Source organism: Streptomyces sp. NPDC044003 (assembly GCF_056435185.1).
Genome location: NZ_JBWKFA010000008.1, coordinates 318,852 through 432,840, shown reverse-complemented (window position 1 = coordinate 432,840; position 113,989 = coordinate 318,852). Strand labels below are relative to the sequence as shown.

Annotated in this window: 96 protein-coding genes, 2 pseudogenes and 1 riboswitch (2 of these 99 only partly in view); of the genes and pseudogenes, 60 read left to right on the top strand and 38 right to left on the bottom strand. The window is 72.5% G+C overall.

The genetic code is table 11. From position 1 onward, the window contains the following. A protein-coding gene (locus tag AC07AW_RS30155; protein WP_478818597.1) for an Lhr family ATP-dependent helicase crosses the window boundary here: on the bottom strand, nucleotides 1–505 show its start. The gene continues 4,145 nt to the left of window position 1, outside the view; only the first 505 of its 4,650 coding nucleotides appear in the window; the start codon lies at nucleotides 503–505; its stop codon lies off the left edge, out of view. A 91-nt stretch (nucleotides 506–596) separates the two neighbouring features. On the opposite strand from AC07AW_RS30155, the gene AC07AW_RS30150 reads away from it, so the two are divergent. From AC07AW_RS30150 to AC07AW_RS30140, 3 genes are all read left to right on the top strand, one after another. Then, nucleotides 597–1,448 (top strand): AraC family transcriptional regulator, encoded by an 852-nt coding sequence (locus AC07AW_RS30150; RefSeq protein ID WP_478818596.1) that lies wholly within the window; start codon nucleotides 597–599, stop codon nucleotides 1,446–1,448. A gap of 190 nt (nucleotides 1,449–1,638) precedes the next feature. Continuing rightward, nucleotides 1,639–2,379, top strand: a complete 741-nt coding sequence (locus AC07AW_RS30145) for an AzlC family ABC transporter permease (protein WP_478818595.1) — start codon at nucleotides 1,639–1,641, stop codon at nucleotides 2,377–2,379. After that, a complete protein-coding gene (locus AC07AW_RS30140; RefSeq protein WP_478818594.1) occupies nucleotides 2,376–2,684 on the top strand; it encodes an AzlD domain-containing protein in 309 nt (102 codons plus the stop codon). Before AC07AW_RS30145 ends, AC07AW_RS30140 begins: the two co-directional genes overlap by 4 nt. 129 nt (nucleotides 2,685–2,813) lie before the next feature. Here AC07AW_RS30140 and AC07AW_RS30135 read toward each other — a convergent pair whose 3' ends face one another. Further along, entirely contained in the window at nucleotides 2,814–3,746 is a 933-nt protein-coding gene (locus tag AC07AW_RS30135; RefSeq protein ID WP_478818593.1) for a hypothetical protein, read from the bottom strand. Nucleotides 3,747–3,825: 79 nt separating this feature from the next. Between AC07AW_RS30135 and AC07AW_RS30130 the strand changes: the two genes are divergently transcribed. Further along, entirely contained in the window at nucleotides 3,826–4,020 is a 195-nt protein-coding gene (locus tag AC07AW_RS30130) for a DUF3046 domain-containing protein (RefSeq protein WP_478818592.1), read from the top strand. 268 nt (nucleotides 4,021–4,288) lie between these two features. Next, nucleotides 4,289–5,404: an AI-2E family transporter gene (locus AC07AW_RS30125; protein WP_478818627.1), complete on the top strand. Its 1,116-nt coding sequence runs from the start codon at nucleotides 4,289–4,291 to the stop codon at nucleotides 5,402–5,404. A gap of 24 nt (nucleotides 5,405–5,428) precedes the next feature. Here the strand turns inward: AC07AW_RS30125 and AC07AW_RS30120 are convergent, their stop codons facing one another. The 4 genes from AC07AW_RS30120 to AC07AW_RS30105 all read right to left on the bottom strand — a co-directional run bounded on the left by AC07AW_RS30120 (nucleotide 5,429) and on the right by AC07AW_RS30105 (nucleotide 9,566). After that, nucleotides 5,429–6,208 (bottom strand): cytochrome d ubiquinol oxidase subunit II, encoded by a 780-nt coding sequence (locus AC07AW_RS30120; RefSeq protein WP_478818591.1) that lies wholly within the window; start codon nucleotides 6,206–6,208, stop codon nucleotides 5,429–5,431. 37 nt (nucleotides 6,209–6,245) lie between these two features. Continuing rightward, nucleotides 6,246–7,541 carry a cytochrome ubiquinol oxidase subunit I gene (locus tag AC07AW_RS30115; RefSeq protein ID WP_478818590.1) on the bottom strand — a complete coding sequence of 432 codons (1,296 nt, stop codon included), beginning with the start codon at nucleotides 7,539–7,541 and terminating at the stop codon, nucleotides 6,246–6,248. Nucleotides 7,542–7,674: 133 nt separating this feature from the next. Then, a complete protein-coding gene (locus AC07AW_RS30110; RefSeq protein ID WP_478818589.1) occupies nucleotides 7,675–8,343 on the bottom strand; it encodes a response regulator in 669 nt (222 codons plus the stop codon). Further along, on the bottom strand, nucleotides 8,340–9,566 hold the full coding sequence (locus AC07AW_RS30105; protein ID WP_478818588.1) for a sensor histidine kinase: 1,227 nt from the start codon (nucleotides 9,564–9,566) through the stop codon (nucleotides 8,340–8,342). Before AC07AW_RS30105 ends, AC07AW_RS30110 begins: the two co-directional genes overlap by 4 nt. 111 nt (nucleotides 9,567–9,677) lie before the next feature. Between AC07AW_RS30105 and AC07AW_RS30100 the strand changes: the two genes are divergently transcribed. The 3 genes and pseudogenes from AC07AW_RS30100 to recX form a co-directional block, all read left to right on the top strand. Further along, nucleotides 9,678–10,463 (top strand): SGNH/GDSL hydrolase family protein, encoded by a 786-nt coding sequence (locus AC07AW_RS30100; RefSeq protein WP_478818626.1) that lies wholly within the window; start codon nucleotides 9,678–9,680, stop codon nucleotides 10,461–10,463. A 164-nt stretch (nucleotides 10,464–10,627) separates the two neighbouring features. Next, nucleotides 10,628–11,587 (top strand): annotated as a pseudogene (gene recA, locus AC07AW_RS30095) (recombinase RecA); the annotation flags it as partial. Between the two features lie 88 nt (nucleotides 11,588–11,675). Continuing rightward, nucleotides 11,676–12,368, top strand: a pseudogene (gene recX / locus AC07AW_RS30090) (recombination regulator RecX); the annotation flags it as partial. A 109-nt stretch (nucleotides 12,369–12,477) separates the two neighbouring features. On the opposite strand, the gene AC07AW_RS30085 reads toward recX, so the two are convergent. From AC07AW_RS30085 to AC07AW_RS30050, 8 genes are all read right to left on the bottom strand, one after another. Continuing rightward, complete coding sequence (locus tag AC07AW_RS30085; protein WP_189804722.1) at nucleotides 12,478–12,885, bottom strand: rhodanese-like domain-containing protein; 408 nt, start codon at nucleotides 12,883–12,885, stop codon at nucleotides 12,478–12,480. Further along, nucleotides 12,882–13,421 (bottom strand): cupin domain-containing protein, encoded by a 540-nt coding sequence (locus AC07AW_RS30080; RefSeq protein WP_478818587.1) that lies wholly within the window; start codon nucleotides 13,419–13,421, stop codon nucleotides 12,882–12,884. Before AC07AW_RS30080 ends, AC07AW_RS30085 begins: the two co-directional genes overlap by 4 nt. A 94-nt stretch (nucleotides 13,422–13,515) precedes the next feature. Further along, a complete protein-coding gene (locus AC07AW_RS30075; RefSeq protein ID WP_310851512.1) occupies nucleotides 13,516–13,587 on the bottom strand; it encodes a putative leader peptide in 72 nt (23 codons plus the stop codon). A gap of 47 nt (nucleotides 13,588–13,634) precedes the next feature. Continuing rightward, on the bottom strand, nucleotides 13,635–15,377 hold the full coding sequence (locus AC07AW_RS30070; RefSeq protein ID WP_478818586.1) for an FAD-dependent monooxygenase: 1,743 nt from the start codon (nucleotides 15,375–15,377) through the stop codon (nucleotides 13,635–13,637). Nucleotides 15,378–15,569: 192 nt separating this feature from the next. Continuing rightward, nucleotides 15,570–16,460: an amino acid ABC transporter permease gene (locus tag AC07AW_RS30065; protein ID WP_478818585.1), complete on the bottom strand. Its 891-nt coding sequence runs from the start codon at nucleotides 16,458–16,460 to the stop codon at nucleotides 15,570–15,572. Then, on the bottom strand, nucleotides 16,457–17,131 hold the full coding sequence (locus tag AC07AW_RS30060; protein WP_478818584.1) for an amino acid ABC transporter permease: 675 nt from the start codon (nucleotides 17,129–17,131) through the stop codon (nucleotides 16,457–16,459). The genes AC07AW_RS30065 and AC07AW_RS30060 overlap by 4 nt, the downstream gene beginning before the upstream one ends. Nucleotides 17,132–17,246: 115 nt before the next feature. Further along, entirely contained in the window at nucleotides 17,247–18,068 is an 822-nt protein-coding gene (locus AC07AW_RS30055; RefSeq protein WP_478818583.1) for a glutamate ABC transporter substrate-binding protein, read from the bottom strand. Nucleotides 18,069–18,122: 54 nt separating this feature from the next. Then, nucleotides 18,123–18,908, bottom strand: a complete 786-nt coding sequence (locus tag AC07AW_RS30050) for an amino acid ABC transporter ATP-binding protein (RefSeq protein WP_478818582.1) — start codon at nucleotides 18,906–18,908, stop codon at nucleotides 18,123–18,125. Between the two features lie 281 nt (nucleotides 18,909–19,189). On the opposite strand from AC07AW_RS30050, the gene AC07AW_RS30045 reads away from it, so the two are divergent. Together AC07AW_RS30045 and AC07AW_RS30040 are read left to right on the top strand one after the other, a co-directional pair. Next, the gene (locus AC07AW_RS30045) at nucleotides 19,190–19,903 is read left to right on the top strand and encodes a response regulator transcription factor (protein WP_478818581.1); all 714 of its coding nucleotides are present in this window, start codon (nucleotides 19,190–19,192) and stop codon (nucleotides 19,901–19,903) included. Nucleotides 19,904–19,918: 15 nt separating this feature from the next. Further along, complete coding sequence (locus AC07AW_RS30040; RefSeq protein ID WP_478818580.1) at nucleotides 19,919–21,343, top strand: sensor histidine kinase; 1,425 nt, start codon at nucleotides 19,919–19,921, stop codon at nucleotides 21,341–21,343. Between the two features lie 102 nt (nucleotides 21,344–21,445). Here the strand turns inward: AC07AW_RS30040 and AC07AW_RS30035 are convergent, their stop codons facing one another. From AC07AW_RS30035 to AC07AW_RS30020, 4 genes are all read right to left on the bottom strand, one after another. Next, nucleotides 21,446–22,444 carry a TAXI family TRAP transporter solute-binding subunit gene (locus AC07AW_RS30035; protein WP_478818579.1) on the bottom strand — a complete coding sequence of 333 codons (999 nt, stop codon included), beginning with the start codon at nucleotides 22,442–22,444 and terminating at the stop codon, nucleotides 21,446–21,448. A 139-nt stretch (nucleotides 22,445–22,583) separates the two neighbouring features. Beyond that, nucleotides 22,584–23,759 (bottom strand): RCC1 domain-containing protein, encoded by a 1,176-nt coding sequence (locus AC07AW_RS30030; RefSeq protein WP_478818578.1) that lies wholly within the window; start codon nucleotides 23,757–23,759, stop codon nucleotides 22,584–22,586. Nucleotides 23,760–23,774: 15 nt separating this feature from the next. Then, nucleotides 23,775–24,938: an RCC1 domain-containing protein gene (locus AC07AW_RS30025; protein WP_478818577.1), complete on the bottom strand. Its 1,164-nt coding sequence runs from the start codon at nucleotides 24,936–24,938 to the stop codon at nucleotides 23,775–23,777. A 16-nt stretch (nucleotides 24,939–24,954) separates the two neighbouring features. Then, nucleotides 24,955–26,166, bottom strand: coding sequence for an RCC1-like domain-containing protein (locus tag AC07AW_RS30020; RefSeq protein WP_478818576.1), 1,212 nt, complete (start codon nucleotides 26,164–26,166; stop codon nucleotides 24,955–24,957). A 669-nt stretch (nucleotides 26,167–26,835) separates the two neighbouring features. On the opposite strand from AC07AW_RS30020, the gene AC07AW_RS30015 reads away from it, so the two are divergent. The 3 genes from AC07AW_RS30015 to AC07AW_RS30005 are packed head-to-tail and all read left to right on the top strand — an operon-like array spanning nucleotide 26,836 to nucleotide 29,677. Continuing rightward, nucleotides 26,836–27,315 carry a hypothetical protein gene (locus AC07AW_RS30015; protein WP_478818575.1) on the top strand — a complete coding sequence of 160 codons (480 nt, stop codon included), beginning with the start codon at nucleotides 26,836–26,838 and terminating at the stop codon, nucleotides 27,313–27,315. 41 nt (nucleotides 27,316–27,356) lie between these two features. Then, nucleotides 27,357–28,295, top strand: a complete 939-nt coding sequence (locus AC07AW_RS30010) for a hypothetical protein (RefSeq protein ID WP_478818574.1) — start codon at nucleotides 27,357–27,359, stop codon at nucleotides 28,293–28,295. Between the two features lie 17 nt (nucleotides 28,296–28,312). Further along, entirely contained in the window at nucleotides 28,313–29,677 is a 1,365-nt protein-coding gene (locus AC07AW_RS30005; protein ID WP_478818573.1) for a hypothetical protein, read from the top strand. A gap of 12 nt (nucleotides 29,678–29,689) precedes the next feature. On the opposite strand, the gene AC07AW_RS30000 is transcribed toward AC07AW_RS30005, so the two are convergent. Continuing rightward, nucleotides 29,690–30,058: a hypothetical protein gene (locus AC07AW_RS30000; protein ID WP_478818572.1), complete on the bottom strand. Its 369-nt coding sequence runs from the start codon at nucleotides 30,056–30,058 to the stop codon at nucleotides 29,690–29,692. On the opposite strand from AC07AW_RS30000, the gene AC07AW_RS29995 reads away from it, so the two are divergent. Then, on the top strand, nucleotides 30,037–30,621 hold the full coding sequence (locus AC07AW_RS29995) for a CoA transferase (protein ID WP_478818571.1): 585 nt from the start codon (nucleotides 30,037–30,039) through the stop codon (nucleotides 30,619–30,621). The genes AC07AW_RS30000 and AC07AW_RS29995 overlap by 22 nt on opposite strands. Here the strand turns inward: AC07AW_RS29995 and AC07AW_RS29990 are convergent. From AC07AW_RS29990 to AC07AW_RS29980, 3 genes are read right to left on the bottom strand one after another with little or no spacing between them, the layout of a single operon-like run. Continuing rightward, nucleotides 30,606–31,250, bottom strand: coding sequence for a response regulator transcription factor (locus AC07AW_RS29990; protein ID WP_478818570.1), 645 nt, complete (start codon nucleotides 31,248–31,250; stop codon nucleotides 30,606–30,608). The two genes, AC07AW_RS29995 and AC07AW_RS29990, sit on opposite strands and share 16 nt — an antisense overlap. After that, nucleotides 31,241–32,374 (bottom strand): sensor histidine kinase, encoded by a 1,134-nt coding sequence (locus tag AC07AW_RS29985; protein ID WP_478818569.1) that lies wholly within the window; start codon nucleotides 32,372–32,374, stop codon nucleotides 31,241–31,243. The genes AC07AW_RS29990 and AC07AW_RS29985 overlap by 10 nt, the downstream gene beginning before the upstream one ends. A gap of 44 nt (nucleotides 32,375–32,418) precedes the next feature. After that, the gene (locus AC07AW_RS29980; protein WP_478818625.1) at nucleotides 32,419–33,099 is read right to left on the bottom strand and encodes a DedA family protein; all 681 of its coding nucleotides are present in this window, start codon (nucleotides 33,097–33,099) and stop codon (nucleotides 32,419–32,421) included. Nucleotides 33,100–33,285: 186 nt separating this feature from the next. On the opposite strand from AC07AW_RS29980, the gene miaB reads away from it, so the two are divergent. Next, nucleotides 33,286–34,809, top strand: coding sequence for a tRNA (N6-isopentenyl adenosine(37)-C2)-methylthiotransferase MiaB (gene miaB / locus AC07AW_RS29975; protein WP_478818568.1), 1,524 nt, complete (start codon nucleotides 33,286–33,288; stop codon nucleotides 34,807–34,809). A 611-nt stretch (nucleotides 34,810–35,420) separates the two neighbouring features. After that, complete coding sequence (locus AC07AW_RS29970; RefSeq protein ID WP_478818567.1) at nucleotides 35,421–36,140, top strand: class III extradiol dioxygenase subunit B-like domain-containing protein; 720 nt, start codon at nucleotides 35,421–35,423, stop codon at nucleotides 36,138–36,140. Between the two features lie 89 nt (nucleotides 36,141–36,229). Here AC07AW_RS29970 and AC07AW_RS29965 read toward each other — a convergent pair whose 3' ends face one another. Next, nucleotides 36,230–36,487 carry an antitoxin gene (locus AC07AW_RS29965; protein WP_392157529.1) on the bottom strand — a complete coding sequence of 86 codons (258 nt, stop codon included), beginning with the start codon at nucleotides 36,485–36,487 and terminating at the stop codon, nucleotides 36,230–36,232. A gap of 45 nt (nucleotides 36,488–36,532) precedes the next feature. Continuing rightward, entirely contained in the window at nucleotides 36,533–36,781 is a 249-nt protein-coding gene (locus tag AC07AW_RS29960) for a hypothetical protein (RefSeq protein WP_478818566.1), read from the bottom strand. A gap of 139 nt (nucleotides 36,782–36,920) precedes the next feature. Between AC07AW_RS29960 and miaA the strand changes: the two genes are divergently transcribed. From miaA to hflX, 6 genes are all read left to right on the top strand, one after another. Next, nucleotides 36,921–37,859 carry a tRNA (adenosine(37)-N6)-dimethylallyltransferase MiaA gene (gene miaA / locus AC07AW_RS29955; RefSeq protein WP_478818565.1) on the top strand — a complete coding sequence of 313 codons (939 nt, stop codon included), beginning with the start codon at nucleotides 36,921–36,923 and terminating at the stop codon, nucleotides 37,857–37,859. Between the two features lie 108 nt (nucleotides 37,860–37,967). Next, nucleotides 37,968–38,483, top strand: a complete 516-nt coding sequence (locus AC07AW_RS29950; RefSeq protein WP_478818624.1) for a hypothetical protein — start codon at nucleotides 37,968–37,970, stop codon at nucleotides 38,481–38,483. 259 nt (nucleotides 38,484–38,742) lie between these two features. After that, nucleotides 38,743–39,615: a diaminopimelate epimerase gene (dapF, locus tag AC07AW_RS29945; RefSeq protein ID WP_478818564.1), complete on the top strand. Its 873-nt coding sequence runs from the start codon at nucleotides 38,743–38,745 to the stop codon at nucleotides 39,613–39,615. A gap of 175 nt (nucleotides 39,616–39,790) precedes the next feature. After that, nucleotides 39,791–41,932, top strand: a complete 2,142-nt coding sequence (locus AC07AW_RS29940; RefSeq protein ID WP_478818563.1) for a RelA/SpoT family protein — start codon at nucleotides 39,791–39,793, stop codon at nucleotides 41,930–41,932. Between the two features lie 295 nt (nucleotides 41,933–42,227). Next, entirely contained in the window at nucleotides 42,228–43,718 is a 1,491-nt protein-coding gene (locus AC07AW_RS29935; protein WP_478818562.1) for a M1 family metallopeptidase, read from the top strand. Between the two features lie 124 nt (nucleotides 43,719–43,842). Continuing rightward, complete coding sequence (gene hflX / locus AC07AW_RS29930) at nucleotides 43,843–45,333, top strand: GTPase HflX (RefSeq protein WP_478818561.1); 1,491 nt, start codon at nucleotides 43,843–43,845, stop codon at nucleotides 45,331–45,333. A gap of 97 nt (nucleotides 45,334–45,430) precedes the next feature. On the opposite strand, the gene AC07AW_RS29925 is transcribed toward hflX, so the two are convergent. Both AC07AW_RS29925 and AC07AW_RS29920 read right to left on the bottom strand, forming a co-directional pair. Continuing rightward, complete coding sequence (locus tag AC07AW_RS29925) at nucleotides 45,431–46,603, bottom strand: trypsin-like serine peptidase (RefSeq protein WP_478818560.1); 1,173 nt, start codon at nucleotides 46,601–46,603, stop codon at nucleotides 45,431–45,433. Nucleotides 46,604–46,746: 143 nt separating this feature from the next. After that, nucleotides 46,747–47,922, bottom strand: coding sequence for a trypsin-like serine peptidase (locus tag AC07AW_RS29920; RefSeq protein WP_478818559.1), 1,176 nt, complete (start codon nucleotides 47,920–47,922; stop codon nucleotides 46,747–46,749). Nucleotides 47,923–48,249: 327 nt separating this feature from the next. On the opposite strand from AC07AW_RS29920, the gene AC07AW_RS29915 reads away from it, so the two are divergent. The 5 genes from AC07AW_RS29915 to AC07AW_RS29895 all read left to right on the top strand — a co-directional run bounded on the left by AC07AW_RS29915 (nucleotide 48,250) and on the right by AC07AW_RS29895 (nucleotide 56,467). After that, nucleotides 48,250–49,803, top strand: a complete 1,554-nt coding sequence (locus AC07AW_RS29915) for a diaminobutyrate--2-oxoglutarate transaminase (RefSeq protein ID WP_478818558.1) — start codon at nucleotides 48,250–48,252, stop codon at nucleotides 49,801–49,803. A 150-nt stretch (nucleotides 49,804–49,953) separates the two neighbouring features. After that, nucleotides 49,954–51,804: an IucA/IucC family protein gene (locus AC07AW_RS29910; protein ID WP_478818623.1), complete on the top strand. Its 1,851-nt coding sequence runs from the start codon at nucleotides 49,954–49,956 to the stop codon at nucleotides 51,802–51,804. 79 nt (nucleotides 51,805–51,883) lie between these two features. Next, a complete protein-coding gene (locus AC07AW_RS29905) occupies nucleotides 51,884–52,540 on the top strand; it encodes a GNAT family N-acetyltransferase (protein ID WP_478818557.1) in 657 nt (218 codons plus the stop codon). Nucleotides 52,541–52,601: 61 nt separating this feature from the next. Next, nucleotides 52,602–54,446: an IucA/IucC family protein gene (locus tag AC07AW_RS29900; RefSeq protein ID WP_478818556.1), complete on the top strand. Its 1,845-nt coding sequence runs from the start codon at nucleotides 52,602–52,604 to the stop codon at nucleotides 54,444–54,446. Nucleotides 54,447–54,496: 50 nt separating this feature from the next. Beyond that, nucleotides 54,497–56,467 carry an ATP-dependent DNA helicase gene (locus AC07AW_RS29895; RefSeq protein WP_478818555.1) on the top strand — a complete coding sequence of 657 codons (1,971 nt, stop codon included), beginning with the start codon at nucleotides 54,497–54,499 and terminating at the stop codon, nucleotides 56,465–56,467. Between the two features lie 92 nt (nucleotides 56,468–56,559). Here the strand turns inward: AC07AW_RS29895 and lexA are convergent, their stop codons facing one another. Then, nucleotides 56,560–57,348 carry a transcriptional repressor LexA gene (lexA, locus tag AC07AW_RS29890; protein ID WP_015036661.1) on the bottom strand — a complete coding sequence of 263 codons (789 nt, stop codon included), beginning with the start codon at nucleotides 57,346–57,348 and terminating at the stop codon, nucleotides 56,560–56,562. 437 nt (nucleotides 57,349–57,785) lie between these two features. Here lexA and nrdR point away from each other — a divergent pair, with 437 nt between their 5' ends. Both nrdR and AC07AW_RS29880 read left to right on the top strand, forming a co-directional pair. Continuing rightward, nucleotides 57,786–58,295, top strand: coding sequence for a transcriptional regulator NrdR (nrdR, locus tag AC07AW_RS29885; protein ID WP_030325324.1), 510 nt, complete (start codon nucleotides 57,786–57,788; stop codon nucleotides 58,293–58,295). Between the two features lie 172 nt (nucleotides 58,296–58,467). Then, complete coding sequence (locus AC07AW_RS29880) at nucleotides 58,468–61,362, top strand: vitamin B12-dependent ribonucleotide reductase (RefSeq protein WP_478818554.1); 2,895 nt, start codon at nucleotides 58,468–58,470, stop codon at nucleotides 61,360–61,362. Nucleotides 61,363–61,491: 129 nt separating this feature from the next. Here the strand turns inward: AC07AW_RS29880 and AC07AW_RS29875 are convergent, their stop codons facing one another. After that, the gene (locus AC07AW_RS29875; RefSeq protein WP_478818553.1) at nucleotides 61,492–62,022 is read right to left on the bottom strand and encodes a TerD family protein; all 531 of its coding nucleotides are present in this window, start codon (nucleotides 62,020–62,022) and stop codon (nucleotides 61,492–61,494) included. A gap of 99 nt (nucleotides 62,023–62,121) precedes the next feature. Between AC07AW_RS29875 and AC07AW_RS29870 the strand changes: the two genes are divergently transcribed. From AC07AW_RS29870 to AC07AW_RS29855, 4 genes are all read left to right on the top strand, one after another. After that, a complete protein-coding gene (locus AC07AW_RS29870) occupies nucleotides 62,122–62,994 on the top strand; it encodes an arylamine N-acetyltransferase family protein (protein WP_478818552.1) in 873 nt (290 codons plus the stop codon). Between the two features lie 42 nt (nucleotides 62,995–63,036). Then, nucleotides 63,037–63,642, top strand: coding sequence for a YdbC family protein (locus AC07AW_RS29865; protein ID WP_478818551.1), 606 nt, complete (start codon nucleotides 63,037–63,039; stop codon nucleotides 63,640–63,642). 83 nt (nucleotides 63,643–63,725) lie between these two features. Continuing rightward, nucleotides 63,726–64,385, top strand: coding sequence for a histidine phosphatase family protein (locus tag AC07AW_RS29860; RefSeq protein WP_478818550.1), 660 nt, complete (start codon nucleotides 63,726–63,728; stop codon nucleotides 64,383–64,385). A gap of 12 nt (nucleotides 64,386–64,397) precedes the next feature. Then, a complete protein-coding gene (locus tag AC07AW_RS29855; RefSeq protein ID WP_478818549.1) occupies nucleotides 64,398–65,306 on the top strand; it encodes an ADP-ribosylglycohydrolase family protein in 909 nt (302 codons plus the stop codon). Between the two features lie 69 nt (nucleotides 65,307–65,375). Here the strand turns inward: AC07AW_RS29855 and AC07AW_RS29850 are convergent, their stop codons facing one another. Next, on the bottom strand, nucleotides 65,376–66,929 hold the full coding sequence (locus AC07AW_RS29850) for an MFS transporter (protein WP_478818548.1): 1,554 nt from the start codon (nucleotides 66,927–66,929) through the stop codon (nucleotides 65,376–65,378). 132 nt (nucleotides 66,930–67,061) lie between these two features. On the opposite strand from AC07AW_RS29850, the gene AC07AW_RS29845 reads away from it, so the two are divergent. The 3 genes from AC07AW_RS29845 to AC07AW_RS29835 all read left to right on the top strand — a co-directional run bounded on the left by AC07AW_RS29845 (nucleotide 67,062) and on the right by AC07AW_RS29835 (nucleotide 69,341). Next, nucleotides 67,062–67,679, top strand: a complete 618-nt coding sequence (locus AC07AW_RS29845) for a TetR/AcrR family transcriptional regulator (protein ID WP_478818547.1) — start codon at nucleotides 67,062–67,064, stop codon at nucleotides 67,677–67,679. 205 nt (nucleotides 67,680–67,884) lie between these two features. Next, a complete protein-coding gene (locus tag AC07AW_RS29840) occupies nucleotides 67,885–68,595 on the top strand; it encodes a ribonuclease HII (protein ID WP_478818546.1) in 711 nt (236 codons plus the stop codon). A 107-nt stretch (nucleotides 68,596–68,702) separates the two neighbouring features. Further along, the gene (locus AC07AW_RS29835) at nucleotides 68,703–69,341 is read left to right on the top strand and encodes a hypothetical protein (RefSeq protein ID WP_478818545.1); all 639 of its coding nucleotides are present in this window, start codon (nucleotides 68,703–68,705) and stop codon (nucleotides 69,339–69,341) included. 238 nt (nucleotides 69,342–69,579) lie between these two features. Here AC07AW_RS29835 and AC07AW_RS29830 read toward each other — a convergent pair whose 3' ends face one another. Then, nucleotides 69,580–70,209: a hypothetical protein gene (locus tag AC07AW_RS29830; RefSeq protein ID WP_478818544.1), complete on the bottom strand. Its 630-nt coding sequence runs from the start codon at nucleotides 70,207–70,209 to the stop codon at nucleotides 69,580–69,582. A 228-nt stretch (nucleotides 70,210–70,437) separates the two neighbouring features. Further along, nucleotides 70,438–72,621 carry a RecQ family ATP-dependent DNA helicase gene (locus AC07AW_RS29825; protein ID WP_478818543.1) on the bottom strand — a complete coding sequence of 728 codons (2,184 nt, stop codon included), beginning with the start codon at nucleotides 72,619–72,621 and terminating at the stop codon, nucleotides 70,438–70,440. Between the two features lie 142 nt (nucleotides 72,622–72,763). On the opposite strand from AC07AW_RS29825, the gene AC07AW_RS29820 reads away from it, so the two are divergent. The 7 genes from AC07AW_RS29820 to AC07AW_RS29790 all read left to right on the top strand — a co-directional run bounded on the left by AC07AW_RS29820 (nucleotide 72,764) and on the right by AC07AW_RS29790 (nucleotide 83,140). After that, a complete protein-coding gene (locus AC07AW_RS29820) occupies nucleotides 72,764–74,218 on the top strand; it encodes a DUF4192 domain-containing protein (RefSeq protein ID WP_478818542.1) in 1,455 nt (484 codons plus the stop codon). 115 nt (nucleotides 74,219–74,333) lie between these two features. Next, on the top strand, nucleotides 74,334–76,409 hold the full coding sequence (locus tag AC07AW_RS29815; protein WP_478818541.1) for a glycogen debranching N-terminal domain-containing protein: 2,076 nt from the start codon (nucleotides 74,334–74,336) through the stop codon (nucleotides 76,407–76,409). 109 nt (nucleotides 76,410–76,518) lie between these two features. Beyond that, on the top strand, nucleotides 76,519–77,289 hold the full coding sequence (locus AC07AW_RS29810) for an NUDIX hydrolase (RefSeq protein ID WP_478818540.1): 771 nt from the start codon (nucleotides 76,519–76,521) through the stop codon (nucleotides 77,287–77,289). 122 nt (nucleotides 77,290–77,411) lie between these two features. Next, the gene (locus tag AC07AW_RS29805; protein ID WP_478818539.1) at nucleotides 77,412–79,208 is read left to right on the top strand and encodes an ATP-binding cassette domain-containing protein; all 1,797 of its coding nucleotides are present in this window, start codon (nucleotides 77,412–77,414) and stop codon (nucleotides 79,206–79,208) included. 160 nt (nucleotides 79,209–79,368) lie between these two features. Further along, entirely contained in the window at nucleotides 79,369–80,256 is an 888-nt protein-coding gene (locus AC07AW_RS29800; RefSeq protein ID WP_478818538.1) for a FadR/GntR family transcriptional regulator, read from the top strand. Nucleotides 80,257–80,633: 377 nt separating this feature from the next. Further along, nucleotides 80,634–82,178, top strand: a complete 1,545-nt coding sequence (locus AC07AW_RS29795) for an RNA polymerase sigma factor (protein WP_478818537.1) — start codon at nucleotides 80,634–80,636, stop codon at nucleotides 82,176–82,178. 143 nt (nucleotides 82,179–82,321) lie between these two features. Beyond that, the gene (locus tag AC07AW_RS29790) at nucleotides 82,322–83,140 is read left to right on the top strand and encodes a S1 family serine peptidase (protein WP_478818536.1); all 819 of its coding nucleotides are present in this window, start codon (nucleotides 82,322–82,324) and stop codon (nucleotides 83,138–83,140) included. Nucleotides 83,141–83,240: 100 nt separating this feature from the next. Here AC07AW_RS29790 and AC07AW_RS29785 read toward each other — a convergent pair whose 3' ends face one another. Beyond that, on the bottom strand, nucleotides 83,241–83,474 hold the full coding sequence (locus tag AC07AW_RS29785) for a DUF7455 domain-containing protein (protein WP_017237643.1): 234 nt from the start codon (nucleotides 83,472–83,474) through the stop codon (nucleotides 83,241–83,243). A gap of 433 nt (nucleotides 83,475–83,907) precedes the next feature. Between AC07AW_RS29785 and AC07AW_RS29780 the strand changes: the two genes are divergently transcribed. From AC07AW_RS29780 to AC07AW_RS29760, 5 genes are all read left to right on the top strand, one after another. Next, nucleotides 83,908–86,025 carry a DNA gyrase/topoisomerase IV subunit B gene (locus AC07AW_RS29780; protein ID WP_478818535.1) on the top strand — a complete coding sequence of 706 codons (2,118 nt, stop codon included), beginning with the start codon at nucleotides 83,908–83,910 and terminating at the stop codon, nucleotides 86,023–86,025. Nucleotides 86,026–86,233: 208 nt separating this feature from the next. Beyond that, complete coding sequence (locus AC07AW_RS29775; RefSeq protein ID WP_478818534.1) at nucleotides 86,234–87,409, top strand: sensor histidine kinase; 1,176 nt, start codon at nucleotides 86,234–86,236, stop codon at nucleotides 87,407–87,409. Beyond that, nucleotides 87,406–88,290, top strand: coding sequence for a response regulator (locus tag AC07AW_RS29770; protein WP_478818533.1), 885 nt, complete (start codon nucleotides 87,406–87,408; stop codon nucleotides 88,288–88,290). Before AC07AW_RS29775 ends, AC07AW_RS29770 begins: the two co-directional genes overlap by 4 nt. Before the next feature lie 98 nt (nucleotides 88,291–88,388). Further along, nucleotides 88,389–88,874 (top strand): DUF485 domain-containing protein, encoded by a 486-nt coding sequence (locus AC07AW_RS29765; RefSeq protein WP_478818532.1) that lies wholly within the window; start codon nucleotides 88,389–88,391, stop codon nucleotides 88,872–88,874. Then, entirely contained in the window at nucleotides 88,871–90,463 is a 1,593-nt protein-coding gene (locus AC07AW_RS29760; protein ID WP_478818531.1) for a solute symporter family protein, read from the top strand. The genes AC07AW_RS29765 and AC07AW_RS29760 overlap by 4 nt, the downstream gene beginning before the upstream one ends. 49 nt (nucleotides 90,464–90,512) lie before the next feature. Here AC07AW_RS29760 and AC07AW_RS29755 read toward each other — a convergent pair whose 3' ends face one another. Further along, nucleotides 90,513–91,202, bottom strand: a complete 690-nt coding sequence (locus AC07AW_RS29755) for a DUF7342 family protein (RefSeq protein WP_478818530.1) — start codon at nucleotides 91,200–91,202, stop codon at nucleotides 90,513–90,515. Next, entirely contained in the window at nucleotides 91,199–92,878 is a 1,680-nt protein-coding gene (locus AC07AW_RS29750; protein WP_478818529.1) for a sensor histidine kinase, read from the bottom strand. The genes AC07AW_RS29755 and AC07AW_RS29750 overlap by 4 nt, the downstream gene beginning before the upstream one ends. 110 nt (nucleotides 92,879–92,988) lie before the next feature. Between AC07AW_RS29750 and AC07AW_RS29745 the strand changes: the two genes are divergently transcribed. Further along, entirely contained in the window at nucleotides 92,989–94,068 is a 1,080-nt protein-coding gene (locus AC07AW_RS29745) for a CobW family GTP-binding protein (protein WP_478818528.1), read from the top strand. A gap of 86 nt (nucleotides 94,069–94,154) precedes the next feature. On the opposite strand, the gene AC07AW_RS29740 is transcribed toward AC07AW_RS29745, so the two are convergent. Continuing rightward, complete coding sequence (locus tag AC07AW_RS29740) at nucleotides 94,155–95,624, bottom strand: FAD-dependent monooxygenase (protein WP_478818622.1); 1,470 nt, start codon at nucleotides 95,622–95,624, stop codon at nucleotides 94,155–94,157. Nucleotides 95,625–95,728: 104 nt separating this feature from the next. On the opposite strand from AC07AW_RS29740, the gene AC07AW_RS29735 reads away from it, so the two are divergent. Beyond that, nucleotides 95,729–96,388 carry a TetR/AcrR family transcriptional regulator C-terminal domain-containing protein gene (locus AC07AW_RS29735; protein ID WP_478818527.1) on the top strand — a complete coding sequence of 220 codons (660 nt, stop codon included), beginning with the start codon at nucleotides 95,729–95,731 and terminating at the stop codon, nucleotides 96,386–96,388. A 138-nt stretch (nucleotides 96,389–96,526) separates the two neighbouring features. On the opposite strand, the gene AC07AW_RS29730 is transcribed toward AC07AW_RS29735, so the two are convergent. Beyond that, nucleotides 96,527–98,983: a DNA gyrase/topoisomerase IV subunit A gene (locus AC07AW_RS29730; protein WP_478818526.1), complete on the bottom strand. Its 2,457-nt coding sequence runs from the start codon at nucleotides 98,981–98,983 to the stop codon at nucleotides 96,527–96,529. Between the two features lie 181 nt (nucleotides 98,984–99,164). Between AC07AW_RS29730 and AC07AW_RS29725 the strand changes: the two genes are divergently transcribed. From AC07AW_RS29725 to AC07AW_RS29710, 4 genes are all read left to right on the top strand, one after another. After that, on the top strand, nucleotides 99,165–100,520 hold the full coding sequence (locus tag AC07AW_RS29725) for a M16 family metallopeptidase (protein WP_478818525.1): 1,356 nt from the start codon (nucleotides 99,165–99,167) through the stop codon (nucleotides 100,518–100,520). Next, entirely contained in the window at nucleotides 100,517–101,914 is a 1,398-nt protein-coding gene (locus AC07AW_RS29720; RefSeq protein ID WP_478818524.1) for a M16 family metallopeptidase, read from the top strand. The genes AC07AW_RS29725 and AC07AW_RS29720 overlap by 4 nt, the downstream gene beginning before the upstream one ends. Nucleotides 101,915–102,114: 200 nt before the next feature. Beyond that, nucleotides 102,115–102,279: riboswitch (cyclic di-AMP (ydaO/yuaA leader) on the top strand. A gap of 12 nt (nucleotides 102,280–102,291) precedes the next feature. After that, nucleotides 102,292–103,062 carry a M23 family metallopeptidase gene (locus tag AC07AW_RS29715; RefSeq protein WP_478818523.1) on the top strand — a complete coding sequence of 257 codons (771 nt, stop codon included), beginning with the start codon at nucleotides 102,292–102,294 and terminating at the stop codon, nucleotides 103,060–103,062. Nucleotides 103,063–103,253: 191 nt separating this feature from the next. Next, on the top strand, nucleotides 103,254–103,937 hold the full coding sequence (locus AC07AW_RS29710; protein WP_478818522.1) for a GntR family transcriptional regulator: 684 nt from the start codon (nucleotides 103,254–103,256) through the stop codon (nucleotides 103,935–103,937). A 135-nt stretch (nucleotides 103,938–104,072) separates the two neighbouring features. On the opposite strand, the gene AC07AW_RS29705 is transcribed toward AC07AW_RS29710, so the two are convergent. Then, a complete protein-coding gene (locus AC07AW_RS29705; RefSeq protein WP_478818521.1) occupies nucleotides 104,073–104,354 on the bottom strand; it encodes an HPr family phosphocarrier protein in 282 nt (93 codons plus the stop codon). A gap of 207 nt (nucleotides 104,355–104,561) precedes the next feature. Here AC07AW_RS29705 and AC07AW_RS29700 point away from each other — a divergent pair, with 207 nt between their 5' ends. The 4 genes from AC07AW_RS29700 to AC07AW_RS29685 are packed head-to-tail and all read left to right on the top strand — an operon-like array spanning nucleotide 104,562 to nucleotide 110,084. Further along, on the top strand, nucleotides 104,562–107,549 hold the full coding sequence (locus tag AC07AW_RS29700; protein WP_478818520.1) for a bifunctional acetate--CoA ligase family protein/GNAT family N-acetyltransferase: 2,988 nt from the start codon (nucleotides 104,562–104,564) through the stop codon (nucleotides 107,547–107,549). A gap of 41 nt (nucleotides 107,550–107,590) precedes the next feature. Beyond that, complete coding sequence (locus AC07AW_RS29695; RefSeq protein ID WP_351186924.1) at nucleotides 107,591–108,187, top strand: DUF5998 family protein; 597 nt, start codon at nucleotides 107,591–107,593, stop codon at nucleotides 108,185–108,187. Next, entirely contained in the window at nucleotides 108,187–109,392 is a 1,206-nt protein-coding gene (locus AC07AW_RS29690) for an alkaline phosphatase family protein (RefSeq protein WP_478818519.1), read from the top strand. The genes AC07AW_RS29695 and AC07AW_RS29690 overlap by 1 nt, the downstream gene beginning before the upstream one ends. A gap of 41 nt (nucleotides 109,393–109,433) precedes the next feature. Continuing rightward, entirely contained in the window at nucleotides 109,434–110,084 is a 651-nt protein-coding gene (locus tag AC07AW_RS29685; RefSeq protein WP_478818518.1) for a thymidine kinase, read from the top strand. 13 nt (nucleotides 110,085–110,097) lie between these two features. Here AC07AW_RS29685 and AC07AW_RS29680 read toward each other — a convergent pair whose 3' ends face one another. After that, nucleotides 110,098–110,772, bottom strand: a complete 675-nt coding sequence (locus tag AC07AW_RS29680) for a TetR/AcrR family transcriptional regulator (RefSeq protein WP_478818517.1) — start codon at nucleotides 110,770–110,772, stop codon at nucleotides 110,098–110,100. A 121-nt stretch (nucleotides 110,773–110,893) separates the two neighbouring features. Here AC07AW_RS29680 and AC07AW_RS29675 point away from each other — a divergent pair, with 121 nt between their 5' ends. Together AC07AW_RS29675 and AC07AW_RS29670 are read left to right on the top strand one after the other, a co-directional pair. Next, nucleotides 110,894–111,511, top strand: coding sequence for an isochorismatase family protein (locus AC07AW_RS29675; RefSeq protein WP_478818516.1), 618 nt, complete (start codon nucleotides 110,894–110,896; stop codon nucleotides 111,509–111,511). Between the two features lie 153 nt (nucleotides 111,512–111,664). After that, a protein-coding gene (locus tag AC07AW_RS29670; RefSeq protein ID WP_478818515.1) for a YfhO family protein crosses the window boundary here: on the top strand, nucleotides 111,665–113,989 show its 5' portion. 213 nt of this gene lie beyond the right edge of the window; 2,325 of the gene's 2,538 nt are visible here — the first part of the coding sequence; its start codon is at nucleotides 111,665–111,667; its stop codon lies off the right edge, out of view.

Here is a 113,989-nt window from a genome sequence, read left to right as displayed (position 1 = left end):
CCAGGATGACCGTCTCCACACCCGACAGGGCCTCGCGCGTGGCGGAGGTCAGCATCAGGAACAGGGACTCGGGGGTGGTGATCAGGATGTCCGGCGGCCGGGTCGCGAGCGCCCGGCGCTCGGCCGCCGGGGTGTCCCCGGACCGGATCCCGACCCGGATGTCCGGCTCCTGCAGGCCGAGCCGCACCGACTCCTGGCGGATGCCGGTCAGCGGCGAGCGCAGGTTCCGCTCGACGTCCACGGCGAGGGCCTTCAGCGGCGACACGTACAGCACACGGCAGCGCTTCTTCGCCTCGGCCGGCGGCGGAGAGGCCGCCAGACGGTCCAGGGAGGCGAGGAAGGCCGCCAGGGTCTTGCCCGAGCCGGTCGGCGCGACGACGAGCACGTCGGAGCCCGCCCCGATGGCGGTCCAGGCGCCCTCCTGCGCCGCCGTGGGCGCGGTGAAGGCCCCGGTGAACCAACCACGGGTCGCGGGGGAGAACGAGTCGAGCGCGGACCTGACCATGCCCCCCATCGTGCACCCGACCACTGACAACCGTCCGGACCTGGGGGAATCCCGGTCGTCGCGGGGCTGCGGCGGGGCGCAGAATGGGGGGATGGCGAGGGACGGCGCGAGCGGGGAGGAGCGGGCACGGTACTGGCGGCCCGCCGAGCTGCCCGGGGTCGACCTGCTGCACGCCCACTACATCCGCAAGGCCTTCGCCCGGCACACCCACGAGAGCTTCGTCTTCGCCGCGATCACCGAGGGAGTCGAGGCCTTCCACTACCGCGACGAGCTCGTCCACGCCGGGCCCGGACAGATCGCGCTCGTCAACCCGGACACCCCGCACACCGGGTACGCGGGCGTGCCCGAAGGCTGGACCTACCGGACGATCTACCCCGACGCGGAGATCGTCCGGTCGATCGCCGCCGACACCCTCGCCCTGCGCGGCGCGGCCGGCTTCACCTCGCCCGTCGTCGACGACCCGTACGCCGCCCGGCTCGTCATCGGCGTCCACCGGGCCGCGGAGGAGGGCAACGCGCTGGCCGCGGACAGCCTCCTGCGCCTGGTCACCGCCCGGATGCTGCGCAGCCACGGCGGTCTCGTCACCCCGCTGCCGCCCCGCTCGGCCGGCGCCCGGAACGCGGCACGCGCGCGTGAGGTCCTGGAGGCCGGGATGGTCGAGCCGCCGACCCTGGAGCGGCTCGCCTCCGACCTCGGCACCAGCCCGTTCGCCCTGCTCCGCGCCTTCCGCGAGGCGTACGGGATGCCTCCGCATACCTGGCTCACCGACGCGCGCGTACGGCGTGCCCGGCAGCTCCTCGACGCGGGGACGCCCCCGGCGGAGGCGGCCGCCGCCGTCGGCTTCACCGACCAGTCGCACCTCAGCCGGCACTTCACCCGCAGCGTGGGGGTGCCGCCGGGTGCGTACCAGCGCGCGCGGGGCGTGGGACGGCAGGCTCCGTAGCCGCCGCGAGAAGGGACGGGAGCGGGGTTCGTGGGCGCCGCGAGAACGGACGGGAGCTGGTTTCGTGGGCGCCGCGAGAACGGACGAGAGCCGGTTTCGTGGGCGCCGCAAGAACGGACGGGAGCGGGCTCCGTAGCCGCCGCAAGAACGTACAAGACCGCGGGCGAACCGCTCCCGTAACGTCCCTGACGTGGCAGAACAGACAGCACCTCCCGTCATACGCGACGGCACCCCGGCCAAACCCGACGCGGCCGTCGTCCGCGACGCGCTCGGCGTCGGCATCGCCGTCGGGCTCTCCGGCTTCGCCTTCGGCGTGACCTCGGCGGGCTCCGGCCTCAGCCTCCTCCAGACCTGCGTCCTCAGCCTGCTCGTCTTCACCGGCGCCTCGCAGTTCGCCCTGGTCGGAGCGCTCGCCGCGGGCGGCAACCCCTTCACGGCCGCCGCCGGCGCCTTCTTCCTGGGCACCCGCAACGCCTTCTACGGGCTGCGGCTCTCCCGGCTCCTCGCCCTGCCGAAGGCCGTCAGGCCCTTCGCCGCGCACTGGGTGATCGACGAGACCACGGCCGTCGCACTCGCCCAGCCGTCCCGCCGGGCCACGCGGATCGGCTTCACCGTCACCGGCCTCACCCTGTACGTGCTGTGGAACCTGACCACGCTCCTCGGGGCGCTTGGTGCCGAGGCGATCGGCGACACCGCGGCCTGGGGGCTCGACGCCGCCGGACCCGCCGTCTTCCTGGCACTGCTCGCCCCCATGCTGAAGTCCGCCACGGAGCGCGCCACCGCCGGGATCGCCGTCCTGCTCGGCCTCGGGCTGCTGCCCGTGCTGCCCGCCGGCGTCCCGGTCCTCGCCGCCGCCCTCGCCGCCCCCGTCGTGCTCTGGGCCCGGGGCCGGCGCACGGCCCCCACCGGACGAGAGAAGGACTCCCGATGAACGTCTGGATCGCGATCGCCCTCACCGCCGCCGGGTGCTACCTCGTCAAGCTGATCGGCCTGCTCGTGCCCGCCGGAACGCTGGAACGCCCGCTCGTCCAGCGGCTCGCCGCCCTGCTCCCCGTCGCGCTGCTCGCCGCGCTCACCGCCCAGCAGACCTTCAGCACGGGCGGCGACCTCGTCCTGGACGCCCGGGCCGCCGGGCTCGGAGCGGCCGCCGTCGCGCTCGTCCTGCGCGCACCGTTCCTGGTCGTGGTGGGCGCCGCCGTCGCCGTCACCGCGGGGGTGCGGGCCCTGGGCTGGTGACGGAGGGACGGACGGACCCGGGCACGAGGCGTACGGGCCGGGGACGGCCCGTACGGGCCCGTAAAGAGCCGGTTCGGGTTCCGTGCGGAGCCCGTACCGAACCGGCGCAGTCACCAGCCCCGGTGTGCCTCAGTCGATCGCGCGGCCGTGTGCGCGGAGGGTGCGCAGCGCCTCGACGGTGACGATCGGGCGCCACTCCAGGGCCGAGCCGGGCGCCCAGGCGCGCCGGCGGATCGGCCAGCCGCCGTCCTCCTCCTGCTCGGTTTCGAGCCGGTCGAGGGAGCGGGCCATCTCCTGCTCCGTGAACCAGCGCGCGGCCAGCGAGTCCGGCACGCGCGCGTAGTCGTGCGGGTAGTGGTGCTCGCCGGGCGCGTACCCGTCGTCCGTCACCGGGGGGTCCTCCGGCCGGTCGGGGTCCAGGACGGCGAGTCCCTGCTCGCGGACGAGCCGGCCGAGCTTGGCGGCGGCCGCCTCCGCGCGCGGGCGGTCGGGGGCCGAGTCCAGGAAGGCGACGGCCGCCTGGATCTCGTACGGATGGGACTTCTCGAGCGACTCCACGGCCGACCAGCAGAACTCGGTGGCCCGGAACAGCCACGCGTGCCACACCTGGTTGCGGTGCAGCACGCCGACCACCGGGCCGGTCGAGAGCAGGGCGCTCGGCGGGAAGTCGACGACCGGGACGAAGGGCGCCGAGGGGTAGTGGCGCTGGGACGGGTGGATCGCCGGGAGCGCGCCGTCGTGCGTGGACACCTCCGTGAGGTAGCGGCAGATCCGCTCCACGCGCAGTCCGCCGCAGCGGCCGATGGAGTCCAGGACCCGCAGCCCGTGCGCGGTGTGCAGGGGCTGGCTCACCGGGCCGCGCAGATCGGGTTCGAGCGCGTGTCCGTAGCCGCCGTCCTCGTTGAGGTACGCCATGAGGGCCGTCTCGACGTGGTCCGGGCCACCACGCAGGAAGTGGTAGGCGAACCGGTGCTGTTCGAGGACGCGGGCCGTCAGCCAGATGAAACGCTCGGCGCGCGTCAGGGGAGTCGAGGGCGGGGAGGAGAGGGGATTTTCGGCCATGCTCCGACCGTAGGGCGGAAAAGCGCGGTGACAAGGTCTGCGGAGCGGGCTGCACTCTTGGGAGCGGGATACTGGGGTCATGCGGTTGACGATTTTCTGGGAAAGGATGGCCGACCACTTCGGTGCGGCCTACGCGGAGTCCTTCGCGAGCGATCATGTGATGGCCGAGCTCGGGGGCCGGACGGTACGCGAGGCGCTGGACGCCGGCTGGGAGGCGAAGGACGTGTGGCGTGCCGTCTGCGCGGCCGTCGGCGTACCGGCCGACAAGCGATGACCGGAAAGCGAACCGCGGGGTGACTGGCGGGGATGTGCGGGGTCCCGGGTGGAATGTCCGTGCGGTGCGCGAGACTGGCGGGGTGGCCCCGACTGACGACTCCGAGAAGACCGAACCGAACGATGTGCCCGACGTACTCGATGTGACCGACGGCACGGCTTCCCCGGCGCCCGCCGTGGCGCAGGCCGCCGCTCCGGCAGCCGTGCCGTCGGATGCGCCGGCCCAGCCGTCGGAGGCCGTGGCCGGCCCGGCCGCCGCGCCCGCGCGGATGCCGCGCTGGCTGCCCCGCGCGCTCGTGCTCGCCCTCGCGCTCTACGCCGTCTTCCAACTGGGCAACTGGGCCTTCCACCAGCTCGTCGGCCTCCTCGTCAACATCCTGCTCGCCTTCTTCCTCGCCCTCGCCATCGAGCCGGCGGTCGGACGCATGGCGGCGCGCGGGATGCGCCGGGGCCTCGCCACCTTCCTCGTCTTCTTCGCCGTCACGATCTTCGGCGTCGGCTTCGTCGTCCTCCTCGGCTCGATGCTGGCCGGCCAGATCGTGGACATGGTCGAGAACTTCCCGAAGTACCTCGACTCGCTGATCAACTGGATCAACCAGAACTTCCACACGGACCTCTCGCGCGTCGAGGTCCAGGACAGCGTGCTGAGCTCCGACTGGCTGCAGAAGTACGTGCAGAACAGCGCGTCCGGCGTCCTCGACGTGTCCGCCACCGTCCTCGGCGGACTCTTCCGGCTCCTCACGATCTTCCTGTTCTCGTTCTACTTCGCGGCCGACGGGCCCCGGCTGCGGCGCGCGCTCTGCTCCGTGCTGCCGCCGGCCCGCCAGACCGAGGTCCTGCGCGCGTGGGAGATCGCCGTCGACAAGACCGGCGGCTACCTCTACTCGCGCGGCCTGATGGCCCTGATCTCGGGCATCGCGCACTTCGTGCTCTTCGAGATCCTGGGCGTGCCGTACGCTCCGGCGCTCGCCGTCTGGGTCGGCCTCGTCTCGCAGTTCATCCCGACCATCGGCACCTATCTGGCCGGCGCCCTGCCGATGCTGATCGCCTTCACCGTCAACCCCTGGTACGCGCTGTGGGTGCTCGGCTTCGTCGTGATCTACCAGCAGTTCGAGAACTACGTGCTCCAGCCGAAGCTCACCTCCAAGACCGTGGACATCCACCCGGCGGTGGCCTTCGGCTCGGTCATCGCGGGCACGGCGCTGCTCGGTGCCGTCGGCGCGCTGATCGCCATTCCGGCCGTCGCCACCCTCCAGGCCTTCCTCGGCGCGTACGTGAAGCGGTACGACGTGACCGACGACCCGCGCGTCCACGGCCACCGGAGATACGGCGAGGCGGTCGTCGCCCGGCTCCAGAAGGCGCTGCACCACAAGAAGGAGTCCTGAGCCGCCGGGATTCGGCACCTGGGTTCAGAGGTACGAAGGGGCCGTCACCCGGTGCCGGAAGGCGTGCCAGATCCATGCCTGGACGGTCACGAGCAGCGGGGTGACGACAAGCAGGACCGGCACCAGCAGGCCGAGCGTGGCGGGGGAGGCCGTCCGCCCGGCCAGCGGCAGCGCGGTGCCCGCCCAGAGCGGCAGCCCGGCCAGCAGGACGCCGGTGAGCGCGAAGGACTGCCAGGGGCGCCCGGAGCGTCCGACGAGCCGCCGGGCCCGCTCGTAGGGCACGCCCGTGAGGCGCAGCGCGGCGAATCCGAGCCCGTGCGCGGCGAACAGCGCGGCCACCGCGAGCGCGGTGAGCAGCGCCGTGGGACCCGTCGCCGGGGCGTACGGGTGCCCGGTCAGCAGGGCCGCGAGCAGCCACCCCCAGGAGAGCGCGACGGTCCAGCTGCCGCACGCGACGGCGGCGTCGCAGCCCGCGCGCCAGCGGGGCCCGGGGCCCCGGCCGCGCGACCAGAGCCCCGCGTCCCGGAGGATCCAGCCGGCCAGCAGGGCCACGAGGACCGGGAACTGGCCACTCAGAAGCTCCCCTTCCAAGGCGGGGAAGCAGCCGATGAGGACACCGGCGGCGGCGACCAGCCAGACCTCGTTGCCCAGGAAGAACGGGGCGAAGGAGGCGATGACGAGGCGCCGCTCGTGGTCGTTCCAGCCGAGCCAGGGGGCGAGCATGCCGGTGCCGATGTCCGCCCCGGCGAGGACGAACCAGCCCACGGCGAAGAGGGCGAGCAGGGCGATGGCCAGGGTCTCCACGGGGGCTCCTCGGGCTTTCCTCGGTGGTTCGGGCTGTTCAGTAGCGGGGAGCGGGCAGTGAGTCCGCCGGGTCTTCCCCCGTGCCTGCGGGGGCTGGGCGCTCGTCGTGGCCGAGGCCGGATTCGACGGGGCCGCGGCGGGCGTGCCGGGCGAGGAGCCAGGCGTTGAGGAGGGCGAGCAGGACGAAGACCGTGGTGAAGACGGTGAGGGAGAGGCGCATGGTGCCGGGGGAGAGGTCCGAGACGGCGTCCTCCGTTTTGAGGAGCCCGTAGACCACCCAGGGCTGCCGTCCCGCCTCCCGGAAGACCCAGCCGGCGATCATGGCGAGATACGGCAGCGGTACGGCCGCCATCAGCACAAGGTGCCAGAGCCGGAACCTGAGGACGACCTTCTTGAAGCAGGCCAGGATCACCCCGGCGAAGCACAGGTACATCATCAGCGCGAAGCTGATCAGCATCACCAGACCGCCGCCCCGGGTCCACGCCTCCGAGGGCACGTAGTCGCCCGGCCCGAAGCGGTCCGTCATCTCCGCCTGGATCCGCGCGATCTCGGCCGTCTTCCCGCCGAAGACGGCCGACTTCATGGGCTGGAAGGTGGTGAGGGCGCCGAACTGCAGCCCGCCGAAGACGGCCGCGGCCATCAGCGCGGGCGCCGACAGGAAGACCCCGATGCGCAGGCTGCGGCCGAAGAACTCCCACTCCGGGGTGCGCCGGAAGAGGTGGTACGCACTCACCCCGGCCATGAAGAACCCGGCGGTCAGCAGCGCGCCCGCCAGGACGTGCCCGAAGGCGAGCAGCGCGGAGGGGTTGGTGAGGACGGCGACCGGGTCGTCGAGGACCAGCTCGCCGCCCTCGGAGCCGTATCCCACGGGGTGGTTGAGGAAGCCGTTGGAGACGAGGATCCAGTATGCCGAGAGGTAGGCGGTCAGGACGACGATCCAGATCGCGGCCAGGTGGGCCCAGCGGTTGAGCCGGTTCCAGCCGAAGATCCACAGGCCGAGGAAGGTCGACTCGACGAAGAACGCCACGATCGTCTCGACGGCGAGCGAGGCCCCGAGGACATTGCCCGCCTCGTGGGTGAGCCCGCTCCACGCCATGCCGAACTGGAACTCCATCACGAGCCCGGTGACGATCCCGACCGCGTAGTTGATCACGTACAGCTGGCCCCAGAACCGCACCATGCGCGCGTGCAGCGGATTCCGGCTGAACGTCGCCCTGGTCTGGAGCACGGCGACGACGGTCGCGAGCCCCAGGGTGAGGGCGACGAAGAGGAAGTGTCCGCCCGCGGTGAGAGCGAACTGCAGCCGCGCGAGATCGAGTACGTCCTGATTCACCCGCTCAGCGTGGGCGTACGGTCAGGGGCCCGGCGTCACCCCGGGGTGGACACCGGCCGTACCCCGGCGGTTGCGCCGCCCCACGCGCGCGTACCCCCTGAGTTGTGCCGGTGGAGTTCCGTCCCCTAGGGCCTCAGGCCAGCCAGCCGGGGGTGATCATCCCGGACTCGTACGCCAGGATCACCAGTTGCGCCCGGTCGCGCACGGCCAGCTTGGTCATGATGCGGCTGACGTGGGTCTTGGCGGTGGCGGGGGAGAGGACGAGCCGGCCGGCGATCTCGTCGTTGGAGAGCCCGGCGCCCACCAGGCCGAGCACCTCGCGCTCCCGCTCGGTGAGGGCGTTCAGCCGGGGACTCGGATCCGGCTGCCGGCCCGCGAGGCCGGCGAACTCGGCGATCAGACGGCGGGTCACGGCCGGGGAGATCAGGGCGTCGCCGCGCGCCACGACCCGTACCGCGTGCAGCAGTTCCATCGGCTCGGTGTCCTTGACGAGGAAGCCCGAGGCACCGGCGCGCAGCGCCCCGTACACGTGGTCGTCCGCGTCGAACGTGGTCAGGATGACCACCCGCACCCCTTCGAGCCGCGCGTCGCCGGTGACGCGGCGGGTGGCCTCCAGACCGTCGAGCACCGGCATCCGGATGTCCATCAGGACGACGTCCGGCCGCAGTTCGCGGGCGAGCGCGACCGCCTGCTCCCCGTCCCCGGCCTCTCCGACGACCTCGATGTCCTCCTCGTCGGAGAGGATCGACCGGAAGCCGGCCCGGACCAGGGTCTGGTCGTCGGCGAGCACGACACGGATCATCGGGGGTCCCTCTCGACGGTGGGAGGTGCGGCGGGTGTGGTCAGGGGGAGCCGGGCGTCCACCAGGAAGCCGTCGCCGTCGTTCCGGGCGGTCAGCTCCCCGCCGAACGCGCGGGCCCGCTCCGTCATGCCCCGGATGCCGCTGCCCGGCGGCCGGCCCTCCGGCGCGCCCCCGCCGTCGTCCGCGATTCGCAGCCGCACCGCGTCGGCACCCCAGTCCAGGGTGATCGACACGGTCCTCGCGCCCGCGTGGCGGGTGACGTTCGTCAGGGACTCCTGCACGATCCGGTACGCGGCGAGGTCGACGGGCGGCGGCAGCGGTACGGGCGTGCCCGTGGTGTGCGTACGGACGTCGAGGCCGGCGCTCCGGGCGCGCGCGGCGAGGTCGCCGAGGAGCGCCAGACCGGAGGACGGCGTGGTCGGCGTGGACTCGTCGGCCCGGCGCAGCACCCCGAGGGTCGCCCGCAGCTCGCGCAGCGCGTCCTTGCTGGTCGCCTTCACCGCCTCCAGGGCCTCGGTGGCGGTGACGAGCGCCGACTCGGGGGCCGGCTTCTTGCCGAGCCGGTGGAGCGCCGCACCGGACTGGACGTTGATCAGCGAGATGCTGTGCCCGAGCACGTCGTGCACCTCGCGGGCGATCCGCAGCCGCTCCTCGGTGGCGGACTGCCGGGCGCGGGCCTCCTGCTCCCGCTCGGCGGCGAGCGCCCGCTGCTCCACCTCGTGGAGGTAGGCGATCCGGGTGCGCTGGGCCCGGCCCACGGCGACCAGGCTGATCAGCCAGCCGGCCAGCATGGCGAGCGAGGTGTCGTCGATCTGCCGGTGTCCGGGCTGCTGCCGGATCTCGCCGAAGCCGACCGCGAGCAGCGTGACGGCCGCGAGCGCGACGGCGGCGGCGAAGCGGCCCTCGGCGGCGGTCGTGTACAGCGCGAGGGCGAAGGCGATCATGAGCGGGCCGTCCTGGGCGGACAGCGGGTAGTAGACGACGCAGGCGATCAGCGTGGCCACGGCCACGGCGACCGGCTGCCGCCGCCGGAAGTACAGCGCTCCGCAGCCGGCCAGGATCAGCGCCCAGCCGAGCACCGTGCGGAGCGCGGGCTCGCTCGTGTACTGCGCCGAGACGACCGTCCAGACCGTCACCACGAGCAGGACGACTCCTGCCACGAGGGCGTCTGCGGCCCTGGGCGACAGACGGCCGCCGCCGGGGGCGCGGTGGGGGAGGGACATGGGTCGAAGGATAGGCGGGAGGGCGGTCCGAGACCCTGGTGGCCGAGTTTGCTAGTAAAAAAAGTGACTAGCATGGAGAGTGGTGTGCAGGTGGTCGAGGAAGGCGGGTCCATGTCGGACGGCACGTTTCTGCGGTACGTCGCCCTGGGGGACAGTCAGACGGAAGGGCTCGGTGACGGTGACGACACCGTCGGGCTGCGCGGATGGGCGGACCGGCTCGCGGAGTCGCTCGCCCGCGAGCGGCCCGACGTGCTCTACGCCAACCTGGCGGTACGGGGCCGTCTCGCCGGCCAGGTCCGCACCGAGCAGCTCGCCCCCGCCCTCGCGCTCCGGCCCGACCTCGCCACGGTCGTCGCCGGCGTCAACGACCTGCTGCGCCCCCGCTTCGACCCGGACGTGACGGCCGGGCACCTGGAGGCGATGTTCGCCGCGCTGACCGGGCAGGGTGCGCGCGTCGCGACCCTCACCTTCCCCGACGTCGGCCGGATCACCCCGCTCGCCCGCCCGCTCGGCCCCCGCGTCGAGGCCCTCAACGAGCGGATCCGCGCGGCCGGGCGCCGGCACGGTGTCACCGTCGTCGAGACCTCCCACCATCCCGTCGTCACCGACCCCCGGCTGTGGAGCCCCGACCGGCTGCACGCCGGCCCGATCGGCCACGCGCGCATAGCCGCCGCCGTCGCCCACGCGCTCGCGCTGCCCGGCTCCGACGACTCCTGGACCCGTCCGCTGCCCCCGCAGGCCGTCCCCACAGGTCTGGGCGCGGTGGCCGCCGAGCTCCGCTGGGCCGGGTCCTTCCTCGGTCCCTGGATCGGCCGACGCCTGCGCGGCCGCTCGTCCGGCGACGAGCGCCGCGCCAAGCGGCCCGAACTGCTGCCGGTGACGGCCGGTCCCCAGTAGGTTCTTCCGGCATCCGACGGCCGCGTGGCGCGCTTGACACTAAAATCGAACATCCATTCTCATGGAAGCCCGACCCTTGGAATCACGGGCTTGTCGCCGAGTTGTCCACAGGTCGGAGGGGACGCCGGGGCCCATTGTCAGTGGCAGGGGTTAGCGTCTTTCACATGAAGCGATCGACTCAAGCAAACCGGGTGGAACCCATGGCAGGAACCGACCGCGAGAAGGCGCTCGACGCCGCGCTCGCACAGATTGAACGCCAATTCGGCAAGGGCGCCGTGATGCGCATGGGCGACCGCACCCAGGAGCCGATCGAGGTGATCTCCACCGGATCGACCGCCCTCGACGTCGCCCTCGGCGTCGGCGGCCTGCCGCGCGGCCGGGTCGTGGAGATCTACGGACCGGAATCCTCCGGTAAGACGACCCTGACCCTGCACGCCGTGGCCAACGCCCAGAAGGCCGGCGGCCAGGTGGCCTTCGTGGACGCCGAGCACGCCCTCGACCCCGAGTACGCCAAGAAGCTCGGCGTCGACATCGACAACCTCATCCTGTCCCAGCCGGACAACGGCGAGCAGGCCCTCGAGATCGTCGACATGCTGGTCCGCTCCGGCGCCCTCGACCTCATCGTCATCGACTCCGTCGCCGCGCTTGTCCCGCGTGCGGAGATCGAGGGCGAGATGGGTGACTCGCACGTGGGTCTCCAGGCCCGCCTGATGAGCCAGGCGCTCCGGAAGATCACCAGCGCGCTCAACCAGTCCAAGACCACCGCGATCTTCATCAACCAGCTCCGCGAGAAGATCGGCGTGATGTTCGGCTCGCCGGAGACCACGACCGGTGGCCGCGCCCTGAAGTTCTACGCCTCGGTGCGCCTCGACATCCGCCGCATCGAGACCCTCAAGGACGGCACGGAGGCGGTCGGCAACCGCACCCGCGTCAAGGTCGTCAAGAACAAGGTCGCGCCGCCCTTCAAGCAGGCCGAGTTCGACATCCTCTACGGCCAGGGCATCAGCCGCGAGGGCGGCCTGATCGACATGGGCGTGGAGCACGGCTTCGTCCGCAAGGCCGGTGCCTGGTACACCTACGAGGGCGACCAGCTCGGCCAGGGCAAGGAGAACGCCCGCAACTTCCTGAAGGACAACCCCGACCTCGCCAACGAGATCGAGAAGAAGATCAAGGAGAAGCTCGGCGTCGGCGTCCGGCCCGAGGCTCCGTCGGCCGAGCCGGGTGCGGACGCGGCGGGCGCCGCCGACGCGGCCGGTGCGGACGACGCCAAGAGCGTCCCGGCTCCCGCGAGCAAGACCGCGAAGGCGACCAAGGCCACCGCGGTCAAGAGCTGAACCGGTGACCGGGCGCACCGAATGGCCGGGTGACAGCTCCGACTCGTCGAGGGCCGAGAAGGAGCTGTCACCCCAGGATCCGGCTGAGCGGGCGCGCGCGATCTGCCTGCGCCTGCTCACCGGAAGCCCCCGCACGCGCAAGCAGCTCGCCGACGCGCTGCGCAAGCGGGAGATCCCCGACGAGGTGGCGGAGGAGGTCCTCTCCCGCTTCGAGGACGTCGGTCTCATCGACGACGCCGCCTTCGCGGGGGCCTGGGTGGAGTCCCGCCACCACGGCCGGGGCCTCGCCCGCCGGGCGCTCGCCCGGGAGCTGCGCACCAAGGGCGTCGAGCCGACCCTCATCCAGGAGGCGGTGGACCAGCTCGACTCCGAGCGGGAGGAGGCCACGGCGCGTGAGCTCGTGGACCGCAAGCTGCGCGCCACCCGCGGCCTCGACCGCGACCGGCGCCTGAGACGGCTCGCGGGCATGCTCGCCCGCAAGGGATACCCCGAGGGCATGGCCCTCCGCGTCGTCCGCCAGGCCCTGGAGGCCGAGGGCGAGGACACGGAGGGGCTGGACGAGTCCTTCTGACACGGGCCCTTCCGGGACGGGTCTCGCTGGGACGTGCCCTTTTCAGACGAGTCCTTCTGACACGGGGGGACAGAAGGACTCGTCCGGTTGTGGGCCGTGGGGCGTTCCGTCAGGTGCGGGTGGCCGGGAGGAGGACCGGGAGGCCGGCGGCCTTCCAGGCCTGGAAGCCGCCGATGAGGTCCGTCGCCCGGTGCAGGCCCAGGCGGCGCAGGGACTCGGCCGCGAGGGAGGAGGCGTAGCCCTCGTTACAGAGGACGACCACCCGCAGGTCGTGGCTGTCGGCCTCCGCCGCGCGGTGGCTGCCCAGGGGGTCGAGCCGCCACTCCAGTTCGTTGCGCTCCACGATCAGCGCGCCCGGGATCAGACCGTCCCGTTCGCGCAGGGCGGCGTAGCGCGTGTCCACCAGGAGCGCGTCACCCGCCTCGTACGCCTCGTAGGCGGCCCGGGGCTCGATCCGGTCGAGCCCCGACCTGACCCGCTCCAGGAGCTCGTCGATGCCCACCCGCTCCTCGCTCACTGCCAGTCCTCCGGACGCTCGACCTGCTCAAGACGGAGCACCGCGCCCGTCCGGCTGAACCGCCGGATCAGCGGCAGCGGCGGATAGTAGGCGTGCACCGACACCGCGTGGGTGTCCGTGGACTCGTTCAGCACCTCGTGCACATGGTGGCGGCCGAACGCCCGGCCGGTGCCCTCCGAGAGGCGCCGGGAGCGGTCGAGGCCGTCGGCCAGTTCCAGGGTCTTCCAGCCGCTCGCCGGCAGCCGGACCGCGAGCGCGTTCTCGGTCAGCGTCCCGCGCGCGGTCGCGAAGGCGCCCAGCGACTCGGCGTGGTCGTGCCAGCCGGTGCCGGTGCCGGGCGGCCAGCCGATGAGCCAGGCCTCGCTGCCGCCGGGGCCGTCGAGCCTTACCCAGGTACGGCCCTCGGGGTCGAGCGGCAGGGAGTCGACGAGTTCCTTGTCGGCCGCCGTACGACGGACGAAGTCGAGGAGTTCCGCCGACGTCGGGGACGGGGCGGGGGAGAAGGCAGGGGGATGAGAGGTGACGTGTCGGGGCACGGGTGACCGTCCTGAGGTTCGCGAAGAGCGCGCGACGGCACAGGGCACACCGAGATGGGTCGGTGGCGGGGCGCGCGCGGGGAAAGGGGCGAGATCAGCAGGACGGGCGACACACGCAGCCCGCATAGCGGAGGAGGTCCATATGGACCCTCCGCCACAGGCGCACATCGGTGTCGGTCACGCTCCGGAGTACACCATGCGCGCCTGCGTGAATCAATGCATGTCCGCCGTGCGGTCGCTCGACACGGACACTTCGGGGGACTCCTCCGACTCCTCCGACTCCTCCGACTCCTTCGACTTCTCCGACGCCGACTTCTCCGACGCCGACTCCTCCGCCTCGGCCTCCTCGGTGGCCGAGCCGCCGCGGGCCGCGTCTGCCGCCGCGTACAGCTCCTCCGGGCGGACCCCGGAGAAGGCGGCGACCAGGTGCCCGTCGGGCCGTACGAGCAGGACGGCGTGGGCGGGAGCGCCCGGGTAGGCCTCCGTGACCAGGACCTCGGCCTTCACCGGAAGCGCCTGGACCGCCTCTTCGAGCCGGGGCATCACCCCCGCGGTGCGCCAGTGGCGCCGGTCCCACACCCCGGTGCCGGGGGCGACCAGGAGGACCAGGAGGCGGCCCTGGCCGAGCCGGTCCCGGAGCCGCACGGTCGTGCCGTCGGGGGCGGTCACGCGGACGTCCTCGACCGGAGCGCCCGGCGGGGTGCCGACGGGCGTCTGCCCCTCGGTGTACGGGGGCGCGAGGGGGGAGTGGGGGTACGCCGGGGGCGCGCCGAGCGGGCCGCGCCCCACGTGACCGTCGGTCAGCAGGGCGTCGTGGCCGCGCGAGGCGCCCGGGAGATACGTCCGCAGGCCCCCGCCGCCGCGCAGGACGGGCAGCGACTGGTCCGCCGCGCGCAGCCGGGTCGCGACAGCCGTCCGCCGCTCGCTCTGGTAGCTGTCGAGCAGCCGCTCCGAGCCGCCGTGGTGCCAGGCGTGGGCGAGCTTCCACGCGAGGTTGTCCACGTCCCGCAGCCCCTCGTCGAGGCCCTGGGTGCCGACCGCGCCGAGCAGGTGCGCCGCGTCCCCGGCGAGGAGGACCCGGTCCACCCGCCAGCGGCGGGCGAGCCGGTGGTGCAGGGTGTGGACGCCGGTGTCGATGAGTTCGTACGGGGGTGTCGTGCCCTCGCACCAGCCGGCCAGGGTCTCGCGGATCCGGGCGACCAGCGCGTCCGGGGTGACCAGGTCGCCGCGGGGCGGCAGCAGCCAGTCGATCCGCCACACCCCGTCGGGCAGCGGACGGGCGGTGATCTCCTCGCCGGCGCCGCGCCACGGGGGCTGACGGTGCAACAGGGCCTCGCCGGGCCAGGGGAGTTCGGTGCGCAGCGCGGCGACGGCGTGCCGCTCCACCGCCGTGCGGCCGGGGAAGCGGATCCCGAGCAGCTTGCGTACGGTCGAGCGGGCCCCGTCGCAGCCGACGAGATGGCTGCCGCGCCACCAGGTGCCCTCCGGGCCGCGGGTGTGGGCGACGACCCCGTCCCGGTCCTGCTCGATGGTGTCGAGCCGGGACTCGGTGACGATCCGGATCAGCTTCTGCCGGGAGATGGCGTCGCGCAGTCCGCGGGCCAGGGCGTGCTGGGGGATGTGCAGCGGGGCGGCCGGGGAGGCGGGTGCGTCGGGGTCCTCGGACCACTCCTCCGTACCGCCGAGCCCCAGGTCGAGGGTGAGCCGGCGCACCTCCTGGCGGCGGCGCATCCCCCGCCAGCCGATCCAGCGGACGCCCTCGTCACGGAGGGTCGTGCAGCCGAGCCGCTCGACCATCGCGGCCATGTCGGCGCGCAGGACGACGCTGCGCGCGGGGCGGGGCTCCTCCTTGCCGGCGCCCTCGTCGAGGACGACGCTGGGCACGCCCTGCGCGGCGAGCGCGAGGGAGAGCGCGAGGCCGACCGGCCCAGCGCCCACGATGATCACCGGGTCCACGGCGCGGCTCCTGTAGGCCGGACGGTCATGGGGGCAGCACAGCTGAGTGTGGCACGAGCCCGGTGGTTGATCACAGACCGTATGCAACCCACTGAGGGTGCTTGCGTCAAGCGACGGGGTGGGCGCGGTGCGGCTGACCTGAAGTCAGTACCGCTCCGGCCCACCCCTGTTGTCCCACGGACCCCTGCGGGGTCAGGCGCCGCTGACGGCTTCCGACTTCACGTCGGTGGCTCCGGCCTGGGCCGGGAGGGCCACCGAGGGGGTCTTCCTGCCCCGGCGCAGCCGCTTCTCCAACCGGCCCGCGAGGGTGGTCAGGGCGAAGTTCAGGGCGATGTAGAGCAGCGCGATGACCGTGAGGGTGGCGATCGTGTTGGCGCCGTAGTTGGCCGTGATCTGCCGGTTCTGGCTGAGGAGCTCCGCGAAGCCGAGCAGGGCGCCGCCGAGCGCGGTGTCCTTGACGATGACGACCAGCTGGCTGACCAGGGCGGGCAGCATGACGGTCACGGCCTGCGGCAGCAGGACGTACAGCATGGTCTGGCCCTTGCGCATGCCGAGCGCGACGGCCGCGTCGCCCTGGCCCCGGGGCAGGGAGAGCACGCCGGCCCGGACGACCTCGGCGATCACCGAGGCGTTGTAGAGCACCAGGCCGGTGACGACCGCGTACAGCGGGCGGAAGTCCGAGCTGACGGTCGTGAACTCCCGGTACGCCTGGTTGGCGAACATCATCAGGAGGAGCACCGGGATGGCGCGGAAGAACTCCACGAGCGCGCCGACCGGCACGCGCACCCAGCGGTGGTCGGAGAGCCGGCCGATGCCGAGGGCCGCGCCCAGCGGCAGGGCGATCACGATGGAGAGCGCGGCGGCCTTGAGGGTCTCGGTGAGGCCGGGCAGCAGATACGTCGTCCAGACCTCGGAGTCGGTGACGAACGGGCTCCACTTGTCCGCGTCCAGCTGGTTCTTGGCGGCGAGGGCGTCGAGCACCCACCAGCCCACCAGTCCGAGGGCCACGAGGAAGACGATCGTGTAGACGATGTTGCGGCGCTTGGCGCGCGGGCCGGGGGTGTCGTACAGGACGGAGCTCATCGCTTCACCGCCAGTCGCTTGGCCGCCCAGCCCAGGATCAGGCCGGTGGGGAGGGTGAGGACGATGAAGCCGAAGGCGAAGATCGCGAAGACGGCGAAGAGCGCGTCGCTCTCGTTCTCGAGCATCGTCTTCATCAGGAGCGAAGCCTCGGCGGCGCCGATCGCGGCCGCCACGGTCGTGTTCTTGGTGAGGGCGATCAGGACGTTGGCGAGCGGGGTCACCGCGGCGCGGAAGGCCTGCGGGAGGACCACGAGCCGGAGGACCTGGGTGAAGCTCAGGCCCAGTGCGCGGGCGGCCTCGGCCTGGCCCGGCGGCACGGTGTTGATGCCCGAGCGCAGCGCCTCGCAGACGAAGGTGCCGGTGTACGCGACGAGTCCGAGGACGGCGAGACGGAAGCCGATGTCCTCGGAGCGGTCGGCGCCGAGCGAGATGAGCAGGGTCTGGTTGAGGCCCAGCAGGCAGGCGACGAGGACGACCGTCAGCGGAGTGTTCCGGACGACGTTCACGTACGCGGTGGCGAAGCCCCGCATCAGCGGGACCGGGCTGACCCGCATGGCGACCAGGGCCGTGCCCCAGATCAGCGAGCCGATCGCCGAGTAGAAGGCGAGCTGCGCCGTCACCCAGAAGGCGCCGAGCAGGTCGTACTGCCCGGAATCAAGAAAGTCGAACACGATGCCCCGCGCTCTCCCCTGGTGGTCGGTCGGTGTGGAGGCCGCCGCGAGGGCGGCGGCCGGTGCCGGTGCGACGGCCGCCCGTGCGCGGGGCGGCCGTCACAGCGGCGGCGGGTTAGTTCTGGATCGCCGGCGCGGGCTCGTACTTGTAGCCCGAGGGGCCGAAGTGCTGCTTGACGAGCTTCTCCCAGGTGCCGTCGGAGACCATCTTCTCCAGCGCCTTGTTGATCTTGCCGCGCAGCTCGTCGTCGCCCTTCTTCAGGCCGATGCCGTAGTTCTCGTCGCTCATCTTCAGGCCGACGAGCTTGAACTTGCCCTGGTGCTCCTTCTGCGAGGCGTAGCCCGCGAGGATCGAGGCGTCCGTGGTCAGGGCGTCGACGGCCTTGTTCTCCAGGCCGGTGAGGCACTCGGAGTAGCCGCCGAGCTGCTGGAGGTCGGCCTTCGGGGCGAGCTTCTCCTTGACGTTCTGCGCGGAGGTCGAGCCGGTGACCGAGCAGAGCTTCTTGGAGTTGAGGTCGTCGACCTTGGTGATCGAGTTGTCGTCGGAGCGGACGAGGAGGTCCTGGTGGGTCAGGAAGTACGGACCCGCGAAGTCGACCTCCTTCTTGCGCTTGTCGTTGATCGAGTAGCTGGCGACGACGAACTTCACGTCACCGTTCTTGATCAGGTTCTCGCGCTCGGCGCTGGGCGACTGCTTCCAGTTGATCTTGTCCTCGGAGTAACCGAGCTCCTTGGCCACGTACTTGGCGACGTCGACGTCGAAACCGGCGTACGTGCCGTCCGGGGTCTTCAGACCGAGGCCCGGCTGGTCGAACTTGATGCCGATGGTGATCTTGTCGCCGTTGCTGCCGGAGTCGGAGCCGCTGCCACAGGCGGTGGCGGTCAGGGCGAGGACGACGGCGGCCGCGGCGGCGGCGGAGACACTGCGAAGCTTCATGGAGAAAAGTCCCTTGAGTAGGCGTGAGTTGGGAAGACTAGGTCGTGAACCCGCTCAGTGGTGAAGGATTTTGGACAGGAAGTCCTTGGCGCGGTCGCTCCGCGGGTTGCTGAAGAACTCCTCGGGCGTCGCCTGCTCGACGATGCGTCCGTCGGCCATGAAGACCACGCGGTTGGCGGCGGAGCGCGCGAAGCCCATCTCGTGGGTCACGACCACCATCGTCATGCCGTCCCGGGCCAGCTGCTGCATGACCTCCAGGACCTCGTTGATCATCTCCGGGTCGAGGGCCGAGGTCGGCTCGTCGAAGAGCATGACCTTCGGGCCCATCGCGAGCGCGCGGGCGATCGCCACGCGCTGCTGCTGACCACCGGAGAGCTGAGCGGGGTACTTGTCCGCCTGGGTGCCGACCCCGACCCGGTCGAGCAGGGCCCGGGCCTTGGTCTCGGCGGCCTTCTTCTCCGTCTTGCGGACCTTGATCTGGCCCAGCATCACGTTCTCGAGCACCGTCTTGTGCGCGAAGAGGTTGAACGACTGGAAGACCATGCCGACATCGGACCGCAGCCGGGCGAGTTCCCTGCCCTCCTGCGGCAGCGGCCTGCCGTCGATGGTGATGGTGCCGGAGTCGATGCTCTCCAGCCGGTTGATCGTGCGGCACAGCGTCGACTTGCCGGACCCTGACGGTCCGATGACGACGACGACCTCGCCGCGGGTGATCGTCAGATCGATGTCCTGGAGGACATGCAGCGCGCCGAAGTGCTTGTTCACATCGGACAGTACGACCAGGTCGTCCGCGGTGCGCGGGGTGCCCTCGGGATCCTTGGACACTGACTCTCCGCTCATCGGCCTCTTGCTCCGTCCTCCTCGGTTGGGGAGGACACTAGAGACCCGATGTGAGGAGCGTCATCACATCTGAGCGGAAATTGAGGATAACGATACGGCCGCAACCGGACACAGTGTGTGAAGGCGGCACCCTCGGCCGTACCGGGTCCATAACGGAAACGGTGGCGTAACAGGGGGACACTTGACTGTGACACCCATGTTCGGTGTTCATGCCCTGGTACCACCTGGTACACAGAGAGCCGCCATCGGCAGACACAAGGAACTTCACGGAGGAGGTACGCATGCGACTGCTGCTCGTCGAGGACGACGACCACGTCGCCGCCGCACTCTCCGCGATCCTCGCGAAGCACGGCTTCACGGTCACGCACGCCCGCAACGGCGAGGAGGCCCTCCAGGCCGTCCTGCCCACCGCCCAGGGCGACCGGCCCTCGTTCGGCGTGATCCTGCTCGACCTCGGTCTCCCGGACCAGGACGGCTACCAGGTCTGCGGCCGCATCCGGAAGCTCACCACCACCCCGGTGATCATGGTGACCGCGCGCGGAGACGTACGCTCCCGGATCCACGGGCTCAACCTCGGCGCCGACGACTACGTCGTCAAGCCCTACGACCCCGGCGAGCTCCTCGCCCGCATCCACGCCGTCAGCCGGCGCCGCACCGGATCCGAGGAGACCGCGGGGACCGCGGGCGCCGCCGACGAGACCGTGCTGCGGCTCGGCTCCGTCACCGTCGAGCTGCCCACCCGCCGGGTCAGCATCGACGGCGAGAGCGTCCCGCTCACCCGCAAGGAGTTCGACCTGCTCGCCCTCCTCGCCCAGCGGCCCGGCGTCGTCTTCCGCCGCGAGCAGATCATCAGCGAGGTCTGGCAGACCAGTTGGGAGGGGACCGGCCGCACCCTGGAGGTGCACGTCGCCTCCCTGCGCTCCAAGCTGCGGATGCCCGCCCTGATCGAGACCGTGCGGGGCGTCGGCTACCGCCTCGTCGCCCCCGCCGCGTAGGGGGCGGCTCCGCACGTGCGCACCCGACTCCTCCCGCTGCTCATCGTGCTGATGGCCGGCGTGCTGCTCGCCCTCGGCTTCCCGCTCGCCGCCAGCCTCGCCGCGTCCGAGCAGCAGCGGGTCGTCGTCGACCGGCTCGACGACGCCGCCCGCTTCGCCGCCCTCGCCCAGTTCGTCAACGAGAGCAGCCCCGGCACCGACGAGCGGCGCACCACCCTCGGCGGCGAACTCGCCAGCTACCACGACGTGTACGGCATCCGCGCCGGGATCTTCTACCGCGACAACCGCGCCATGGCCGCCGCCCCCGAGGACTGGGTCGTCCCGTACGACGGGGAGGGCCGGCGCGCCTTCAACGAGGCCCTGCTCGGGCGCCGCAGCCACGACCCGCCCCAGGTCTGGCCCTGGCAGGGGAACGCACGGCTCACCATCGCCTCCCCGGTCGTCCGCGACGGGGACGTCGTCGCCGTCGTCGTCACCGACTCGCCCACCGGACAGCTCCGCTCCCGCATCCTGCGCGGCTGGCTGCTGATCTTCGCGGGCGAGGCCGCCGCGATGCTCCTCGCCGTCGGCGCCGCCTTCCGGCTCACCGGCTGGGTACTGCGACCGGTCCGCGTCCTCGACGCCGTCACCCACGACATCGCCACCGGGCAGATGAACTCCCGCGTCGCCGCCACCGGCGGACCTCCCGAACTACGCCGCCTCGCCCGCTCGTTCAACGAGATGGCCGACAACGTCGAGGACGCGCTCGAACAGCAGCGGGCCTTCGTCGCCGACGCCTCCCACCAGCTGCGCAACCCGCTGGCCGCGCTGCTCCTGCGGATCGAGCTGCTCGCCCTGGAGCTCCCCGAGGGCAACGAGGAGATCGCCTCCGTACGGACCGAGGGCAAGCGCCTCGCGCAGGTCCTCGACGACCTCCTCGACCTGGCGCTCGCCGAGCACGCGGCGGCCGAGCTGCAGCTCACCGACGTCGGCGCGCTCACCGCCGAGCGGGTCGCGTCCTGGCGCCCGGTCGCCGAGGACAAGGGCGTCACCCTGACCGGGGAGTGCGGGGCGGTCACCGCCTGGGCGGACCCGGTGGCCCTCTCCAGCGCCCTCGACGCCGTGATCGACAACGCGCTGAAGTTCACCCCCGCGGGGGAGTCGGTCACCGTCACCGTCGTCCCGGACCGGGCGACCGTGGCCGTCGTCGTCGCCGACCACGGGCCCGGCCTCACCGAGGAGGAGCTCGGCCGGGTCGGCGACCGCTTCTGGCGCTCGGGCCGGCACCAGAACATCAAGGGCTCGGGCCTCGGCCTCTCCATCGCGCGCGTCCTGCTGACGGCGGGCGGCGGAGGCGTGACCTTCGCCCCGAACGAGCCGCACGGGCTGCAGGTGACGGTCACCGTGCCCCGGCACGCCCCCGCGGAGCGGGACCCGGGTCAGGGCTTCACAGAGCGGTAGTGGTCAGGGCTTCACAGAGCGGTAGTGGTCAGGGCTTCACAGAGCGGTAGTGGTCAGGGCTTCACAGAGCGGTAGTGGTCAGGCTTCACAGAGCCGCAGTGGTCAGGGCTTCACGGAGCGGTAGTAGCGGCGGGCGCCGTCGTGGAGCGTCAGGGGCTCGGTGTAGACGGCCGTCCGCAGGTCCACCAGCTGGGCCGGGTGCACCTGGCGGCCGATCCCGTCCCGGCTCCTGATCACCGTACGGGTGAAGCCCTCCACCATGTCCTCGTCCGCGTCCACCGTGGTGACCAGCAGGTTCGCCACCGCCAGGGTCTCGATCGGCCGGCCGTCCTGCGCCTTCGCGTACGCGTCCGCCGGGATCACCGCCGACCGGTAGTGCCGGGTCGACTCGCCGACGTCGTGCAGCCGGTCGACCAGCCGGGCGTCCAGCGGGATCAGCCGGACCGGGAAGCGCTCGGACAGCTTCTGCACCGCCTCGGTCGGCAGGCCGCCGGACCAGAAGAAGGCGTCCAGCTCGCCGTGCTCCAGGAGCCCCGGCATCGTGTCGATGCCCGCCGACACCGGTTCGATGTCCCGGACGGGCGTCAGGCCGGCCGCCGCGAGCACCCGGTCGGCGATCAGCCGCACGCCGGAGCCGTCCTGGCCCACGCCGACCCGCAGCCCGCGCAGGTCCTGGACCCGCTGCACCGAGGAGCCCTTGCGCACGACGAGCTGTACGTAGTCGTCGTAGAGCCGTGCGCAGCCGCGCAGCCGCTCGAAGCCGGGCCTGCGGTCGCGCTGGTACTGGGCCACCGCGTCGGCCGTCGCGACCGTGAAGTCGGCCTCGCCGGTCGCGACCCGGGCCAGGTTCTGCTGGGAGCCCTCGCTGTCCTTGAGCGTTATCGACACCTCGGGCAGGTCCTGCGCCAGGGCGTTCTTGAGGAGCTCCCCGTACTTCTGGTAGACGCCGGTGGGGACACCCGTACTGAAGGTGACCGAGCCGCTCGGGGCGGGGGAGCCGAAAGGAATCAGCCACCACACGAGCACCCCGCACACCGCCAGCAGCGCGGCCGCGACCGCCAGGAGACGGCGGCGGGCGGCACGGGAGAGCGAGGCGAACATGCCGCGATCCTGCCAGCTCACCGCCGCGTCTGGCCAGGCTCGACGGTGTGGGGAGCCGGATCGGGCCCGTCGCGAGGGCGGACCGGAGGTCCGTGCGGGTGCGCGCACGGACCTCCGTACCTGCGAGTAGGTGCTGCCGTCAGTAGGCGTACGCGGACTTGCCCGTCACGGTCGTGGCGACCTGGGTGATGCCGCTGCCCGGCGGCAGCGCCACCGTCGTGCCCGTGGGCGCCGTCGTGGAGCCGTCGCCGAGCTGGGCGGCCGCGTTGGCGCCCCAGCCGATCACCGAGCCGTCGTCGAGCGCGGCCACGGTGAAGTCGGCGCCGCCCGAGATGCTCTGGACGCCCTTGAGCGTGTCCAGGACGACCGGGGTGGTGCGGTTGGCGTTCGTGCCGTCGCCGAGCTGCCGGTCGGTGTTCTTGCCCCAGCCGGCCAGGCTGCCGTCGTCGAGGACGGCGAAGCCGGACGCGGAGGTGGCGAAGATCCTGGCCACGGCGTCGAGGTAGGCGACGTCGACGGGCTTGTTGCTGTCGGTGGTGGAGTCGTTGCCGAGCTGACCCTCGGCGCCCTTGCCCCAGGCCTTGACGGTGCCGTCGGCGGTGAGCGCGAGGACGTGGTCGCAGCCCACGGCGACGGACTCGACGTCGACGAGGTCGGGGACCTTCTGCGGGGTCTCGCGCGTGGTGTTGTTGCCGGTGCCCAGACGTCCGTTGTCGCCCTTGCCCCAGGTCCAGACCGTGCCGTCCTGCCGGAGCGCCACGCTGAAGTCGCAGCCCGCGGCGACGTCCTTCACCTTGTCCAGGCTCTGCACCGGGATCGGGGCCTTGTACGGGTTGGTGGTGTCCTGGCCGGTGCCCAGCTGCTTGGAGGCGTTGGCGCCCCAGGCGAGGACCCGGCCGCCCTTGACGGCGAGGACGTGGTTGAGGCCTGCGGAGACCTCGCTCACGCCGGAGAGCCCGGCGACGGCCGCGGGGAAGGACTGTGCGGTGAGGGTGCCGTTGCCGAGCTGGCCGGTGGCGTTGGAGCCCCAGCTCTTCACGGTGCCGTCCTTGAGGAGGGCGACGGCGAAGGGGTTGGCGGTGGTGCCGGTGCCGCCTCCGCCGCCGGACAGCTCGCGGACGTCGTCACGGGTGATGCCGGTGACCGCCGCGGGGGTCTGCTGGGCGAGGACGCTGCCGTTGCCCAGCTGCCCCTGGGCGTTCTCGCCCCAGGCGCGGACCCAGGGGTCGGTGCCGGCGGCGTGGGCGGGGAGGGCGGTGGTGAGGGCCGCGAGGGACAGCGCGGCGAGCAGGGCGGTGCGTGCGGGGAGCTGCATGGGGACCTTTCGGGGTCAGTAGGCGTAGCTGGCCTTCCACACGGTGGAGGCCGCGACGCGGGTCGTGCCGCTGCCCTCGGGCAGGGCGAGGACCGGGGTGAGGGAGGAGGTGGTGGTGCCGTCGCCGAGCTGGCCGGAGCTGTTGTCTCCCCAGGCGAGGACGGAGCCGTCGTCGAGGACGGCGAGGGTGTGCTTCCAGCCGCCGGCCAGTGCCTGGACGCCGCTCAGTGCGGGGGCCTGGACCGGGGTGGTCCGGTTGACGGCGGTGCCGTCGCCGAGCTGACCGGCCGTGTTCCACCCCCAGGCGCGGACGCTGCCGTCGTCGAGGACGGCGAAGCAGTGATAGCCGCCGGAGTAGATCCTCGCGACGCCGTCGAGGTGCCGCACGTCCACGGGCGACGGGCTGGATTCGGTGCTGTCGTTGCCGAGCTGGCCGTAGGTGCCGCGCCCCCAGGCCTTGACCGTGCCGTCGGCCGTGAGCGCGAGGGTGTGGTGGCAGCCGATGGCGATCGCCACGGCGTCCACCACGTCCGGCACCTTCTTCGGGGTGTTCTGGTCGGTCGCCGAGCCGATGCCGAGCTGGCCGTCGGTGTTCCGGCCCCAGGTCCAGACCGTGCCGTCCTCGCGGAGGGCGGCGGCGTGGTAGCAGCCGGCGGCGACGTCCTTCACCTTGTCCAGGCTCTGGACGGAGACCGGACGGGGCACCGCCGTGGGGCCGGTGGCACCGTTCCCCAGTTGTCCGAAGGCGTTGTCGCCCCAGGCGAGGACACGCCCGCCGCGTACGGCGAAGGCGAAGTGGACGCCGGCGGCGACCTGGGACACGCCCGAGAGGTCCGCGACGGCCGCGGGGAACCCCCGGGCGGTGGTGGTGCCGTCGCCGAGCTGGCCGTTGGAGTTGCCGCCCCAGGCCTGGACGGTGCCGTCGTGGAGGAGGGCGAGGGCGAAGGAGTTGACGCTGTTGCCGCCGCCTCCGGCGAGTTCGCGCACGTCGGACCGTGCGAGTCCCTGGACGGCGGACGGTGTCTGCTGGTCGAGCGTGCCGCCGTTGCCGAGCTGGCCCGCCGTGTTCAGGCCCCAGGCCCGTACCCACGGGTCCCTTGGCTCGGCGTGCGCCGGGGAGACGGCGAGACCGAGGAGCGCGAGGCAGGCGGCGGCACCGCGGGCGTACGTGTACGTCATGGGAGCACGCCCCCGCTCAGTACGCGTACGTCGTGTTGCCGCCCAGGGAGACGGCCACCGCCTTGATCGCCGAGCCCTCGTTGAGGATCTTCACCGACTCGAAGCGGGAGACCGTCGTGCCGTTGCCGAGCTGGCCCTCGCCGTTGTGGCCCCAGGCGAAGACGTCGTCGGCCGTGACGGCGACGCCGTGCCGGGCGCCCGCGGCGAGGTGCTGGACGCCCTCCAGGCGCGGGATCTCGACGGGGGCGGTGCGGTTGGTGCGGGAGACGTTGTCGCCGAAGGCCTCGTCGCCCTCCAGGAGCTGGCCGTACTGGTTGTTGCCCCAGCCCCAGACATGACTGTCGCTCGTCTTCACGTAGTTGTGGAAGGCGCCCGCCTCGATGTCGGAGACGCCCTCCACCCAGTCGACGTCCACGGGCACGGTGGAGGACTTGGTGGAGGAGTTTCCGAGCTGGCCGTAGAGGTTGTAGCCCCAGGACTTGACCGTGTCGTCGGCGGTCAGCGCGAGCGCGTGGTAGCAGCCGGCGTCGATCTCCACGATGTTCTCCAGGCCCTGCACCTGCCGGGGCACGGAGCTGGTGGCCCGGCTGCCGTTGCCGAGCTGGCCGTGGATGCCGCGGCCCCACGCGTACACCTTGCCGTTCTCCAGGAGGGCGAGGCTGAAGTCGCAGCCGGCCGAGATCTGCTTGACCTTGGGCATGCCCTGGACGCGGTCGGGGACCGTACGGCTGTCGCCGGTGCGGTTGTTGCCGAGCTGCCCGTAGGCGTTGTCGCCCCAGGAGTAGACCTGGCCGCTGGTGTCGAGAGCCAGGGCGTGCTTTCCGCCGGCGGCGATGTCCTTGATGTTGGTCAGGCGCGGGACGGTGGTGGGCACGGTCTGGTTGGTGTTGCCGCCGTTGCCGAGCTGGCCGGCGGAGTTGTGGCCCCAGGACTTGACCGTCTTGTCCGTACGGGCGAGGACGAACGAGTCGGCCGAGGACGTGCCGCCGGCCGAGACCTGGTCGACGTCGCCGCGGAAGAGGCTGGTGACCGAGGTCGGGCTGAGGCTGTCGGCGAGCGTGCCGTTGCCGAGCTGGCCGGTGCGGCCCGCGCCCCAGCTCAGCACGGTCGGATTGCCTTCGTTGGCGAGTGCGAGGGTGGTCGGTACGGCGGCGAGTGCGGCGGCGGCCGTGAGGACGGCCAGGCCTCCGAAGGGGGTACGCAGGGGACTGCGGCGTGTACGGGACATGGCTCTGCTCTCCTTCGATGGGGACATACGGGAGCGCTGCGCCCGGTCGGCCGGCGGCACCGCGGGGGAGGCGGAGGCACGCGCGGGACGGGGGCGCGGGTCATGCGGACAGGCCGTGCCGGCGCCTCGGGCATGGGGTGCCCAAGGCCTGGTGCGGCGGCCGGGACGGGCCGCCGGGCACAAGATCAGACTGGCCGAGAATGATCACCGAGGCGAGCCGGACGCGTTGAAACACCCGTTTGACGGACCTCCGTTCGGGCTCGTGCGGAAGGGGGCGCGTTCGGCCCTCCGGGCGCTCCCGGGCGGGCCCTCGCGGACGCCGCCGGCGGGCCGCCGAACGGCGGCGTCCGGGGGAGTGAGGACCCCCGCCGCGCACGGCTGCCCGCCTGCACTGCGGCACCCCGGACTCCCTACGAACGGGTGGACCGGCGGATCCGGGAAGCGGCCCGGGAAGGACGCGGATCCGGACCCTCGCGGCGGCTCCCAGTGCGCTCCGCCGAAGTGGTGAGCGGGCCCGTCGGCGCGCGCCGCGCCGTGTGTCCTGCCGGGACGCCGGGGCCCCTGCGGTTAGCTTCGAAGCACGCTCGGTGATCTTGAGGACAGTCCCCTGTCCGCCCCTGGCGTCCCCTTCCGAGCCACCCAACACACCCCTGTCCCAAGGGAGTTCCCATGCCCTACGCGAAAGCGCGCCGTGCCCTCGGCGCCGTCCTGCTCGCCGCCGCCCTGGCCCTGCCGATGACCTCCGTCGCCCACGCGGAGGAGTGCAAGCCCGACGACCAGGCCTGCCTGGACAAGGAGGCCAACGCCAAGGAGGCCAAGGAGATCGAGGAGAAGCAGAAGAAGAACGACGAGGCGGCCGCCCAGGCCGGCAAGGACATCAAGGCGGCCGGGGAGAAGCTCAAGGAGTGCCCGCCCGGCTCGTCCTCCTGCATGGGCAAGCTGACCGGCGGCAAGGGCGCCGACGAGGAGCAGGGCCTCAAGGACATGACCGAGACCATCTCCTCGAACAGGCCCGAACCGGGGAACAACGCGACCGAGGCCGTGACCTCGACCTGCGCCTCCTTCCCCGGCTCGCTGCCGCAGGGGTCCACCGACCCGGGACAGTCCCCCTTCCCGGTCGACCAGCTCTGCTCCCTGCTCGGCTCCTGAACCCCACCCACTCACCCACCCCCTCGAAGGGCTCCTTCGTCATGTCTCCGCGCCGTCCCCGCGCCCTCCTGCCCGTGCTCGCCCTGGGCCTCACCGCCCCGCTGACGCTGCTCGCCCCGCCCGCCGCCGCAGAGCAGGGCCCGGGCGAGACCCCCGTCCCCCGCGCCCTCACCGCCGACGGCCGGCCGGCCGAGGTCGACGACGTCCTGAAGCACTGCCGGACCGAGCGCTCCGCCTGCACCTTCGCCATCGACCCCAAGCTGAGCCGCGAGTACGCCACCACCGTGAAGTCCCTCGGCAACGCGGTGGTCAACTGCACCCAGAGCGACATGAACGTCGAGCGGACCGTCACCCTGAAGACCGGCACCACCGACAACATCGGCGGCGAGATCTCCGGCCGGATCACCGCCGAGGGCACGGTCGCCGCCTCGGGCCAGGTGACCGCCAATCTCGCGAACGAGACCGCGATGGAACACAAGACGCCCCAGCTCGACAAAGGCCCCACCTCGTCGAACGGCAACAAGACCACCGTCTCCGGCGGCGCGACCGCGTCCGGCTCGCTGACCGCGCGCCTCGCCTTCGAGGCCGCCTTCAAGGCCACGTACTCCAAGTCGTGGACGGTCGAGAACAGCGAGGAGACCGTCTACAAGAGCACCGTCCACGCGCACGACATGCTCGTCTTCGGCGCGAGCGCCGCGATGAAGCGCGTGGTCGGCAGCCTCATCGCCAAGACCGGGCAGCGCATCATCGGCATCGCCGTGGACAGCCCCTCGATGGTCACCAGCAGCACGTTCATCGCCCAGACGTACGCCGCGCCCGCCGGCGTCTGCGGCGGCACGCGCCCCGCCGGAAACACCGCTGAGGGCGAGGGCGGCGACGGGAAACACCGGCACGCGGAACGCGAGGTCCCGGCCGCCCGCGCGGTGCCGCCGGGCGTCGAGCCGAAGCGTGAAGTCGCCCTGCCGGCCGACGCCAACTGACCCGGAGGAGTCCCGCCATGAACCGCTCCCTGTCCGCGCTCACCGTCCTCGGCGCCGCCGGTCTGCTGCTGCCCCTGGCCGCGCCCTCCACCGCCGCCCCCGCCGAGCAGGCCGTCCCCGTCCTCAACGGCGACTTCGCCGACCCCGCCATGAAGGGCGACGGCCCCACCACCGTCGGCATCGACTTCTGGACCGGCCTCAACCAGCGCTACTCGCCCGCCGCCTCCGGCCGCACCGACGCCTCCCACGGCGTCGCCCTCCAGAAGGACGGCAACACCCTCCGCCAGCGGCTCCGCGGGGTCCGCGCGGGCGCCAGGGTCACCGTGACCTACGAGGACAGCCCCGCCGTCTCCAAGGAGTGCACCGGCGAACAGGTCGTCGACGGCCAGCCGTACGCGGTCGGCGGCTCCGGCGGCGCCGTCCAGGAGGTCACCACCGCCGGCGACCCCGACCGCGTCAAGGGCACGCCGGGCAAAGGTCGTTGGACCGGCCGCGCCTACGTCTTCACCGCCGGCGAGAACGAGCCGGTGCTCACCTTCACCTCGCGCGTCACCGACTCCCGCACCCATGTGACCTGTTCGCCGATGATCGCCCGCATCCGCGCCGTCGAGGTGCCGCCCGCCGTCGACAAGACCGTCGACAAGACGCGCCTCGGCACCGCGGAGGCGTACAAGGGCAACGAACGGGAGAGCACCCTGCACAACGCGGCCGCCGCCTGCAACGGCGAGAACGCCTGCACGTTCCGGCCGGACGCCCGGACCTCCTTCCGCTACTACGACGAGGCACGGGTCGTCGGCGAGGCCTACGTCAACTGCACCCGGAACACCCTGGAGCACAGCCGCGTCCTCTCGTACTCCGAGCGCAGCCACGACAGCATCGCCCAGACGTACGCCGACGCCGGACTCGCCCTCCCCGAAGTGGCCCGGCTGCCCACGAGCGGCGACCCGGTCGAGGACGCCAAGCGGATCAAGGAACGGCCGATGGCCACCCAGTTCTCCCAGGCCTACGAGAAGGGCTGGCAGCGGGCCTGGCAGTGGTTCAGCGGCGACCAGCGGACCGTCGTCGAGCGGATCCAGCCCGGCGAGGTCAGCTGGGTCGAGCTGCAGCCCAGCCGCGAGCGGGTCGAGGGCTGGTTCGTCTCCAAGAAGGACGACTACCGGCTGCACGCCGTCGTCGACGGACCCTCCCGCGCCGTGCCCGACCGGCTGCTCCAGCGCACCGGGCCCATGTCCGAGGCCGAGAAGCAGCGTTGTGCCGCCTCCCGGCCCATGACCACCACCCCGGTGGGCGCCGACGCGCCCGCGAGCTCCAGCGACAAGGGGCTCCTCAGGGCAACGGCCCCGGCCGTCCGCGCCCCGGCGCGGACCCTGCCGCTGGACTGAAGTCCCGCCGCCTCACCGCGCCACGGCGGTGAGGCGGCGCACCACCTCGTCCCGGCCCAGCGCCCGGGCCACGGCGAGGAGATCCGGGCTGCGGGTGGCGCCCGTGAGCGCGACCCGGACCACGTTCGCGACCGTCCTCGGCGGTCCCGCCCAGCGGTCCGGGTCCCGCCGCCAGGAGGCCGTGTCCGGGGCGTGGCCGTGGCGCCCGGCGATCTCCCCGAGCCGCGCGAACCACTCGTCGGGGGAGACGGCGGCGAAGTCGGCGGCGATCCGCCGCACGAGGTCCGGGGCGAGGCCGCCGTAGCGGTCGTCCCCGGGCGCCGGCACGGGGCCGAAGAGCTCGGCGAAGAAGAAGCCGCGTGCACGGGCTGCTCGCCGCACTCCACGAGCGGGAGCGCTCCGGCAGGGGCCAGGTCGTCGACACGGCCCTCGCGGACGGCGCCGCCCTGATCGCCACCCTGATCCACCAGTGGCGCGCGGTCCCCGGCAACCACACCGTCACCGACGCCCCGCACTACTCCCTCTACGCGGCCGCCGACGGCCTGCACCTCGCGGTCGCCGCCATCGAACCCCGGCTCTACCGGAACCTCCTGGAGCAGCTGGGCCTGACGGAGGAGGACACCCTGCCCGACCGCGCCGACGCGGCCGCCTGGCCGGAGCTGCGCGCCCTGATCGCCGCCCGCTTCGCCAGCCGGGACCGCGCGCACTGGGTGAAGCTCTTCGACGCCGTGGACGCCGGAGTGGCCCCGGTCCTCACCGCCGCCGAGGCGGCCGAGCACCACCAGCTGGCCGCGCGCGGCGCGTTCGTGGCGGTCGGCGACACCGTCCAGCCGGCCCCCGCCTCCCGCTTCGACCGCACCCCGGCAGCCGCTCCGGGCCGTGCCCCGCTGCCGGGCGAGCACACCGACGACGTGCTGAGCGAGTGGGCTCAGGCCTCCAGGTAGCGCAGCACGGCCAGGATCCGCCGGCTGTAGCCGTCGGTCCGGTGCAGCTCCAGCTTGTCGAAGACGGCGTTGAGGTACTTCTCGACCGCGCTCAGCGAGAGGTGCAGCTGCCGCGCGATCGCCGCGTTCGTGTACCCCTGGGCCAGCACCTCCAGGACCTCCCGCTCGCGCGGGGTGAGCCGGGCCAGCGGATCGGCGTGGGTGCTGCGGACGACGAGCTGGTGCACGACCTGCGGGTCGATCGCCGCCCCGCCCGCGTGGATCCGTTCCAGAGCGTCGAGGAACTCCTCGACCTGCGCCACCCGGTCCTTCAGGAGGTAGCCGACCCGTTCCGCGCCGGCGGCGAGGAGCCGGGCCGCGTAGCTGCGCTCGACGTACTGCGAGAGCACGAGCACCCCCGTCTCCGGCAGCCGCTCGCGGATCTCCACGGCGGCCCGCAGCCCCTCGTCGGTGTGGGTCGGCGGCATCCGGATGTCGGCGACGACGACGTCCGGGCGCCGCGCCCCGACCTCGGCGACGAGGGTCTCCGCGTCGCCGAACGCGGCGAGCACCTCGTGGCCCTCCTCGACGAGCAGCCGCACCAGGCCCTCCCGCAGCAGGGTCGAGTCCTCGGCCAGGATCACGCGCACGGCAGCTCCGCGACAAGAGTGGTGGGTCCCCCGAGGGGGCTGTCGACGCGCAGGGTCCCGTCGAGCGCGGCGACCCGGCTGCGCAGCCCGGTGAGCCCGCTGCCCGCCGGGTCCGCGCCGCCCCGGCCGTCGTCCTCGACCCGCACGGTGAGCAGCGGGCCGACGCGCGTCACGCGCACGGAGACGGCGGAGGCGGCGGAATGCTTGGCGGCGTTGGTGACGGCCTCCGACACCACGAAGTACGCGGCGGTCTCCACCGGCGGGGGCAGCGGCGCGTCCCCCGCCTCGAAGCGGACGCGCAGCGGGAGCCCGCAGCGCTGCGCCACCCCGCCGAGCGCCTCTTCGAGGCCCAGGCTGTCGAGGGCCGCGGGGTACACCCGCCAGGCCACGTCCCGCAGCTCGGCCAGGACGTCCTGGGCCTCCCGGTGCGCCTGCCGCAGCAGGGCGTCCGCCTGCTCAGGGTCGCGCTCCCGGCCCCGGCGGGCCCGGCCGAGCAGCATGGCCAGGGCCACCAGCCGCTGCTGGACGCCGTCGTGGAGGTCGCGCTCGATCCGCCGGCGCTCGGTGTCCACGGCCTGGACCACGGCGGCCCGGCTGAGGGCGAGTTCGTCGATGCGGCGCCGCAGCAGCTCCTGCTCGGAGGGGCCGAAGCACGCGCGCGCGAGGCGGGCGTCGAGGGCGGTCAGCGCGTACAGGCCCTGGACGTCGAGGAAGAGCAGGACGCCGCCGAGCAGCAGCTGACCGAGGAGTTCGGTCCAGCCGAGCGAGCCCCGGACCACGCCCCGGACGAGCAGGACGGCCAGGACCTCGCCGAAGACGAGGAGCCCGAGGACGATCCCGGTCACCAGGCCGGCCCCCACGCGGGCGGCGAGGTAGCGGAGGAGCCGCCGGTCGGGGACCTCGTACGGGCCGGGGAACCGGTCGCCGAAGAAGACCGAGCGGCGGCTCCGCTCCAGGGCGCCGAGCCGCCGGGCCCCGGCCATCAGGACGGGACGCGCGCGGGGCCACAGCAGCAGGGGTCCGAGGACGGCACCGGAGACCAGGAAGAGCAGGGGACTGAGGCAGCCGAGCAGCACCCCGACGAACCGCCGGCCCGCCGAAGCCTCCCCCTCGCCCCCTCGCATGATCCCGGAGCCTACTTCGTGCGGTACGGGCTCCCGCTCCCCGCTCACGAGGTACGGCGGTGCTGCGCCCGCCCGCGCCCCCGGAGCCGTACGGCGAGGAACGCGGCCAGGGCCACCAGGACCAGCACCAGGACGGCCTTGGACAGCACGCCCACGTACCCCTCGACGAGGTCCCAGCGGTCCCCGAGCCAGTAACCCGCCATCACCAGGACGCTGTTCCAGACGAGGCTGCCGAGCGTCGTGAGGGTGAGGAAGAGGTGCATCGGCATCCGCTCGACCCCGGCGGGGACGGAGATGAGACTGCGGAAGATCGGCACCATCCGGCCCAGGAACACCGCCTTGGTGCCGTGCCGGGCGAACCACCGCTCCGTGCGCTCCAGATCGGAGACCTTCACCAGCGGCAGCCGGGCCCAGAGCGCGTGCATCCGCCGCTGTCCGAACAGCGCGCCGATCCAGTAGAGGGCCACCGCCCCCACCACCGAGCCCAGCGTCGTCCAGAACAGCGCCGAGGCGAGGCTGAGCACCCCCTGCCCGGCGGCGAAACCGGTCAGCGGCAGGATCACCTCGCTGGGCAGCGGCGGGAAGAGGTTCTCGAGCGCGATGGCGAGCCCGGCGCCGGGCCCGCCCATCGTGTCGACGAGTCCGGCGGCCCACCCGGCGAATCCGCCGGAGGGCTCCCCGGCCACGGCCAGGGGAAGGGACGGGTGAGAGAGGAGCGCGGTGATCGGCACGGTGGGTCTCCAGGGTGACGAGCGACTTCCCGGGACCCTCGCCCCGGCACCCCTTCACGCTAGAAATCCCAGCTCGCCCCGGGTACGAGGCTTCCCACCCGGCCCCCCTGCGGTTTTCCGCAGGGGGCCGCGCTCCGGCGCGGTCCGGAGGCTCTCCCCGGACGGCCTACCCTTGGATCCATGACGAGCAGCAGCGACCGGAGCACCGCAGTGAGCGTTGACGGCACCAAGACCTACGAGATCCGCACCTATGGGTGCCAGATGAACGTCCACGACTCCGAGCGGCTCTCCGGTCTGCTGGAAGAGGCGGGTTACGTCCGGGCCCCCAAGGGCGCGGACGGCGACGCCGACGTCGTCGTCTTCAACACCTGCGCGGTCCGCGAGAACGCCGACAACAAGCTGTACGGCAACCTCGGCCGGCTCGCCCCGATGAAGACCACGCGCCCCGGCATGCAGATCGCCGTCGGCGGCTGTCTCGCCCAGAAGGACCGCGACACCATCGTCAAGAAGGCCCCCTGGGTCGACGTGGTCTTCGGCACGCACAACATCGGCAAGCTGCCGGTCCTCCTGGAGCGCGCCCGCGTCCAGGAAGAGGCGCAGATCGAGATCGCCGAGTCCCTGGAGGCCTTCCCCTCCACGCTGCCGACCCGCCGCGAGTCCGCCTACGCCGCCTGGGTCTCGATCTCCGTCGGCTGCAACAACACCTGCACCTTCTGCATCGTCCCCGCCCTGCGCGGCAAGGAGGAGGACCGCCGGCCCGGCGACATCCTCGCCGAGATCGAGGCGCTGGTCGCCGAGGGCGTCTCCGAGATCACCCTGCTCGGCCAGAACGTCAACGCGTACGGCTCCGACCTGGGCGACCGCGAGGCCTTCAGCAAGCTGCTGCGCGCCTGCGGGCAGATCGAGGGCCTGGAGCGCGTCCGCTTCACCTCCCCCCACCCCCGCGACTTCACCGACGACGTCATCGCGGCCATGGCCGAGACGCCGAACGTCATGCCGCAGCTGCACATGCCGCTCCAGTCCGGCTCGGACTCCATCCTCAAGGCGATGCGCCGCTCGTACCGGCAGGAGCGTTTCCTCGGCATCCTCGAGAAGGTCCGCGCGTCCATCCCGCACGCGGCCATCTCCACCGACATCATCGTCGGCTTCCCCGGCGAGACCGAGGAGGACTTCGAGCAGACGATGCACACCGTCCGCGAGGCCCGCTTCGCCAACGCCTTCACCTTCCAGTACTCCAAGCGCCCCGGCACCCCGGCGGCGACCATGGAGGGCCAGATCCCGAAGGAGGTCGTGCAGGCGCGCTACGAGCGCCTGGTCGCCCTCCAGGAGGAGATCTCCTGGGAGGAGAACAAGAAGCAGGTCGGCCGCACCCTGGAGGTCATGGTCGCGGAGGGCGAGGGCCGCAAGGACGGCGAGACCCACCGCCTCTCGGGCCGCGCCCCCGACAACCGTCTCGTCCACTTCACGAAGCCGGCCGAGGAAGTCCGCCCCGGCGACGTGGTGACCGTCGAGATCACCTACGCGGCCCCGCACCACCTGCTTGCCGAGGGCGAGGTCTCCTCCGTCCGTCGGACGCGCGCGGGTGACGCGTGGGAGAAGCGCACGGCCGCCCCGAAGCAGACGGGCGTCCTCCTGGGCCTCCCGAAGATCGGCGTCCCGGCCCCGCTCCCGACCCCGGAAACCCCGGCCTGCGGCACCCACTGACACCTTGCCCGTGCGGGCCGGCGCCCGACTGGGCGGTACCCCCGTTCGCCCGCTGTGTGGGCCCGCGCCCGGCCGGGGCTTCGCCCCGCCCCGTGCGGCCGGCGCCCGCGCCGGGCGGTGCCCCCGCCCATGTGGGACCCGCACCCGCGCCGGGCGGCGCCCTCGCCCACCCCCGCGTGGGCCCGCGCCCGGCTGGGGCTTCGCTCCGCCCCGTGCGGCCCGCGCCCGCGCTGGGCGGCGCCTCCCCGCCTGTGTGGGGCCCGCGCCCTGCGCTGGACGGCGCCCCCGCCCACCCCCGTGTGGGCAATCGTCCCGCTGGGGCGGGACGGGTGGGCACACGGGACGGCGCCCTCTAGCGGCGCCTCCGTGTTCCGAGCCTGGGCCCGCACCCGTAGCGGCGGTGCACATCGTGGTGCGGGTGAGGGCGCGGAAGCCTCTGGCGCCGGCAGGGCGCGGGTCCGTTGTGCCCACCCGTTCCGCCCCTTGCGGAACGCCTGCCCACAACGGGGTGGGGGTGGGCGCAGCCCGGTGGAACGCATGCCCACAACGGGGGTGGGCGCCGCCCCGGCGGAACGATCGCCCACAACGGCCGGAGGCGTAGGCTGCGGATCATGCTTGTCGCCGCAGCCGTCTGCCCCAGCCCCCCGCTCCTCGTACCCGAGGTCGCGACCGGCGCCGCCCCCGAGCTGGACGCCGCCCGGACGGCCTGCGCGGACGCCGTCGGGCTGCTTGCCGCCGCCCGTCCCGACCGGCTGTACGTCCTCGGGCCCGCCGCCGAGGACGCGCACGGCGTCTATCCGGCCGGGGCGACAGGCTCCTTCGCCGGCTTCGGCGTCGAGCTCTCCGTACGACTCGGCGAAGGCGGGCCCGACGACGACCCCCGCCCCCGCCCCCTCCCCGCCTCCCTCGCCGTCGCCGCCTGGCTCCTCGCCCGCGCCGGCTGGGCCGACGCGCCGATCGAGGGCCTGGGCGTGGCCGAGGCGACAGCGACGGACGCCTGCGCCGCGACGGGCCGCAAGCTCGCCGCCTCGGCCGAACGGGTCGCCCTCCTGGTGATGGGCGACGGCAGCGCCTGCCGGACCGTGAAGGCCCCGGGCTACCTGGACGAGCGCGCGGCCGGCTTCGACGCGGAGGCGGCCCGGGCGCTCGGCACGGCCGACGTGGCCGCGCTGCTCGCGCTGGACGCCGGGCTCGCGGGCGAGCTGAAGGCGGCCGGCCGCGCCCCCTGGCAGGTCCTCGCGGGCGCCGCCGAGGGCGCGGGCCTCGACGGCCGGCTGCTGTTCGAGGACGCCCCGTACGGCGTGGGGTACTTCGTCGCCGCCTGGTCCTGAGTGCCGGACGCACGAACGGCGGACGGCCGCGGAGCGTGATGCTCCGCGGCCGTCCGCCGTGCGGAGGGACTGTCGGGTGACGCCGGTCCTCAGGCGGCCGGCGGCGGCGTCGCGCCACCGCTCCCGGGCGTGCCGTCGTCCTTGTGTCCGATCCGGTCGATGGCGTGCTTCGCCTTGCCCGTACCGGACTGGATCTTGTCGCTGTACTTGCCCTTGGTCTTCTCGTCGACCAGCTTCGCGGCCTTGTCCAGGCCGTGGTCGATCTTCTCCCCGTGCTGCTGCGCGAGGCCGGCGACCTTGCCCTTGGCCGGGGCGAGCTTGGCCTTCAGCGAATCCAGGAGACCCATGGGGCACCTTCCCTCCGCGGACCTCGGAGGCCCGTGTTCCGTGTCCTACCGGCGGGCGCCTTCGCCCGCCTCGTTGTCGGCGGCGGCCTCGGCCGACTGCTGCTTCGGGATCTCCACGGCCTCGGCGGCCGCCGAGGCCGTCACCTCGTCCGTCTCGACGTCCTCCGCAGGAGCGGCCGGGGCCTCGGCCGTGACATCCGCCCCGGTGTCGGTCCCGGCGTCGGTCCCGGTCTCCTCGGGAGAGGCCTCGACCACGTCCTGCTTCTTCCGGCGAAACATTGCAAAAACGCCCATATTCACTCCATAGCGTACTCGGATGGGGTGGGCTCCGTGATGGTCGACGGTCGGAACCTCGCAACAGGCAACGAAGCCGGATGGGGCCCGTCACGTAGCTCGTTCGGGGACCGGGCGGGAGGTTTGCGAGACTGGGGCGGTGAGAAGCGCAGCTCCCGCCCCGCGGGTCATCGCCGTCGTCGGCCCCACGGCAGCCGGAAAGTCCGATCTGGGTGTATTCCTGGCGCAGCAGCTCGACGGCGAGGTCGTCAACGCCGACTCGATGCAGCTCTACCGGGGGATGGACATCGGGACCGCCAAGCTGACGCTTGAGGAGCGCGGCGGCGTCCCGCACCACCTCCTCGACATCTGGGACGTGACGGAGGCCGCCAGCGTCGCCGAGTACCAGCGGCTCGCCCGCGCCGAGATCGACCGGCTGCTCGCGGCCGGCCGCACCCCGGTCCTCGTCGGCGGTTCCGGACTGTACGTACGGGGGGCCGTCGACGCCCTGGAGTTCCCCGGCACCGACCCCGCCGTCCGGGCCCGCCTGGAGGCCGAGCTCGAAGAGCGCGGCTCCGGCGTCCTGCACGCCCGGCTCGCCGCGGCCGACCCCGAGGCGGCCCGCGCGATCCTGCCCAGCAACGGCCGTCGCATCGTCCGGGCCCTCGAGGTGATCGAGATCACCGGCAAGCCCTTCACCGCCAACCTCCCGGGCCCCGACTCCGTCTACGACACCGTCCAGATCGGCGTCGACGTGGCCCGCCCCGAGCTCGACGAGCGGATCACCACGCGCGTGGACCGGATGTGGGAGGCCGGCCTCGTCGACGAGGTGCGCGCCCTGGAGGCGCAGGGGCTGCGCGAGGGACGCACGGCGGCCCGCGCCCTCGGCTACCAGCAGGTCCTCGCGGCGCTCGCGGGGGAGTGCACCGAGGACGAGGCGCGCGCCGAGACCGTGCGGGCCACGAAGCGCTTCGCCCGCCGCCAGGACTCGTGGTTCCGCCGCGACCCGCGCGTGCACTGGCTCAGCGGAGCCGCAGATCACCGCGGGGAACTCCCGCGAGAGGCGCTGTCGTTGGTCGAACGAGCGGTTACAGCCTGATCACGTGATGGCATCGGGACGCACTGCCCGTCATTTCGGCGGTCATGAGCGTGCCATCATCGAGCATCGATCGACCAAGTGAAGTCCGAGTGGGGAGGGCGCGTGGCGATGGAGGCCGGCCCTCGCGACAGAGAACAGCACGAGGCGGCCCTGGGTGACCCGACGGCGGATCCGTCGGGGGACACCCCGGGCCATCCGACGGACGACGCCCCCGTCGGGACGGCCTTGGGGCTGACCACGGACGGTCCTGACGACGCCGTGGGCACGGCCGTCGAGGTCGACGCCGACGAGGTCGAGGTCGAGCTGCGCCCCCAGCGCCGGCTGCGGATCTGGCAGCTCGCCCCGATCGTGGGTCTGGCGGCCGTCGGCTCGCTGATGTTCGCGTTCCCGCTCGCCTTCGGCTCGGGGGACGGCGGCGCCGTCGTCGCGATGCTCGGTCTGCTGATCAGCTCCTGCGCGGCGGGCTGGGGCATGATGGCCGCCCGCAAGGTCGGCTACACCTGGCCGGGACTCCCGCCCCGCGGCTCGGGCGAGCGCCCGAACTGGCGCGTCCTCGCCCTCTACGTGTCGACGATCGCGGCCCTGGTGGCCCTCGCCGTCTGGCGCGTCGCCCGCCTGCGCTGAACCGCGACGCACCCGCGCGTGTACGGAGTCACCCGCCTGCGCTGAACTGCGACGCGCCCCAGCCCGTACGGGGTCGCCCGTCTGTCCTGAGCCCCGACGCGCCCGCGCCCGTACAGAGTCGCTCGCCCCGTACGGAGCGCGGCGCGGGCCCGGGTGGAGTGGGGCCGGGGGTGGAGGGGCCAGGGCGCGCCTGGGGCGGCGGGACCGCCCTGTGGACAGGGCGAGTCGTCTGTCGGTCCCGACCCGTACAGTTGATCGCGTGACCAGCACGCAGACCTCGCCGCTCCCCTTCCTCAAGGGCCACGGCACCGAGAACGACTTCGTGATCGTCCCCGACGCGGAGAACGCCGTCGACCTGCCCGCCGCCGTCGTGGCGCGGCTCTGCGACCGGCGGGCCGGCATCGGGGGCGACGGGCTGCTGCACGTCGTGCGCAGCGCCGCCCACCCCGACGCGCGCCACCTGGCCGACGAGGCCGAGTGGTTCATGGACTACCGGAACGCCGACGGCTCGGTCGCCGAGATGTGCGGGAACGGCGTGCGGGTCTTCGCCCGCTACCTGGAGCACGCGGGGCACGTCACCGCCGGCGAGGTCGCCGTCGCCACCCGGGGCGGCGTCAAGTACGTCCACCTGGACAAGGACGGCTCCGTCACCGTCGCCATGGGCCGCGCGGTGCTCCCCGAGGACGGGGTCACCGTCACCGTCGACGACCGCAGCTGGCCCGCGCGCAACGTGAACATGGGCAACCCGCACGCGGTCGCCTTCGTCGAGGACCTCGAACACGCCGGGAACCTGTACGACGAGCCGCCGTACGAGCCCGCCGCGGTCTACCCGGACGGGGTGAACATCGAGTTCGTCGCCGACCGCGGCCCCCGCCACGTCGCCATGCGGGTCCACGAGCGCGGCGCCGCCGAGACCCGCTCCTGCGGCACCGGCGCGTGCGCCGTCGCCGTCGCCACCGCCCGTCGGGACGGCGTCGACCCCGCCGCGTCCGGCACCCCCGTCACGTACACCGTCGACGTCCTCGGCGGGACCCTCGTCATCACCGAGCACCCCGACGGCCGCATCGACATGACCGGACCCGCGGTCATCGTCGCCGAGGGCACCGTCGACCCCACGTGGCTGACGGCATGATCGCGTGCGACGAAATCGAAACTGTCAACGACTGATTTATCGCTCGAATGGGTGATCCGATTCACGCTGAGCGAGAGCGTGACTGCGCCACGTGGTGGGGTCGGTAGCATCAAGCACCGGCCCCCCGGGCACGCCTGGCCCGCCCACCGCCGGTCGACGTTGCCGGAGGTGCCCCATGAGCGCAGAGGCCACCAACCCCGAGGCCGCCCCCACCGAAGTGGCCGTCCGCAGACGAGGACGCGCCCGGATCGACCTGCGCCGCCTCGGCCGCGCCGCCCTGCTGAACGCCACCGCCGGACCGGCGCCCCGTGACCGGCTGCCCGACGCCATCAGCCATGTGGCGGAGGCGCACCGCGTCCACCATCCCGAGGCCGACCTGACGGTGCTCGGCCGGGCGTACGTCCTCGCCGAGTCCTCACACCGCGGCCAGTTCCGCAAGAGCGGCGAGCCCTACATCACCCACCCGCTCGCGGTCACCCTCATCCTCGCCGAACTCGGCGCGGAGACCACCACCCTGACCGCCTCCCTCCTCCACGACACCGTCGAGGACACCGAGGTGACCCTCGATCAGGTGCGCCGGGAGTTCGGCGACGAGGTCGCCTACCTCGTCGACGGCGTCACCAAGGTCGAGAAGATCGACTACGGGGCCGCCGCCGAGCCCGAGACCTTCCGCAAGATGCTCGTCGCCACCGGCAGCGACGTCCGGGTCATGTCCATCAAGCTCGCCGACCGCCTCCACAACATGCGCACCCTCGGCGTGATGCGCCCCGAGAAACAGGCCAGGATCGCCAAGGTCACCCGGGACGTCCTCATCCCGCTCGCCGAGCGCCTCGGCGTCCAGGCCCTCAAGACCGAGCTGGAGGACCTGGTCTTCGCGATCCTCCACCCCGAGGAGTACGAGACCACCCGCGCGCTCGTCGCCGACAACCCCGACGCCGCCGGCGCGCTCGGCGCCGTCGCCGACCAGGTCACCGCCTTCCTGCGCGAGGCCGGCATCGGCGCCGAGGTCCTCGTCCGCCCCCGGCACTTCGTCTCCGTCCACCGGGTCCGCCTCAAGCGCGGCGAACTGCGCGGCTGCGACTTCGGGCGGCTCCTCGTCCTGGTCGCCGAGGACGCCGACTGTTATGGGGTCCTCGGCGAGCTCCACACCTGTTTCACCCCGGTGATCTCCGAGTTCAAGGACTTCATCGCGGCCCCCAAGTTCAACCTGTACCAGTCGCTGCACACCGCGATCGCGGCCCCCGACGGCGCCGTCGCCGAGGTCCTCATCCGGACCCACCGGATGCACAAGGTCGCCGAGGCCGGAGTCGTCGCCCTCGGCAACCCCCACGTCGGCCAGGAGCCGGACACCACCGCCCCGGGGACCGACGACGGCGAGCGCGTCGACCCCACCCGTCCCGGCTGGCTCTCCCGCCTCCTCGACTGGCAGCAGTCCGCCCCCGACCCCGACACCTTCTGGACCTCGCTCCGCGCCGACCTCGCCGAGGACGACGAGATCACCGTCTTCCGCGCCGACGGCAGCGCCCCCGGCACGATCAGCCTGCCCGCCGGCGCCAGCTGCGTCGACGCCGCGTACGCGCAGCACGGCGAGGCCGCCCACGCCTGCCTCGGCGCCCGCGTCAACGGCCGCCTCGCCCCGCTGAGCACCGTCCTCGGCGACGGCGACACCGTCCAGCTGCTCCTCGCCCAGGACACCGTGTCCGGGCCGTCCCCGGAGTGGCTGGACCACGCCCGTACCCCCGCCGCACGGATCGCGATCACCGGCTGGCTCCAGGCGCACCCCGAGAGCACCGCGCCCCCCGCCACCCCCACCGACCCCCGGCCACAGCCCAGCGTCCCCGCCGAACGCCGCCCCGGCGCCGAACTCCACGCCGACCTGGACGGCGAGCCGCCCGCGGCCGTCCGCCCGGCGGGCTGCTGCACCCCCGTACCGCCCGACGAGATCACCGGCTTCCGGGTCCGCGGCGGATCGGTCACCGTCCACCGCGCCCGCTGCTCCGCCGTCGACGCCATGCGCGATCTCGGCCGCGAACCCGTCACCGTCCGCTGGGGCGACACCGGCCAGGGCCGGGTCACCCTCGTCGCCGAGTCCTTCGGACGGCCCGGACTGCTCGCCGACCTCACCGAGGCCATCGCCGCCTTCGGTGCCGCCGTCGTCTCCGCGAACGTCGAGCCGCCCAGCGAGCAGCGGGTCCGCCACACCTACACCCTCCACCTCCCCGACGTGGCCGGCCTCGCCGCCCTCATGCGCGCCATGCGGGACGTGCCCGGGGTGTACGACGTCAGCCGCGCCCGGCACTCCCGCGGCCTGAACTGACACCCGGCTCCGGGCGAGGACCTTCGAGCGAGGACGTCGAGGACCAGTGGGCGACCGGGCTCGGGCGACCGGGCTCGGGCGACCGCCTTCGCGAGACCGGCCTCGGGCGACCGCCTTCGCGAGACCGGCCTCGGGCGACCGTCTTCGCGAGACCGGCCTCGGCCGGCCGGTCACCCGGGGCACGGGTGGCCCTCCCTCCGGTGACCCCCTTCGAGTGGCCGGCGCGCGCGCCGTCCCGGTGTGCGGCGGCGGCCCTGGTAGCCGTAGGGCCATTCCTCCGGAAAGGCCCTGGCCCATGCCGCTCGTCCGAACCCCCCTGCCCCGCGCGCGGTGGCTCCGCTCCGCCGTCCTGGTCGCCGCCTCCGCCGGGCTCGTCGCCGCCGCGCTGCCCGCCCCGGCGCCGCTCGGCATCGGGGACCCGCTCTTCCCGCACCTCGGCAACCCCGGCTACGACGTCCTCGCGTACACCCTCGACCTCACCTACCCGGGCGTGAACACCAAGCCGCTCGCTGCCGTCACCCGCATCGAGGCGCGCGCCACCGAGGACCTGGAGCGGCTCAACCTCGACTTCACCCACGGCACGGTCTCCGCCGTCACCGTCGACGGCCTGCCCGCCGAGTACACCAGCAGCGGCGAGGACCTGATCGTCACCCCGGTCGCCCCGATCGACACGGGGGAGGAGGTCGAGATCACCGTCACCCACACCAGCGACCCCGCCGGCCCCGCCGACACCGGCGGCTGGGTCCGCACCGGCGACGGCCTCGCCATGGCCAACCAGGCCGACGCCGCCCACCGGGTCTTCCCCTCCAACGACCACCCGGCCGACAAGGCCCGCTTCACCTTCCGGATCACCGCCCCCAGCGAGCTCACCGTCGTCGCCAACGGCCTCCCCGAAGGCCGCGTCGACCACGGCGCCACCACCACCTGGACGTACCGCACCCGGCACCCCATGGCCACGGAGCTCGCCCAGGTCTCCATCGGCCGCTCCACCGTCGTCCACCGCGAGGGCCCTCACGGGCTGCCCGTACGGGACGTGGTCGCCACCGCCGACCGGCAGCTCATGGAGCCCTGGCTGCGCCGCACTCCCGGCCACCTGGAGTGGATGGAACGGCAGGTCGGCCCGTACCCCTTCGAGACGTACGGCGTGCTCATCGCCGACGCGGACACCGGCTTCGAGCTGGAGACCCAGACCCTCTCCCTCTTCGAGCGCGGCCTCTTCACCGAGCCCGCCTACCCCGAGTGGTACGTCGACGCCGTCATGGTCCACGAACTGGCCCACCAGTGGTTCGGCGACAGCGTCTCGCCCCGCGCCTGGTCCGACCTGTGGCTCAACGAGGGACACGCCAGCTGGTACGAGGCGCTGTACGCCGAGGAGACCGCCGGAAAGTCCCTGGAGCGCCGCATGAAGGCCGCCTACGCCGCCTCCGACGGCTGGCGGGCCGCCGGAGGACCCCCGGCCGCCCCCGAGCCCCCCTCGCCCGACCACAAGATCAGTCTCTTCCGGCCCGTCGTCTACGACGGCAGCGCCCTGATCCTCTACGCGCTCCGCCAGGAGATCGGCACCGAGGCCTTCAAGACCCTGGAGCGCCGCTGGGTCGCCGAGCACCGGGACGGGACCGCCACCACCGCCGACTTCACGGCCCTCGCCGGCGAGGTCGCCGGCCGGGACCTCACCGCCTTCCTCCACGGCTGGCTGTACGAGGCGAAGACCCCGGCCATGCCCGGGCACCCGGACTGGCTCAGCCGCCCCGTCGAGGCCGTGAGGACCGCGCCGAAACCCGGGTGACGGGCCCCGCGGGGCCGTGTCACCATCTTCTGGTCGGCGACGCGGCCGCGGACGGGAATCTTCCGGCGCCCGCAGGCGTTGTGACCGGCACAGACACACATCTCCTCATCGACGTTAGGACCCAATGACCTCCTCTTCTTCCCCTTCCCAGGACCAGAGCTTCGCGGAGACGAGCCGTACCGAGAGCCTTCGGGCCGATGCCCTGATGGAAGAGGACGTCGCCTGGAGCCACGAGATCGACGGAGAGCGGGACGGCGAGCAGTTCGACCGCTCCGAGCGTGCGGCGCTGCGCCGTGTCGCGGGCCTCTCCACCGAGCTCGAGGACGTCACCGAGGTCGAGTACCGCCAGCTGCGCCTGGAGCGTGTCGTGCTGGTCGGTGTCTGGACCTCCGGGACGGTGCAGGACGCGGAGAACTCCCTCGCGGAGCTCGCCGCCCTCGCCGAGACGGCGGGCGCCCTCGTGCTCGACGGCGTGATCCAGCGCCGCGACAAGCCGGACCCGGCGACCTTCATCGGCTCGGGCAAGGCGCGCGAGCTGCGCGACATCGTGCTCGAGACCGGTGCCGACACCGTCGTCTGCGACGGCGAGCTCAGCCCCGGCCAGCTCATCGCCCTCGAAGACGTCGTCAAGGTGAAGGTGGTCGACCGGACCGCCCTCATCCTCGACATCTTCGCCCAGCACGCCAAGTCCCGAGAGGGCAAGGCGCAGGTCGCGCTCGCGCAGATGCAGTACATGCTGCCGCGACTGCGCGGCTGGGGTCAGTCGCTCTCCCGTCAGATGGGTGGCGGCGGCGGTGGCGGCATGGCCACCCGTGGTCCCGGTGAGACCAAGATCGAGACCGACCGGCGCCGCATCCGCGAGAAGATGGCGAAGATGCGCCGGGAGATCGCCGAGATGAAGACCGGCCGCGACATCAAGCGGCAGGAGCGCCGCCGCAACAAGGTGCCGTCGGTCGCCATCGCCGGATACACCAACGCCGGCAAGTCCTCCCTGCTCAACCGGCTCACCGGCGCGGGCGTGCTGGTGGAGAACGCGCTGTTCGCCACCCTCGACCCGACCGTCCGCCGGGCCGAGACGCCCACCGGCCGGATCTACACCCTGGCCGACACCGTCGGATTCGTCCGGCACCTGCCGCACCACCTGGTCGAGGCGTTCCGCTCCACCATGGAGGAGGTCGGCGAGTCCGACCTCATCCTGCACGTGGTGGACGGCTCGCACCCGGCCCCGGAGGAGCAGCTGGCCGCCGTGCGCGAGGTCTTCCGCGACGTCGGCGCGGTGAACGTGCCGGAGATCGTCGTCGTCAACAAGGCCGACGCGGCCGACCCGCTGGTGCTCCAGCGCCTGCTGCGGATGGAGAAGCACTCCATCGTGGTCTCGGCCCGTTCGGGCCAGGGCATCGACGAGCTGCTCGCGCTCATCGACTCCGAGCTGCCGCGCCCGGAGGTCGAGCTGGAGGTCCTCGTGCCGTACACGCAGGGCGGTCTCGTCTCGCGGGTGCACGCCGAGGGCGAGGTGGACTCCGAGGAGCACACCCCGGAGGGCACCCTGCTCAAGGCCCGGGTGCACGAGGAACTGGCGGCGCTGCTCGCGCCGTACGTTCCGGCCGCGCACTGATTCACGGCAGTACGACCGAGGGCGCTGCCCCTCCCGATACGGGAGGGGCAGCGCCCTTCGGTGTTGCCCGGGTCAGTGCCCTTCGGTGTCGCTCGGGTCAGCGGGCGAACTTCTTGCTGACCATCTCGTGGACGGCCTTGGCGCCGCGACCCAGCTGCGGACCGGCGAGCCAGCCGTTGCCGCCGGCCGGGCCGATCGAGGTGTTCGACACGAGCGCCGTCTTGCCGTTGGGCAGCACGCGGAACCAGCCGCCGCCCGAGGAACCACCGGTCATCGTGCAGCCGATCCGGTACATCGTCGGCGTGGCCGGAGCCGTGGTGAGCCGCGTGGGCCGGTCGAGGCACTTGTGCATGATCATGCCGTTGTACGGAGGCGCCGCCGGGTAGCCCCAGGCGCCCATCGTCCCGGACTGCGCGGCCGTCGGCGCGGAGAAGTCGACCGGCAGGGCGACGCCGACGGTCTCCTCCAGGGACTTCCCGCCGCGCTCGGGCTGCACGTGCAGCACGGCGTAGTCGTACGGCCAGGCCTGGTTGGTGCCGCCCGCGTTGATCCACTCGCCCGAGGTCACGGCCCAGTCGGCCCAGAACTGGCCGTACGGGTACACCTCGTGGGGCTGCGCGTTCTGCAGCGCGGCGGGGGACTTGCCCAGGTCGTTGAAGGCCGGGACGAAGGTGATGTTGCGGTACCAGCCGCCCTTCTTGCCCGCGTGGACGCAGTGGCCGGCCGTCCAGACCAGGTTCGACTTCCCGGGCCGGCGCGGGTCCTTCACGATGGTGCCGGAGCAGACCATCGAGCCCTCGGGCGAGTCGAAGAAGATCTTCCCGACCGGGGCCGCGTTGCGGTGGTACGGCGTCTTCTCGCGCTGCGCCTTCACGGGCCGGGGCGTCGGGTCCGTGCCGCCGCTGCCGGCCTGCGCGGTGATCGTCTGGTCCGGGCTCTTCGCCGACTGCATGCGGGCCGGGTCCCAGAGTCCGTCGATGACCGGGTTGACGAAGTCCTCGGCCTCACGGAGCCAGGTGTCCTGGTCCCAGTTCTTCCACTCGCCGTTCTTCCACTTGTCCAGGTCGACGCCGTGCTTCTTGAGCTTGTCGGCGAGGTCCTTGGTCAGGTCGGAGCCGGCGTCACCGCCGTCGGCGGCGGGGGTGGAGCTGCTCGCTCCGGCGGACGGCTTGCCGTCGGCCGGGGTCTCGGTGGGCCCGCAGGCCGTGGCGGTCAGCGCGAGCGCGGTGACCAGACCGAGGGCAGCGGGTAGGAGTCGTACGGAACGCATGAATGTATTCCCCGTTGGTATTGCCATGGACGTGTCATGAGCGGTGCACAGTATGCCGGTTGCGCGGAACACGGGGGGAGGCGGGACCCGACGGTCCCGCCTCCGTGTCATGCCGTGTCATGCCGTGTCGTGCCGTGCCGTGCTTACTGGCCGGCGTACTTCTTGCTGACCTCGTCGTAGATGGCCTTGGCCTCGGGACCGAGGCGCGGACCCGCGAGCCAACCGGCCGTCGACGGGCCGATCGAGGTGTTCGACACCAGCGCCGGCTTGCCGTCATGGCCCTTGGCGACCCAGCCGCCACCGGACGAACCACCGGTCATCGTGCAGCCGATCCGGTACATCGTCGGCTGCTCGGCCTTCAGGGACAGCCGGCCCGGCTTGTCCTGGCACTGGAACGCCTTCTGGCCGTCGAACGGCGGCGCCGCCGGATAGCCGGTCGCCGTCAGGCTCGCGATCTTCGGCACCGCGGGGGCGTTGAACTCCACCGGCAGCGCCGAACCGACCGTCTCCTCCAGCGACTTGCCCGAGGAGCCCTTCTCCGGGGTCACCTTGATGACCGCGAAGTCGTACGGAGCACCGGCACCACCGGTGGACGCGCCCTCGGCGATCCACTGGTCGGAAGTCTTGACCCAGTCCGCCCACCACACGCCGTACGGGGCGATCTGCTCGCGCGTCGCCTTCTCCAGCTGGGCGGTCTCCATCGCCGCGTCGTTGTACGAGGGCACAAAGGCGATGTTGCGGTACCAGCCGCCCTCCTTGCCCTTGTGCACGCAGTGGCCGGCCGTCCAGACCAGGTTGGACTTGCCCGGGTGCGCCGGGTCCTGCACGACCGTGGCCGAGCAGACCATCGAGCCCTCGGGGCCGTCGAAGAAGACCTTGCCGGACTCGGGGGCGTTGTCGTGGTACTTCGCCGCCACCGCCTTCGCCTTCACCGGGTCCGGCGTCGGGTCGGTGACACCCTTGTCGCCGGAGATGTCCTCCTCCTCGACCGGCTTGTCGGGGCGCTCGGCCTCGCGCATCCGGTCCGGGTCCCAGAGGTCCTCGATGATCGGGTTGACGAAGTCCTTGGCCTCACGCAGCCACTTGTCGCGGTCCCAGTTCTTCCATTCGCCGTTCCGCCACTTGTCGAGGTCGATCCCGTGTTCCTTCAGGCGGTCCTTCAGGTCCTCCGGAATCTTGATCTTGTCCGGGTCCAGGCTCGCGGGCGCGACGGGCTTGTCCCCTCCCGCGTTCTCCTCGCTCGGACCGCAGGCCGTGACGGTGAGCGTCAGCGCCGCGACGGCGGAAGCCGCCATCAGCAGCGGACGAATCGATCGCATCTCGTGATCCCCCTGGGACTACGTCAACTTGTGCATGGTGCATGGGCGAACACCGGCCGAGACCTCACGGACACGACCGACCGCCCCCACTATGCCGGTGCCGGAGGGGACGGTACGCGGCCCGTCCACGGTTCCGGGCACCGTTCGGCCGTTGCCGTGCCGTGATCCGGGACACGCCAAGTTCCTGCCTCCCGGCCCGTGATCCCCGGCAGTTCCCGTCGTTGGTACGTACGGGGGACACAACGGTGGCGTTCAAGGCGGCCCTTGCGGCGGCTTCACGACGCCCCGATGTGCAACGCAACTGTTACAGCGGGAGGACACCCAGCCGTGGCCGTGACCGAATCAGCTCCGGCCGTCCCACCGGCCGCGAGCACCCAGACCCGGCCGACGGACCAGCCGGACCGGAGGGACCAGTCGGACCAGAGGGAGCAGAGGGGCCAGTCGGACCAGAGGGAGCAGAGGGACCGGACGGACCAGAGGAACCGGACGGATCGGACGGTCCGAGGGGGCGAGTACGAGGGCATCCTGCGCCGCCAGTCCCAGCGCGAGTCCGCCGCCCGCACCTATGCCCGCTCCCTGCCGATCGTCCCCGTACGGGCCCGGGGACTGACCATCGAGGGCGCCGACGGTCGCCGCTACCTGGACTGTCTGTCCGGCGCCGGGACACTGGCCCTCGGCCACAACCACCCCGTGGTCCTGGAAGCCATCAGGAAGGTCCTCGACTCCGGGGCGCCCCTCCACGTCCTCGACCTCGCCACCCCCGTCAAGGACGCCTTCACCTCCGAGCTGTTCGCCACCCTCCCCGGCGAACTCGCCGACGACGCCCGCATCCAGTTCTGCGGACCGGCGGGCACCGACGCGGTCGAGGCGGCCCTCAAACTCGTCCGGACGGCCACCGGCCGGAGCGGGCTCCTCGCCTTCACCGGCGCCTACCACGGCATGACCGCCGGAGCCCTCGACGCCTCCGGAGGCGCGACCGACGTCCGTGTGACCCGGCTGCCCTACCCGCAGGAGTACCGCTGCCCCTTCGGCGTCGGCGGAGAGCGCGGCGCCGAACTCGCCGCCCGCTGGACCGAGAACCTCCTCGACGACCCCAAGAGCGGCGTCACCACCCCCGCCGGAATGATCGTCGAGGCCGTCCAGGGCGAGGGCGGGGTCATCCCCGCCCCCGACGACTGGATGCGCCGGATGCGCCGGGTCACCGCCGACCGCTCCGTCCCGCTGATCGTCGACGAGGTCCAGACCGGGGTCGGCCGCACCGGCACCTTCTGGGCCGTCGAACACAGCGGCGTCGTGCCCGACGTGATGGTCCTCTCCAAGGCCATCGGCGGCTCCCTCCCGCTCGCGGTCATCGTCTACCGGTCGGAGCTCGACGCCTGGGAACCCGGCGCCCACGCCGGCACCTTCCGCGGCAACCAGCTCGCCATGGCCGCCGGCGCGGCCACCCTCGCGTACGTCCGCGAGAACAAGCTCGCCGAACGGGCCGGCACCCTCGGCGCCCGTATCCTCGGCCGCCTCCAGGGCCTCGCCGCCGCACACCCCAGCGTCGGCGACGTCCGCGGCCGAGGCCTGATGATCGGCGTCGAACTCGTCGATCCCGAAGCGGCCGGCCCGGACGACCCCGTCCCGCCGCCCGCCCCCGCCCTGGCCCTCGCCGTCCAGCAGGAGTGCCTCGCCCGGGGACTCATCGTCGAACTCGGCGGCCGCCATTCGGCGGTGGTCCGGCTCCTGCCCCCGCTCACCCTCACCGACGAGCAGGCCGACGCCGTCCTGGACCGCTTCGCCGACGCCCTCGCCGCGGCCGAACGGGCCCACACCCCCCACCCGCCCGCCTCCCCCCGGGCCACGGCCCCCCGGAACGCCTCCGGCCCGTCCCGCTGACCCCGGACCGCCCCGGCCCCCCACCCCAAGGAAGCCCCCGTGAACGCCACCCCCACCACCCCGACCTCCATCACCGAACCACCCCGCACCACCACCCCCCTCCTCCCGGAGCCCCCTCACTCCGTCCCCCTCCACCCCGAGCGCCGGAGCATGCAGGGTCTCCTCCCGGACACCTTCAGGTCCGAGGAGCTCGGCGCGGATTCCTTCGGCTCCGATGAACTCACCGTCCCGCGCCAGCACACCGGACCGTACGAGCCGCCGAGCCTTCGCCCGGCCGGCAGCCCCGACCCGCTGGACGACCCCGACCCGCAGCGCGCCGCCGACGCCGCGGCGGTCGAGAACCTCCTCCGCTGCTGGGTCCGGGAGAAGAACCTCCCGGCCCCCGGATCCACCACCCTGCGCATCCCCCTCGACGCCAGCGGCACCGCCCTCCTCGTCCCCGTCCGCTACTGGTCGCCCACCGGCTGGCACCGCTTCGGCGCTCCCGCCCTCGAAGGACTCCCGGCCTCGGCGCCGGCCGCCGACGCCGTCACGGTGGCCGCCCTGCTGAGCCGCGAGACCGGCCGCTCCGAGGGCACCGACCTCGTCGGCCGCGTCGCCGACTCCGCCCGCCGCACCGCCGACTTCCTCACCGAGCGCCGCCGCCGCCCCGCGCCGCACCCGGACGCCGACCTCTTCCTCGCCGCCGAACAGTCCCTGCTGCTCGGCCACCCGCTCCACCCCACCCCCAAGAGCCGCGAAGGACTCTCCGAGGCCGAAGCCCGGCTCTACTCACCCGAACTCCACGGCTCCTTCCCCCTCCACTGGATCGCCGCCGACCGCACCCTCCTGGCCACCGACTCCGCCTGGACCGAACAGGGCCGGCCCGTCACCGCCGAACAACTCGCCTCCGGCCTCGCCGAAGGACTCACCCTCCCCACCGGCACCGCACCTCTGCCCCTGCACCCCTGGCAGGCCCGCGAACTCCTGCACCGCCCCGACGTCCGGTCCCTCCTCGACGCCGGCCTCCTCCACGACCTCGGCCTCCACGGCAGCCCCTGGCACCCCACCTCCTCCGTCCGTACCGTGCACCGCCCTGGCGCGCGGGCCATGCTCAAGCTCTCCCTCGGCCTGCGCATCACCAACTCCCGCCGAGAGAACCTCCGCAAGGAACTCCACCGCGGCGTCGAGGTCCACCGGCTGCTCCGCACCGGTCTCGTCGACGAATGGCAGGCCGCCCACCCGGCCTTCGACATCGTCCGCGACCCCGCCTGGCTCGCCGTCGACGCCCCCGACGGCACCCCTGTCCCCGGCCTCGACGTCATGATCCGCCACAACCCCTTCGGCCCCGGCGACGACGCCGTCTGCATCGCCGCCCTCACGGCGCCCCGCCCATGGCCCGGAGCCACCACCATGCGCTCCCGGCTCGCCGACGTCATCGGACGGCTCTCCGCCCGCACCGGCCGCCCCACGACCGCCGTCGCCGCCGAGTGGTTCCTCCGCTACCTCGACCAGGTCGTCCGCCCCGTCCTCTGGCTCGACGGTCACGCCGGCATCGCCCTGGAGGCCCACCAGCAGAACACCCTGGTGATCCTGGACCCGGACGGCTGGCCGGTCGGCGGCCGCTACCGCGACAACCAGGGCTACTACTTCCGCGAGTCCCACCGGGGCGAACTGGAGAGCCGCCTCCCCGGCATCGGCGCCGACAGCGACACCTTCGTCTCCGACCAGGTCACCGACGAGCGCTTCGCCTACTACCTCGGCATCAACAACGTCCTCGGTCTGATCGGCGCCTTCGGCGCCCAGCACCTCGCCGACGAACGCGTCCTGCTCGCCGCCTTCCGCAGCTTCCTCATCTCCGCCACCAGCCTCGGCTCACCCCTGCCGCACCGGCTCCTGGAAGCCGCGACCCTGCGCAGCAAGGCCAACCTCCTCACCCGCCTCCACGGCCTGGACGAGCTCGTCGGGCCCGTCGACACCCAGTCCGTGTACGTCACCGTCACCAACCCCCTCCGTAGCTGAACCACCTCGGCGGCGCCCCACGCCCGCCCCGACCACACCGCCGAGACCCCGACCACACCGCCGAGAGGAGAGCGACACCGTGTCACCCAGCCGCCCACCGGTCGACCCACCGGGGGAGGACACCCTGGACCTGAGGGTCGACGACCTCGTCGCCCTCCTCGACGGCGATCTGCTGGACTCCGTCGCCGCCTGGAACCACGCCGAGACCCCCGTGGGCACCTTCCGGCTCGTACCCGTGCGACTCGAACGCGATCTGCCACTCCTCACCCGATGGATGAACGACCCCGCCGTCGCCGCCTTCTGGGAACTGGCCGGACCCGACACCGTGACCGCCGAGCACATCCGCGCCCAACTCGAGGGCGACGGCCGGAGCGTCCCCTGCCTCGGCGTCCTCGACGGCACGCCCATGAGCTACTTCGAGATCTACCGCGCCGATCTCGACCCGCTCGCCCGGTACTACCCGGCGCTTCCCCACGACACGGGTATCCACCTGCTGATCGGAGGCGTCACCGACCGGGGCCGCGGCGTCGGCACCACACTGCTCCGCGCCGTCGCCGATCTGGTCCTCGATCACCGTCCCCGCTGCACCCGCGTCGTCGCCGAACCCGACATCCGCAACACCCCCTCCGTCTCCGCCTTCCTCGGCGGCGGCTTCCGCTACGCGGCGGAAGTAGACCTCCCCGACAAAAGAGCCGCGCTCATGATCCGTGACCGGGCCCTTCGTCACGTTCTGTGAACACCCCTCTGCCTTACATACACCGCTCGACCCACAGCGGTTCCCACTCCGAGGAGTCCTCGTGTCGACGTCCCCTGCACCCCACGACTCCGCACCACCCAGCCCGGCAGCCCCGGCTCCCACCGACGGACCCGTCCCGGCTCCCGAGCTGCTCGCGCCCCCCGAGCTGAACGCCGCCGCCTGGACCCGGGCCTGCTCCCGCCTCCTCGCCAAGGCCCTCTCCGAGTTCTCCTACGAGGAGATCCTCGAACCCGTGCCCATGGACGACGGCGAACCCGACCGCCACGCACTGCGCCTCGACGACGGCACCACGCTCACCTTCCGTGCCCGCCGCGGCGCCTACGGCAGCTGGCACGTCACCGCCGACTCCGTCACCCACGAGGGCCGGCCCCTCACCGACCCCTTCGACTTCCTGGTCCGCGCCCGCCGCCTGCTCCGGCTCGACGGCGCCACCCTCGGCCATCTGATCCGCGAGCTCTCCGCCACCCTTGCCGCCGACACCCGCCTCGACCACACGGCCCTCACCGCCGACCGGCTCGCCGAACTCTCCTACGCGGAACTCGAAGGCCACCAGACCGGCCACCCCTGGCTCGTCCTCAACAAAGGCCGCATCGGCTTCTCCGCCACCGACGCCGCCCACTGGGCCCCCGAGGCCCGCCGCGCGACGCGACTGCCGTGGATCGCCGTCAGCAACCGCCTCGCCGCCTACCGCGGCGTCTCCGGCCTCGACACCCCCGACCGGCTCTACGCCCGGGAACTCGACCCCGAGGTGCACGCCGCCTTCCGCGCCGCGCTGACCGCCCGCGGCCACGAACCCGACGGCTACCTCCTGCTGCCCGTCCACCCCTGGCAGTGGGACGAGATCCTGCTGCCGCTCTACGCCCCGGCCATCGCCGCCGGCACCGTCGTCCCGCTCCCCGCGGACGGCGACCTCCGCCTGCCGCAGCAGTCCGTCCGTACCTTCCTCAACACCAGCCGCCCCGACCGGCACACCGTCAAACTGCCCCTGTCGGTGCTCAACACCCTCGTCTGGCGCGGACTGCCCACCGAGCGGACCCTCGCCGCGCCCGCCGTGACCGCCTGGGTCCACGGCCTGCGCGAAGCCGACCCGTTCCTGCGGGACGAGTGCGGAGTGATCCTCCTCGGCGAGGTCGCCTCCGTCACCGTCGAGCATCCGCTGTACGACCGGCTGCCCGAAGTCCCGTACCAGTACAAGGAACTCCTCGGCGCGATCTGGCGCGAGCCCCTGCGGCTGCCCCCGGGCGAGCGGGCCCGCACCCTGGCCTCCCTCCTGCACACCGACCCGGAGGGCCGGGCCTTCGCCGCCGAGCTCGTCGAGCGCTCCGGGCTCGCTCCCGCCGTCTGGCTCCAGCGCCTCTTCGCCGCCCTGCTGCCACCGCTGCTGCACTTCCTCTACCGCTACGGCACGGTCTTCTCCCCGCACGGAGAGAACGCGATCGTCGTCTACGACGGCGAGGACGTCCCCGTCCGCCTCGCGATCAAGGACTTCGTCGACGACGTCAACATCAGCGCACAGCCGCTGCCCGAGCACGACACGCTCCCCGACGACGTCCGCGCCGTCCTCCTCACCGAGGAACCCGAATTCCTGATCCAATTCATCCATTCGGGGCTCTTCGTCGGCGTCTTCCGCTACCTGGCGCCGCTCTGCGAGGAACAACTCGGCGTGCCCGAGGAGGACTTCTGGGGCCTGGTCCGAGCGGAGATCCTGCGGCACCAGGCGCGCTTCCCCGAGCTGAAGGAACGGTTCGAGCTCTTCGACCTCCTGACCCCGCGCATCGAGCGGCTCTGTCTCAACCGCAACCGTCTGCACCTGGACGGCTACCGGGACCGGCCCGAGCGCCCGCACGCGGCCGTCCACGGCACCGTCCCCAACCCGCTCGCGTGAGGCGCACGCGTGCCCCGGCTGTCAGTGCCGCCCCGTAGGGTGGAAGGGCTATGACGAAGCCATCCCTCCCCGACCTCCTCCACGCCGCCGTCTCCGCCGTCGGCGGCACGGAGCGGCCCGGCCAGGTCGCCATGGCCGAGGCCGTGGCCGAGGCCATCGACGACAACTCCCACCTCCTCGTCCAGGCCGGCACCGGCACGGGCAAGTCGCTCGGCTACCTCGTGCCGGCACTCGCCCAGGGCGAGCGGGTGGTGGTGGCCACGGCCACCCTGGCGCTCCAGCGCCAGCTCGTCGAGCGCGACCTTCCCCGGACGGTCGACGCGCTGCATCCGCAGCTGCGCCGCCGGCCGCAGTTCGCCATGCTCAAGGGCCGGTCGAACTACCTCTGTCTGCACCGGCTCCACGAAGGCGTCCCGCAGGACGAGGAGGACGGCCTCTTCGACCCCTTCGAGGCGGCCGCGCCCACGAGCAAGCTGGGCCAGGACCTGCTGCGGCTCCGGGACTGGTCGGACGAGACGGAGACCGGCGACCGGGACGACCTGACGCCGGGCGTCTCCGACAAGGCCTGGGCCCAGGTCTCCGTCTCCTCCCGGGAATGCCTCGGCGCGAGCAAGTGCGCGTACGGGCCGGAGTGCTTTGCCGAGGCGGCACGCGAGCGCGCCAAGCTCGCGGACGTCGTCGTCACCAACCACGCCCTCCTCGCCATCGACGCCATCGAGGGCGCCCCGGTGCTCCCGCAGCACGAGGTGCTGATCGTCGACGAGGCCCACGAGCTGGTCTCCCGGGTCACCGGCGTCGCGACCGGGGAGCTCACGCCGGGCCAGGTCAACCGCGCCGTGCGCCGTGCCGCGAAGCTCGTGGACGAGAAGACGGCCGACCAGCTGCAGACCGCCGCGGAGGGCTTCGAGCGGGTCATGGAGCTGGCGCTGCCGGGCCGTCTGGAGGAGATCCCGGAGGACCTCGCGTACGCGTTGATGGCGCTGCGGGACGCGGCCCGCGCCGTGATCACGGCCCTGGGGAACACCCGGGACCGGGCCGTGCAGGACGAGGACGCGGTGCGCAAGCAGGCCATGGCCTCCGTGGAGACCGTGCACGGCGTGGCGGAGCGGATCACCCACGGCTCCGAGTACGACGTCGTCTGGTACGAGCGTCACGACCGGTTCGGGGCATCGCTGCGGGTCGCGCCGCTGACCGTCTCGGGCCTGCTGCGGGAGAAGCTCTTCACGGAGCGGTCCGTGGTGCTCGCCTCGGCCACGCTCAAGCTCGGCGGCGACTTCAACGGCGTCGGGGCCTCGCTCGGACTGGCCCCCGAGGGCACCACGGGCGACGACCTGCCCGTCTGGAAGGGCATCGACGTCGGCTCCCCGTTCGACTATCCGAAGCAGGGCATCCTGTACGTCGCCAAGCACCTCTCGAAGCCCGCGCGCGACGGGCAGCGGGGCGACATGCTCGACGAGCTCACCGAGCTGATGCAGGCCGCCGGCGGGCGGACCCTCGGTCTCTTCTCCTCCATGCGTGCCGCCCAGCAGGCGGCGGAGGAGCTGCGGAGCCGGATCCCGGAGCTGCCGATCCTGCTCCAGGGCGAGGACACGCTGGGTGAGCTGATCAAGAACTTCGCGGCCGATCCGAAGACCTGTCTCTTCGGCACGCTGTCCCTGTGGCAGGGCGTGGACGTCCCGGGGTCCAGCTGTCAGCTGGTCGTCATGGACAAGATCCCGTTCCCGCGCCCGGACGACCCGCTGATGAGCGCGCGGCAGAAGGCCGTCGAGGAGGCCGGCGGGAACGGCTTCATGGCGGTCGCGGCGACCCACGCGGCCCTGCTGATGGCTCAGGGCGCGGGCCGGCTGGTGCGTGCCACCGGTGACCGGGGTGTCGTCGCGGTCCTCGATCCCCGGCTGGCCACTGCCCGCTACGGCAGCTATCTGAAGGCCTCGCTGCCCGATTTCTGGTACACGACGGACCGCAACCAGGTGCGGAAGTCGCTCGCGGCCATCGACGCCGCCTCCAAGGCGGCGGTCTAGCTCCAAGGCTGCGGTCTAGCGGGGTCCGGACACGGCAGGGCCCCGGGACCGGCGCAGTGGGTCCCGGGGCCCGGTCAGAGCCGGCGGGGATGTCACACCCGCCGCAGCACCGCCACGACCTTGCCGAGGATGGTGGCCTCGTCGCCGGGGATGGGCTGGTACGCCGCGTTGTGCGGGAGCAGCCAGACGTGGCCGTCCTCGCGCTTGAAGCGCTTGACGGTGGCCTCGCCGTCGAGCATCGCGGCGACGATGTCGCCGTTCTCCGCGACGGGCTGACGGCGGACGGTGACCCAGTCGCCGTCACAGATGGCGGCCTCGATCATCGAGTCGCCGACGACCTTCAGGACGAACAGCTCGCCGTCGCCGACCAGCTGGCGGGGGAGGGGGAAGACGTCCTCGACGGACTCCTCGGCCAGGATCGGGCCACCGGCCGCGATCCGGCCGACCAGCGGGACGTACGACGCGGCGGGCTTGCCGGTGGTGTCCGTGGGCTGGGTGCTCGGCTGGTCGGAGCCGCGGACCTCGTACGCCCGGGGCCGGTGCGGGTCGCGCCGGAGGAAGCCCTTGCGCTCGAGCGCCATGAGCTGGTGCGCGACCGAGGAGGTGCTGGACAGGCCGACCGCCTGTCCGATCTCCCGCATCGACGGCGGGTAGCCGCGCCGCTGGACCGAGTCGCGGATGACTTCGATGACCCTGCGCTGCCGGTCGGTGAGTCCGGAGCTGTCGGCGCGGATGCCTGGAGGTCGCCCGGGGAGGGCGCGGGCGGGTCGCCCGGGCTCCTCGCCGTTCATGCTTGCGTCATTCATGGCGTGCACCGGCTCGAGTCGGCCCTGGGAGCGGTCCTGGGCGGTGATGGTGGCACTGTCTGCGGTGGTGGTCACGTCGTCGGCCCCTCTCGAATGGTCTCCCTGGCTGGCACAACGGTAGTGGCTTTCGAAAGGTTGCGCCAAACACACGTTCGAGTGAAAATTCGCAGATTGCCTTACGCGTGTATGTGCGGGGGTGTATGAGCCCGCTCGCTCCGCCGTCCCAAATCGGTCGTTACGGTAGCCTTCGCCGCTGGGTCGCGAGCGACCGGTGCACCGTCCCAGTGTCGCACCCGAAGCCGTGGATTCCCGGGAGCGCCCGGGTCGCGACACGCGGAGGGGCCGTTAGTGCCCCCAACCCAAGATCTAGTGGTTGGATGGCATCGGCCACCCAGGGGTAGTGGTCCCCGGTCTGCCGGGGGTGCCCGTATCGCCTATGCTGGTGGTCGCTTCGCAGGGCCTTGACGGGCCGGTGAGGCTCGTCAGTCGTGCCGTGAGGAGGGTCGGAACCAATGCACTGCCCCTTCTGCAGGCACCCCGACAGCCGTGTCGTCGACAGTCGCACCACCGACGACGGGACGTCGATCCGACGCCGCCGCCAGTGCCCCGACTGCTCCCGTCGTTTCACGACGGTGGAGACGTGCTCGCTCATGGTGGTGAAGCGCTCCGGCGTCACCGAGCCCTTCAGCCGTACCAAGGTCATCTCCGGCGTCCGCAAGGCGTGCCAGGGGCGACCGGTCACCGAGGACGCCCTCGCCAAGCTCGGCCAGCGGGTCGAGGAGGCGGTGCGCGCCACCGGCAGCGCCGAGCTGACCACCCACGACGTGGGCCTGGCCATCCTCGGCCCCTTGCAGGAGCTCGACCTCGTCGCGTACCTGCGCTTCGCGTCCGTGTACAAGGCTTTCGACAGCCTCGAAGACTTCGAGGCCGCCATTGCGGAACTCCGCGTGCGGCCTCCCGCTGAGAACCGCGGGACCGGTGCGACCCCTGAGGTCCCCGTTCCCGCCACCGCCGCCGACTGATCGGCGGACCGGGCCGTTCGACGACCCGGCGACCGGCCGCCGTGCGGCCGGCAGACGTGCCCTGGGCGACCCCTGTGGTCCCTGCGGCAGCAGTACAGAACGACGTACAGAAGACGGTGCCCTGGGACTATCTGGGTGCCAAAGTGTGTTTTGCCCGTATATGGGAGGCGGCATGACAGAGACGGCGAGCGGCCCGGCACGTGGTTCCCGCACCAAGGGAGCCAAGTCGGCGAGCAAGGGCCTGCGTATCGAGCGCATCCACACCACCCCCGGCGTGCATCCGTACGACGAGGTGGCCTGGGAGCGCCGTGACGTCGTCATGACCAACTGGCGCGACGGCTCGATCAACTTCGAGCAGCGTGGCGTCGAGTTCCCCGACTTCTGGTCGGTGAACGCGGTCAACATCGTCACCAGCAAGTACTTCCGCGGTGCCGTCGGCACTCCGCAGCGCGAGACCGGTCTCAAGCAGCTCATCGACCGGATCGTGAAGACGTACACGAAGGCCGGCGAGGAGCACGGCTACTTCGCCTCGCCCGCCGACGCCGAGATCTTCGAGCACGAGCTGGCCTACGCCCTCCTGCACCAGATCTTCAGCTTCAACTCGCCGGTCTGGTTCAACGTCGGCACGCCGCAGCCCCAGCAGGTCTCCGCCTGCTTCATCCTGTCCGTCGACGACTCCATGGAGTCCATCCTCGACTGGTACAAGGAAGAGGGCATGATCTTCAAGGGCGGCTCCGGCGCCGGCCTGAACCTCTCCCGCATCCGCTCCTCCAAGGAGCTGCTCTCTTCCGGCGGCAACGCCTCCGGTCCGGTCTCCTTCATGCGCGGCGCCGACGCCTCCGCAGGAACGATCAAGTCGGGCGGCGCCACCCGTCGCGCGGCCAAGATGGTCATCCTCGACGTCGACCACCCCGACATCGAGGACTTCATCGAGACCAAGGTCAAGGAGGAGGAGAAGATCCGCGCCCTCCGTGACGCGGGCTTCGACATGGACCTGGGCGGCGACGACATCACGTCCGTCCAGTACCAGAACGCCAACAACTCGGTCCGCGTGAACGACACGTTCATGAAGGCCGTCGAGTCCGGCGGGAAGTTCGGCCTCACCTCGCGCATGACCGGCGAGGTCATCGAGGAGGTCGACGCCAAGGCGCTCTTCCGCAAGATGGCCGAGGCCGCGTGGGCCTGTGCCGACCCGGGCATCCAGTACGACGACACGATCAACCACTGGCACACCTGCCCCGAGTCCGGCCGCATCAACGGCTCGAACCCGTGCAGCGAGTACATGCACCTGGACAACACGTCCTGCAACCTCGCCTCGCTGAACCTGATGAAGTTCCTCAAGGACGACGGCAAGGGCAGCCAGTCCTTCGACGTCGAGCGCTTCGCCAAGGTCGTCGAGCTCGTCATCACCGCGATGGACATCTCCATCTGCTTCGCCGACTTCCCCACCCAGAAGATCGGTGAGAACACCCGCGCCTACCGCCAGCTCGGCATCGGCTACGCCAACCTCGGCGCCCTGCTGATGGCGACCGGCCACGCGTACGACTCCGACGGCGGCCGCGCCCTCGCCGGCGCCATCACCTCCCTGATGACCGGCACCTCGTACAAGCGCTCCGCCGAGCTCGCCGCGGTCGTCGGCGCCTACGACGGCTACGCCCTCAACGCCGAGCCGCACCAGCGCGTCATGCAGCAGCACGCCGACGAGAACACCAAGGCCGTCCGCATGGACGACCTGGACTCGCCGATCTGGGCCGCCGCCACCGAGGCCTGGCAGGACGTGATCCGCCTCGGCGCCAAGAACGGCTTCCGTAACGCCCAGGCGTCCGTCATCGCCCCCACGGGCACCATCGGTCTCGCGATGTCCTGCGACACCACCGGCCTCGAGCCCGACCTCGCCCTGGTCAAGTTCAAGAAGCTCGTCGGCGGCGGCTCGATGCAGATCGTCAACGGCACCGTCCCGCAGGCCCTGCGCCGCCTGGGCTACCAGGAGGAGCAGATCGAGGCGATCGTCGCCCACATCGCCGAGCACGGCAATGTGATCGACGCCCCCGGCCTGAAGACCGAGCACTACGAGGTCTTCGACTGCGCCATGGGCGAGCGCTCCATCTCCGCGATGGGCCACGTCCGCATGATGGCCGCCATCCAGCCGTGGATCTCCGGCGCCCTCTCCAAGACCGTGAACCTGCCGGAGACGGCCACGGTCGAGGACGTCGAGGAGGTCTACTTCGAGGCCTGGAAGATGGGCGTCAAGGCGCTCGCGATCTACCGCGACAACTGCAAGGTCGGCCAGCCCCTCTCCGCCAAGAAGAAGGAGGAGGAGAAGGTCGAGGTCACCGCGAAGTCCGAGGCGACGATCCGCGAGGCCGTCGAGAAGGTCGTCGAGTACCGCCCGGTCCGCAAGCGTCTGCCCAAGGGCCGCCCGGGGATCACCACCTCCTTCACCGTCGGTGGCGCCGAGGGCTACATGACCGCCAACTCCTACCCGGACGACGGTCTCGGCGAGGTCTTCCTGAAGATGTCGAAGCAGGGCTCCACCCTCGCCGGCATGATGGACGCCTTCTCCATCGCCGTCTCCGTCGGCCTGCAGTACGGCGTTCCGCTCGAGACCTACGTCTCGAAGTTCACCAACATGCGCTTCGAGCCGGCCGGCATGACGGACGACCCGGACGTGCGGATGGCGCAGTCGATCGTCGACTACATCTTCCGCCGCCTGGCGCTGGACTTCCTGCCCTTCGAGACCCGGTCCGCCCTCGGCATCCACTCGGCTGAGGAGCGCCAGCGTCACCTGGACACCGGCTCGTACGAGCAGCCCGAGGACGAGGACGTCGACGTCGAGGCGCTCGCCCAGTCCGCGCCCCGCGCCCAGGAGCTGAAGGCCGTCGCGGCCCCGGCCCCGAAGGCCGAGGTCCCGGCTCCGAAGCAGGCCCACACCTCCGCGGAGCTCGTCGAGATGCAGCTCGGCATCAGCGCCGACGCCCCGCTCTGCTTCTCCTGCGGCACCAAGATGCAGCGGGCCGGCTCCTGCTACATCTGCGAGGGCTGCGGCTCGACCAGCGGCTGCAGCTGACGCCGGCCGGTGCGCTGAGCGGCGGAAGCCGCTGAGCGCACCGGATCGCCCGTCCGATCGCCCGTGAAGGGGCGCCGACCACCGGTCGGCGCCCCTTTTCGCATGGGGACGGCGGCGGGGCGGTGGGTTTCAGGACGCCGCGGAGCCCAGGAGTGCGCCGAAGGTCTGCGGGTCGGCGTCGAAGCCGCGGCTGATCGAGCGGTACGACCAGCCGTCCGCGCCGTCGCGGGTGAACTCGACGACCGTCGCCGAGAGGGCCCCGGGGACGTCCGCGAAGTCGTGGGTCAGCAGGTCCGTGTAGCCCTCGCGGACTCGTATGCCCGTGCTCGCTATGTCGCCGAAGGTCAGCCGCCCGCCGCCCTGCTGTATGGCGACGCCCACCACCACGCGCGCGTACCGCGCGTCCAGCCGGTCGAGCTCCAGGGTCATGGCCTCGTCGTAGCCGAATCCCTGGCCCGTACGACTGTCGCGGTGGAGCGTGATCGTGCCGTCCGGGGAGCGGCTGCCGAAGTGCACCAGGTGGGCCGGCGCGCCGTACGGGTCGCCTGTGGGGAAGACCCCGGCGACCAGGTCCAGGTCGTGCGCCGGAGCGCCGGCCGGCGCGGGGTCCCACTTGAGCGTGACCTCGACGCGTGCGACCCCCTTGTTGAGTCCGCTCATGGTGCTTCCCCTCTCCGCGTGCGCCCCCGCGCACGCCTCGCTCGTACCGTCGACCCGTTCAAAAGCCCGTGGTCGTGGGCCGATTACTCATGGTGTCATGTGCCTACGACAGAGGACCCGGCGCTTGAGGGGGAGAGCGGTTTGTGGAGCGGTGACGAGCTGGATCTCGACGCATATCTGGCTCGAATCGGATACGACATCGGACGGCACGGGGAACTCGCCGCCGATGTGCGGACCTTGACGGCCCTTCACCGGGCGCACGTTTCGGCCATTCCGTTCGAGAATCTCGACGTCGCCCTCGGGAGGAGCGTTCCCCTGGACCTGAAGAGCCTTCAGGACAAGCTCGTCGAGCGGCGCCGGGGCGGCTACTGCTACGAGCAGAACTCCCTCTTCGCGGCGGTCCTCGAACGGATCGGCTTCCAGGTGGCCGGCCGCGGCGCCCGCAACCGCTCGCGGGGTGCGGCGCTCCCGCCGGTCACCCACGCGCTCCTCGTGGTCACGGTCGAGGGCGAACAGTGGCTCGCCGACGTCGGGTTCGGCTGGCAGGGGCCGCTGGAGCCCGTGCCGCTGCGCGACGGCGCGCGCGTGGAGCAGGGCGGCTGGACCTTCGGGATCGGCGTCGAGGACGAGGGCATCCAGGTGCTGCGTTCGCTGCGTCCGGAGGGGTGGACCGATCTGTACGCCTTCTCGCCGCAGACCCTCTACCCCGGCGACTTCACCGTCATGAATCACTACAGCTCCAGCCATCCACAGTCACGTTTCCTCGGCCAGGTCGTGGCCCAGCGGCCCGGCGCGGACGTGCGCAGGGCCCTGGTGCGCGAGCTCCTCTCCACGGTGCGTACGGACGGATCCGCGGAGGAACGGACCGTGGACGTTGCCGAGTTGGCGGCCACGCTGGAGGCCGAGTTCGGGATCGAACTGGACGACGAGGAGCGCGCCGGTCTGGAACGCGTGCACACGGCAGGACGCTGACGGGGTCTGCCGGGGCGCTCTCCGGCCCCGTACGATGGCGCGGTGCTGGTCAAGTGGATTCGCTGCACCGTGGTGGACCGTCGAGGGTTCGAGCGGGGACAGCGGAAATGGGCGGGGCTGCTCGGTGAGCCGGGATTCCGGGGACAGGGCGGCGGGTGGAGCCGGGGTCGCCCGGACGTCGCCCACATCTTCGCGTTCTGGGAGAGCCGGGCCTTCTACGACTCGTTCATGGCGCGGTCGCACGATCGGCTGGCGGCCGCCCAGGTGGGCACGTTCAAGGACATCCAGGTCAAGCTCTTCGACCACCGCTTCGACGTGAAGACGGGGTTCGAGCCGCGGTTCGCCGACGCCGACGTGGCGCGGGTGGCGCACTGCCGGGTCCACGAGGACCGGGCCGAGCACTTCGCGCTCATGCAGGAGAAGGTGTGGAACCCGGCCATGGCCGGTTCTCCCGGCATGCTGCGGGGCCTGTTCGGCGAGGCCCCCGGCAGCGAGTTCCTGGTGCTCTCCCTGTGGCAGTCCGCCGCCGAGCACGGAAAATACCGGGTCGAGCGCATTGAGCGGCTCGGGCTGCGGGCCCGTACCGCGGCCGACGTGGCGGCGCTGAACGGGGACGTCGTACAGCTCGAACCGTCCTGGACGGTCTGAGCCTCCCCGGGCACGTACCCCGGACGGGCTCCGGGCACCACGTCGGCTGAGCCTGCCGGAGAGGGGCGATCTAGGGTCGGGGTATGGCACGACCGCGGCGCATCGTTCTCGTACGGCACGGAGAGTCCGAGGGCAATGCCGATGACACGGTGTACGAGCGCGAGCCCGACCACGCCCTGAAGCTGACCGAGACCGGGTGGCGGCAGGCGGAGGAGACGGGGGAGCGGCTGCGGGAGCTCTTCGGCGAGGAGCCGGTCAGTGTCTACGTCTCGCCGTACCGCCGTACCCATGAGACCCTCCGGGCCTTCCGGCTTCCCGCGCGGCAGGTCCGGGTGCGTGAGGAGCCGAGGCTCCGGGAGCAGGACTGGGGCAACTGGCAGGAGCGGGAGGACGTACGTCTGCAGAAGGCGTACCGGGACGCGTACGGGCACTTCTTCTACCGCTTCGCGCAGGGCGAGTCCGGTGCCGACGTCTACGACCGCGTCGGCGCCTTCCTGGAGAGCCTGTACCGCAGCTTCGAGGCGCCCGACCACCCGCCCAACGTCCTGCTCGTCACCCACGGGCTGACCATGCGGCTGTTCTGCATGCGCTGGTTCCACTGGACGGTCGCGGAGTTCGAGTCGCTGTCGAATCCTGGCAACGCCGAGACCCGCACGCTCCTGCTCGGGGAGGACGGCCGGTACCGCCTGGACAGGCCGTTCGAACGCTGGCGTACCCCGGAACCGTACGGCCCCACCGGATAGAGTGGCAGACCGATGACCGCTGACTCCTCACCCGACCGGCGCTTCGACCGCGCCCTGGCCAGCCTGCGCGGGCTGTCCGTGGGAGACGCCCTGGGCTCCCAGTTCTTCGTACCCGCCCACTACCCCCTGCTGAAGCGGCGCGAGCTGCCCGCCGGCCCCTGGCAGTGGACCGACGACACCGAGATGGCCTGCTCCGTCCTGGCCGTCCTCGCCCACCACCACCGGATCGACCAGGACGCCCTGGCTCTCTCCTTCGCGGAGCACCACGACTTCGACCGGGGTTACGGCCCGGCGGTCAACCGGATGCTCCGGCTCATCCGGGAGGGTGGCGACTGGCGCGAACTGGCCGCCGCACTCTTCAACGGGCAGGGATCCTGGGGCAACGGCGCCGCGATGCGGATCGCGCCGCTGGGAGCCTGGTACGCCGACGACCCCGAGCAGGCGACCCACCAGGCCGAGATCTCCGCGTACACCACCCACCAGCACCGGGAGGCCGTGGTCGGGGCCATGGCCGTCGCCGCCGCGGCCGCGATCGCCGCCGACCCGGCCGGGCCGCCCACGCCCGAGGCGCTGCTCGACGGGGTCATCGCCCTGGTGCCGCGCAGCGCGGTCGGCGCGGGCCTCCGCAGGGCCCGGGACATGCTCGACTACGGCGACGCGAGCACGGTCGCCGCGGTGCTCGGCAGCGGACGGCGGACGAGCGCCCACGACACGGTCCCCTTCGCGCTCTGGTCGGCCGCGCGCGGCCTCGGCGACTTCGAGCGCGTGTTCTGGACGACCGCGCAGGTCGGCGGCGACGTCGACACGACCTGCGCCATCGCCGGGGGAGTGGTCGCCGCCACGGCGGCCGGCGCGCCGCCGGAGGAGTGGCTGCGGCAGACCGAGGACCTTCCGGGATGGGTCCCGGACGGGACGGCCTGACACGGTTCGATGTCCCCCGCCCTCGACGGGGCGGGGGACATCGGCGCGATCAGGTACGCGTGCGCGTACTCAGGCCATCGGACCAGCGGCCTCGGCGCGGCCGCTCAGCGCCTCCAGGTCGCTCTTGCGGACCCGGATCACCAGGACGGCTGTGACCAGGGCGATCAGCACCATGCCGACGGCTGCCGTGAAGGCCGAGGAGATGCCGGAGGTCAGCACCTCGTGACCCCAGGGAGCGGGCAGCTCCTTCGCCTTGAGCGCCTCGGCCTGCTGCGCGGGCGTCGAGTGCGCAAGGAAGTCCGGCAGCTGCTTGTCGCTCTCCTCGCGGCTCGCCGTGCCGAAGACGGTGACCAGGATGGAGAGGCCGAGCGAGCCGCCGACCTGCTGGGTCGCGTTGAGCAGACCCGAGGCGGCGCCCGCCTCGTGCTGGGCGACTCCGGAGACGGCCGTGAGCGTGAGCGTCACGAAGTTGAGGCCCATGCCGAAGCCGAACACGACCATCGGGCCGAGCACCCCGCCGACGTAACCGCTGTCCGACGAGATGAAGGTCAGCCAGGCGAGGCCGACGCCGGTGAGCGTCGCTCCGGTCACCATGAACGGCTTGGGGCCGAGGACCGGGAGCAGGCGCTGGGCGAGCCCCGCGCCGACGCCGATCGCCAGGGTCACGGGGAGGAAGGCGAGTCCGGCCTGGACCGGGCTGTAGCCCAGGACGTTCTGCACCCACAGCACGATGAAGAAGAACATGCCGAACATGGCGGCGGACAGGCTGAGCATGATGACGTACGTGCCCGAGCGGTTGCGGTCCGCGAACATGCGCAGCGGGGTGATCGGTTCCTTGGCACGCGACTCCACCACGGCGAAGGCCACGAGGAGGATCACCGCGGCGGCGAAGGAGCCGATGGTCAGGCTGTCCCTCCAGCCCTTCTCGGACGCCCGGATGAAGCCGTAGACCAGCGCCGCCATGCCCAGCGTCGAGGTCGTGGCGCCCGCGATGTCGAACCGGCCCGGGTGGCGCTCGGACTCGGCGATGTAGCGCGGGGTGAGGAAGGCGATCAGCACGCCGATCGGCACGTTGACGAAGAAGACCCAGCGCCAGTCGAGCCACTCGGTGAGCGCTCCGCCGGCGAGCAGGCCGATCGCACCGCCACCGGCGGAGACCGCGGCGAACACGCCGAACGCCCGGTTGCGCTCCGGTCCTTCGGGGAACGTCGTGGTGATCAGCGCGAGCGACGTGGGCGAGGCTATCGCGCCGCCGACGCCCTGCAGGGCCCGTGCGGCGAGCAGCTGCCAGGGCTCCTGGGCGAAGCCGCCGAGCAGCGAGGCGAACGTGAAGAGCAGGATTCCGGCCATGAACACCCGGCGGCGACCCAGGATGTCGCCGGCGCGGCCGCCGAGGAGCAGCAGGCCGCCGAAGGTGAGCGTGTAGGCGCTGAGCACCCACGACAGATCGGTGGTCGAGAAGGAGAGCGCGTCCTGGATGTGCGGCAGCGCGATGTTCACGATGGTGGCGTCGAGGACGACCATCAGCTGGCAGGCGGCGATGACGGTCAAGGCGATGCCCGGCCGACCTGCGGCGCGAGTCGGCTCGTCCTTGGTCTGTGTGTCCACCGGAGAAGTTGTCACTATGGATCCCCCACGGAAGAATTAGTGAACGCACCCGTTCACTGTTCGCCACGGTAGTGAGTCCCCCTCAGTGAACGCAACCGTTCACTGGGCGCTGCCGACGAATCGAATCGCGTCAACGGAGAGATCCTGATGGTTACTTCGCGCTCCACGGCCGCCGCCCGGCCGGAGGGGGTGGCGCTGCGACGCCGCGGCCCCGTGCTCGAGCGGGCGATCCTGGAGGCCACGCTCGACCAGCTGGGCAGTGTCGGCTGGGGCGGCCTCACGATGGAGGGTGTCGCGGTCGGCGCGCAGACGGGCAAAGCCGCGGTGTACCGCCGGTGGCAGTCGAAGGAAGACCTCGTCGCGGACGCCCTCCAGGCCGGACTGCCGACGCTCGACGAGGCTCCGGATACCGGCCGTGTGCGTGAGGACCTGTACGAGCTGTGTCGTCAGGTCAGGGACGTCATGTACTCCAAGCCCGGCTTCGCCCTGCGTTCCGTTCTTCACGAATGCGATGCCGAGGCCGCCGCACGCTTCCATGGGCTGATCGAGACGGGTGTGGTCGAACCGTCCAAGCGTCTCTTCCGGGACGTGCTGCAGCGCGGAATCTCGCGCGGAGAGGTGCGCGGCGATGCGATCGACGATCTCGTCCTGGATGTCATCCCCGCCATGATGATGTACCGATCCAAGGTGTGCGGAAGCGAATGGCCGGACGGCGAGATCGCCGATGTCATCGACCGGATCATGATGCCGCTGCTGCGCGCCTGAGCCGGTCGGGGGCGGCTCGGGGGGCTTCCGGGGGTCTTCCTCGGGCGGCTCGGGAGCGGCTCGGCGGGTCACCCGAGGGCCTTCCGGGGCGGGCGGGCGGTGGGCTGCCGGGCGGGGATTCGGACGGGCTGTGACAGGCCTCCGGGCGTCTGCGGCGAATCCGGGTATCGCGGGTGGCGTCAGGCGGCGTAACCTGTCTGGCGCCATGCCGTACGAACCTCCCACCCACACCGTCGAGCGGTCGCTCCGAGCCACCACCGGCGCCAAGATCGTCGCTGGGGTCGACGAGGTCGGACGCGGAGCGTGGGCCGGCCCCGTCACGGTGTGCGCGGCCGTCACCGGCCTCCGCCGGCCCCCCGAGGGGCTCACCGACTCGAAGCTGCTCACCCCCAAGCGCCGGAACGCGCTGGCCGCGGAGCTCGAGGGCTGGGTCACCGCGTACGCGCTCGGCGACGCCTCTCCGCTGGAGATCGACGAACTCGGGATGACCGCGGCCCTGCGGCTCGCGGCCGTCCGGGCCCTCGAAGGACTTCCCGTGCGGCCCGACGCCGTGATCCTGGACGGCAAGCACGACTACCTCGGCAGCCCCTGGCGGGTCCGTACGGTGATCAAGGGTGACCAGTCCTGCATCGCCGTCGCGGCCGCCTCCGTCATCGCGAAGGTCCGGCGCGACGCCCTCATGGCGGAGCTGGAGGGCGAGGGCGGTCAGTACGCTGCGTACGCCTTCGCCGCCAACGCGGGCTACCCTTCGCCGGTCCACAAGGCGGCGCTCGAAGAGCTGGGGCCCACCCCGTACCACCGACTCTCCTGGTCGTACCTGGACGCGCTGCCCCAGTGGCGCCACCTCAAAAAGGTCCGCCTCTCCGCCGAGGCGGCCGCGCTGGAGAGCGGGGGCCAACTCGGCTTCGACTTCTGAACTTCCGGTCACGGGGGCCCTGTCCGAGGGCTGTCCACGCGACCGGGGTGCACATGTGTGCCCACCCGCCGCTGCTCCGCGCAGCGGCGTTTGATAGACATTCATTCATGCCTCTCATCCCCGAGGAGCCTCAGATTCACGAGAGCGCCCAGGGTCCCCGCGCCACCGCGGCCGCCGGCCGCCCCGCGTCGACCCCCCGTCCCGTACCCGGCCCGCGTTCCGCGGCCACTCCGCGTCCCGGACGCCCCGGTCCCGGCCCGGCCAGGCCCGCAGCGCCGGCGCCGCACCCGCAGCCCGGTGCCGGGCAGTCCCCGGCCAAGCGTCCGGAGAACCGTTCCGACCGGCGAACCACCCCGCAGCTCCAGCTGATCCCGGCCCCGGTCGACGGCGCGCTCGACGCCGCCGAGGAGGCCCTGGACCTGCTCCTGGAGAGCGGGCGGGCGCCCGGCGAGATCCTGGTGCTCACCACCGGTGACCCGCACCCGTGGGCGTCCCACGAGCTGTCCTTCGGCGAGGCCGCCTACTGGGCCCAACAGGACAGTGGCGACGACGTGTTCTTCGCGGACGCCGCCGCCGTGGAGCGGGCCGCCGCCCGCCCCGTGGTGATCGTCGCCGTCAACGGCGGAGACGAGGAGACGACCGCCCGGGCCCTTCCCTCGGCGATGACCCGCGCGGGCGCGCTGCTCGTCGTCTGCGGCGACCCGCAGCGCATCACGGCGCTCCTCGGAGCCGGCGCCGGCGTCTGACCGACGCCTTTCAGCCGGACCCGTTGGATCCCGGCCGGACCCGTTGGATCCCGGCCGGATCCGCTGGACTCCGGCCGGACCTGTTGGACCTCGGCCGGACCTGCCGGACCCGTCCGGATCCGCTGGACCCCGGCCGCGCCTGCCGGACCCCGGCCGGACCCGGTGGGGGCCCGGTGGGCTCCGTTGCGGTCCGGTGGGGTCCGGAACGGTCCTGTGGGTTCCGGCGCGGGCCGTGCGATCAGCGTGCGGCCGCCCGGCGCAGGGGTTCACTCGCGCCGCTCGCGGTCCTCGGGGTGAGCAGGCCGAGTTCGCTCGGCCCGTCACCCAGCGGCAGGGGGAGCGAGTCGGAGCTCGGCCGCCGGCCTCCCCGGCCCTCGCCGAGCACCTGCCAGCCTCCTCCGGTCAGCGTGATGTACGCGCCGCAGCGGAGCCCGTGCAGTGTGCAGGCGTCCCGGAGCCCCCACATCCAGGCTCCGTCCTCCTCCGTCCAGCGCTCGTCGCCCTCGCGGCAGTACAGCAGGACCGCGGTCCGCACGGGCGTGCGTCTCCGGAGGTCATGGGGGATGACCCGCCGCAGATGCGCGAGGAGCGCGTTGCGGAACTCCCAGCCGTCCGCCGCGACGGGGCGGCGGACGAACGAGGCGCTGGCGGCGAGCCGTTCCTCGTGGTCCAGGATGGCGATGACCGCCGTCGAGGGCGTGGGCGCATGCCGCGAGTGAAGGCCGCTGACGACCTCACGAGGGTTGCGCAGCAAGGGAACTCCCGCCGCGGCCCACTCGGAGGGTTCGAGTATCCGAGCGAGGCGGCTGGCGGACTGGGACGACGATCTGAGCGAGGCGGCTGTGGGCGGAGCGAATCCGAGGGTCACGGTCCTCCCTTCGGATACGCGCCCGCTAGGCGGGCAAGGTCGGGTGAGGGCGCACCACGGCACAGTCCTTCCGGACCGCTGACGGGCCGTGCGGGGCGGTTTCCCAATTCTTGCGGGCCCGTGCGCGAGCGGCAACGAGCAATTGAGACCGCTGACGGGATTGAGTCGGTATGCCTCTCATATCCCTGCCCAGTTGCCCATTGTTCACTCCCTGTTTCCCCTCCTGTTTCACCCCTGGACGGCGAGCACCAGTGGAAACACCCCTTCCGCTCCGGCCCGTCGCAGCAGCCGCGCCGCCACCGCCAACGTCCAGCCGGTGTCGGAGAAGTCGTCCACGAGGAGCACCGGCCCGCCCGCGCCCGCCAGTCGCCCCGCCAGCTCCGGAGGGACCGTCAGCGTCCGCTGCAGACCGACGACCCGCTGGGCGCTGTTGGTCCGCGAGAGACGGAGGTCCTCCGCCTCCGGCGCGTACTCCACCACGCCGAGCATGGGCATCCTGCCGATCTCGGCGATGCGCTGCCCGAGCGAACCCACCAGACGCGGCTTCCGGTGGGAGGCGACCGTGACCACACCGGCGGGCCTGGCCGGCGCGTCCGGCGCCCCGGAGGCCCAACCACCGGGCCCCTTGGCCCAGTCCGCCAGCACGTGCACCACCGCCTGCACGACATCGTCCGGCACGGGCCCGTCCGGCGTCCCGTCGGCCAGCAGCGGACGCAGCCGGTTGCCCCAGCCGATGTCCGAGAGCCGCCCCAGTGCCCGGCCGCCGAACGACTGCTCCCCGGGCGGAATACGGCCCTTCAGGTCGACCCCGACCGCGGCGAGTCCGGTGGGCCACATCTTCCGGGGCTCGACCTCCACGCCGGGCCGCCCCAGCTCACCCTTGGCCGCGTCCAGCGCGGCCTCGGACACCTTCGGGTCGAACCTGCTCCCCGCGCAGTTGTCGCAGCGACCGCACGGAGCGGCCTCCTCGTCGTCCAACTGACGGCGCAGGAACTCCATCCGGCACCCGGTGGCCGCCGCGTAGTCGCGCATCGCCTGCTGCTCGGCGGCCCGCTGCCGCGCCACCCAGGCGTACCGCTCGGTGTCGTACACCCAGGGCTGCCCGGTGCTCTCCCAGCCGCCCTTCACCCGACGCACCGCACCGTCCACGTCCAGGACCTTGAGCATGGTCTCCAACCGGGTCCTGCGCAGCTCGACCAGCGGCTCGAGGGCGGGCAGGGACAAGGGCCGGCCGGCCTGCGCGAGCACGTCGAGCGTGCGGCGCACCTGCTCCTCGGGCGGAAAGGCCACCGAGGCGAAGTAGCGCCAGATCGCCTCGTCCTCCTTACCGGGCAGCAGCAGCACCTCCGCGTGCTCCACCCCGCGCCCGGCCCGGCCCACCTGCTGGTAGTACGCAATGGGGGAGGACGGCGACCCGAGATGCACCACGAAACCCAGGTCCGGCTTGTCGAAGCCCATGCCGAGGGCCGAGGTCGCCACGAGGGCCTTGACCCGGTTGGCCTGCAGGTCGTCCTCCGCCTGCTGCCGGTCGGCGTTCTCCGTCCGGCCGGTGTAGGAGGACACGATGTGCCCGCACTGGCGCAGGTAGGCGGTGACCTCGTCGGCCGCGGCGACCGTCAGTGTGTAGATGATGCCGGAGCCGGGCAGCTCGCCGAGATGGTCGGCGAGCCAGGCCAGCCGGTGTGCCGCGTCCGGGAGTCCGACCACGCCCAGACTCAGGCTCTCCCGGTCGAGGGGCCCGCGCAGGACTAGGGCGTCCGTGCCCGCGCCGGTGCCGAGCTGGTCGGCCACGTCCGCCGTCACCCGGGCGTTCGCCGTCGCGGTGGTGGCCAGCACCGGAACGCCGGCGGGCAGGTCGGCCAGCATCGTCCGCAGTCGGCGGTAGTCGGGCCGGAAGTCGTGGCCCCAGTCCGAGATGCAGTGCGCCTCGTCGACCACGAGCAGCCCGGTGGCCGCGGCGAGCCGGGGCAGCACCTGATCGCGGAAGTCGGGATTGTTGAGCCGCTCCGGGCTGACCAGGAGCACGTCCACCTCACCGGAGGCGACCTCGTCCTGGACCGTCTCCCACTCCTCGGTGTTCGACGAGTTGATCGTCCGGGCGCGGATGCCCGCCCGGGCCGCCGCCTCCACCTGGTTGCGCATGAGCGCGAGCAGGGGGGAGACGATCACGGTCGGACCGCTGCCCCGCTCACGGAGCAGCGAGGTCGCCACGAAGTACACGGCCGATTTGCCCCAGCCGGTCCGCTGCACCACCAGGGCCCGGCGCCGGTCGGCGACCAGGGCCTCGATGGCCCGCCACTGGTCCTCGCGCAGTCTGGCCCGGCCGGTCGGGTCGGCGACGAGACGGGCGAGCACGGCATCGGCGGCGGTTCGGAGGGCGGCGCGGTCTTCCGGCGGGGCTGCTTGGGTCATGCCCCCATGCAACCCGATGCCTCGGACATCTCGCGAATGAGAGAGCGAACCTGTGGACAACTCGGCGGCCCGGCGGATGCCCCGTTTCGGGAGTTATCCACAGGGGTTTCGGATTTCGGGAGATCGCGAGACCGTCCTGACCATGAACGCGAATCACCACGAATCCAGTGGACTCTCCCGTACCCAGCGAATCACCCTGCGCGGCCCTGCGGAGCTGGCGGACGCCCTGCCGTTCGTGCTGGGCTTCCATCCCACCGACTCCGTCGTCCTGGTCGGCCTCCACGGCGAGCTCGGCCGCTTCGGGGGCCGGGTCAGGCTCGGAATCCCGCGCTCGCCCCGGGAGTGGGCGTCCACCGCGGACCACCTCGCCGAGTGCCTCGTCGAGGGAGGCTCCCGGTCCGGCGCGCGGCCGGACGGCATCGTCGTCTTCCTGTGCCAGGATCCCGCTCCCGGAGAGACGGGCCGCAGGGTCATGGAGCGGCTCCGGCCCTTCGCGCAGCGTCTGCGGACCGCCTGCGGAGCCCTCGACATCCCGGTCTACGAGGCCCTGTGCATCACCGACGGGCTCTACTTCTCGTACTGCTGCCCCGACCAGCGCTGCTGCCCGCCGGACGGCACCCCGCTCGCGCTCAGCGGCACCTCGGTGATGGCGGCGGCCGCCGCCTACGCCGGGGTGCAGGTGCGGGGCTCCCTGCGGGACATGGAGGCCCGGCTGAAGCCCCGGGGCGGGCCGGAGGACGAGGAGCAGCGGGCGGCTCTCGACGCGGCCGCCGCCTCGATCGTCCCCCGGATCCTCGAAGGGGCCGAAGGAACGGGACGGGAGGAGGTGCGCGAAGGGACGCTGCGTCTCGCCCGGGAGGTCCTCCGCCGGTTCGTGAACCCGAAGAAGCCGGAGAACCCGGGGAGCCAGGAAGGGGCGAGGGGCCAGGCCCTTGCGGGCGGCAGGGCCACCCCGGTGCGACTGGTCGCTCCCGGAGGGTCCGCCGGTGCCACGGCCGCGGACGACGCGGCGGACGACGCCCTGGTCACCACCGACGAGGCGGCGGCTCTCGTCCTAGGCCTGCAGGACCGCGTCACCCGGGACCGTGCCGCCGAGTGGATGGAGGGCTGGGAGGGGACCGCCGCCCTGAGGCTCTGGCGCGTCCTGGCCCGGCGCTGCGTCACGCCCTACCAGGAGCATGCCGCCGCGCCCCTCACCCTCGCGGGCTGGACCGCCTGGTCCACGGGTGACGAACCGAGTGCCCGGGTCGCCCTCGGACTCGCCCTCGACGCCGACCCGGAGTACGTCTTCGCCCGGCTGCTGCACCAGGCGTGCAACGAAGGCCTCGACCCCGAGTCGCTCCGCTCGTGTCTGCGGAGCGAGCGGGACGCCCGGACCGCCTCGGAGCAGGAGGCCCCACCGCCCTCCCGGCGGGTCCGGATGCGGGCCGGCCGTCGACCGGGCACCCCACTGACCCTCAGGAAGCCGGGGCGCCAGACCGGTGGGAGCGAGCGCCGGGCGACGGCCGGAGTCCGCCCCGGCGGGCGCGCCACCGGGAGGCTGGCGAGCGGGACTCCGCGGCCCGGCGGGCAGCGCGGCTCCAGGAGTGGCCGATGACGACCGTGACCCGGCCGCCCGCGAGCGCGTTCAGCTCTCTGGCGGAGTCGCACGAACCGTCCCGCCGACACCCCGCCGGCCGCCCGGTTCGCACAGAGAGCACCCCGTACCCGCCATGGCTCCCAGCCCCGTCCCGGCCCCCGGCCGCCCCACCACCCAGTCGTCCGGACCCGCCTCCGGGCACACGTCCGGTGCCGGCATCGCGTTCCCGCGCTCGACGCGGCCCGCGGAACTCCCCTCGGTGCACGGTGCGCTCGTCTGCGTGGCCCTGCCCGCCCTCGCCGTCTGCGCCGAACACGGCCAGCTCACCGGAGAGGGACCCGAAGGGGTGTACGAGGCGGGGCGGCGGCTCCTGTCCCGCTGCGTCCTGCGGGTGGCGGGACGCGAACCCGTCGCGCTCCAGGGCCGCATGGCGGCCGCCGACCGGGCCGTCTTCCTCGGCGTCCTGCGTGTCCCCGGAGACGCCGGCCCCGACCCCGCCCTCACCGTCGAACGCACGCGGAGCGCCGACGGCACCGAACGGATCACCCTGCGCAGTGCCGCGGCCCGGCCGCTCCGGCTCCCCGTGGAAGTCGCTCTGGGGACGGATCTCGCGGACCTGGGCACGGTGGCGTCCGGGAGGACCGGTCCCGAACTCGCCGCGAGCGTCCACGGCACCGGGCTGCGGTGGACCGGCGCCGACGGCCGGTCCGTCGCCGTCACGGCGGACCCGCCGCCCATGGACTCCCTGGCCGCGGCGGGGGTACTGCGCTGGGAGGCCGAGCTGCAACCAGGAGCGGTTTTCACCCTTCGGCTGCGCGTGCGAGCGGAGTCGGCCGCCCGGCCGGCCGGCTCCACGCTGGCGGGTTCCGGACGGCCCGGAGGCCACCTCCTCGCCGAGGCCCGGGCCGAGGGCGACGACCCGCGGCCGGGAGAACTGCTCCGCGCCTCCGTCGAGGACCTGCGGGCCCTGCTCCAGCGCGACCCGGCCCACCCCGCGGACGTGTACCTCGCGGCCGGCGTCCCCTGGCGGTGCGGACCAGTCACCTCCGAAGCGCTCTGGGCGGCCCGTATGTCCCTGCCCCTCGGCACCCGGCTCGCCGCCACCACCCTGCGCGCCCTCGGGCGCACCCAACTCTCCGGCGGCGGGCCCGAGTCCGGCCGCCTCCAAGGACCCCTCAGAGACGCGGGCCCGTACCTCCCGCCCCGCTGCACGGGCATCGAAGCCACCCTCGCTCTTCCCCCCGTTCTCGCCGAGGCCCGCCGCTGGGGGCTCCCGGCCGCGGACCTCGAGGAGCTGCTTCCCGTGGCGGAGCGCTGCCTCGGCTGGCTCCGGCGTACGGCCGGACGGAACGGGTTCGTGCCGGACCCGGAGCCCGCCGGGCCCTGGCGGGCCGAGACCCAGGCGCACGCCCACCGCGCCGCCCTGCTCGGCGCCGACCTCCTCGACGGCTGCGGGCGACCCGGGGGAGACGCCCTGCGCGACATGGCGAGGACCCTGCGCGAGAGGTTCCGGCGCGAGTTCTGGCTCGACGACCCGGCGGGCGGCCGCCCTGCCGTCGCCCGCGCACCGGACGGCCGGACCTGGCCCCAGCTGGGCGGATGGGCCGCGCACCTGCTCGACACCGGGCTGCTCGGTGGCGGCCGGTACGCACTGGGCCTTCTGGACCGGACGCAGACCGAACAGGTGGCCAGGCTGCTCGGTGCCCCGGCGCTCGACTCCGGCTGGGGGCTGCGCGGCCTCGGGACCAAGGAGCCGGGCCACAACCCCTTCGGGCACCGGGCCGGAGCGGTCCGGGTGCACGAGACGGCGGTCGCCGTGGCGGGTCTCGCCGCCGCCGGTCACGAGAAGGAGGCCGCTTCCCTGCTGCGGGGGCTGCTCGACGCGGCGGAGGCCTTCGCCCACCGGCTCCCCGAGATGTACGCGGGAGAACAGCGGACGACGGGCGGACGCCCGGTGCCGCACCCGGCGGCATGCCGGCCGGCGGCCGTCGCGGCCGCCGGAGCGGTACATGCGCTTCTCGCCCTCGCGGGCATCCGGCCGGACGTGCCGGGCCGGTCCGTCTCGGTGCACCCGCTGGCCTCGGCCCCGCTCGGCGCGATCCGCCTGTCGGGGCTCGTGGTCGCCGGCGAGCCCTTCGCCGTGCGGGTCGGCAGGCTGGGTCTCGGTATGGTCGAGGAGGCCGCAGAGGGCCTTCAGCTGGGGGTGTGACGGGATGCCGGGCACAGAGACGAGGGAAGCCTCGCGGCGCGGTGAGGAAGTCGCGGGCGATGCTTCCGCGGGGCGTGTTTATCGTCAGGAAGACGACTATGATCGCGGCATGCCTCCCTACGACCCATCGGCCTTTCCTCCCTTCGCCGTGACCGTCGATCTGGTCGTGCTCACCGTGCGGCGCCACGCACTGTGCACCCTGGTCGTGCGGCGAGGAGAGTCGCCGTACCAGGGGCGTTGGGCACTGCCCGGCGGCTTCGTCCAGGCGGAGGAGGACCTGGGGGCGGCGGCGGCGCGTGAGCTGGTCGAGGAGACCGGGCTCTGCGCCCACGATCCGGCCGCCCCGCCGCCCGTGCCGAGCAACGGCGCGCACCTGGAGCAGCTGGCCACGTACGGGGCGCCCGACCGCGACCCGCGCATGCGGGTGGTGAGCGTCGCGCACCTCGCGCTGGCGCCGGACCTTCCCGCGCCGCGCGCCGGTGGCGACGCGAACAGCGCCCGCTGGGCCCCGGTCGAGGAGCTCCTCGGCGAGGACGAGGCCGCCGCGGCCGAGGACGGAGGGCCGGGAGCGCTCGCCTTCGACCACGCCCGGATCCTCGCGGACGGGGTGGAGCGCGCCCGCTCCAAGATCGAGTACTCCTCCCTGGCCACGGCCTTCTGCCCGCCGGAGTTCACCGTCGGCGAGCTGCGGCGCGTCTACGAGGCGGTCTGGGGCGTCTCCCTCGACCCGCGCAACTTCCACCGCAAGGTGACCGGCACGCCCGGCTTCCTGGTCCCGGCCGGGGGTACCACGACCCGTCAGGGAGGGCGCCCCGCGCAGCTCTTCCGGGCAGGTGGGGCCACTCTTCTCAACCCGCCGATGCTGCGCCCCGAGGTCTGAGGGCCATCTGCATCCGGCGCCCCTGGGCGCCAACCCTGCACTGAAAGTCCGAAATGTAGCGTTATCTTGCTGCGGTAGCGCCGCCCTGCCGCGGAGCGGTGTCACCTACCGCGAGAGAAGCGATGCTCCAGGCAATCGGACTGACCAGCACTCCCCGCCGCGATCGCCCGCCCGCCGTGGACGATCTGACCTTCGAGGCACGGCCGGGTGCCGTGACCGCTCTCCTCGGCCCCCGGGGATCCGGCAAGACCACCGCCCTCCGGCTGATGCTCGAACTCGAGCCGGGTCGTGGGATCACCTACTTCCGCGGCCGGCCGCTGCACCGCGTCGCCCACCCCCCTCGCGAGGTCGGCGTGCTCCTCGGCGACGTCCCCGGACACCCCTCCCGCACCCTCCGGGGTCAGCTCCGGATGCTCTGTGCCGCCACGGGAGTTCCCGCCGCGCGGGCCGAGGAGCTGGTGCGGACCGTGGGTCTCACCGGCCTGGAGCGCCGGCGGATCGGCACCCTGCCGATCGGCGCGGACCGTCGCCTCGGGCTCGCCTCGGCCCTGTTGGGTGCCCCCCACACCCTGCTCCTCGACGAGCCGGCCGCGGGTCTCTCCGTACCCGAGAGCGGGTGGCTGTACGAGCTGCTGCGGGCGCATGCCGCCGAGGGGGGAACCGTGCTGTACACCACGGACGACCCCAAGGACGCGGCCCGTAACGCCGACCGCGTCGTCACCCTCGAAGGCGGCCGGCTCGTCGCGGACCAGGACGCCGTCGAGTTCGCCCGTACCCGCTTGCGGCCCCGGGTCGTCGTCCGCACGCCGCACGTCGCGCGCCTGGCCGCGGCCGTGACCCAGGAGGCCAGAGCCGCCCGCCGGGCCGTCGAGGTGGTCGCCGAGGACGGCAACCGCCTGTCCGTCTATGGCAGCGATTGCGCGGCCGTCGGCGACACCGCCTTCCGGCACGGCGTACCGGTCCACCGGCTCGCCGAGGAGAGGGGAGGCGAAGGCGGCGCAGGCGCGGGTCGGGGCCGTGGTGGTGCCGGGCAGGCGCGGCGTACCCACGAAGGCGAGGAGCCCGCGAGCCGGGCCGCCGAGCCGGCGTCCGGGGGCACGGAGCAGGAGGCCACGGGCAGGCGGCGAGGCACCGCACGGAGGCCCACGCGCTCGCCGCTTCGGCCCCTGCGGTACGAGCTCCACCGGCTCCTGGGCGTGCCGTCCACCCCGCTCGTCGTCGCCGGAGTCCTGCTCGCCTCGGTGACGCTCGCCCTGCTCCTCGGCCGTGGCGGCCGGGTCGAGCTGCCCGCGGTCCTCGCCGGCTGGCCCGCGATCTCCCCGCTGCCGCCCGCGGCCCTCGGCGCCGGGCTGATCGGAGCGTTCTCCTTCGGTGAGGAGTACCGCTATCCCGCGCTCACCTCGGGGCGCGGAGCCGTGCCCCGCAGGCCGGGGCTGCTGCTCGCGAAGCTCGCCGTCGCCGCGGCCGTCGCCCTGGCCCTCGGGGTGCTCGTCGTGGCGGTGGACCTGGAGGTGTTGCGGTTCGTCTACGGCGGCGAGTTGGTTCCCGTACCGAAGAACTGGCCGACGCTCTCGGCGAGTTGGCTCGGTCTGGTGGTCGGCTGCGCGTGGGCCGGGGTGCTCGGCGCGGGGGTGTTTCGGGCCGCCGCCGCCGGAGTGGCGGCGGTGCTCGCGGTGCCGGTCGCCTTCGTTCCGCTGCTGCAGAAGGTGCTGACCGGACCGTCGGTGCGCTCGGCGGTCGGACTTCCCGCGCGGCTGCGTGAGTTCGCCGGTCCGCAGTGGTCCCCGGCCCTGGACCGGTGGCTGGCGGGGGTGCTGAAGGTGATCGGTCAGCCCGCGGGGGTGGCGCTCTCCCTGACGTTGACGGGGCTGCTCTGCGCCTATGTGTTCACCGGCCTTCGCCGTAAGGCTCGTTGGTGATCATTTGTGGACCGAAAGGTTCCGGTTCCCCGTCAACACCCTTGAAATCTGCCGGGTATGTCCGATTGATCGTCAATTGTGTAGGGGGTGCCGATCACCCTTTCGTGTGCTTTTCACCAAAGACCTCAAGGGTCACGGAGGCAACGCCGACAAAGGATGCGTGAGTACCCTTGCGCACACCATGATGACCGCCGCCCGCCCCGTCGACTCCGGCCTCGGCGCCCCGGGCGATCTCGACCGCTACCCCTACACGGAGGCGCCCGCCGCCGGCCGTGTGGGCCCGCCCTCCTGGGAGGGGGTGGACACCGAACTGGGGCGTGTCGGCCGCCGGACCACCGGCAACCGCGGGCGCGGGCTGCACGGTCAGCTCGTCCAGCAGCTCGGCCAGATGATCGTCTCCGGCGACCTCGGGGCCGACCGCCCGCTCGTCCCCGAGGAGATCGGCCAGCGGTTCGAGGTCTCACGCACCGTCGTGCGCGAGTCGCTGCGCGTACTGGAGGCGAAGGGGCTCGTCAGCGCCCGCCCGAACGTCGGTACGCGCGTCAGGCCCGTCAGCGACTGGAACCTCCTCGACCCCGACATCATCGAGTGGCGCGCCTTCGGCCCGCAGCGCGACGACCAGCGCCGCGAGCTGAACGAGCTGCGGTGGACGATCGAGCCCCTGGCCGCCCGCCTCGCCGCCGGGCACGGCCGCGAGGACGTGCAGCAGCGCCTCGCCGACATGGTCGAGATCATGGGGCACGCCTTCGCCCAGGGCGACGGCATCACCTTCTCCCGGGCCGACACGGAGTTCCACACCCTCCTGATCCAGCTGGCCGGGAACCGCATGCTGGAGCACCTCTCCGGCATCGTCGCCGCTGCGCTCCAGGTCTCCGGCGGCCCCGTCACCGGCTGTGACCGGCCGAGTGAGGCCTCCCTCGCGCACCACGCCCGGATCGTGGACGCGCTCGCCGCCGGGGACGCCCACGGCGCCGAGAGCGCCATGCGGCAGCTGCTCACGGTCCACCCCGAGGTGGAGCGCGTCGTCCCCGCCCCGCGCGAACACTGACCCGCGGACCGTGGCCGGGAGCGCGGAGGCGCACGCACCGCGTGCCGCCGGGTCCGAGCACCACCCGGGGGCCCGACAGGGTCTCCCCGGGCGGCGCCCGGGTTCCGGCGGCGCGAATGTGCCGTGATCGACCGCTCTGGCCGCTTCGTCGCAAATGGGGTGTGACTCGGGCCACGAAGATTGGGCGTAACACTCCTCCGAGCCGTGCGATGACCTAAGAGGTGACAGCCGAGGAAGGAATACAGCAGCCCGTGGAGGCGCTGTGCAGTTCCCCGGTCCAGCCCGCGCCGTCGGCACATTCCCCGTCGACGGTCGTCGGCTCCAGCCCGATCCAGGGCGGGGCCGGAAGCCGTTTCCATCGTTCCGAGAGGTTGTTCGTGTCGGCCAGCACATCCCGTACGCTCCCGCCGGAGATCGCCGAGTCCGAGTCTGTGATGGCGCTCATCGAGCGGGGAAAGGCTGATGGGCAGATCGCCGGCGATGACGTGCGTCGGGCCTTCGAAGCCGACCAGATTCCGCCAACCCAGTGGAAGAATGTTCTGCGCAGCCTCAATCAGATCCTCGAGGAAGAGGGTGTGACGCTGATGGTCAGTGCAGCGGAGTCGCCGAAGCGCGCCCGCAAGAGCGTCGCAGCGAAGAGCCCGGCCAAGCGCACCGCCACCAAGACCGTCACCGCCAGGACGACCGTGACGAAGACCACCGTCACGGCCACCTCGGCCCCCACGGCCGAGGTCGACCCGGCCGACGAGGCCGGATCGCCCGCCAAGAAGGCGGCCGCGAAGAAGACCGTCGCCAAGAAGGCGGTGGCCAAGAAGACCGTCGCCAAGAAGACGGCGGCCAAGAAGACCGCGTCCAAGAAGGACGCCGACGAGCTCGTCGAGGGCGAGGAGCTCCTCGAGGACGTCGCGCCCGGCAAGGGTGAGGACGAGGAGACCGAGGGCGAGAGCAAGGGCTTCGTCCTGTCCGACGAGGACGAGGACGACGCTCCGGCGCAGCAGGTCGCCGTCGCCGGCGCCACCGCCGACCCGGTCAAGGACTACCTCAAGCAGATCGGTAAGGTCCCGCTGCTCAACGCCGAGCAGGAGGTCGAGCTCGCCAAGCGCATCGAGGCCGGTCTGTTCGCCGAGGACAAGCTCGCGAACTCGGACAAGCTCGCCCCGAAGCTCAAGCGCGAGCTGGAGATCATCGCCGAGGACGGCCGCCGGGCCAAGAACCACCTCCTGGAGGCCAACCTCCGTCTCGTGGTCTCGCTGGCCAAGCGCTACACCGGCCGCGGCATGCTCTTCCTGGACCTGATCCAGGAGGGCAACCTGGGTCTGATCCGCGCCGTCGAGAAGTTCGACTACACCAAGGGCTACAAGTTCTCCACGTACGCCACGTGGTGGATCCGTCAGGCGATCACCCGCGCCATGGCCGACCAGGCCCGCACCATCCGTATCCCGGTGCACATGGTCGAGGTCATCAACAAGCTCGCGCGTGTGCAGCGCCAGATGCTCCAGGACCTGGGCCGTGAGCCCACCCCGGAGGAGCTGGCCAAGGAGCTCGACATGACCCCCGAGAAGGTCATCGAGGTCCAGAAGTACGGCCGTGAGCCGATCTCCCTGCACACCCCGCTGGGCGAGGACGGCGACAGCGAGTTCGGTGACCTCATCGAGGACTCCGAGGCGGTCGTGCCGGCCGACGCGGTCAGCTTCACGCTCCTCCAGGAGCAGCTGCACTCCGTTCTCGACACGCTCTCCGAGCGTGAGGCGGGCGTCGTCTCCATGCGCTTCGGCCTCACCGACGGCCAGCCGAAGACGCTGGACGAGATCGGCAAGGTCTACGGCGTGACGCGAGAGCGGATCCGTCAGATCGAGTCGAAGACGATGTCGAAGCTCCGTCACCCGTCGCGCTCGCAGGTCCTGCGCGACTACCTCGACTGATCCGTACCAGGCACGCAGCGGTACACGGAAGGGCCCGGTTCCCCGAGAGGGGGAGCCGGGCCCTCCGGCTTTGCGCGGGTGCACGGTGGGGACGGGTGCTGGACGCTGGGTGAACAGACATCACCCGAGAGTCAGGAGGCTCCATGCGTGGTTCCCTCATCCGAGCATTGACGGGTGCTCTGGGCCTGATGACCGCGGCGGCGGGGCAGCTTGCCACCGCCGGTCCCGTGGCCGCCGACAGCGTCGTGGTGGGTGGCCGGCCGGCCGAGATCACGGACGCGCCGTGGGTCGTGGCGCTGTCCAGCCGTGACCGGTTCGGGGGTACGCGCGCGGGCCAGTTCTGCGGGGGCGTGGTCGTCGCCCCGACCAAGGTGCTCACGGCGGCCCACTGCCTGGGCCGTGAGGTGCTCGGCGGCGAGCCGTGGGAGGTCCGCGACTTCGTGGTCATCGCGGGCCGTGCGGCGCTGCGCGGACAGGAGGGGCAGGAGGTCCGGATCTCGGACACCTGGGTCAACCCCGACTACGACCCGACGACGAACTCGGGCGATCTGGCCGTACTGACGCTCGTCAGTCCGCTGCCGCAGTCGTACGTGATCGGTGTCGCCCGATCCGGAGACACGGCGTACGCCCCCGGCACGGAGGCGGATGTCTACGGCTGGGGTGACACGACCGGCGACGGCGCCTACGCCTCGGCGCTGCGGACGGCACGCGTCCAGGTGCTGCCGGACACGGCGTGCGAGCGGGCGTACCCGGGCGGTTTCGGCGTCCGCTACCAGCGCGGGACGATGCTGTGCGCGGGCGACCCGCAGGGCGGGAAGGACGCCTGCCAGGGCGACAGCGGCGGCCCGCTGGTGGCCAAGGGGCTGCTCGTCGGCCTGGTGTCCTGGGGAAGCGGCTGCGGGCAGGCCGAGAACCCGGGCGTCTACACGCGCGTGTCCGAGGTGCTTCCCGCACGCTTCTGAGCTGAAGGATACGAGAACGGGCGGTCACCCCCCTGAAATCAGGGGTGACCGCCCGCCGTCCGATCAGCGCGACCGGCCCTGGCTCGTCGTGGATGGCGCGTCAGGCGTGGTCTTCGCCCTGCGTGCGGGCCGGCACATCCGTGAGCCGGTCCGTCTCATCCTGTATCTCAACGGCGATCTTCTTGAGTTCCGGCTCGAACTTACGTCCGTGGTGGGCGCAGAAGAGCAAGTCACCTCCGCTGGTCAGGACGACACGCAGGTATGCCTGGGCGCCGCAGCGGTCGCAGCGGTCAGCGGCCGTCAGGGGGCTCGCGGGGGTCAGAACAGTAGTCACGTCGCCTCTTCTCTAGCTCGACGAGCTGTCGTACCAGGGTCAACATCCAACCAGGCCGAAAACGTTCCCGCTCGTGGCTTTTCCTTGAAACTTCTTCCCAAGGTGGCTGTCTGCTGCCGGTTGGCGGCGAATGAGCCGTATTGCGTCGCTCTACGGATTTCGCGTTGCTTGTGTCGGTTAGCCCTCCCGGCTTGGTTGCCGGTTGTTCATGAGGACGTGCCCGGAGCCTAAATGGTTCATGCCTGGAAGGGAACGTGATGTTCGCGTCACCCCATCGAGGGATCGAACATCCATGCGACGCTGGACTAGCATGAGGATTCCGGGAGGGTGGCGTTACAACGGCTCTACCAGGCATCGGTACCCTCTGAGCGGTGACCGAGGCCGGGCCCTACCCCACCGGGCCAGATTTCAAATTCAGCGAGGAGCGAACCGCGTGACCGCCGAGACGTCCGTGCCGTCCAGTGCGCTGCTGACCGCAGACCGTGACGGTTCCAACTACACCGCGCGGCACCTGCTGGTACTGGAAGGGCTCGAAGCGGTCCGCAAGCGCCCCGGTATGTACATCGGGTCCACCGACAGCCGCGGCCTGATGCACTGCATCTGGGAGATCATCGACAACTCGGTCGACGAGGCCCTCGGTGGCTACTGCGACCACATCGAGGTCATCCTCCACGACGACGGCTCCGTCGAGGTCCAGGACAACGGCCGCGGCATCCCGGTCGACGTCGAGCCGAAGAGCGGCCTGTCCGGCGTCGAGGTCGTCATGACCAAGCTGCACGCCGGCGGAAAGTTCGGCGGCGGGTCGTACGCGGCCTCGGGTGGTCTGCACGGCGTCGGCGCCTCCGTGGTCAACGCCCTGTCGGCCCGCCTCGACGTCGAGGTCGACCGGAACGGCGCGACCCACTCGATCTCCTTCCGCCGGGGCGTCCCGGGCATCTTCACCGAGCAGGGCCCCGACAGCCCCTTCGACCCGGCCAACGGCCTGATCAAGGGCAAGCGCGTCCCCAAGACCCGCACCGGTACGCGCACCCGCTACTGGGCCGACCGGCAGATCTTCCTCAAGGACGCCAAGCTCTCCCTGGAGACGCTCCACCAGCGCGCCCGGCAGACCGCCTTCCTCGTTCCGGGCCTCACCATCGTCGTCCGCGACGAGCGGGACCTGGCCGACATCGGCAAGAGCGAGGAGACCTTCCGCTTCGACGGCGGCATCAGCGAGTTCTGCGAGTACCTCGCGCAGGACAAGGCCGTCTGCGACATCCAGCGCCTCACCGGACAGGGCACCTTCAAGGAGACCGTCCCGGTCCTCGACGAGCGCGGCCACATGACCCCGACCGAGGTCACCCGTGAGCTCGCCGTCGACGTCGCCCTGCGCTGGGGCACCGGCTACGACACCACGCTCAAGTCCTTCGTCAACATCATCGCCACCCCCAAGGGCGGCACCCATGTCTCCGGCTTCGAGCAGGCCGTCACCAAGACGGTGAACGAGGTGCTGCGCTCGGCCAAGATGCTGCGCGTCGCCGAGGACGACATCGTCAAGGACGACGCCCTGGAGGGCCTCACGGCCGTCGTGACGGTCCGCCTCGCCGAGCCGCAGTTCGAGGGGCAGACCAAGGAGGTCCTCGGCACCTCCGCCGCCCGCCGGATCGTGGCGAACGTGGTGGCCAAGGAGCTCAAGGCCTTCCTCACCTCCACCAAGCGGGACGACAAGGCGCAGGCCCGCGCCGTCCTGGAGAAGGCCGTCGCCGCCTCGCGGACCCGGATCGCGGCCCGTCAGCACAAGGATGCGCAGCGCAGGAAGACCGCGCTCGAGTCCTCCTCGCTGCCGGCGAAGCTCGCGGACTGCCGCAGCGACGACGTGGAGCGCAGCGAGCTCTTCATCGTCGAGGGAGACTCGGCCCTCGGTACGGCCAAGCTCGCCCGGAACAGTGAGTTCCAGGCCCTGCTGCCGATCCGCGGCAAGATCCTCAACGTCCAGAAGTCGTCCGTCTCGGACATGCTCAAGAACGCCGAGTGCGGCGCGATCATCCAGGTCATAGGAGCGGGCTCGGGTCGCACCTTCGACATCGACGCCGCCCGCTACGGGAAGATCGTCCTCCTGGTCGACGCCGACGTCGACGGCGCCCACATCCGCTGCCTGCTGCTGACGCTCTTCCAGCGGTACATGCGGCCCATGGTCGAGGCCGGCCGGGTCTTCGCCGCGGTGCCGCCGCTGCACCGGATCGAGCTCGTCCAGCCCAAGAAGGGCCAGGACAAGTACGTCTACACGTACTCGGACAACGAGCTGCGGCAGACCCTCCTGGAGTTCCAGCGCAAGGGGGTCCGCTACAAGGACTCCATCCAGCGCTACAAGGGTCTCGGCGAGATGGACGCCGACCAGCTCGCGGAGACCACGATGGACCCGCGGCACCGCACCCTGCGCCGGATCAACATCGGCGACCTGGACGCGGCCGAGCAGGTCTTCGACCTCCTCATGGGCAACGACGTGGCGCCCCGCAAGGAGTTCATCACCGGCTCGGCGGCGACCCTTGACCGCTCGCGCATCGACGCCTGAGCAACTCCACCCGTGGGTGGAGCCAAGCGCTCCACCCACGGGCCGATCACATGGTCGCCGACTCTCCGTAGCATCGAGGTGTCGGAGGGGGACGGACATGGGCGAGAAGCGCGATCCAGGATGCGCGGGGACGAGCACGAGGACGGGACCGGGGGCAGGGACAGAGCCGGCGACGGGGGCGACGGAACGGGCAGGGGCGGGGAGCGCGGTGGCGCACGGGCCCTCCTGGCGTTCCTGGCCCTCGCGGGAGGCGCTCACCCGTGTCGGTCTGCCCCGTGGGCGGATCGTTCTCGACCACACCCTGATCGCGGGCCTCAGCGTCCTGGTGGTGGCCGGCTGTTACACCTCGGGAGCGTTCGACGGCTGGTACGCGCCCTTGCCTCCGCTGGGCTTCGGGCTCTGCGTGGCGGTGGGGCTCCGGTATCACCACACGACCCTCGAGAATCGCCTGGCGGCCTCGCTGGGACTGCTCGCGGTGATCACGCTCTGCGGCCTGGGCGCCTATGCGGCAGGTGCCCCGACGCCGGCGACCATGCTCTGGATCGTCGTCTCCGTCATGGCGATGGAACGGCTGCCGCTCCCCGCGGGGCTGGCCACCGTGGCGGTGCTCGTGGCCGGCTTCGTGGAGGCCGACGAGACCGGGATTCTCGGGGCCGGTGTCACCACGGCGGCCGTGCTGCTCGCCGGCTACTCCCTCCGCCTGGACGCCGAGGCGCGCGGTGCCGGGTTCCAGCTCCTTGCGCAGGAGCGGCTCGCCCGGGAGGCGGAGGCCGCCTCGGCGGCGCTCGCCGAGCGGGCCAGGATCGCCCGGGAGATACATGACGTCCTCGCCCACAGCCTCTCGGCCCAGATGGTGCATCTGGAGGTCGCACGGCTTCAGATCGAGGCAGGGGCGGACCGCGCGGAGATCCTCAAGCTCGTGACCTCGGCCCGTTCCATGGCCAGGGAGGGGCTCGCCGAGACCCGGCACGCGCTCTCGGCGCTGCGCGGGGACATGGCGCCGGTCGAGGACTATCTGCGGGAGCTGGCGCGGGAGGACCGCGCCGAGGTCGCTGTCACCGGCGAGCGCCGGGACCTGCCCGCCGAGGCCTCGCAGGCGGTGCGGCGGGTGGCGCAGGAGGCGCTCACCAATGTCCGCAAGCACGCCCCGGGCGCCCGGACCAGGATCCGGTTCGCCTATGGGACGGACGAGATCTCCTTGGAGATATGCGACTCGGGGCCACCCCGGACGGAAGAAGGCGGCCGGGTGGGGGAGGAGCTCGGGTCCTCCGGTTCCGGGTACGGACTGCTCGGCATGAGAGAGCGGGCCGAACTGCTCGGCGGCAGCTTGGACGCGGGTCCCGAAGGCGCCGGGTTCACGGTGCGACTGCGGGTGCCGGCATGAGCGCCGCGGGCGGCGACCGCGTCGCACGCGTCGTCGTCGCCGACGACCAGGCCGTCGTGCGGGAGGGGATCGTGATGCTGCTCGGTCTGCTTCCGGGGATCGAGGTCGTCGGGTCGGCCCGGGACGGGGAGGAGGCGGTCGCGCTCACCGCCGAGCTCGGTCCCGACGTCGTCCTGATGGATCTGCGGATGCCCCGCTGCGACGGCGTCGAGGCCACCCGACGGATCCGCGACCGGCACCCGGGGACGGAGGTCGTCGTGCTGACCACCTTTGCCGACGACGACTCGCTGTTCCCGGCGCTGCGGGCCGGGGCGCGCGGTTACCTCACCAAGGACGCCGGTGGGGAGGAGATCGAGCGGGCCGTGCGGGATGTGATCGACGGGCGGGCCGGACTCTCCCCCTCCGTGCAGCGGCGACTCCTTGAGCGGCTGATCGACCGGGAGGAGCGGGACCACCAGGAGCACCGGTTCGCCCAGGACGGCCGGTTCGCCCAGGACGGCCGGATTGCCCAGGACGGCCGGGCCGCCCAGGACGGCCGGGACGTGCGGTCCGAGCGGCACGGGGCCGGGCGCGGGACCAGGGCCGGGTTCGGGCTCGGGGCGGTGGCGGGTGGCGACCTCGGGGTGCGGTCGGGGAGTCCGGACAGTTCGGTCGGACCGTGTGCCGACGGGCTGACGGAGCGGGAGACGGAGGTGCTCGTGCTGGTCGCGGACGGGCTCTCCAACCCCGAGATCGCCGGGCGGTTGCGGATCTCCACGGCCACCGTGAAGACCCACATCAACAACCTCTTCGCCAAGACCGGGGTGCGCGACCGGGCGCAGGCCGTGCGGTACGCATATCAGCACGGTCTGGTCAGGGCACCTGGGAGAAGAGTCACCTGATCTGGTGAAGTGAGGAGGGAGAAGAGTCCGGGATCTTCCCGCTCTGTCCATCCTTGGGCACGCGGCCGAAACGGTTCGCTGACAAGGAGAGTTGGCCGGTGGAGCAGGTGGACAAGCAGGAGGGGCGCGACGCTGCGGCGATGGCGGTCGACGACCCCTGGTACGACGCGACGGCCTCCGGCTGGGGTGAGGAGAGGGCGGCCGGAGCGCCCGGCGACGGCCGTCCCGGAGCGGTGCCGCGACAGCGGGTCCACAGTGCGGCGGAGATCTATCTGGAGGTCCAGCGGAGCCCCGCCTTCCAGGAAGTGCGCAGCCGCTACCGCCGGTTCGTCTTCCCGGCCACCCTGGCGTTCCTCCTCTGGTACCTCGCCTATGTGGTGGCGGCGACCGCCGCGCCCGGACTCATGGCCCGGCCGGTGGCCGGGGTGGTCAACGTGGCGATGGTCGCGGGGCTGGGCCAGTTCCTCAGCACCTTCCTGCTGACGTGGGCGTACACGCGCCACGCGCGCCTCCGCAGGGACCGGGCCGCTCTGGAACTGCGCTGGGACACGCAGGAGATGACCCGAGGGGTGGTGCAGCCGTGACCGGAGACCACCAGACCCTGGCGCTCGTGCTGTTCAGCGTGTTCGTCGCTGTGACCCTGGGGATCACGACCTGGGTGAGCCGGCACCGGCACGGTTCGGCGGAGGAGTTCTATGCCGGCGGACGGCTGTTCTCGCCCCTGGAGAACGGGTTCGCCATCGCCGGGGACTACATGTCCGCGGCCTCGTTCCTCGGTATCTCCGGGCTGATCGCGCTCTACGGCTACGACGGCATGCTGTACTCCGTCGGGTTCCTCGTCGCCTGGCTGGTCGTGCTCCTGCTGGTCGCCGAACTGGTGCGCAACTGCGGGCGGTTCACCCTGGCCGATGTCGTCGCCGCGCGGATGGCGGAGCGGCCGGTGCGGATCGCCGCCGGAACGTCCTCGGTGGCCGTCTCCGTGCTGTACCTCGTGGCCCAGATGGTGGGTGCCGGGAGCCTGGTGGCGCTGCTGCTCGGCGGTTCCAGCGAGGCGGCGCGCTCGTGGACGGTGATCGGCGTGGGCGCGCTGATGGTGATCTATGTGTCGCTGGGCGGCATGCGGGCCACGACCTGGATCCAGATCGTCAAGGCGGTCCTGCTCATGGCGGGCACGATCGCGCTCACCGTCCTCGTGCTGTTCCGGTTCCACGGCGATGTGAACAGCCTGCTGTCCACCGCGGCCGAACGCAGCGGGCACGGCCTGGGCTTCCTCGCCCCCGGGCTGCGTTACGGCGGGGACTGGACGGCCCGCCTCGACTTCATCAGCCTCGGCCTCGCCCTCGTCCTGGGCACCGCGGGACTGCCGCACATCCTGTCGCGCTTCTACACCGTGCCGACCGCCCGCGCCGCCCGTCGCTCCGTCGTCTGGTCCATCGGGCTCATCGGCGGCTTCTATCTGATGACGATCGTGCTCGGCTTCGGCGCGGCCGCGCTGATCGGCCCCGACGCGGTCCGCGCGTCCAACGCCTCCGGGAACACGGCCGTGCCGCTGCTCGCCCTCGATCTCGGCGGCGGCGCGGGCTCCACGGGCGGCACGGTGCTCTTCGCGATCGTCGCCGCCGTCGCCTTCGCGACCATCCTCGCCGTCGTCGCGGGGATCACGCTGGCCTCCTCGGCCTCCGTCGCCCACGACCTGTACGCCTCACTGCGCCACCGGCACGCGAAGCAGTACAGCGAGGTGGCCGTGGCCCGGGTCGCCGCCGCCGGGATCGGCGCGGCGGCCATCGGCCTCGGGCTGCTCGCCCGCGACCTCAACGTGGCCTTCCTCGTCGGTCTGGCCTTCGCCGTCGCGGCCTCCGCGAACCTGCCGGTGCTGCTCTACTCGCTGTTCTGGCGGAAGTTCACCACCCGGGGTGCGGTCTGGTCGGTGTACGGCGGCCTGATCCCCGCCGTGCTGCTGGTCCTGCTCTCCCCGGTCGTCTCCGGCAGCCCGGAATCGCTGTTCCCGGGCGTCGACTTCCATCTGTTCCCGCTGCAGAACCCCGGGGTGGTCTCCATTCCGCTCGGCTTCCTGGCCGGATGGATCGGTACGGTCACCTCGCCCGAGCCGCCCGACGAGGCCCGGCACGCGGAGACCGAGGTACGGGCCCTGACGGGCGCGGGTGCGGTCTGACCGTCGCGTCGCGGGGCCCCACCCGGCTGACCCTCCCGGCGGCCGGGCGTCAGCCGGGGGACGGTGAGCTCGTCCAGGCGTACCGGTGCTCGGGGCGGCCCGTCTCGCCGTATCGGAGGGAGAGGCGCACCCGGCCGGTGCGTTCCAGGAGCTTGAGGTAGCGCTGGGCGGTCTGGCGGCTGACGCCGGCCCGCTCGGCGATCTCCTGCGTGGACAGCGGGCCGTCGGCCGCGAGCAGTACCTGCCGGACCAGCTCGGCCGTCGTGGGGGAGTGGCCCTTGGGCAGGTCGGGGGCGACGGCGCCCGCCGCCAGGACGCCGAAGATGCGGTCCACCTCGGCCTGCTCCGCCTCGCCGCCGTTCTCCAGGGTGCGGCGGAGCGTCGCGTACGCCTCCAGCTTGGCGCGGAGCCCGGCGAAGTTGAACGGCTTGACGAGGTACTGGAGCGCGCCGTGCCGCATCGCCGACTGCACGGTGGCCACGTCACGGGCCGCCGTCACCATGATCACGTCGCACTGGTGGCCGCGCGTGCGGAGTTCGCGTACCGCCGCGAGCCCGTTCTCGTCGGGCAGGTAGTGATCCAGGAGGATCAGGTCCACCGGCTGTCCGTCCAGGGCGGCGAGCGCCTCGGCGGTCGAGTGGGCGGTGGCGACGACCCGGAAGCCGGGCACCTTGGCGACGTAGGCGGCGTTGATCCGTGCCACACGCTCGTCGTCGTCCACCACGAGTACGTCGATCATCGCGACGCCTCCTCCGCGCGCTCCGAAGCCTGGGCCGGCTCGGCGGTCTCCGGTTCGGTCAGGGCGTCGGGGAGGACGACCGTGAACACGGCGCCGCTCTCCGGCCCGTCGGCCACCTCGGCGGTGCCGCCCCGGCGCTCGGCGAGCCGGCGCACCAGGGCGAGGCCGAGCCCGCGCTTGCCGTGGGACGGCAGCTCCTTCGTCGTCCAGCCCTCGGTGAAGATCAGTTCGCGGCGCTCCTCCGGGACGCCCGGGCCGCTGTCCGAGACCCGCAGCACCACCGTACGGCCCTCGGCGCGGAAGGAGACCTCGATGCGGGCGCCGGGGGTGCCGGCGGCGGCGTCCAGGGCGTTGTCGACGAGGTTGCCGACGACGGTGACCAGTTCGCGCGGATCGACGAGCCGGTCGGGCAGCAGGGAGTCGGGCGCGAGCCGCAGCGAGACCCCGCGCTCGGCGGCGACGGTCGCCTTCCCGACGAGGAGCGCGGCGAGGAGCGGGTCGTGGACCTTCTCCGTGACCTGCTCGGCGGTGGCCCGGTGCACGCCGACGACCTCCGTGACGAACTCGACCGCCTCCTCGTGCATCTCCAACTCCAGGAGCCCGAGGAGGGTGTGCAGCCGGTTGGCGTGCTCGTGGTCCTGGGCGCGGAGCGCGTCGATCAGGCCGCGGGTGGAGTCGAGCTCACGGCCGAGGCGCTCCAGCTCGGTGCGGTCGCGGAGGGTCGCCACGGCGCCGCCGTCGTGCGTCGGCATGCGGTTGGCGATCAGGACCCGGTGCCCCCGGACGGTGAGCAGGTCCTCGCCGGTGACCCGGCCCGCGAGGACGTCGGCGGTGCGGCCCCGGCCGAGGACCTCGTCGAGCGGCCTGCCCGCCGCCTCGGGGCCGAGGCCGAGGAGCCGCTGCGCCTCGTCGTTCATGAGCCGCACGGAGCCGTTGCGGTCGAGGGCCACGACGCCCTCCCGGATGCCGTGCAGCATGGCCTCGCGTTCGGCGAGCAGCGCGGAGATGTCGGAGAAGGCCAGGTCGTGGGTCTGTCGCTGGAGCCGCCGGGAGATCAGGTACGCGGCGAGTGCTCCGGCCGCGAGCGCGCCGCCCGCGTAGGCGAGGAGGCCGGGGATCGCGGCGAGGAGCCGGTCGCGGACGCTGTCGTACTCGATGCCGACGGAGACCGCGCCGACGATGCGCCCGTCGGCGTCCCGCAGCGGTGCCTTGCCGCGCGCCGAGCGGCCCAGGGTGCCGCTGTCGATCTCCATGACCTCGTGCCCGGCGAGGACGGCGCTCGGGTCGGTGGAGACGACCCGGCCGATCTGGGCGGGGTCGGTGTGCGACCAGCGCACCCCGTGCGTGTCCATGACCACCACGTACTCGGCGCCCGTGGAGGTCCTGATCCGCTCGGCCTCCGTCTGCACCGGGCCCCGCGCGGACGGCCGGCTGCCGGTGAGGTCCGCGGCGAGCCGGGGCGACGCGGTGGTCCCGGCGATGGCCAGGGCCCGCCGCATGGCCTGGTCGTCGAGCTGCGCGCTCAGCGGGGCGAGGAAGAGGCCGGTGGCCAGGACGGTCACACCGGTCGCGATGGCCAGCTGCATCAGCAGGACCTGCGAGAACACCCGCTGCGGCCACCCGAACCGCCGGCGGCGCGCGCGGGGGCGCGGGGGGCTGCTCTGTGCGGGGCTCATGCCCGAAAAGGTAAACGGCCGCGCGCCGTGACCGGAAATGGTGACGGAACGGGCGCCTATTCTGGGGGTTTCCCACGGCCGTGGGACTCGAGGAACCGGAGGCACGTCCCTTGACCACGCAGCAGATCCCTGTCGTCGTCCTCGCCGGGTTTCTCGGGGCGGGGAAGACCACGCTCCTCAACCATCTGCTGCGCAGCGCCCGGGGCACCCGTATCGGAGTCATGGTCAACGACTTCGGGGACATCGGCATCGACGCGATGACCGTCGCCGGCCAGGTCGGCTCCACCGTCTCCCTCGGCAACGGCTGCCTGTGCTGCGCCGTCGACGCCGGCGAGCTCGACGAGTACCTGGAGGTCCTGACCCGGCCCGAGTCCCGGCTCGATGTGATCGTGATCGAGGCGAGCGGGCTCGCGGAGCCGGAGGAGCTGGTCCGCATGGTGCTGGCCAGCGAGAACGAGCGGGTCGTGTACGGAGGGCTGGTGCAGGTCGTCGACGCGTCCGAGTTCGCGGCCACCCGGCAGCGGCATCCGGGGACCGACCGGCACCTCGGCCTCGCCGACCTCGTCGTCGTCAACAAGGCCGACCGGGTGCCCGAGGACGAGCTGCGGGGCGTACGGGAGACGGTGGCCGGGCTCGCCGGCCGCGCCGCCGTGGTCGAGGCCTCGCACGGGCGCGTCGATCCGGAGCTGCTCTTCGACCGGGTCGCACCGGAGGGGGAGATCGAGGGCCAGATGTCGATCGAGGACATTCTGTACGGCTCCGAGGACGACGGTCAGGCCCATCCGCACGCGGCCTACGAGAGCCTGTCGGTGACGGCCTCGACACCGCTGCACCCGCGCCGCCTGATGGCCTTCCTCGACTCGCGCCCCGAGGGTCTCTACCGGATCAAGGGCTTCGTCGACCTCGGCCCCGCCGACCCGGCCAACCGCTACACCGTGCACGCGGTCGGCCGCTTCCTGCGCTTCTACCCGGAGCCCTGGCCCGCCGGCGAGGAACGCCTCACCCAGCTCGTCCTCATCGGCTCCGGCATCGACGCGGCGGCCCTGCGCAAGGAGCTCGCCGGCTGCGAGCTGAACGGCCCGCAGGACGACCCGGACGAGCACGCCATGTGGGGCGTCCTGCGGTATGTGTCCGGCAGCGAGGACGAGCCGGAGACGGAGACGGCGGCCGAGGCGGACCGGGCCGGCTAGGGCGGTCCCGGAAATCGGGATCCAGCGCGGCCCAGCGGTGCGGATCCGCCTCTCCCGTGCGGGCGAGACGGATCCGTACCGGAGCGTCACGCGTCGGTCGGGACGCGGGTCCTGACGCTCTCCTGGCGACCGCCGCCGACCGTCGTGAGGTAGTCGTCGAGGCCGTCGGCGGTGGTGCCGGCCCAGCCCACGTAGCCGTCGGGACGTATCAGGAAGAGCCCCGTGCCGTACGGCTCGTACGCGGCGAGACGGGCCGTGCGCAGCTGCTCCGGCGCCGACGCCGGGAGCGGGACGCCGACCGCCAGCAGCGTGAAGTGCGGCCCCCGGAACAGGTCGAAGAGCCGGCCCTCGCCGCACGGACCGTCCGGAGCGCGGTCGCCGGCGCGCAGCGCGTCGTCGGCGAGCCCGTCGCGGGTCTCCACGGCGAGCGTGGAGTCCCGGTATCCGAGGCCGAGCTGCTGGACCTCCGCGCCGCGCTGGGTGCCCTCGCCTTCGGAACTGGCCCGGTGGATGCGGGTGCTGATGCCGAGGACGTCGGCCGCGATCGGCTGCCGCTCTGCCTCGTACGAGTCGAGCAGCGCGGCCGGGGCGCCGTGGCGCAGCACCTGGCCGAGCTTCCAGCCGAGGTTGTACGCGTCCTGGACGCTGGTGTTGAGGCCCTGGCCGCCCGCGGGGGAGTGCACGTGGGCCGCGTCGCCCGCGAGGAAGACCCGGCCGTCGCGGAACCGGTCCGCCATCGCGGCCCGCGCGCGGAAGTCGGAGGCCCACACGACCTCGACGACGTCCGCCTCGGCCAGCGGGGTCCGGGCGGCGACGAGTGCGCGTACCGCTTCGGGCGTGGTGTCCACGACCGCGGCCTCGTCCTCGAACGCGGCGATCAGCTGGAACTGGTCGCCCCCGGGCAGCGGGCACAGCGCCGTGCCGCCGCCCGGCGCCTTGGGCCAGATGTGCCAGTTGCCGCGGTCGACGATCGTGTCGGGGGCGAGGCGGAGGTCCGCGACGAGCATCGGACGGGGGTCGACGGTCTCGCCCGTCATCCCGATGCCGAGCGCCTTGCGGACGGTGGAGCGCCCGCCGTCGGACGCCACCAGATAGGACGCCCGCACCGTCTCGCCGGTGGAGAGCTCCGCCTCGACCCCCTCCTCGGACTGGCGCAGCCCTGTCAGGGCGGTGCCGAAGAGGACGTCCCCGCCGAGCTCCACCAGGCGCTCGTACAGCACCTCCTGGGTGCGGGACTGCGGGATCAGCAGTATCTCGGCGTACGGCACCTGCTCGGTCGGCTCGGAGCGCTCCATCATGTCCCATTCGCCCTGACGCTCGGCGCCCTCCCAGCCGAGCATCCGCGGATAGGGAGACCCCGCCGCCCGGATCGCGGGCAGCACGCCGAGGTCGTCGAGCACCTCCTGGCTGCGCGGCTGGAGCCCCTTGCCCCGCGAGCCGGGGAAGAGGCGGTCGGCCTTCTCGACCAGGAGGGCGCGCACGCCCCGGCGGGCCAGGTCGATGGCGAGCACCAGTCCCGTGGGCCCCGCTCCGACGATGACGACATCCGTGTCCATGTCCGTGCTCACGTCCCTGCCTCCGTGTCCTTAACGCCGTTAAGTTCCGATGGGTCGAGCATCCCCTTAACGCCGTTAAGTTGTCAAGGGGATAACGTGACGGGGTGGTGACCAAGAAGACGACCCGGCTGCAACCCGAGACGGTGGCGGAGACCGCCCTGCGCCTGCTGAACGAGCGCGGTCTCGAAGGACTCACGCTGCGCGCCATCGCCCAGGAGCTGCACGTCCAGGCGCCCGCGCTCTACTGGCACTTCAAGAACAAGCAGGCGCTGCTCGACGAGATGGCGACCGTGATGTACCGGCAGATGGTCGCCGACCCCGCGGCCCGGCCGCCCGGTGACGTGAGCTGGCAGGAGCGGATCCTCGCGGTCAACCGGGGCCTGCGCGCCGGGCTGCTGCGCTACCGCGACGGCGCCAAGGTCTACAGCGGCGCCCGCTTCACCGGCACCGACCACGCCGCCGACATGGAGGAGCAGCTCCGCGCCCTCGTCGAGGCGGGTTTCTCGCTGCGCGACGCGGTGCGGGCCAGCACCACCGCGTACATGTACACACTCGGTTTCGTCACCGAGGAACAGGGCACCGAAGTCGAGCCCGGACAGACACGTGAGGGCTTCGACGTCGACGAGCGCGCGGAACGCCTCGCCGCATTCCCGCTCGCGGCCGCCGCCGGGGCGGAGATCTTCACCGACTACGACAGCCGCTTCGAGGAGGGACTGCGCCTGATCGTCGCCGGGATCCAGGCGACCTACGCGCCCGGCGCGTGACACGACGACGGGAGGGGCTGCGCCTGATCGTCGCCGGGATCCAGGCGACCTGCGCGCCCGGCGCGTGACACGACGACGCCCCCCGCCCCGCGCGACGGCGCGGAACAGGGGGCGTACGAAACGGAACGCGGGGACCGGCTAGTTCGTCGGACCGGCCAGCACGTCCACCGGCTTCGCCAGCGGCGTGCCCGAGCCGTCGCGGCGCGGGTCGAGCTCGGGAAGCTCGACCGGGGTGCCGTTCTTCTGCGCCGCGTGCGCCGGGGTGGCCCCCGCCCAGGCCAGGATCAGCAGGTCCTCGCCCTTCAGGAAGCGCTGGCAGCGGACACCGCCGGTCGCCCGGCCCTTGCGCGGGTACTGGTCGAACGGGGTGAGCTTCGCCGAGGTGCCGGCCGAGGCGTCCAGGGTGCCGGAGGCACCGGCCACCGTGAACACCACCGCGTCGGCCGCCGGGTCCACCGCGGTGAACGACAGGACCGCGGCCCCCTCCGCCAGCTTGATGCCCGCCATGCCGCCTGCGGGTCGGCCCTGGGGCCGCACCTGCGAGGCCTGGTAGCGCAGCAGCTGGGCGTCGGAGGTGATGAAGACCAGGTCCTCCTCGCCCGTCCGCAGCTCCGTTCCGCCGACGATCCGGTCACCGTCCTTGAGGGTGATGACCTCCAGCTCGTCCTTGTTCGCCGGGTAGTCCGGCACCACGCGCTTCACCACGCCCTGGAGCGTGCCGAGGGCGAGGCCCGGCGAGGACTCCTCCAGCGTGGTCAGGCAGACCACCGTCTCGTCCGTCTCCAGGGAGAGGAACTCGGACAGCGGCGCGCCGCCCGCCAGGTTCGGCGCGCTCGCGGTGTCCGGCAGCTGCGGCAGGTCGATCACCGCGATCCGCAGCAGCCGGCCGGCCGAGGTCACCGCGCCGACGTCACCGCGCTGGGTCGCCGCGACCGTCGAGACGATCACGTCGTGCTTGGCCCTCTTGCCGTCCGTCACGGGCGGGAGGTGCTCGGTCACCGTGCGGGCCAGCAGGCCCGTCGAGGAGAGCAGCACCCGGCACGGGTCGTCCGCGACCTCCAGGGACACCGCAGCGACGGGCGCGCCGGCCGACTCGAGGAGGACCGTCCGCCGGTCCGTGGCGAACTTCTTGGAGACGGCGGCCAGCTCCGCCGACACCAGCTTGCGCAGCTCGGCGTCGGACTCGAGGATCCCGGTCAGCTCGTCGATCTCGCCGGTGAGGCGGTCGCGCTCGCTCTCCAGTTCAAGGCGGTCGAACTTGGTGAGGCGGCGCAGCGGGGTGTCCAGGATGTACTGCGTCTGGATCTCGCTCAGCGAGAAGCGCTCCATCAGGCGCTCCTTGGCCTGGGCGGAGTTCTCGCTCTCCCGGATGAGCCGGATGACCTCGTCGATGTCGAGCAGCGCGACGAGGAGACCCTCGACCAGGTGGAGCCGGTCGCTCTTCTTGGTGCGGCGGAACTCGGAGCGCCGCCGGACGACCTCGAAACGGTGGTCGAGGTAGACCTCGAGAAGCTCCTTGAGGCCGAGGGTGAGCGGCTGACCGTCGACCAGCGCCACGTTGTTGATGCCGAAGGACTCCTCCATCGGCGTCAGCTTGTAGAGCTGCTCCAGGACCGCCTCGGGCACGAAGCCGTTCTTGATCTCGATGACCAGGCGGAGGCCGTGGCTGCGGTCGGTGAGGTCCTTGACGTCCGCGATGCCCTGGAGCTTCTTGGAGCCGACCAGGTCCTTGATCTTGGAGACGACCTTCTCGGGGCCGACGGTGAAGGGCAGCTCGGTGACGACGATGCCCTTGCGGCGGGCCGTCACGGTCTCCACGGTCGCGGTGGCGCGGATCTTGAAGGAGCCGCGGCCCGACTGGTACGCGTCCTTGATGCCGGACAGGCCGACGATCCGGCCGCCGGTCGGCAGGTCGGGGCCGGGCACGAAGCGCATCAGCGTCTCGAGGTCGGCGTTCGGGTGGCGGATCAGGTGGCGGGCGGCCGCGACGACCTCGCCGAGGTTGTGCGGGGGCATGTTCGTCGCCATGCCGACGGCGATCCCGGACGCGCCGTTGACCAGCAGGTTCGGGTAGGCGGCGGGAAGCGCCACCGGCTCCTGCTCCTGGCCGTCGTAGTTCGGCGTGAAGTCGACCGTGTCCTCGTCGATGGACTCGGTCATGAGGAGCGCGGCCGGGGCCATCCGCGACTCGGTGTACCGCATGGCGGCCGGCGGGTCGTCGTTGCCCAGGGAACCGAAGTTGCCGTGACCGTCGACGAGCGGGAGGCGCATGGAGAAGGGCTGTGCCATGCGGACCATCGCGTCGTAGATCGACGCGTCGCCGTGCGGGTGGAGCTTGCCCATCACCTCGCCGACGACGCGGGCGCACTTGACGAAGCCGCGGTCGGGGCGGAGCCCCATCTCGCCCATCTGGTAGACGATGCGGCGCTGCACGGGCTTCATGCCGTCGCGGGCGTCGGGGAGGGCGCGCGAGTAGATCACCGAGTACGCGTACTCGAGGAAGGAGCCCTGCATCTCGTCGACCACGTCGATGTCGAGGATCCTCTCCTCGTACGCGTCGTCCGGCGGCGGTGTCTTCGTGCTGCGGCGGGCCATCGCGGCTGCGGCTCCTTCACCAACAAGGTTGATCTGACGCGGACCATTGTGGACCGTGCCACCGACAACGCCGACCGCGACCCGGAAGAGGGACATCACGAAGGCTCGGGAACTTCGCCAGGTGTCGGCGCGCTTGCATACAGTGGCAGGACTTTTTCACATCGCGATCGAAGGGACGTACATGCCCATGGGTCACACGGCCACGGCCGAGGCCGGCTCCGGCGGCCTGACAGCGACCGAGCACCGGTTGGCGAACGGCCTGCGCGTGGTGCTCTCCGAGGACCACCTGACCCCGGTCGCCGCGGTCTGCCTCTGGTACGACGTCGGCTCGCGTCACGAGGTCAAGGGCCGCACGGGCCTCGCCCACCTCTTCGAGCACCTGATGTTCCAGGGCTCGAAGCAGGTGCACGGGAACGGCCACTTCGAGCTGGTCCAGGGTGCCGGCGGCTCGCTCAACGGCACGACGAGCTTCGAGCGCACCAACTACTTCGAGACCATGCCCACGCACCAGCTGGAGCTCGCGCTCTGGCTGGAGGCCGACCGCATGGGCTCGCTGCTCGCCGCCCTGGACGACGAGTCCATGGAGAACCAGCGGGACGTCGTCAAGAACGAGCGCCGCCAGCGCTACGACAACGTGCCGTACGGCACGGCCTTCGAGAAGCTGACCGCCCTCGCCTACCCGGAGGGCCACCCGTACCACCACACGCCGATCGGCTCCATGGCCGACCTGGACGCGGCGACCCTGGAGGACGCGCGGAACTTCTTCCGCACGTACTACGCCCCGAACAACGCCGTGCTGTCCGTCGTCGGGGACATCGACCCGGTGCAGACGCTCGCCTGGGTCGAGAAGTACTTCGGCTCCATCCCCGCGCACGACGGCAAGCCCGAGCCGCGCCCCGGCGACCTGCCCGAGGTCATCGGCGAGCAGCTGCGCGAGGTCGTCGAGGAGGAGGTCCCGGCGCGCGCGCTGATGGCCGCCTACCGGCTGCCGCACGACGGCACGCGCGCGTGCGACGCCGCCGACCTGGCCCTGACGGTCCTGGGCGGCGGGGAGTCCTCCCGCCTGCACAACCGTCTGGTCCGCCGCGACCGTACGGCCGTCGCCGCCGGCTTCGGCCTGCTGCGGCTCGCCGGGGCGCCCTCGCTCGGCTGGCTGGACGTCAAGACGTCCGGAGGCGTCGAGGTCCCGCAGATCGAGGCGGCCGTCGACGAGGAGCTCGCCCGGTTCGCCGCCGAGGGTCCCACGCCCGAGGAGATGGAGCGCGCGCAGGCCCAGTTGGAGCGCGAGTGGCTGGACCGGCTCGGCACCGTCGCGGGCCGCGCGGACGAACTGTGCCGGTTCGCCGTGCTGTTCGGCGACCCGCAGCTCGCCCTGACCGCCGTCGACCGTGTCCTGGACATCACCGCCGAGGAGGTGCAGGCGGTCGCCGCGGCCAAGCTGCGCCCCGACAACCGCGCGGTGCTCGTCTACGAGCCCCTGGCGACCGAGCAGAGCGACCACGCCGACGGCGATGACGAAGAGGGAGCGGACCAGTGACCGACGCCGCCGTGTCTTTGACGAGCATGGACTTCCACCCGCAGCCCCGGCCGGGCACCGCGAAGCCGTGGGCCTTCCCGGCCCCTGACCGGGGGAAGCTGGACAACGGTCTGACCGTGCTCACCAGCCACCGCCCCGGCCAGCAGGTCGTCGCCGTGGAGATCTTCCTGCCCGCCCCGCTGGACGCCGAGCCCACCGGTCTCGACGGTGTGGCCACCATCATGGCCCGCGCGCTCTCCGAGGGCACCGACGAGCACAGCGCCGAGGAGTTCGCGGCCGAGCTGGAGCGCTGCGGCGCCACGCTCGACGCGCACGCCGACCACCCGGGCGTACGGGTCTCCCTGGAGGTCCCGGTCTCCCGGCTGCCCAAGGCGCTCGGCCTGATCTCCGAGGCCCTGATCGCCCCGGCGTTCCTCGACACCGAGGTCGAGCGGCTGGTGCGCAACCGTCTCGACGAGATCCCGCACGAGACGGCCAACCCGGCCCGCCGCGCCGCCAAGCAGCTCTCCAAGGAGCTGTTCCCGGCCGAGTCCCGGATGTCCCGGCCGCGCCAGGGCACCGAGGAGACCGTCGCCGCGATCGACGCCGCCGCCGTCCGCGCCTTCTTCGAGGCGCACGTGCGGCCCGGCACGGCCACCGCCGTGGTCGTCGGCGACCTGACGGGCGTCGACCTCGACAAGGTCCTCGCCGAGACGCTGGGCGCCTGGACCGGTGAGCCGGCCGAGCCGCTCCCGATGCCGCCGATCACCGCCGACGACAGCGGACGGGTCGTCATCGTGGACCGTCCCGGCGCCGTGCAGACGCAGCTGCTCATCGGCCGGATCGGCCCGGACCGGCACGACCGCGTCTGGCCGGCCCAGGTCCTCGGCACGTACTGCCTCGGCGGCACCCTGACCTCGCGTCTGGACCGGGTCCTGCGCGAGGAGAAGGGCTACACGTACGGCGTGCGGGCCTTCGGTCAGGTGCTCCGCTCGGACGCCGAGGGGAACGGCGCCGCGATGCTCGCCATCAGCGGATCCTTCGACACCCCCAACACCGGCCCGGCACTTGAGGACCTGTGGAAGGTGCTGCGCACGCTCGCAGCCGAGGGCCTCACCGACGCCGAGCGCGAGACGGCCGTGCAGAACCTGGTGGGCGTGGCACCCCTCAAGTACGAGACGGCCGCCTCCGTCGCCGGGACGCTCGCCGACCAGGTGGAGCAGCACCTCCCGGACGACTTCCAGGCCCAGTTGTACGCGCGCCTGGCGGAGACCGGCACGGTCGAGGCGACGGCCGCCGTGGTCAGCGCCTTCCCGGTGGACCGCCTCGTCACCGTCCTCGTCGGCGACGCGGCGCAGATCGCGGAGCCGGTGCGCGCCCTCGGCATCGGTGAAGTGACCGTCGTGACGGGCTGATTCCGGCCCCGAGGCGACAACAGGAGGACCCTGACGACCTAGTTCGTCGGGGTCCTCCGCTTTGTCCGTATTGCAGGTAAGAGTGATCGTTTGCCCTGTGGCATGTCTTACAAAAGGCGTGTCTGGTTGGTGATTGAAAGACGATCCGCATAGCGTCGGTGCGACTGTTCGTCAGTTGCACGTGCCGCATCCGCGGCATCGGACAGTCATCGCCGAGTCCCCGTCAGGCGCGAGCCTGGGGAGCCGGGGACCCACACGTAGTCCCTGGGGTGAATCGGGCGCCTTCGTCTCGACGGAGGGGCTCGTAGGAGACCTTCCTGCTCCGAACCCGTCAGCTAACCCGGTAGGCGAGAAGGAAGGAAAGGATCAGCCTCTACATGGCGTTCACCCGTGCCACCGGGAAGCATCGTGGTCCGAGCCGGATGGCGCGCCGCAGCGTGGGCATCGCCGGCGTCGCGACGCTCGCCACCACCGGCGTCATCGGAACCCTCGCCTCCCCGGCGCTCGCCGCCGACACGGACAACCGCTCCGTCGAGGACACCGGCCTCACCCAGGTGATCACCGAGGACTCCCTCGTCGACCCGATCAACGCCCAGGCCGCCGCCCAGGAGCAGGAGGCCGACGAGGCCATCGCCAAGGCGAAGGCCAAGGCCGAGGCGAAGCGCAAGGCCGAGGCCCGCGCCAAGGAGATCCGCCTGGAGCGCGAGCGCGCCGCCCGCGAGGCCGAGCGTCGCCGCCTGGCCTCCTTCCAGCTCCCCGTCGCCGGCTCGTACGTCTCCACCGGCTACAAGGCCGGCGGCTCGCTCTGGTCCTCCGGCAGCCACTCCGGCATCGACTTCCACGCCGCCTACGGCACCCGGGTCGTCTCCGTCGGCTCCGGCACCGTCGTCGAGGCCGGCTGGGGCGGGGCGTACGGCAACAACATCGTGATCCGGATGAACGACGGCACGTACACCCAGTACGGCCACCTCTCCTCCATCGGGGTCTACGTCGGCCAGACCGTCGAGCCGGGCCAGCAGATAGGCGTCTCGGGCTCGAGCGGCAACTCCACCGGCCCCCACCTCCACTTCGAGGCGCGCACGAGCCCCGAGTACGGCTCGGACATCAACCCTGTCGCGTACCTCCGCGCCCGCGGCGTCCAGGTCTGACCCGGCCTCCGCCGCACACCGCGTCGCAAAAGCCCCGGCTCGTACTGAGCCGGGGCTTTTCGCTGGCCAAAAGATATCCATGGATTCCGCTGGGGCATCGGAAATTCCGGCGCGCTGCAATAGAGTCGCAGATCGGGCGCAGAACAGGCGCCGACGGAATTGACTCGCGCGGACCAAGGCGGAGGTCGGACATGCGCATTCCCGCGCACTCGGTATGCACGGCGATCCGGGACGACATCGTCTCCGGCGTGTTCGAGCGGGGCAGCCGGCTGACCGAGGAGCAGCTCGCCCGCCGGTACGGGGTCTCCCGCGTCCCGGTCCGCGAGGCGCTGCGCACCCTGGAGTCGGAGGGCTTCGTCGTCACCCGCCGCCACGCGGGCGCCCATGTCGCCGAGCCGACCGAGCAGGAGGCGGCCGATCTGCTGGACATGCGGGCGCTGCTCGAACCGCTGGGGGCCGCGCGGGCCGCGCAGCGGCGCACCGAGGCACACCTCAAGGTGCTGCGCGGCCTGGTCAGGCTGGGGCAGGAGCGGGCCAGGCGCGGGCAGGGCGAGGATCTGCGCTCGCTCGGCGGCTGGTTCCACGAGACGCTCGCCCAGGCCTCCGGAAGCCCGGCCCTGACGGCGCTGCTCACCCAGCTGCGGCACAAGATCGCCTGGACGCACGTGGTGGACCAGCCGGCCCAGCCGGTGGAGGCCTGGGCCGAGCACGGCGCGATCGTGGACGCCGTGGCGCGCGGCGACGCCGAGCGGGCGAGGTCGCTGACCGCGCTGCACGCGGAGCGTTCGATGTCGCTGCACCGGCTCAAAACCCCGGAGCGAGGCCGTGTGAGGGTTTCGCAACATGCCGTCAACACGGCGAGTGCCCGGAATTAACGCGCACACCGTATACAAAGAATAGGCATTCGGCCGCGCTTTTTGTGCTGCCCGGAAATAGGCCCGTGCAATGCGAATGGCCGTGGCCGCCGGAATTTCGGCGGCCACGGCCATTCGCCGTGCGGGGGACCGGGATCAGACGGTCTCGGGGAGCTCGTCCAGGCCCTCGGCGACCAGCTTCGCCAGGCGGTCGAGGGCGTCCTCGGCGCCGTCGGCCTCGGAGGCGAGAACGATCTCCTCGCCGCCCTGCGCGCCCAGACCGAGCACCGCGAGCATGGAGGCGGCGTTCACGGGGGTGCCGTCGGACTTGGCGATCGTCACCGGCACGCCGGAAGCCGTGGCGGCACGGACGAAGATGGACGCGGGGCGGGCGTGCAGGCCCTCGGCCCAGCCGACGTTGACGCGGCGCTCAGCCATGGTGTTGCCCTTCAAGTCTCAAGCGGGTTGTCTAGACCAGTCTCTCACGGGTTGCGCGGTGCTCACGCCGACCTTCGGCCCGGGCAGGACCACCCTTCGACCCGGGCCGGACCGTCCGTCGGCCCTCCCCAGCTTGCAGCACCATGCATCCCACGCACCTGCCCCGCGCCCGGTGCCGCTGTCGTGTCGCGGTCGTAGGCTGACCCCATGCAGAGCGCGTCGGAGCAGTCGGAAGCGGCGGAACCACCGGCACCACCGGCGCGGCCGGCCCCACCGGAGCACGCCTACCCCGACCACTGGGAGGCGGACGTGGTGCTCCGCGACGGCGGCACCGCGCGCATCAGGCCCATCACCGCCGACGACGCCGACCGGCTCGTCAGCTTCTACGAGCAGGTCTCCGACGAGTCGAAGTACTACCGCTTCTTCGCGCCCTACCCGCGTCTGTCCGCCAAGGACGTCCACCGCTTCACCCACCACGACTTCGTGGACCGGGTCGGGCTCGCCGCGACCGTCGGCGGCGAGTTCATCGCCACCGTGCGCTACGACCGCATCAACGCCCAGGGCCTGCCCGCATCCGCCCCCGCCGACGAGGCCGAGGTCGCCTTCCTCGTCCAGGACGCCCACCAGGGCAGGGGCGTCGCCTCCGCCCTCCTCGAACACATCGCGGCGGTCGCGCGCGAGCGGGACATCCGGCGCTTCGCCGCCGAGGTGCTCCCCGCCAACACCAAGATGATCAAGGTCTTCACCGACGCGGGCTACACCCAGAAGCGCAGCTTCGAGGACGGCTCCGTCCGGCTCCACCTCGACCTCGAACCGACCGACCGCTCCCTCGCCGTCCAGCGCGCGCGGGAACAGCGCGCCGAGGCGCGCTCCGTGCAGCGCCTCCTCACCCCCGGGTCCGTCGCCGTCGTCGGCGCGGGACGCGCCCCGGGCGGGGTCGGCCGCACCGTCCTGCGCAACCTGCTCGGCGCCGGCTTCACGGGACGGGTGTACGCGGTGAACGCCGCGCTCACCGGAGAGACCGAGTTCGACGGCGTCCCCGCCCACCCCTCCGTCGGCGCCATCGGCGAACCGGTGGACCTGGCGGTCGTCGCGGTCCCCGCCGAACGGGTGCCCGAGGCCGTCGCGGACTGCGGCGAACACGGGGTGCGCGGCCTCGTCGTGGTCTCCGCCGGATACGCCGAGAGCGGCGCCGCCGGCCGCGAGCGCCAGCGTGAGCTCGTACGGCAGGCCCGCTCGTACGGCATGCGGATCATCGGCCCCAACGCCTTCGGGATCATCAACACCGCCGACGACGTCCGGCTCAACGCCTCGCTCGCGCCGCAGATGCCGGCCGCCGGGCGGATCGGGCTCTTCACCCAGTCCGGCGCCATCGGGATCGCCCTCCTCGCCGGACTGCACCGGCGGGGCGCCGGGCTCTCCTCCTTCATCTCGGCCGGCAACCGCGCCGACGTCTCCGGCAACGACTTCCTCCAGCACTGGTACGACGACCCCGGCACCGACGTCGTCCTGCTCTACCTGGAGTCGATCGGCAACCCGCGGAAGTTCACCCGGCTCGCCCGGCGCACCGCCGCGGTCAAGCCGGTCGTGGTCGTCAAGGGCGCCCGGCACAGCGGCAGCGCCCCGCCCGGCCACCGGGTCCCGGTCACCCGCATCCCGCACGCCACGGTCTCCGCGCTGCTCCGGCAGGCCGGGGTGATCCGCGTCGACACCGTCACCGAACTCGTCGACGCCGGACTGCTCCTCGCCGCCCAGCCGCTGCCCGCCGGGCCCCGGGTCGCGATCCTCGGCAACTCCGAGTCGCTGGGCCTCCTCACGTACGACGCCTGCCTGACCGAGGGGCTGCGCCCGCTGCGGCCGCTCGACCTGACGACGGCGGCGGTCCCGGCGGACTTCCGGGACGCGCTGGCGGCGGCGCTCGCGGACGAGACGTCCGACGCGGTCGTCGTCACCGCGATCCCCTGGGTCGGGGAGGACGGGGCCACCGAGTTCGGCGACGGCGAGGTGCTCGCGGCCGCCCTCCGCGAGGCCGTCGCCTCCGCCCCCGCACCGACGAAGCCGGTCGTCGTCGTCCATGTGGAGATGGGCGGCCTCGCGGAGGCCCTCGCGGTGGCGACGAGCACGCGGCCGACGGCACCGGGGCGCGGAGCCGTCACGTCGCCCGGGACTCGCGCGGACGGGCCCCGCCCCGCAGCCGCCCCCGCCACCACCTCCGTGCAAGCAACCGGCCCCGTACAAGACGCCAGCCCCGTACAAGAAGCCAGCCCCGTACAAGAGCCCGGCCCCGTACAAGAACCCACCACCCCCGCGCAGCAGGCCCAGGCCACCATCCCCGCCTACCCCGCCGCCGAGCGGGCCGTGCGTGCCCTGGCCGAGGCCGTGCGGTACGGGCAGTGGCGGCGGCAGGCCGCCGAGCCCGGCCGGGTTCCCGAGTACGAGGACATCGACGAGGCCGGCGCCGCCGCGCTCATCGAGGGGGTCCTCGGCGCCGACGGCGTCGACGCCCGCGGTGTGACCCTCGACACCGAGGAGGCCGGGACGCTGCTCGCCCGGTACGGCATCACCGTCCTGCCGACCCTCCCCGCGCCCACGCCCGACGCCGCCGTCGCGGCCGCCGGCCGGCTCGGCTACCCCGTCGCGCTCAAGACGACCGCGCCCCATCTCCGCCACCGCCCGGACCTCGGGGGCGTCCGGCTCGACCTCGCCACCGAGGAGCAGCTCCGCACGGCGTACGCCGAGGTGACCGAGGTCCTCGGCAAGCCGGAGGAGCTCCAGCCGGTCGTCCAGGCCATGGTGCCCCGGGGCGTCGACACCGTCGTCCGCTCCGCGATCGACCCGGCCGTCGGCGCCGTCCTCTCCTTCGGCCTCTCTGGCGCGGCCTCCGAACTCCTCGGTGACACGGCCCACCGGCTGGTTCCGGCCACCGACCGGGACGCCGCCGAACTCGTCCGCTCCCTCCGCACCGCCCCGCTGCTCTTCGGCTGGCGCGGCTCGGCCCCGGTCGACACCCCGGCCCTGGAGGAGCTGCTGCTGCGGGTCTCCCGGCTCGTCGACGACCACCCCGAGGTGGTCGCGGTCTCCCTGGAGCCGGTGGTCGTGGCACCCCGCGGGCTCTCCGTCCTCGGTGCGACCGTCCGGCTGGCCCCGCCCGCGCCCAGGACCGACCTGGGGCCGCGGAGCCTGCCACGTTACTGACGGGGCCGGAGGGGGCCCCTCGGCCCCGTAGGATGGAGTCCATGGCAAAGAGCGGTACGACGACCCAGGGGCTGCGCGCGGCGATCGAGCGCAGCGGCTACTACCCGGCCCTCGTGGCCGAGGCGGTGGAGGCCGCCGTCGGCGGCGAGGCCATTTCGTCGTACGTGGTCCACCAGGAGACCACCTTCGACGCGAACGAGGTCCGGCGCCACGTCACCGTCCTCGTCCTGACGCCGCACCGCTTCATCGTCAGCCACACCGACGAGCAGGCCGCGGACACGAGCTCCCCGACCCCGTACGCCACGACGTCCACCGAGTCCGTGAAGCTCGACCGGATCTCGTCGGTCGTCGTCAGCCGCGTGGTCGCCAACCCCGAGTCGTACACGCCGGGCACGCTGCCCCGCGAGGTGGTCCTCACCATCGGCTGGGGCGCCGTCTCCCGCATCGACCTGGAGCCCGCCGCCTGCGGCGACCCCAACTGCGACGCCGACCACGGCTACACCGGCAACGCCACCGCCGACGACCTCAGCCTGCGGGTGAGCGACGCCGGAGACGGCCCGGACACCGTCCGGCAGACCCTCGCGTTCGCCCAGGCCCTGTCCGAAGCCATCGCGGCGACCGCCGCACCCACCCGCTGATGGTGCAGCCCACCGCCGTGACCCACGGCTGGCCCGACGACCCGGTCCCGCTCGCCCCGGAGACCGCGCCGGTGCCCGAGTACGCCTCCGGTGCGCTCGGCGACCTGCTGCCGACGCTCGTGGCGGGCCAGGGCGTGCCCGGCTTCGACGCGCGGATCGCGGAGCTCGCCCCGGCCGACCGGAACTGCGTCTTCCTGATCGACGGGCTCGGCTGGGAGCAGATCAAGGCCCACCCGGACGAGGCCCCGTACCTGAGCTCGCTCCTCGGCTCCTCGCGGGGCGGCACGGGCCGTCCGGTCACCGCCGGCTTCCCCGCCACCACCGCGACCTCGCTCGCCTCCGTCGGCACCGGCCGCCACCCCGGGACGCACGGACTGCCCGGCTATACCGTGCGCAATCCCGAGACCGGTGAGCTGATGAACCAGCTCCGCTGGAAGCCGTGGACCGCGCCGCACGTCTGGCAGCCGTACCCGACCGTCTTCCAGCTCGCGCACGAGGCCGGGATCCACACCGCCCAGGTGTCCTCCCCGATCTTCGAGCAGACCCCGCTCACCAAAATCGCGCTCAGTGGCGGAACGTTTCACGGGCGGCTCTCCGGCGAGGAGCGCATGGACTTCGCCGCCGAGCAGCTCGCCGCCGGCGACCGCTCGCTGGTCTACACGTACTACAGCGAGCTCGACGGCGCGGGTCACCGCTTCGGCATCGACTCCGACGCCTGGCGCGGCCAGCTGATGTTCGTCGACCGGCTCGTGCAGCGGCTCGCCGAGCAGCTGCCGCCCCGCTCGGCGCTGTACGTCACGGCCGACCACGGCATGGTCGACATCCCCTTCGACGAGCAGCACCGCATCGACTTCGACGAGGACTGGGAGCTGCGCGCGGGCGTCGCCCTCCTCGGCGGCGAGGGCCGGGCCCGCCACATCTACGCCGTGCCCGGCGCGGAGGCGGACGTCCTCACCTGCTGGCGGGAGGTCGTCGGCGAGCAGTTCTGGGTGGCGAGCCGCGACGAGGCCATCTCCCTCGGCTGGTTCGGCGACGAGGTCGACGAGCGGGTGTACGGCCGGATCGGCGACGTCGTCGCCGCGGCCCACGACGACGTGGCGATCACCGCCTCCGTCAACGAGCCCAACGAGTCCGCGATGGCCGGCATGCACGGGTCGATGACCCCCGCGGAGCAGCTCGTCCCGCTGCTCGAAGTCCGCTCCTGATCCCTGCTTCTTCCCACGCCCCGAAAGGTCCCCGTCCCGTCATGCCCGAGCTGGTCTTCTTCTCCGGAACCATGGATTGCGGGAAGAGCACCCTGGCGCTCCAGATCGCCCACAACCGCGACGCGCGGGGGCTTCAGGGCGTGATCTTCACCCGTGACGACCGGGCGGGCGAGGGCAAGCTGTCCTCCCGGCTCGGCCTCGTGACGGATGCGGTGGAGGCGCCGCGGGACATGGACCTGTACGCGTACCTCGTCACCCAGCTCTCCCAGGGCGGCAAGGCCGACTACGTGATCGTGGACGAGGCCCAGTTCCTCGCCCCGGAGCAGATCGACCAGCTCGCCCGCATCGTCGACGACCTCGACCTGGACGTCTTCGCCTTCGGGATCACGACGGACTTCCGTACGAAGCTCTTCCCCGGCTCGCAGCGGCTGATCGAACTCGCCGACCGGCTCGAGCAGCTCCAGGTCGAGGCCCTGTGCTGGTGCGGCGCCCGCGCCACGCACAACGCCCGTACGGTCGGCGGCGAGATGGTCGTCGAGGGCGAGCAGGTCGTCGTCGGGGACGTGAACCGTCCGGCCGAGGAGATCGGTTACGAGGTCCTCTGCCGCCGCCACCACCGTCGCCGCGTGACGTCGGCCGCGGCGCACGCGGGCGCCCTCTCCCCGGACGTCCTCCCCGTCGGCAACGCCTGACGGCCGGAAGGTCTCAGGCCGGCGGCCTCAGGGCGTCGGCCAGGTCCTCCAGGGCGGCGGCGCTCGCCGGAGCCGTTCCCGTCAGGGTGCCGAGCAGGGCCTGGGCGAGGACGGTCGCGGTGCCGATCCGGGTGTCCTCGCGCTCGTCGCCGGTGACCTTCCCGATGACCGCGTCCCGGACCGCGTACGAGACGGCGAGGTCCCCGAAGAGTTCGGGGAAGGACAGCGCCATCATGCACACGCCCACGTTGGCGGAGAGGATCGACTGGCCGGCCAGCTCCGGGGCCGTCCGCAGGCGCCCGGCGTCGCCGCAGCGCTCCACGGCCTTCAGGAGGATGGCCTGCGCCTCCTTGATGGCCTGCGGCTTGGCGTCGCCCGTCGGCGTGAACATCAGGCGGTAGAGGTACGGGTTGCGCAGCGCGAACGCGACGTGGCTGTCCCAGGCCGTGCGCAGGTCCGCCACCGGGTCCTCGGTGAGCGGGTTCCGCCGCTTCTCGGCGAGGAAGCGCTCGAAGCCGATGTCGGCCACCGCCGTGAGCAGCCCCTGCTTGTCGCCGAACTGGCGGTAGATCTCCGGCGCGCCGACCTTCGCCCGGTCGCAGATGGCACGGGTCGAGATCGCCAGCGCGTCCTTGGTGGCGAGCAGTTCCCCGGTGGCTTCCAGGATGCGGTCTCGTGCCGTCGACATGGCTCCCACGATAACAGCGCTAACACCGCGGACCTGGGTGATTCCCAAGCAGACGATAGCGACGTTAACGATCTGTGTTAGCGTCTGTAACGTCTGTTCCGCCCGACCGAGAGGAACCGCCATGACCGCCTCCGCCACCCTCCGCGACGTGATCGGCCTGCCCCAGGAGCTGCCGCGACTGAGCGAGTCCGCCCTGATCCTGGTCGACTTCCAGAACACCTACCGCACCGGCGTCATGCGGCTCGACGGGGCCGAGCAGGCCGTGGCCGCCGGGGCCAGGCTGCTCGCCGCCGCCCGCGCCGCGGGCGCGCCGGTCGTCCACATCGTCAACGACGGCGGGGAGGGCACCCCGTACGACATCCGCGCCGAGATCGGCTCGATCAGCGACGAAGTCGCCCCGATCGAGGGCGAGAAGGTCGTCGTCAAGCAGTTCCCCAACGCCTTCCACGCCACCGACCTGGAGGAGACCCTCAAGGACCTCGGCGTGAGCGGCGACCTCGTCATCGCCGGCTTCATGACGCACATGTGCGTCCTCTTCACCGCCCAGGGCGCCTTCAACCTCGGCTACCGTCCGACCGTGGTCGCCGAGGCCACCGCGACCCGCCCCCTGGAGGCGCCGGACGGCACCGTCCAGTCCTCGGAGGCGCTCCAGGCCGCGAGCCTGACGACGGTCCGGGACCTCTTCGGCACCGTGGCCCGCACGGTCGACGAGCTCGTCGACCCGGCGCCCGTCGGCTGACGCCTCCGCGGCGCGTGGCACCCGGAGTTCACCCGGGGTGTGCCTGAAGAGCGCCTGCTGATCGGTTGCGGGTCGCCCGCCTCGGCGGTAATGGCGGTCGGCCCGTGACGACCCCTCCGGGCGTCTCCTTGCCGTGCGCCCCCTGGAGGATGAGTGCCACCCGCCGCCGAGGCCGTGTACGTCGAGGACTCCGAGCCCGGGACCGTACGCGACGAGCCCGGCGGCGACGCACGGCGGCGGTTCGCGGGTCTGCGGGCCCCGGCCGCCGCCGCCCTGCTCACCGCGGCGCTGTTCTGCCTCGCCACCCGGCTCTCCCGGACGTACCCCTTCGGCCCGGTGACCAGGAACATCGTCGACCTCGGCCAGCAGTACCTGCCGTTCCACGCCTACTGGCGGTCCTTCCTGCTCGGCGAGACGCACGGGGACGCCTTCCTCAACTGGAACTCCGGCTTCGGCTCCAACTTCCTCGGCGACATCGGCACCTATCTGAGCAGCCCCTTCGACCTGCTCGTCGTGTTCTTCCCGGCGGACCGCGTCGAACTCGCGCTGTACGTCGTCACCGCCGCCAAGATCAGCGCGGCGGCGGCCGCGATGGCCCTGCTGCTCCTGCGGCTGCGCCCCGGTCCGTGGCCGGTCGCCGCGGTCCTCGGCACCGCGTACGCCCTCTCCGGCTGGACCCTCAACTACGGCGCCGCCGTCCCGATGTGGCTCGACGGGCTCGTCGCCTTCCCCCTGCTCTGCCTGGTCGGCGAGTGGGCCCGCACCGGCCGCCGTCCCGTCCTCGGCCCCCTCGTCGTCGCCCTGGCCTGGATCGCCAACTTCTACACCGCGTACATGGCGACCCTCGGCGCGGCCGTCGTCCTCGTCGTGCGCCTGCTCACCGCCGAGGAGACGGCCACCGCACGGCAGAGCCTCGCCGGGGCGCTGCGCGCAGCCCGGGGCGTCCTCATCGGGATCGGGCTCGCCGCGCCGCTCGTCGTGGTCGTCTTCCTCGCCACGAAGGCCGCCGACCCCACCCCGGAGACCACCTTCGCCCCGGCGCCCTGGACGGACGTCCTCGCCCGGTTCCTGCCCGCCACCGCGAGCGTCGCCAGCCCCGCCCTCTTCATCGGCACGCCCGCCCTCGCGCTCGCCCTGACCCTGCCCTTCAACCGGGCCGTCGCCCCGCGCGTCCGGGCCGGATGGACGGCCGCGGTCGTCCTGGTGACGCTCTCGCTCCAGTGGGAGCCCACCCATCTCCTGTGGCACGCGGGCGCCTCGCCCAACGGCATTCCGTACCGTCAGACCTTCGTCCTGTGCGGCCTGCTGCTGATCGCCGCCTGGTTCTCGGCGGCCCGGGGCGTACCCCGGCCGGCCGCGCTCCTCGCGGCCGTGGCGCTGCTCGGGGCGCTGGCCTGGGCGGCCCGGGGGAGCGTCGACATCGACCGGTGGACCTTCCCCGCCTTCGGCGCGGCCGCGCTCCTCGCGCTCGCCGCCGCCCTCCTCGCCCTGGCCGGCGACCGCCGGACCCACGCGCGCGTACTCCCCGTCCTCGCCGTCACCCTGCTCGTCGCCGCGCAGGCGGGCGAGGCGGCCGTCAACGGGAAGCGGATCGAGGAGCAGCAGCGCAGCAAGGTCTCCTGGTCGCCCCGGGTCGGCCCCTGGCACGCGACCGCCGCCGCCGAGGTGGCCCGCGCGGACGACTGGCCCCGCCGGCGCACGGACCCCGGCGAGGTCCCCGGAGGCAACGACGTGCTGCTCGTCGGAGGGCAGGGCGCCGACTACTACAGCAGCCTCACCGCGGACGTGACCTCCCGCACCCTGGCCTCGCTCGGCTTCGGCTACTACGCCAAGGGCCGGCACCCGGTCAGCCTCGACAACCCCGTCGCGGACGCCCTCTTCTCCATCGGCACCCGGCTGCGCTCGCAGCCCACGGAGCCGGTACGGCAGGACGCCCTGCCCCGCGCCACGGTCACCGTCACCACCGCTCCCGTCCCGCCCCTGGTCACCGTCCGTCCGCCGGAGCGGCCGGCCACGCACCCCGGGGACTCGGCCTTCGCCCGGCAGGAACGCCTGCTCGGCGCCGACGTGTACGAGCTGCCCGCCCCGAGCCGTACCGGACACACCCTCACCGCCCGCTGCCCCGCGGGCTCCCAGGTCTGGTTCTGGGCGCCCGAGTACCGGGGCACGGCGGCCCTGGCGGGGGAGCGGCCCGTGGACTTCGACGGCAAACCGCCCTCCGTACGCGCGCCCATGCAGTCCCTCGGCACCGTCCCGGACTCCGGCGCGGTACGGATCGACCTCGGGCCCGAGGGCAAGGTACGGCTGCCCCGGGAGCCGATCGGCTGCCTCGTCCGCGCCCGGCTCGACTCCGCCGTACGACAGCTCACCACCACCGGCGCCACGCGCGTGCGTGCCGACGGGCACACCGTCACGGCCGCACTGCCGCCCGGCAGCAAGGGTGTCGCGGTCCTCGCGGCGCCGCGCATCCCGGGCTGG

What these genes read in the sequence shown, in the direction of transcription:
- AC07AW_RS30150 (WP_478818596.1), top strand. Translation starts at nt 597, where the DNA reads ATGGCGAGGGACGGCGCGAGCGGGGAGGAGCGGGCACGGTACTGGCGG.
- AC07AW_RS30140 (WP_478818594.1), top strand. Translation starts at nt 2,376, where the DNA reads ATGAACGTCTGGATCGCGATCGCCCTCACCGCCGCCGGGTGCTACCTC.
- AC07AW_RS30135 (WP_478818593.1), bottom strand. Translation starts at nt 3,746, where the DNA reads ATGGCCGAAAATCCCCTCTCCTCCCCGCCCTCGACTCCCCTGACGCGC.
- AC07AW_RS30130 (WP_478818592.1), top strand. Translation starts at nt 3,826, where the DNA reads ATGCGGTTGACGATTTTCTGGGAAAGGATGGCCGACCACTTCGGTGCG.
- AC07AW_RS30125 (WP_478818627.1), top strand. Translation starts at nt 4,289, where the DNA reads ATGCCGCGCTGGCTGCCCCGCGCGCTCGTGCTCGCCCTCGCGCTCTAC.
- AC07AW_RS30110 (WP_478818589.1), bottom strand. Translation starts at nt 8,343, where the DNA reads ATGATCCGTGTCGTGCTCGCCGACGACCAGACCCTGGTCCGGGCCGGC.
- AC07AW_RS30105 (WP_478818588.1), bottom strand. Translation starts at nt 9,566, where the DNA reads ATGTCCCTCCCCCACCGCGCCCCCGGCGGCGGCCGTCTGTCGCCCAGG.
- AC07AW_RS30100 (WP_478818626.1), top strand. Translation starts at nt 9,678, where the DNA reads ATGTCGGACGGCACGTTTCTGCGGTACGTCGCCCTGGGGGACAGTCAG.
- AC07AW_RS30065 (WP_478818585.1), bottom strand. Translation starts at nt 16,460, where the DNA reads ATGAGCTCCGTCCTGTACGACACCCCCGGCCCGCGCGCCAAGCGCCGC.
- AC07AW_RS30055 (WP_478818583.1), bottom strand. Translation starts at nt 18,068, where the DNA reads ATGAAGCTTCGCAGTGTCTCCGCCGCCGCCGCGGCCGCCGTCGTCCTC.
- AC07AW_RS30050 (WP_478818582.1), bottom strand. Translation starts at nt 18,908, where the DNA reads ATGAGCGGAGAGTCAGTGTCCAAGGATCCCGAGGGCACCCCGCGCACC.
- AC07AW_RS30045 (WP_478818581.1), top strand. Translation starts at nt 19,190, where the DNA reads ATGCGACTGCTGCTCGTCGAGGACGACGACCACGTCGCCGCCGCACTC.
- AC07AW_RS30035 (WP_478818579.1), bottom strand. Translation starts at nt 22,444, where the DNA reads ATGTTCGCCTCGCTCTCCCGTGCCGCCCGCCGCCGTCTCCTGGCGGTC.
- AC07AW_RS30030 (WP_478818578.1), bottom strand. Translation starts at nt 23,759, where the DNA reads ATGCAGCTCCCCGCACGCACCGCCCTGCTCGCCGCGCTGTCCCTCGCG.
- AC07AW_RS30025 (WP_478818577.1), bottom strand. Translation starts at nt 24,938, where the DNA reads ATGACGTACACGTACGCCCGCGGTGCCGCCGCCTGCCTCGCGCTCCTC.
- AC07AW_RS30020 (WP_478818576.1), bottom strand. Translation starts at nt 26,166, where the DNA reads ATGTCCCGTACACGCCGCAGTCCCCTGCGTACCCCCTTCGGAGGCCTG.
- AC07AW_RS30015 (WP_478818575.1), top strand. Translation starts at nt 26,836, where the DNA reads ATGCCCTACGCGAAAGCGCGCCGTGCCCTCGGCGCCGTCCTGCTCGCC.
- AC07AW_RS30010 (WP_478818574.1), top strand. Translation starts at nt 27,357, where the DNA reads ATGTCTCCGCGCCGTCCCCGCGCCCTCCTGCCCGTGCTCGCCCTGGGC.
- AC07AW_RS30005 (WP_478818573.1), top strand. Translation starts at nt 28,313, where the DNA reads ATGAACCGCTCCCTGTCCGCGCTCACCGTCCTCGGCGCCGCCGGTCTG.
- AC07AW_RS29985 (WP_478818569.1), bottom strand. Translation starts at nt 32,374, where the DNA reads ATGCGAGGGGGCGAGGGGGAGGCTTCGGCGGGCCGGCGGTTCGTCGGG.
- miaB (WP_478818568.1), top strand. Translation starts at nt 33,286, where the DNA reads ATGACGAGCAGCAGCGACCGGAGCACCGCAGTGAGCGTTGACGGCACC.
- AC07AW_RS29970 (WP_478818567.1), top strand. Translation starts at nt 35,421, where the DNA reads ATGCTTGTCGCCGCAGCCGTCTGCCCCAGCCCCCCGCTCCTCGTACCC.
- AC07AW_RS29965 (WP_392157529.1), bottom strand. Translation starts at nt 36,487, where the DNA reads ATGGGTCTCCTGGATTCGCTGAAGGCCAAGCTCGCCCCGGCCAAGGGC.
- AC07AW_RS29960 (WP_478818566.1), bottom strand. Translation starts at nt 36,781, where the DNA reads ATGGGCGTTTTTGCAATGTTTCGCCGGAAGAAGCAGGACGTGGTCGAG.
- AC07AW_RS29950 (WP_478818624.1), top strand. Translation starts at nt 37,968, where the DNA reads ATGGAGGCCGGCCCTCGCGACAGAGAACAGCACGAGGCGGCCCTGGGT.
- AC07AW_RS29940 (WP_478818563.1), top strand. Translation starts at nt 39,791, where the DNA reads ATGAGCGCAGAGGCCACCAACCCCGAGGCCGCCCCCACCGAAGTGGCC.
- AC07AW_RS29935 (WP_478818562.1), top strand. Translation starts at nt 42,228, where the DNA reads ATGCCGCTCGTCCGAACCCCCCTGCCCCGCGCGCGGTGGCTCCGCTCC.
- hflX (WP_478818561.1), top strand. Translation starts at nt 43,843, where the DNA reads ATGACCTCCTCTTCTTCCCCTTCCCAGGACCAGAGCTTCGCGGAGACG.
- AC07AW_RS29925 (WP_478818560.1), bottom strand. Translation starts at nt 46,603, where the DNA reads ATGCGTTCCGTACGACTCCTACCCGCTGCCCTCGGTCTGGTCACCGCG.
- AC07AW_RS29920 (WP_478818559.1), bottom strand. Translation starts at nt 47,922, where the DNA reads ATGCGATCGATTCGTCCGCTGCTGATGGCGGCTTCCGCCGTCGCGGCG.
- AC07AW_RS29910 (WP_478818623.1), top strand. Translation starts at nt 49,954, where the DNA reads ATGCAGGGTCTCCTCCCGGACACCTTCAGGTCCGAGGAGCTCGGCGCG.
- AC07AW_RS29895 (WP_478818555.1), top strand. Translation starts at nt 54,497, where the DNA reads ATGACGAAGCCATCCCTCCCCGACCTCCTCCACGCCGCCGTCTCCGCC.
- nrdR (WP_030325324.1), top strand. Translation starts at nt 57,786, where the DNA reads ATGCACTGCCCCTTCTGCAGGCACCCCGACAGCCGTGTCGTCGACAGT.
- AC07AW_RS29880 (WP_478818554.1), top strand. Translation starts at nt 58,468, where the DNA reads ATGACAGAGACGGCGAGCGGCCCGGCACGTGGTTCCCGCACCAAGGGA.
- AC07AW_RS29875 (WP_478818553.1), bottom strand. Translation starts at nt 62,022, where the DNA reads ATGAGCGGACTCAACAAGGGGGTCGCACGCGTCGAGGTCACGCTCAAG.
- AC07AW_RS29860 (WP_478818550.1), top strand. Translation starts at nt 63,726, where the DNA reads ATGGCACGACCGCGGCGCATCGTTCTCGTACGGCACGGAGAGTCCGAG.
- AC07AW_RS29855 (WP_478818549.1), top strand. Translation starts at nt 64,398, where the DNA reads ATGACCGCTGACTCCTCACCCGACCGGCGCTTCGACCGCGCCCTGGCC.
- AC07AW_RS29845 (WP_478818547.1), top strand. Translation starts at nt 67,062, where the DNA reads ATGGTTACTTCGCGCTCCACGGCCGCCGCCCGGCCGGAGGGGGTGGCG.
- AC07AW_RS29840 (WP_478818546.1), top strand. Translation starts at nt 67,885, where the DNA reads ATGCCGTACGAACCTCCCACCCACACCGTCGAGCGGTCGCTCCGAGCC.
- AC07AW_RS29835 (WP_478818545.1), top strand. Translation starts at nt 68,703, where the DNA reads ATGCCTCTCATCCCCGAGGAGCCTCAGATTCACGAGAGCGCCCAGGGT.
- AC07AW_RS29825 (WP_478818543.1), bottom strand. Translation starts at nt 72,621, where the DNA reads ATGACCCAAGCAGCCCCGCCGGAAGACCGCGCCGCCCTCCGAACCGCC.
- AC07AW_RS29820 (WP_478818542.1), top strand. Translation starts at nt 72,764, where the DNA reads ATGAACGCGAATCACCACGAATCCAGTGGACTCTCCCGTACCCAGCGA.
- AC07AW_RS29815 (WP_478818541.1), top strand. Translation starts at nt 74,334, where the DNA reads ATGGCTCCCAGCCCCGTCCCGGCCCCCGGCCGCCCCACCACCCAGTCG.
- AC07AW_RS29810 (WP_478818540.1), top strand. Translation starts at nt 76,519, where the DNA reads ATGCCTCCCTACGACCCATCGGCCTTTCCTCCCTTCGCCGTGACCGTC.
- AC07AW_RS29805 (WP_478818539.1), top strand. Translation starts at nt 77,412, where the DNA reads ATGCTCCAGGCAATCGGACTGACCAGCACTCCCCGCCGCGATCGCCCG.
- AC07AW_RS29790 (WP_478818536.1), top strand. Translation starts at nt 82,322, where the DNA reads ATGCGTGGTTCCCTCATCCGAGCATTGACGGGTGCTCTGGGCCTGATG.
- AC07AW_RS29770 (WP_478818533.1), top strand. Translation starts at nt 87,406, where the DNA reads ATGAGCGCCGCGGGCGGCGACCGCGTCGCACGCGTCGTCGTCGCCGAC.
- AC07AW_RS29755 (WP_478818530.1), bottom strand. Translation starts at nt 91,202, where the DNA reads ATGATCGACGTACTCGTGGTGGACGACGACGAGCGTGTGGCACGGATC.
- AC07AW_RS29750 (WP_478818529.1), bottom strand. Translation starts at nt 92,878, where the DNA reads ATGAGCCCCGCACAGAGCAGCCCCCCGCGCCCCCGCGCGCGCCGCCGG.
- AC07AW_RS29740 (WP_478818622.1), bottom strand. Translation starts at nt 95,624, where the DNA reads ATGGACACGGATGTCGTCATCGTCGGAGCGGGGCCCACGGGACTGGTG.
- AC07AW_RS29730 (WP_478818526.1), bottom strand. Translation starts at nt 98,983, where the DNA reads ATGGCCCGCCGCAGCACGAAGACACCGCCGCCGGACGACGCGTACGAG.
- AC07AW_RS29725 (WP_478818525.1), top strand. Translation starts at nt 99,165, where the DNA reads ATGCCCATGGGTCACACGGCCACGGCCGAGGCCGGCTCCGGCGGCCTG.
- AC07AW_RS29715 (WP_478818523.1), top strand. Translation starts at nt 102,292, where the DNA reads ATGGCGTTCACCCGTGCCACCGGGAAGCATCGTGGTCCGAGCCGGATG.
- AC07AW_RS29710 (WP_478818522.1), top strand. Translation starts at nt 103,254, where the DNA reads ATGCGCATTCCCGCGCACTCGGTATGCACGGCGATCCGGGACGACATC.
- AC07AW_RS29705 (WP_478818521.1), bottom strand. Translation starts at nt 104,354, where the DNA reads ATGGCTGAGCGCCGCGTCAACGTCGGCTGGGCCGAGGGCCTGCACGCC.
- AC07AW_RS29700 (WP_478818520.1), top strand. Translation starts at nt 104,562, where the DNA reads ATGCAGAGCGCGTCGGAGCAGTCGGAAGCGGCGGAACCACCGGCACCA.
- AC07AW_RS29695 (WP_351186924.1), top strand. Translation starts at nt 107,591, where the DNA reads ATGGCAAAGAGCGGTACGACGACCCAGGGGCTGCGCGCGGCGATCGAG.
- AC07AW_RS29690 (WP_478818519.1), top strand. Translation starts at nt 108,187, where the DNA reads ATGGTGCAGCCCACCGCCGTGACCCACGGCTGGCCCGACGACCCGGTC.
- AC07AW_RS29685 (WP_478818518.1), top strand. Translation starts at nt 109,434, where the DNA reads ATGCCCGAGCTGGTCTTCTTCTCCGGAACCATGGATTGCGGGAAGAGC.
- AC07AW_RS29680 (WP_478818517.1), bottom strand. Translation starts at nt 110,772, where the DNA reads ATGTCGACGGCACGAGACCGCATCCTGGAAGCCACCGGGGAACTGCTC.
- AC07AW_RS29675 (WP_478818516.1), top strand. Translation starts at nt 110,894, where the DNA reads ATGACCGCCTCCGCCACCCTCCGCGACGTGATCGGCCTGCCCCAGGAG.